The organism is Streptomyces sp. SID13666 (assembly GCF_010548325.1).
Lineage (GTDB): Bacteria > Actinomycetota > Actinomycetes > Streptomycetales > Streptomycetaceae > Actinacidiphila > Actinacidiphila fildesensis.
The window spans coordinates 56,828-141,172 of record NZ_JAAGLX010000021.1 but is presented as its reverse complement, the minus strand read 5'-3'; the positions used below and the strand labels follow the sequence as shown (position 1 = coordinate 141,172).

Below are 84,345 nucleotides of genomic sequence, written 5' to 3'. Positions count from 1 at the left end.
CGGCCGGGGTGGTCAGCCGAGCGCGGCCCGCTGCGCCGGGTCCAGCAGCGCGGCCGGGCCGCGCACCGCCAGCGCGCTGAGCGGGCCGGGGCCGTCCGGAACGGCGCGCAGCGCGTCCTGCCCGGCAGGGGAGGCCCAGCGGGTGTACGGATGGACCTCCACGCGGGCGATGATCCAGCACCCGGTGGTCAGCAGCAGCGGCAGCGCGAACCAGGCCTGCGCCTGGCCACCGTCGGGCTGCCCGCCCGCCGACAGGACCAGGGCGGCGCCGGCCATCAGCAGGTTCAGGAGTATGGCGCCGCGCACCTGCCGGATCCCGGCGGTGACGCTCTCCCGGGCCGCCGCCGGCACCGCGAGGCCGTCGCCCACGAGCCGTTCCCCGAGGGCGCGGATGGCGCCGGCCGCGGCGTGCGCCACCCGTATCGCGGCGACCGGGGACTGGCCGTCCGGCCCGATGGAGGCGATCAGCGACCGTTCGAGATCGTCACGGCCCTCGGCGTCGACCACTGTCGCCCACCCGGTGTGCGCGAGCAGCAGCCGCCGCTCGCCCGCCATCGAGACCAGCGTCAGATCGGTGACCCGGCGCGGTCCGCCGGACAGGAACGCCGTCTCGTACAGACCGAGTCCGGCGACCTGGGGCCGGCCGCCGGGCCCGGCTGCGGGCAGAGCGCCCGCGGCGATCGCGGCCCGGCACAGACGCGCGCAGGAGACGACCGCCGCGACGCACGCGACGAGAAGGAACAGCATCCACATAAGGGATTTCTACTCGACGGTAGTGACACTCCGCCGGGAATTTCGCGGATCGACCCGTGCGGCGGCCGGCCCGTTAAGAACTGCTGCTGCCGCAACTGGATCCCGAGCTGGATCCGCAGCTGGAACCGGAACTCGAACCGCAGCTCGACCCCGAACTCGAACCGCAACTGGATCCCGAGCCACCGCCGCAGCTCGACGCGGATCCGCCCCCGCCACCGCAGCTCGACGACGACCCTCCGCAACTCGAAGCGGAACCCCCGCAGCTGGTGCCGCCGCCGGCCCAGCCGCCCGCGGCATCGCCCCACGAGCCCGGGTCGGACGCGTCGGACGACGGCTGCGAGGACTGCGCCAACTGGTCGCGCAGGACGGTGTCCTGGATCGAGGCGGCACCGGCCAGCGCGAACAGCATGGTGGCGTCCGAGCCGGTGGAGGCGGTGCGGGAGGCCAGCAGCGGACGGTTGCTGAGCCGCAGCCCGTGCAGCACCCGCTTGCCGGCCGGTGTGAGCCGGCCGCGCGGCGCCGAGCACGTCAGGAGGACGAAGAGCCCGACGGCGAGCCCCGGCAGCACCCGGACGAACAGCGGCAGCCCTGAACCGACGACGAGATGCGGCATCACCTCCGCCAGCGACAGGAACAGCAGCAGGCACCAGACGGTCTTGTGCAGCGTCGACACCCGCCGCCATCTGCGGTGGACCTCGGGCTGGAAGAACAGGCCGCGGCGGGCGAGCCGGTCGCCGATCGACTGCACCGGAGATCCGGTCAGCACCGCCGTACGGACCTGGCGCAGGCCGCCGCCCCACTCGGCGCCGCAGGCCTCCAGCAGGGCGGTCTCGACCGGATTCGATGCGACCGGCCGGAGCACGGTCAGCTGTCCTGAAGCGTCCACGGCGATCCGGCCGTCCGCGTGCATCGCCCCGATCACGGTGTCGGCGACCCGGCCAGGACCGCCGGCCAGGAAGGCGGTCTCCAGCGGATCCCGGGGGATGTCGCCGTGGTACGGCCGGGTGAAGCGGCGGGCGCGGATCTTCTCCCCGACGAGGTACGCCGAGGTGGCGGCGATCAGCAGGTACACGGTGAGCATGAGGCCGGTCATGACGTTCATCGAGGTCACCTTCCCGGCAGCGCGGTGCGCGCGGCGTCCATGATCCGGCCGAACCGTCCGGTCCGCGCGAGGCGGCCGGGGCGGGCGGCCGCGGACAGCGGCGCGGGACCCGAGCGCTCCCGCCACCAGCCGTCCAGCAGACGGCGGGTGGCGTCGTCGAGCGCTTCCGCGTCATCGTCCAGCACATGCTCCGCGAAGCACAGCGCGTCGAGGCGGTAGCCGCCCTGCAGCGGGTGCGTGGCCGCGTACCGCAGGAAGGCGGGACGGTAGCGGTCGCCGAGGATCTCCGGCAGTTCCGGGGCCACCTTGGCGGTCACATCGGCGCGCTTGGCCGCGAGGGCCCGCGACTGGACGCCGATCCGGCCGCGGTCGAAACCCTCCGGGACGGGGGTGCCCGCCACCAGCGCGGAGAGCAGCGCCGTCTGCGCGAGCGCGAGCCGCTGCCGTGCGGCGGCGGCCCTGTCGACGTCAGACACAGTGCGCCTCCTGGGGCCGCTCCGCCGACGGGACACCGCGGATCGCCGCGAGTTCCGCGGCGAGTTCGGCCGCGGACGGGAAGTTGTCGTCCCGCTCCAGCAGGACGCCCGGCGGCCGGATCCGCTCGCGCAGCGCCGCGAGCACGTCCAGCACCGGCCGGGTCACCGGATGGGCGTGCGTGTCGTGCCAGACGCCGTCCTTCTCGGTCCCGCCCGCCACATGGACGTAGGCGATGGCCTCCAGCGGCAGTTCGTCGAGCACCGCGACCGGGTCCTCGCCCCGGTTCACATGGTTGGTGTGCAGATTGGCGACGTCGATGAGCAGCCGTACGCCGGTACGCTCCACCAGCTCGTACAGGAACTCGCCCTCGCTGAACTCCTCGTCGGGCCAGCCGAGCAGCGGCGCGATGTTCTCCAGCGCGAGCGGCACGGGCAGCGCGTCCTGCGCGATGCGGACGTTCGCGCAGAGCACGTCGAGCGCGTCGCGGGTGCGGGGTACGGGGAGCAGGTGCCCGGCCTCCAGCCGCGGCGAACCGGTCAGCGGTCCGCCGGCCCGCACGAACGCGATGTGCTCGCTGACGAGCGGCGCCCCCAGCAGCCCGATCCGCGTGGCGAGCGCCGCCAGCCGGCCGGGGTCGGGGCGCTCAGCGCCGCCCAGGCCCAGCGAGACCCCGTGCGGGATCACCGTCGTGCCGTTTTCGCGCAGCCGCCGCAGCGGTTCCGGGAGGTGATCGGCGCAGAGGTTCTCCGAGACGACCTCCACCCAGTCGACACCGGGCAGCTCCGCGATCGCGTCCGCGATCTCCGGCCGCCAGCCGATACCTGTACCCAAGTCCTTCATGCCGTCCCCCTCCGCGTTTCCCGCACACGCCGTGCCGGGGTGATGGCCCCGCCGGGACCGGGCGAACCCTGTGGGTGGCCGGTTCAGAGCTTGATTTGAGGTTCCCGTGCCGGTGCGGGCCCGTCGCCCGCCCGGTGTCACGCGCTGGTGGTGCGGCGCAGCGGGAGGTAGTCGGAGACGACCGTGCAGGAGCCGGGGACGATCTCGGTGAAACCGGCGTCGCGCACCACGGGCAGGCCGGAGCCGGTGAGCGCCGGCCATTGGGCGGGTGCCGGAGTGCGGACCGCGAGCGGGAAACCGGCGTCGCGCCACGCGGTGCGTTCGGCGTCCGTCAGTTCCCACCAGGCGAGCTGTGCGCCGTGGCCCGCCTGGGCCATGGCCTTGCCCGCGGACATGTCGAGCTCCGGGTTCATCCAGAGCACCGGCAGCCCGGCCTCCGCCACGGGCGGGGGTTCCGGATCGTCCAGTTCGGTGCCCGAGACCTGAAGCTTCGCCAGCACCTTGGGCCAGCCGTCCAGCGGGACCGGCGGATAGACCCGTACCTCGGCCTCCAGCCCGGTCACGGTGATGCCCGGCAGATATCCGGCCCGGCGCCACTCCGAGCCGCGCGCCCGGCGGACGACCTTGCGGATCCGGGCGTCCTGCCAGTCGCGTACCGCCTCGGCCCATTCGCCCTCGCCCGCGGCCCGTTCGTCGGACAGCAGGGTGAGCACGGCGCGCGCCGCGGTCTCCAGGGCGTCGGTGCGCGCCGGCGGGTCGTCCTTCTCGATGCGGACGACGAGCGGGAGGACGAACTGGGGCGCCGCGTCGCGGTCGATGCTGGTCACGGCCACAGTCTGCCACCGAGCAGGGCGCCGGACGCGTTCGGTCCGCCGGGGCTCGCCGCCGCGCCCGCCATCGGGTCCGCCCCGCCGGGAACCGCCGACGATCTACGATGACCGGGTGGATACGGCCGCGATACGCGTTCCCAGCGAGCTCGACCCGGTGGCACGGGTCGAGCGGATGGCGCTTCCCGCCCCCGGCGACCCGCCGCGGCTGTGGCTGGTGAACGCGGCCCGGCACGCCGACTTCGCGGCGCGGCTGGCGTCCGACGTCCTCGACCCGCAGGAACTGCGCAGCGCCGCGGCCTTCCGCGCCGACGCCGACCGGGACTGCTACCGCGCCGCGCACGTCGGACTGCGGCTGCTGCTCGGCGCCCAGCTCGGCAGCGCCCCCGGAAACGTACGGCTGGTCCGGGAGGACTGCCCGGGGTGCGGCGGGCCGCACGGCCGTCCCGCCGTGGCGGGCGGCGGTGTGCACTTCTCGCTGTCGCACAGCGGCAGCTTCGCCCTGCTGGCATTCGCCGCGACCCCGGTGGGGGTGGATGTGGAGACCGTCCCGTCCGATGACGCGGTGGCGGACATCGCCTCCGTGATGCACCGGGTGGAGATCGCCGAACTCGCCGCCCTGGAGCCGCCGGAGCGGCCCGCCGCCTTCGCGCGGGCGTGGGTGCGGAAGGAGGCGTACCTCAAGGGGCTGGGCATCGGTCTCGGCCGCGACCCCTCGGCGGACTACGTGGGGACCGGCGAGACGCCCGCGGCCGGCCCGGCGGGCTGGTCCATCGCCGACGTGGCCGTGGGGGAGAACCGCGCCGCCGCGGTCGCCGTGGCCGACCCGGGCGCGGCGGACATCACGCCCCCCGCAGCCACCGCGCGCTGAACCGGCGCTCCGTTCTGGACGGGACCGGCGTCCTGCTGGTCCTGGGCCGTCTCCACCTCGGGAGCCGGCTCCGTCTTCGGGGCGTCCTTGAGGATGAAGTACGTCGCCAGGAAGCCCAGCGCCACGAACCCGGCGGAGAACAGGAAGGCCAGGCTGTAGCCGTCCCGCAGTGCCGAGATGTTCTCCGCGCCCTTGTCGAGCAGGGAGTTGCTGCGCGAGGGGCCACGGTCGCCAGGACGGCGAGGCCGACGGCGGCACCGGACTGCTGGGCGGTGCTGTTGAGGCCGGAGGCGAGACCGGTGTCCTCGGGAGCGGCACCGGACATCGCCCGCATGATCACGGCCGGGACCGCGAGACCCATACCGAAACCCTGGATGACGAGCGTCGGCATCACGTGCTGCCAGTAGTTGCCGTCGACCGGTGCGCGGCTGAGCAGGACCAGGCCGATCGCGAGGGCCGCGAGTCCGGTCAGCAGGACCCGGCGGGTGCCGTAGCGGATGGTGAGCTTCACGGAGAAGAACAGCGACATCGTGCCGATGACCAGCGGTGCGGGCAGGAAGGCGAGTCCGGTCTGCATGGAGTCGAAGCCGAGCACCCGCGCGGCCCCGCTGCGCTGCCGGTGAGCGCCGCCTCGGGAAGGGCGTCGCGCAGGGCGTCCACGAGAGCGGGCGTGCCCTCCGTGTCCGCGGTGCCGCCGAAGACGTAGAAGTCCGGGCGGACCAGGACGGCACGCGCCCCGATGCCGTTCAGATACGCCGTGTACGTGCCCTCGGTGTCGACGACCGCGCCGCCGCGCGCCTGTTCGGCCGGCGTGCCGGGCGGCAGCGCCGCACCAGGTGCGCACCCACCCTCTGCAGCGGGTGCCTGTGCGGGCCATGGGCCCCAGGGCCTTGGCGGGGAGGGGGTCGGCGGGCGAGGATGGCGATCATGAACAGTGACCTTTTCGCGGCCGAGAACATGGCCAAGCCGGCCACCGAGCCCGGTATGACCCTGGAGAACGCCAAGTCCGTCAAGTACGCGGTGAACGGCGAGTGTTACGCCCGCCAGGGCGCGATGATCGCCTTCCGCGGCAACCTCCAGTTCGAGGTGAAGGGCCAGGGCGTCGGCAAGTTCCTCAAGCGCGCCTTCACCGGCGAGGGACTGCCCCTGATGTCCGTACGCGGCACGGGCGAGGCGTGGTTCGCGCACGAGGCGGCCAACTGCTTCATCATCAGCCTCGATCAGGGCGACGCCATCACGATCAACGGCCGCAACGTGCTCTGCTTCGACACCACGCTCGACTACGAGATCAAGGTCGTGAAGGGCGCGGGCATGGTCGGCGGCGGCCTCTTCAACAGCCTCTTCACCGGTCATGGCCGGCTCGGCGTGATCTGCGAGGGTAACCCCATCATCATCCCGGTGAGCCAGCAGTCGCCGGTCTACGTCGACACCGACGCCGTCGTCGGCTGGAGCGCCCATCTGCAGACCTCCGTGCACCGCTCGCAGAGCTTCGGCTCGATGCTGCGCGGCGGTTCAGGCGAAGCGCTGCAGCTCATGCTGCAGGGCGACGGGTTCGTCATCGTCCGGCCGAGCGAGGCCAGGCCCGTCCAGCCGGCCGCCCACTGACATGAGGCTGGAGCGCGTCGGCCGGCGCTACGGCCTCGGCGGGCCCTGGGTGCTGCGGGACGTGGATCTCGACGTGCCACCGGGTTCGCTGCTGCGCGTCCAGGGCGCCAACGGCAGTGGGAAGTCGACGCTGCTGCGCATCGTCGCCGGCGTCGACCGGCCGTCCACGGGGCGGATCACCGGCCGCCCCGCGACCGCGTACGTGCCCGAACGCTTCCCGCCCGCGCTGCCGTTCGACGCCCATGGCTACCTCGTCCACCTCGGCGCGATCCACGGGCTGCGCCGCACCACGGCAGGCCGGCGCGCGGGGGAGTGGCTGGAGCGGTTCGGGGCCGCCGGCCACGCCCGCACCCCGATGGACGAGCTGTCCAAGGGCACCGCCCAGAAGATCGCCGTCGTCCAGGCGCTGCTCGCCGAGCCGCGGTTGCTGGTCCTGGACGAGGCGTGGACGGGCCTGGACGAGGCGGCCCGCACGGTCCTCGACGACGCGGTGCGCGAACGGGTCGCGGCGGGCGGTGCCGTCGTCTTCGTCGACCACGACGCGCGGCGGCTCGCGGGCGAGCCGTCCGGCGTCCACCGGTTCGCGGACGGCCGGCTCACCGCCGTCGCGGCGGCCGGCGCGGAAGCGGACGTCCCACGGGTGGTCGTCGAAGCGTCAGGCCCCGGTGAACCGCCCGCCCTTCCGGGCACTCCCGGCTACGGGCCCGCCGCACCGGGCCGGATCCGGATCACCGTCCCGGCCCATGAGTCCGACGCGGTCCTGCGCGCGCTGCTCACAGCCGACCCGCCCTGGCACATCCGGGCCGTCCGGCCGGAGCCGGGACCGGGGGCCGCGGGCCCGGAGGCCGGTCCCGGCTCCGGGACGGGGTCCGCCGACACCCGGGGAGACACCGGATGACCGCCCTTGTCCGCTACCAGGCCGCGCTGCTGATCCGCTCCCAGCGCTGGCTGCCGCCCGTGCTGCTCTACGGGGTGATCATGGCCATCGGGATCTCGTCGGGGCAGCCGCTGCTCGACTCGCTGGCCTTCGCCGCCGCCGGAATGCTCCCCGTCGCCGCCTGGCTGGTGCGGGTGTGCGTCACCAACGAGCCGCCCGCCGCGCGGGCCTGTGCCGCCGCGGCGGCCGGACCGGGCCGCGTACATCTGTCGAGCGTGCTGACGGCGCTGCTCGCGGCCGGTGCCCTCGGCGCCGCCGGGGTGTTGGTGGTCGCGGTGATCAGCGACGCCCACACCGCCGATCGCCGGCACGTGGTCCCGCTCGGACCGGCGGTCACGGCCGGGCTGCTGGCCGTGCTCGTCTCCGCGCTGCTCGGCCTCGCGGTCGGCGCGCTCACCAACCCGCCGGTGCTGCGCCGCGCCGGCTGGGCGATCCCGGTCTCCGGACTGAGTGCCCTGCTGGTGCTGGTCATCGGCGGCTCGCCCGCCAACGCCGCCGTGTCGGGACTGGTCAGCGGCTCGCAGACCGGCACGGTCGGGCTGCCGCTGCTGCCCCTGTGCCTGGCGGCAGTCGCGGCGGCCGCGGCGACCGCGGTCGCCTGTGCGCTCGGTTCACGCCGCTGACGATCCGGCCTCCAGCCGCCGGCCGGGCCCGGGGGGCGGGCCGTGCCGGTCCGGCGGGCCGAACTCCGGCCCGGTCACCGCCCGCTGGGCCGCCCGTGCCAGCGAACGGCGGTCGTGGTGGGCACCGGGCGGGATCGGGGGCAGCACGCTGACCTCGGCGACGAGGCCGCGGGCGGCGGTCACCCGGAGCAGCGAGGCCACCAGGGTGTCCTCGCCGACGAACGCGGCCGCCGTGGCCGGACCCGCGCCGAGCCGGTACCGGATCAGTACGGGCTGCACCGCGACCCTCGCGTCCAGCGCGGCCTGGAACACGGCGGGACGGAAACGGCCCTGCCGCCGGCCGCACCAGGTGCTGCCCTCCGGGAACACGACGACCGGGGTGCCCGCGCGCAGCACCGAGGCGATCCGGGCGACGGTGCCGGGCAGCGCCCGCAGCCGGTCGCGTTCGATGAACAGGGTGCCGCCGCGGGACACCAGAGCCCCCAGGAAGGGCCAGGACGCGACCTCGCTCTTGGCGAGCATCCGGGCCGGGCGCACGGCGGCGACCAGCGGGATGTCCAGCCAGGAGATGTGGTTGGCCACCACCAGCACACCGCCCGCGGGGACGCCCCCCGCCGCACCGGACACCCGGATCCGCACCCGCACCCCGAAGGCGGCGGGCACCGTCCGGGCCCAGGCTCGGGTGAGCCGGCCCCGCAGCGCCGGACGGCAGCAGCGCACCAGCGGCGCCAGGGCGAGCCCGACGGCCACCAGCGCGATCCCCGCCGCGCAGCGCGCCGCCTGGCGTGGCCGGCCGACGGTTGCGAAGGTCCCGGCCAGACAGTGCCCGGGGGTGCAGGGCGCACTCGGCAGCCAGTGCGGGACACCGGTCGGCGGCACCGCGGGGGGAGGCGTCGCGGCGGGCAGCGCCGCCGGGCCGGGCGCCGGGCGCGTGAGGAGTCTCATTGCGTGGGGGCGAGCGAGAGGAAGTGCCGCAGATAGCGCGGGTCGGTCCGGCGCAGCGACAGCAGGATGTACAGGTCGGCCACGCCGAAGTCCGGGTCGTGCGCGGGCTCTCCGCAGACCCAGGCACCCAGCCGCAGATAGCCGCGCAGCAGCGGCGGGAGGGCGTTGCGGCCACCGGGACGCGGACGCTCGATGCCCGTCGGGTCCCAGGCGCGCAGCGGGCGCACCCGGTACTCCTCGGGCGACAGGTGGCGGGCCCGCACGGTGTCCCACACCCCGGCGGCGGAGGTCCCGCCGTCGGCGAGCGGCACCGAGCAGCAGCCGGCCAGCCAGTTGTGGCCGGTGCGTACCAGATAGCGGGCGATACCCGCCCACATCAGGCTGATCACCGCTCCGTCCCGGTGGTCGGGGTGGACGCAGGACCGGCCGACCTCGACCAGGTCACCGCGGATCGCAGCGTGCCGGGAGAGGTCGAACTCGCTCTCCCCGTACAGCCGCCCGGCCGCGGCGGCGCGCTCCGGCGGCAGCAGCCGGTAGGTGCCGACGACCGCGCCGGTGGTCTCCTCGCGGACGATCAGGTGGTCGCAGTGGGCGTCGAAGGAGTCGATGTCCCAGCCGGGCTCGGGGGAGTCGAGCAGTGCTCCCATCTCACCGGCGAAGACCTGGTGGCGCAGGCGCTGCGCGGCCCGTACGTCCGCCGCGTCCCGGGCCAGCGACACGGAGTAGCGCGGGCTCACGGCGGTGGTGGCAGAGGCGGTGGGAGGGGTGGTGGAAGTGGCGGGGGAGTCGGGGACGGCGGTGGCGAAGGATTCCAGGGTCGTCATGGGTACTTCATCGCCGCGCCGGCTGGACTTGACGTGACCATTGCGAGGCGTCGTGATGTGAGGTGCCTGAATGCCTGCCTGCCACGGCTCGAAGCACGGCGGCAGCCGGGCCGCGCACCCCCTGGATGCACGGCCCGTGCCCGCGGGATCACTCCCGGTGGGTCACTCCCGGGAGGTCGGGATCACTCCTGCGGGGCCAGCCGCAGCGAGATCGAGTTGATGCAGTAGCGCTGATCGGTGGGTGTGGCGTAGCCCTCGCCCTCGAAGACATGGCCGAGGTGGGATCCGCACTTCGCGCAGCGGACCTCGGTGCGGACCGCGCCCATGCTGCGGTCCTCGATCAGCTCGACGGCGGCGGAGTCGGCCGGGTCGTAGAAGGACGGCCAGCCGCAGTGCGACTCGAACTTTGTGTCCGAGCGGAACAGCTCGGCGTCGCAGGCACGGCAGGAGTAGACACCGGTGGTCCTGGTGTCGGTGTACTCGCCGACGAAGGGCCGTTCGGTGCCGGCCTCGCGCAGGACCGCGTACTCCTGGGGGGACAGCTCCTCGCGCCACTGCTCGTCGGACTTCTCGACTTCGTACGGCATGCCGTTGCTCCTCAGTTCTGGCTCTCCAGGCGGGACAGGATGAGCGGACCGAGGTCGGTCACGTCGCCCGCGCCCATAGTGAGAACAAGGTCGCCGGGCTTGGCCATTCCGGCGATCACGTCCGGGATCGCGTCCTTGTCGTGCTCGGCCGTCACATCGGCGCCCGCGGCGGTGGCAGCGGCGGTGATCAGGGCGCTGGTGACGCCGGGGATCGGGTCCTCGCGGGCCGGGTAGATGTCCAGCACCACGGAGGCGTCGGCCAGCGCCAGCGCCTGGCCCATCTCGACGCCCAGCTCGCGGGTGCGGCTGAACAGGTGCGGCTGGAAGACCACCAGTACGCGTGAGCCCCCGGCGGCCCCCTTGATGGCCTCCAGGTCGGCGGTCATCTCGGTGGGGTGGTGGGCGTAGGAGTCGATCACCTGGACCCCGGCGGCCTCACCCTTGAGCTGCAGCCGGCGGCGGACGCCGGTGTACTTGGCGAGCGCCGAGGCGAGATTGCGCGCGGGCGTGCCGAGCGCGATACCGGCGGCGAGCGCGGCCACCGCGTTGTGCGCGTAGTGCCGGCCGGGCACGGAAACGGTGAACGTGAGCATCCGCCCGGCGAGCAGGACGGTGACCTCGCTCGTCAGACCCCGCTGGTTGATCTTGGTGATCCGCAGGTCGGCGCCCTCGGACTCCCCGACGGTGACGATGTTCAGCCCGCCGATGTCGCGGACCCGCGAGGTCAGCTCGACGGCGCCCGGCTGGTCGGCGGAGATGACGAGCGTGCCGCCGGGCCGGATCCGGCCGACGAACGTCTCGAAGGAGTCGTAGATCTCGTCCATCGACGCGTAGTTGGCGTGGTGGTCCAGCTCCACGTTGAGGATGATCGCGACCTCGGGCGCGTACTTGTGGAAACTGCGGTCGCTCTCGTCCGCCTCCGCCACGAAGATCTCGCCGCCGCCGTGGTGGGCGTTGGAGCCGGGCGCGTCCAGGTCGCCGCCGATGGCGTACGAGGGGTCGAGGCCGAGCGCGGTGAGGCTGACCGCGAGCATCGAGGTGGTGGTGGTCTTGCCGTGGGTGCCGGCCACCGCGATCGGGCGGGTGCCGTCCATCAGCGCGGCGAGCGCGTCGGACCGGTGCACGACCGGGATACCGCGCTCGGCGGCGGCCGCCAGCTCCGGGTTCTCCGCGCGGATGGCGCTGGAGACGACCACGCAGGTGGCGTCGGCGGCCAGATGCCGGGCGTCATGGCCGATGCGCACCGCGACCCCGAGGGCCCGCAGCGCCTCGGCCGTCTCGGAGTCCTTCGCGTCGCTGCCCGCGACCTTGGCGCCGCGCTGCGCGAGGATCTTGGCGATCCCCGACATTCCGGCTCCGCCGATGCCGATGAAGTGCGGTCGGTCCATCGTGGAGGGAATGGTGGGGCTCATACGTGGATCTCCCGGGACGTCTCGAACGGCTTGCCTGCAGCCCCGATTCTCGCACCTTCCTCTACTCGCTCGGCGCAGCGTTGTCAGCACCGAAGACGGGTCCCTCAGGAGGCCCGGATCAGGCCGCTGCTCAGGCCCGCCGCGATGGCGCCGGTGCGGCTGTCGACGTCGAGCTTGTCGTAGATGTGCACCAGATGGGTCTTGACGGTGGCCTCGCTGATGAAGAGCCGGCGGGAGATCTGCTTGTTGGCCAGCCCCTCGGCGAGCAGCTGCAGGATCTCGGCCTCGCGCGGTGACAGGGTGGGCCGCCCCGACCGGACCCTGCCCAGCAGCCGCGCGGCGACCGGCGGGGCCAGCACGGTCTCGCCCCGGGCGGCGCAGCGCACGGCGGCGGCGACCTCCTCCGGAGGTGCGTCCTTGAGCAGATAGCCGGTGGCGCCGGCCTCGACGGCCGCCAGGATGTCGGCGTCGGTGCTGTACGTGGTCAGGATGAGGACGGCGGGCGGGTCCGGCAGCGCGGTGATCCGCCGGGTGGCCTCCACCCCGTGCATGCCGGCGCCCATCTGCAGATCCATGAGGACCACGTCAGGACGCGCTACGGTCCCGCCGGCCAGTAGCCGCAGCGCCTCGGCGCCGTCGGCGGCCTCGCCGACCGCCTCCAGCTCCGGCAGGTCGTCGACCATGGCGCGCAGACCGCGCCGTACGACGGGGTGGTCGTCGACGATCAGGATCCGGATCACCTCGGCACCGTGGCCGGAGCCGGCTGAGCGTCCGGTTCCGGGGCGGCCGCGTCGGCCGCGGGCACCGGCAGTGCCGCCGCGACCGCCGTGCCCTCGCCCGGCGCGGACTCCACGGTCAGGGTGCCGCCGAGCCCGGCGATGCGCTCGCGCATGCCGTGCAGGCCGAAGGAGACACGCTCGCCGGCCGCGGGCGGGGCGCCGGGGTCCTGCGGGGTGAACCCGACCCCGTCGTCGTACACGTCCAGCGTCACCTGGCCGTCGAGGAAGACCAGCGTCACGGCGGCATTGCGGGCCCGTGCGTGCCGGGCGACGTTGGCCAGCGCCTCCTGGGTGAGCCGCAGCAGGGCGACCTCCGCCTCGATGGGCAGCGGGTACGGATCGCCGTCCAGCCGGAAGACGATCTCCGGCGCGGGCTGCGCGGACGCCTGCGGTCCTGAGCCGAAACCGGCCGTGATGCGGCGCAGCGCCTCCGGCAGCGCGGCGTCCTGGAGGGCGGGCGGCGTGAGGTCCTGTACGAAGCGACGGGCCTCGGCGAGGTTCTCCGACGCCGTGCGCCCGGCCTCCTGGATCCGTTCGCTCGCCGTACCGGGGCCCGCGCCGCCGGGCAGCAGCGCGCTGTCCGCGGCACGGGCCAGCAGCACGATGCTGGACAGCCCCTGGGCCAGCGTGTCGTGGATCTCCCGGGCGAGCCGCTGCCGCTCGGCGAGCCGGCCCGCCTCGCGCTGGGCGGCCGCCAGTTCGTCCCGCGTCCTCGTCAGGTCGTCGATCAGCCGCTGGCGCTGCCTGCTCTCGCGGTACAGGGCCGCGTACCCGAACGCGGTGAGCACGGCGACGGCCGCGCCCGCGGACGGTCCGATGACCTTCGCGGCGGTGAGACCGTCCGGCCCGTGCGACTGCGCGACGACGATCAGCGCGGTCGCGGCGCCGACGGCCGGCAGCGACCAGCGCCGCGGCAGCACGTGCAGATACAGGAAGAACAGCGGGAAGACGACATAGCTGAAGTCCCGGTCGGCGAGCAGCAGTCCGATCCACAGTGCGGTGACGGCGGCGAGCCAGCCCAGCACCCAGGACCGCGAGGGCTCCCGGCGCTCGCGCAGCACGCCCGCGCCGTAGACCAGCCCGAGCACCAGGCCCGGCACCAGCAGTGCGGCCGGCCCGTCGCCGAACGCCACGGGGCCGAGCGCCACGGCGAGCAGCACGAAGAACGTGCCGTGCAGGGCCGCGCGCATCAGGCGCAGTGCGGGGGTGTCCTCGGGCGTACGGGAGCCGGTGGGCCGGCCCGGGGACAGGGATATGCCGGAGTTGCTCACATCTACCGAGGGTACGGGGAGCCGGACGCCCTCAGCGGGGGCCTGGCATCAACCTTTCGATGGATTCCGGTACCGCTCCTCTCCCTGATGGCAGCGGCGGCCCGGCCGGACAGCCTTGAGGGAGAGCCGGGAGAAGGCGCAGCCGGACGACCCGGCGGAACCGAGCAGTCCGACCCAGGAGGGTCCAGAAGGTGTTCGTCGCACTCCGTGACATCAGATTCGCCAAGGGGCGGTTCGCCCTCATGGGCGTGGTCGTCACGCTCATCACCACGCTCGTCGTGTTCCTCTACGGCCTGACGGGCGGGCTCGGCCGCGACGCCTCGTCGGCCGTCGACGAGCTGCCCGTGACCGACATCGTGTTCGGCGCCCCGGCCGGGGCCGCCGCCGAGGTGTCGTTCAGCAGCAGCACGATCAGCGCCGCCCAGGCCGCGGCCTGGGCACGCACCCCCGGGGTCGGCTCCGCCGAGCCGCTCGGCGTCGCGATGACCCGGGCCGCCGGCGCCACCGCGGCGGGCTCGGTGAGCCTCTTCGGCGGCTCGGCGGACCTGCTGCCGCCGCTGCTCTCCGGCAGCGCCCCGCGCGACGGCCAGGTCGCGGTGAGCCGGTCGGTCGCGGACACCTACGGCGTCGGCCCCGGCGGAACGCTCGGGCTCGGCACCGAGAAGGTGACGGTGTCGGGGATCACCGCCACCCGCTCGTACGGGCACGCCGCGACCGTCTGGACCACCCTCGCCACCTGGCAGCGGATCAGCGGTCAGCGGCAGCCCACCGTGCTCGCCGTCCGCCGGTCGGGGGCGGACCTCGGGGCGGCCGACGCGGCGCGGGGGACCAGGACCGTCGCGCGCGGCGACGCGCTCGTGGGGATCGACGGCTACCAGGCCGAGCACCTCAGCCTGCAGATGATCCAGGTGTTCCTGTTCGCGGTGAGCGCCCTGGTGACCGGCGCGTTCTTCACGGTCTGGACGGTGCAGCGCAAGCCCGACGTGGCGGTGCTCAAGGCCATCGGCGCGAGCAGCGGCTACCTGGTGCGCGACGCGCTCGCGCAGGCGCTGGCCGTGCTCGGCGGCGGGGCGCTGCTGGGCGGTGCGATCGGGGCCGGGGGAGGAGCGGTCGCCGCGTCGGCGGTGCCCTTTGCCGTCGGCCCGGCCACCGTCGCCGTGCCCGTCGCCGTCATGGTGCTGCTCGGCCTGGCCGGCTCGGCCCTCGCGATCGCCCGCATCACCTCCGTCGACCCGCTGACCGCGCTGGGAGCCAACCGATGACCGTCCTCGCGCTCGACTCCGTCCGGCTCACCTATCCGGACGGGGACCGCCGGCTGACCGCGCTCGACGCCGTGTCCCTGGACGTCGCCGCCGGTGAACTGCTGGCGGTGGCCGGGCCGTCGGGCTCCGGCAAGTCCAGCCTCCTCGCGGTGGCCGCGACCCTGTCGCGGCCCGACTCCGGGCAGGTCGTGGTGGCCGGCCGGGACACCACCCGGCTGAGCGACAAGGAGCGCACGGCGCTGCGCCGCGAGCACATCGGGATCGTCTTCCAGCAGTCGAACCTGCTCGGTTCGCTCACCGCGCTGGAGCAGTTGCTCGTCGTCGAGCACCTGCGCGGCGGGCCGGTGCGGGCGGCCCGGGAGCGGGCCGGGGCGCTGCTCGACTCGGTCGGCCTCGACGCGGCGAAGCGCGCCCGGCGGCCGCACCAGCTGTCCGGCGGGGAGCGCCAGCGGGTGAACATCGCCCGCGCGCTCTTCGGCCGCCCGGCGGTCCTGCTGGTCGACGAACCGACCTCCGCCCTCGACCACGAACGCGGCGCGCAGATCGTCGACCTGCTGGCCCGCGTCACCGCCGAGCACGGCACGGCGACCGTCATGGTCACCCACGACCGAGCCCTGATGGCCCGCGCCGACCGCCTCCTCGACATGACGGACGGCCGCCTGGCCGTGGTTCCGACGCCGGCCGTCCGGTCGTGAGAACAGCGCGCCCCCCGGCCGTTCCGGCCGGGGGGCGCGCTGTTCCGTCGATTCTCAGTCGTGCTGAGCGAAGAGCTTCAGGACCGGGACCCCCACCTTGTGCCGCGCCCGCGACGTCCAGTCGCGGTGGAAGAACTCCTCCACGAAGTGCGGAGCGGTCAGCACGATCACCTCGTCGGCATGGGTCTGCTCGACCACCGACTTCAGCAGGTCCAGCGGGTGGTCCTCGACCACCTCGCCGATCGCCTCCACGCCGGCGGCGCGCAGCGCGGCCAGCGAGTGGCTCAGGGCCCGCTCGGCCGGAAGGGTGGCCTCCTGCCCCTCGGGCACCTCGCGTTCCTTGGTGGCGTCGTCCAGGTAGCCGAGGGCGACATCGTCCACGGCCCGCAGAAGCCGGTCCTGGTCGCCGCGCGGCTGCATGAGTACGACGAAGGAGACGGGCTCGTCGCCGTGGAGTGTGGTCACGAGCTCCACATCGGCGGGGGCGAGCGGCTTCTCGATCATGAGTACGGTCGTGAACACGGACGCGTCCTTCTTTCTCGTGGGCCACCGGGCCGGCACAGGAACCATCCTGCCCCGACTCCGTACGGGGCACGCGGTGTAAGTGTTCCCGCACGACAGCAAACGGAACGACATATTCCGCAGATTGTCAGCCGCGGGTGTAACGGGTGAACAGGAAACCGTCCTCTTCGAGGATCGAGGTCGGGGAGAAACGTTCCGGCACGGTGACTCCGGGACCGTTCATGATCCGCGGGGCATCCCCCGCGGTCAGGAGTGGAGCGATGGTCAGACACAGCTCATCGACTACCCCGGCCGCGGCGAACTGTGCCAACAACCTTGGACCGCCCTCGTGCAGCAGCCTGGTGAGCCCCAGTTCCGTCAGTTCGCGGACGGCCCGCACCGGATCGGCGCCGGCCCCGTCGCCCGCCGTGACGACGTGCGCGCCGGCCTTCTTGGCGGCCGCCACCCGGTCGCGGGGCGCGGTGGCGCCGGTCAGGATCAGCGTCGGGGTCAGCGGCGCGGTGAACAGCGGCAGCGTGAAGTCCAGGTCCAGGCTCGCGGTGACGACGGCGATGACCGGCGCCGGCGACTGGCCGGCGGCCGCCCGCCGCTCCGCGAACGCCTCCCGCGCCTTCGCCGGCCGGTAGCCCTCCTGCCGGACCGTCTCCGCGCCGACGACCACCACATCGGCCAGCGCCCGCAGCGTTCCGAACACCCGCAGATCGGCCGCCGAGGACAACCCCTGCGACTTCCCGTCGTGCCACGCGGCACCGTCCAGGGACGCCACCATGTTCGCCCGCAGCCACGGGCCTCCCGCCCGGTCCGGATACGCGTACGCATCCGCGAGCGCGTCGAGGGAGTCGAGGGTCTCATCGGCCCGGAGCACGGGATACAGGCGGCGCATGTCCCGCAGTCTGGCACGCCGGCGGCCGGATCAGCCCGCCCGTCACCCGAGGCGGAACCCCCGCCCGTCCGTCGTCCGGGAGCAGCCCCCGGCCCGGATTCAGCCGGCCCGGCACTTGAGCGGAACGGTCCGATCCGGCCGGCGATCGGGGCCGGGACCGGCCCGCCCGGCCGGCCGGGGCCGGGAGTGGGGTCCGCCACACTGCCGTGGCACTGCGTGCCGGAGGGACTAGGCTGAATGGTTGTGTCAACCCCTGTCTCCGCCCTCGCCCAGACCGCCGGTTCCGCCTCCGTCGCCGGAGGCCCGGCGACCCTGTGCGGCCGGACGCCCCAGGTACCCGCGGACCGGCTGGTCGCCGAGATGGTGCCGCCGCCGCGCTTCGACACCGTCCGGTTCGACAACTACCTCCCGGACCCCGATCAGCCCAGCCAGACGGACGCGGTGAAGACGCTCAGCGGCTTCGCGGCGACCCTCGGCGGCGCGACGGCGGTCAACGGCGGCAAGAAGCGCTGGTTCCGCCGCGAGACCCAGGCATCGGCCGGGCCCGGCGGGGTCTACCTCGACGGCGGGTACGGCGTCGGCAAGACCCACCTGCTCGCCTCGCTCTGGCACGCGGCCCCCGCGCCGCGCGAGCTGAAGGCTTTCGGCACGTTCGTGGAGCTCACCAACCTCGTCGGGGCGCTCGGCTTCCAGCAGGCGGTGCAGGCGCTGAGCGGCCACCGGCTGGTCTGCATCGACGAGTTCGAGCTGGACGACCCGGGCGACACCGTGCTGGTCTCCTCCCTGCTCGGCAAGCTCTCCGACGCGGGCGTGAAGCTCGCCGCGACGTCGAACACGCTGCCGGGCAAGCTCGGCGAGGGCCGCTTCGCCGCCTCCGACTTCATGCGGGAGATCCAGGGGCTGTCCTCACGCTTCCTCCCGTTGCGCATCGACGGCCAGGACTACCGGCACCGCGGGCTGCCCGAGGCCCCGTCCCCGTACTCCGACCGGCAGGTCACCGAGGCCGCGGACCGTACGCCGGGAGCCTCGCTCGACGACTTCGGCCCGCTCCTCGACCACCTGGCACGGGTCCACCCCAGCCGCTACGGAGCCCTGTGCGACGGCGTCGACGCCGTCTTCCTGCGGGACGTGCGGCCGGTGACCGACCAGGCCACGGCGCTGCGCCTGGTGGTCCTCGCCGACCGGCTGTACGACCGCGAGGTGCCCGTGATGGCCTCCGGCACCCCGTTCGACCAGATCTTCAGCGAGGACATGCTGGCCGGCGGCTACCGCAAGAAGTACTTCCGCGCCATATCCCGGCTCACCGCGCTCGCCCGTGACGCGAAGCAGCTCCCCGGCGCTGGCGCCACCGCCTGATCCGTCGCAGGATCGAGGCATGGCGAAGGACGGCAGGAGCGACAAGGCCGGCAAGCACGGCAAGGACGAACCCGGCTCGAAGAGCGGCAAAAGCGGGAAGAAGGGCGACGCGGACGCGCCCGTCGCCGACCTCCGCTCACTCCTGCGGGTGACACCGGGCAGCGGCCCGGTCCGGCTGAAGGCGCACGACACCTCCGGCACGCCCGGCGGGCCGTCCGGCAAGAAGCAGGCGCTCGCCGAGACCGCGGAGATGGGCGTACGCCTGGCCGAACTGCAGGAACGGCTCTTCGCGCAGAGCACGGCGGGCGACCCGCGCGCCCTGCTGTTCGTGCTGCAGGGCATGGACACCTCCGGCAAGGGCGGCACGGTCAAGCACGTCGTCGGCCAGTTCAACCCGTCCGGGCTGCGGACGCGCGCCTTCAAGGCGCCGACGCACGAGGAGCAGCAGCACCCCTTCCTCTGGCGGATCCGCCGGGCGCTGCCGCACCCCGGTGAGGTGGGCATCTTCGACCGCTCGCACTACGAGGACGTGCTGATCGTCCGGGTCCGGAACCTGGTGCCGCGCGCCACCTGGTCCAAGCGCTACCGGACCATCAACGCGTTCGAGGAGTCGCTCGTCGACGACGGAGTCACCATCGTCAAGGTCTTCCTGCACATCGGCCACGACGAGCAGCGCGACCGGTTGCTGGAGCGGCTCGACAACCCCGAGAAGCACTGGAAGTTCAACGTCGGCGATATCGAGGAACGGGCCCTGTGGCCCGACTACCAGCGGGCGTACGAGGTCGCGTTGGAGAAGTGCTCCACCGACGCCGCGCCCTGGTACCTGGTCCCCGCCGACCGCAAGTGGTACCGGAACTGGGCGATCAGCAAGCTGCTGCTGGAACACCTGGAGCTGATGGACCCGGCCTACCCGAAGGCCGATTTCGACGTCGAGGAGTGCCGGGCACGGCTGCTCGAATCCTGACCGCGAGTCCTGTGCGGAGCCAGGGCCTGTCGTTCCCTAGCCGGAACAGGCGGTGCGCTGCGCCTCCTGCCATTCGCAGACCGGGCACATCGTCAGGCCGGGCAGCGAGGCCGGATACTCCGTCGGCTTGCCGCACAGCACACAGGCGGCGCGCGGCCCGTGCTGGGTGAGGGGCGGGGCGGGGGCCGCTTCGGGTTCGCCGGGGTCGGCGTAGCACTCGGTCACCCGTCCACCGTACTGCGCAGGACCACGGCCGCGCGGGCGGCCAGGTGCAGCACACCGTCCGGGCCGGGCGGCTCGCAGGGAGGCCAGGCCGCGGCGACCGCGGTCCCCTTCGGCTCGGCGGCGAACGGGCCGGTGAGCGGGACGGCCGCCGGAGCGTCCGAGAAGTTCACCGCGGTCAGGAAACGCCCGCGGCGCACGGTGAGCACCGCCCCGGTGATGCCGATGTCGGGCGGCGGCGTCAGGAGCCCGGCGCCGGACAGCTCCGGCTCGGCCCGCCGCAGCGCGATCAGTTCGCGGTACCAGCCGAGCAGCCGGGCGTGCGGATCACGGTCGGGCTCCGACCAGTCGAGGCAGGACCGCAGGCGGGTGGCGGGGTCCTGGGGGTCCGGGATGTCCTCGGCGGCCCAGCCGTGCCCGGCGAACTCCCGGCGGCGGCCCCGCGTGATGGCCGCGGCGAGCTCCGGGGCGTCGTGATCGGTGAAGAACTGCCAGGGCGAGGCCGCGCCCCACTCCTCGCCCATGAAGAGCATCGGGGTGAAGGGCGAGGTGAGGACGACCGCGGCGGCGAGGGCGAGCTGCTCCGGGGTGAGCCGGTCGCCGGTGGCGCGGTTGCCGATCTGGTCATGGGTCTGCGAGTAGCCGAGGAAACGGTGTGCCGGGGTCGTCGCACGGTCCACCGGCCGGCCGTGGCGGCGGCCGCGGAAGGACGAGTAGCTGCCGTCGTGGAAGAAGACGCGGGTCAGCGTCTTGGCGAGCGCGGTGAGCGGCTCACGCGCGAAGTCGGCGTAGTAGCCCTGGGATTCACCGGTCAGCGCGGTGTGCAGACAGTGGTGGAGATCGTCGTTCCACTGCGCGGTCAGACCGAGCCCGCCGGCCTCGCGGGGGGTGGTGGTGCGCGGGTCGTTGAGGTCGGACTCGGCGATCAGGAACAGCGGACGGCCGAGCGAGTCCGACAGCGCGTCGACCGCCGCCGACAGCTCCTCCAGGAAGTGCAGCGCCCGTGTGTCGACGAGCGCGTGCACGGCGTCCAGCCGCAGCCCGTCGAGGTGGTAGTCGCGCAGCCAGGCCAGCGCGCTGCCGATGAGGAACGCGCGCACCTCGTCGGAACCCGGGGCATCGAGGTTGACGGCGTCGCCCCACGGGGTGTGGTGCCGGTCGGTGAAGTACGGGCCGAACGGCGGGAGATGGTTCCCCGACGGGCCGAGATGGTTGTGGACCACGTCCAGGACCACCCCGAGGCCGTGCGCGTGCGCCGCGTCCACGAAGCGCTTGAGCCCGTCGGGCCCTCCGTAGGGCTCGTGGACGGCCCACAGCGAGACACCCTCGTAGCCCCAGCCATGGGTGCCGGGGAACGGGCAGACGGGCATCAGCTCCACATGGGTGATGCCCAGCGCGGCCAGATGCGGCAGGCGCCCGATCGCGGCGTCGAAGGTGCCCTCGCGGGTGAACGTGCCGATGTGCAGCTCGTACAGCACCGCGCCCGGCAGCGGGCGGCCGTCCCACGGCAGCGTCCAGTCGAAGGCGTCATGGTCCACGACGGCGCTCGCGCCGTCCGGGCCGTCCGGCTGGCGCCGGGAGCGCGGGTCCGGCAGCGGTGGGCCGCCGTCGAGGACGTACGCGTAACGGCCGTCCGGGCCGGCCGGCGCCTCGGTACGCCACCAGCCGCCGCGGGCCGGATCCGGCGCCAGGGGACGGGTGCGGTCCCCGGTCAGTACCTCGACGCGCGCCGCGTTCGGCGCCCACACCTCGAACAGCACTGGCGGCTCCTCGGATCGGTCCCTCGGGGACGTTCTTCGGCCTTCGCGGACCTTCGCACCCTAGTGTCCGGCGGGCGGCCGGGCATCAGGGCCCGGCCGCCCGGCACGCCGCACCGCCCTGTGGAGCCCAGCGCTCGCCGACGGGATCAGATGAAGTTGATCCGCTCCTGGGAGACGGGGTAGCCGGCCTTCGCGAAGTTCGCCGCCATCGGGAAGTTGCCCTGGTCGGTGGCGGCCGTGATACGGTCCGCGCCCTGCTCCACGAGGTCCTGCGTGCACTCGACGAGCAGGTCGTAGGCGTAGCCGTGGCCGCGCTGCTCCGGGACGACGCCGATGAAGCCGATGGTCGGGCCCGCCGGGTTGTGGGCCGGGATGTGGAGGCCCGCCAGCTCACCCTCGGGCGTGAAGGCCAGCCGCCACCAGTCGCGCGGTGAGGGCAGCCAGTTGAGCCAGCCGAGGAAAGCGCCGGCGGCGGCCTCGCCCCCGGCCTTGTCGATCTCCTCGCGGTCGTGCGCGTCGAGGGTGTCCTGCTGGATGCGGCGCACGACGTCCAGGATCACCGCGTCGTCGGGCTCGGGCCGGTACTCCAGGCGACCGGTCCGCGCGGGGAGCGGGTCGCCTGCGGTCCAGGTGTAGCGGTAGCGCTCGACGAGCTGCTTGAGGCCGGCCGCGGTGACGGCGTCGATCCGGGACTGCGCGGCGGCCAGCAGCTCCGGCCGCTCGCGCCAGCCGGGCGGCAGCAGCAGGTCGTACTCGCCGTACAGCGGGGCGGTCCTGAGCAGCCGCACCCCCGCGTCGGCCTCGCCCTCGGCGAAGTCGAACCAGTCGAGCGCCTTCGGCTTCTCGTCGTCGGCACCCGCCCACCAGGCGGCGCGAGCCACGACGACACCGTCGCGCAGGGCGACCCAGGTCCATTCGGGGCGGTAGTCGCCGCCGTCCCCGACCATGCTGTACGGGTCGCCGAGGATGGCGCGGCCGACGAGACCGGGATCGGCGAGGGAGGCGAAGAGATGTGCTTCGCCCGCGAGGAGCGGACGGATGACCAGATCGGACATGAGGTCCTTCGGGAGAGTGACGCGCTCCCGGTCAGATGTGGGACGCCCGGTGGTCAGGGCGGGAGCGCGGGGAGGTCGTGACGGACATCGCTCTTGCCTACTTCCGTGATCATCTTGGGCGTGCGGACACCGTAGCCCGGTCCCGGAGAGGCTGTCCAGGGACTATTTTGGCCGGATGATCCAGCGCCAGGAAGTACCCGTCGTCCGGCATGCCACCAGGTCCGACCTGCCGCGCGTCGCGGAACTCGCCATCTCCCATGCCGCCTACGAGCAGGCCGACCCGCCCGCCGCAGGCTTCGCGGAACGGCTCGCCGACGCGCTCTTCGACCGTGCCGAGCCCCGGCTGATCTGCCTCGTGGCGCAGCTCCGGGACGGCTCGCTGGCCGGCTACGCGACCTGCACCCCCGAGTTCGCCACCTGGTCCGGCCATGAGTATCTGCACATGGACTGCCTCTTCCTCGACGGCGAGCACCGCGGCCTGGGCCTCGGCCGGCTGCTCATCGACGCGGTCGCGGCCGAGGCGGCGGCGCTCGGTCTGCAGGAGGTGCAGTGGAACACGCCGGTCTGGAACGAGGGCGCCATCCGGTTCTACGACCGCCTCGGCGCCACCTCCCGGGAGAAGCGCCGCTACGCCTGGACGGTGCCGGCCGACGCGGGCGCGCTGCGCGCGGTCAGCTCCTCGTAGCCGAAGCACAGACCCAGCACCAGGACGGCGCCGCCGACCTGGGCGAGCGCCGTGAGGCGGGTGCCGAGCGGGACGGTGGCGGCGAGCAGGGCCGCGGCGCAGAGCCGGGGGAGGAGCGGCCCGAGGCGGATGGCGCGGCGGATGGCGGTGTCGGCGGTGAGGAAGAGCGCGATGCCGCCCGCGAGCGCCCAGGCCTGGGCGTCGCCGAGCTGGTCCCCGGCGTGGCCGACGGCGGACTTCACGCCCGCGGCGAAGAGCAGGACACCGAGCAGCAGGCCGTAGTGGCCGAGGTTGTAGATCCGCACGGCCGCGAAGTTCCGCTGCCGGGCGGGCAGTTCCGCCAGGGCGCGCTCGCCCCGCTCGTCGTCCCCGTGCCCGAAGTACGCCCACCACAGCCCGAGGCAGACACAGAGCATCAGGACGGCGGCACTGACCCGTCCGGCGGTCAGCGGCGCGTCGCCCGCTCCGACGCCGATCGCGATCACGGACTCGCCGAACGCCACGATCATGACGAGGCCGTGCCGCTCGACGAAGTGGCCGCAGCGGATGGTGAATTCCCCCAGGCCCACCAGACGGGGCGTGGAGAGCTGGATGACGAGGGACACCGCCCACAGCGAGAGCTGCGCACTGCCCTCCAGATAGCCGCCGATGACGACGAGGGCGGCGTTGAGGACGTTCAGGGCGCCCATCCGGGCCACCGAGCTCAGGTCCACCCCCGAGGCGGCGAAGGTGCCGGTGTGCACGGCTATGACGAAGAGATAGGCGAGGCCGAAGACGACACCGCTGCCGTCGAAGGCGTGCGGGATCGCCAGCGAGATGATCAGGAAGCCGGCCATGCCGGCGAGCATCAGCCCGCGCCGGCTGTGGGTGGTGGGCGGCATCGCGTTGGTGAGCCAGATGAACGCGTCGTACATCCACCAGATCACCGCGAGCATGATCACGACGCGCAGCAGCCCGCCCCCGTCGAGATGGTGGGCGAGGCTGGCGGTGAGCTGGGTGATGGTGAAGACGAAGACGAGGTCGAAGAAGAGCTCCAGCGGGCTGACCCGCAGGGTCTCCTGCTCGGCGGAGTCGATGAAGTCGGTGGTCACGCCGGTGAGTATGAGTGATCGCCGAGGTGTTCGAACGCGGAACGGTGGAGTCCCTGTACGGCACCGGCCGTTACCGGGACTCCACCGTTCGGCTGTGGGTCTACCGGCGGCGCAGTCCGGCGAAGACCAGGGCCGAGCCGGCCAGCACGATCACCGCGTCGACGAGCAGCGCGGTGTGGATGCCGCTCAGCACCGAACCGGTGGCGGTGGTGCGGGCGGTGGCGATCGCGCTGAGCACCGGGATGCCCATCGTGATGCCGACCTGCTGGGTCATCGAGGTCAGCCCGGTGGCCAGGCCCTGCTCGTCGTCGGGCAGACCCGAGGTCGCGGCGACCATGTACCCGACGATCGCCGCGATATGGCCGAACGCGCCCGCCGCGGAGGCTGCCAGGAGCAGCGTCAGGGCGCTGCCGCCGTCGGTGCCCAGCCAGAAGAAGGCGGCGGTGGCGAGGGCCTGGACGAGCAGCCCGCAGGACAGGACGGTATGGGTGCCGTGGCGGCCGATGAGCCGCGGGGCGGCCATCCCGCCGACGAAGGCGGCGACACCGATACCGCAGAACGACAGGCCGGTCCGGAGCGGTGAGTAGCCCAGCACCTGCTGCATGTACAGCGTCAGCAGGAAGACGACCGAGCTCTCCATGGTGAAGGTGATCAGGCCGCCGAAGTTGCCCCACTTGACGGTGTGCCGGGTCAGGACCCGCAGCGGGGCGAGCGGGGCCTCGGCGCGCAGCTCGATGCGCCAGAAGGCGAGGAACAGGAGAGCGGCGGCGGCGAGGCAGCCCAGCGCGGTGGTGTCGGTCCAGCCGTGCTGGCCGGCCAGGGTGACGCCGTAGACCAGGGCGAGCAGCCCGCCGGTGACGGTGATCGCACCGGGGACGTCGAGCTTGGAGCGGGCGCCGCGGCTCTCCTCGATCACGGCCGGGGCGGTGAAGAGTATGACCAGCGCGACGGGCACGTTGAGGAAGAAGGCCCAGCGCCAGCTCAGCAGGTCGGTGAGGATACCGCCGAAGATCGCTCCGATGGTGAAGCCGGCCGACAGGAGGGTGCCGTTCAGGCCCAGCGCCCTGGCCCGCAGCGGGCCTTCCGGCAGCGAGGTGGTCAGGAGCGAGAGCGCGGCGGGGGTGGCCATCGCGGAGGCCAGACCCTGGGCGACGCGGGCGCAGAGCAGCATCTCGGGACCGGTGGCGAGCCCGCCGGCCAGTGATCCGGCGGCCAGCAGGCCCATGCCGGCCAGCAGCATCCGGCGGCGGCCCACGAGGTCGGCGAGCCGGCCGAAGAGCAGGGTGAACCCGGCGGCGGGCAGCATCATCGCGGTGGCGATCCACTGCAGGTTCGCGAGCGAGAAGCCGAGGCCGTGGCCGATGTCGGGCAGCGCCACGTTGAGGATCGAGAAGTCGACGGCGAGCATGAACTGCGAGCCGAGGAGCAGCAGGAGGACGAGGCGCTGGCGGGGGGTCATCCGGGGGATGCCGTCCTGGCCGGCGGCGGCCCCTGCCTCGGTGGCGGGTGACTTGGTGAGGGTGGTCATCACTGCTGTCCGATCGTGAGTACGGCGTTGCCGGTGATCCGCCGGTCGCGGAGGTCGTTGAGAGTGGCGGCGGTGTCCTGCCAGCCGGTCAGGCGCCCGATCTCCGGGTGCAGCCGGTCGTTCGCCACCAGCCGGACGAGGGCGGCCAGGTCGGGGCCGAACGCCTCGTCGAAGTGCTCGTAGTGGAAGTGCCGCACGGTGCCGGAGCGGGGGCCCTTGAAGAACCCGAAGAAGCTCAGCTCGGCGGGCTCGCGGGACGCCTGGCCGAACCAGATCATCGTGCCGCGCGGCCGCAGCAGCGCCAGCGCCCGGGCGGTGGTCGCGCCGCCCACCGACTCCAGCACCGTGTGGAACGGCCCGCGGGCGTCGCCCAGGTCATGGACGACGGTCGCGCCGAACTCGGCCAGCCGCTTGCCGCGTTCGGGCGTCGCGGTGACGGCGGTGACCTCGGCGCCCGCGCCGATGGCCAGTTCGGTGAAGTAGTGGCCGACGCCGCCGGACGCGCCGGTGAGCAGCAGCGGATGCCCGGACACACAGCCGGTGGTGCGCAGCAGCCGCAGCGCGGTGAGCCCGGCCAGCGGCAGCGCGGCGGCGCGGATCGAGGAGACGCCGTCCGGCAGGACGGCGAGCGCGTCGGTGCGGACCGCCGCGTACTCGGCCCAGCCGCCGCCCACCGGATGACCGACGACCCGCTGTCCGGCCCGCGGCCCGGACCCGTCGGCCGCGGCCTGGACGACCAGGCCCGCGATGTCCTTGCCGGGCCGCTGCCCCGGCTGCGGGGTGTGCAGCCGGAAGACCTCACCCCGGTTGACGGAGAACGCCTCGACCTTGACCAGCGCCTCGTCCGGCGCGGGCCGGGGCTCCTCGGTGTCGCCCAGGACCACCAGGCCGTCGGGACGCCCGGTGGGCAGCAGTGCCTTCATCGTCTGTTCCTCGATCCGGCGCGGTGCGGGTGTGCCGCGCTGAGATCAAGAAAAGCCGCAGGTCAGAGGGTGTGTCCAACAGCCTTTTGGCGGTCTCGACAACCGTCGGTTGTCAGTGCACTCCAGGGGACGTCACAGGGTCCGGACGGCCGGCTCCGTGATCCAACTGGCGAGCAGCGCCAGCCGCTCGGCCGTCTTCGAGCCCGGCGCGACGGTGTACGCGACCAGCGTCTGGTCCGGATCACCGGGCAGCGTGAGCGTCTCGTAGCCGAAGTCCAGCTCCCCGACGACGGAGTGGGCGATCCGCTTCACCCCGTAGGTCTTCTCCTTGACCAGATGATCGGCCCACAGCCGCCGGAACTCGTCGCTCTTGAGCGACAACTCGCCGATCAGCGCGGCCATCCGCTGGTCGTCCGGGTGCCGCCCCGCGTCCAGCCGCAGATACGCGACGGTCTCGGCGGCCACCGCGTTCCAGTCCGGGTACAGGCCGCGGGTCTGCTCGTCCAGGAACACCGACCGGGCGATGTTGCACTCGCCGTCCGGGTATGCGGAGAACCCGCAGACGGCGTCACCGAGCGCGTTCCACGCCAGGGCGTCCATCCGCCGCCCCAGGACGAAGGCCGGCCCGCCCATCGAGTCGAGCAGCAGCCGCAGCCCCGGCCGTACCCGCCGGCTGCCGCGCGACGCCGTGCGGGCGGTACGGGCCGGCCGGGCCAGCGCCCGCAGGTGCTCCTGCTCGGTCTCGTCGAGCCGCAGCACCCGGGCGATCGCGTCGAGGACGGCGTCGGACACGTTCTGGCCGCGGCCCTGCTCCAGCCGGATGTAGTAGTCCACGCTCACCCCGGCGAGCTGGGCGACCTCCTCGCGGCGCAGCCCCGGCACCCGCCGCCGGCCGTGCGAGGGAAGGCCCACGTCGTCCGGCTGGATACGGGCGCGGCGCGACTGCAGGAAACCGCTCAGATCACTGTCCATGGACAGCAGCCTAGAGCGCTGCCGGAAAGCCAGCCTGGTACTGCCGGACCCAGGAAAAGCACAGCCCTGGGTGGCCCTCGCGATCGGTCGCAGAGTGGAGCCCGTCAGCAGGACACCCCCGCACCACCACTTCAGGGAGCACTTCCTCATGAGCTACGACAACCTCGCCGGCCGCACCGCAGTCGTCACCGGAGCCGCCAGCGGCATGGGTGAGGCCACCGCCCGGCTGCTCGCCGCGCACGGCGCCCGGGTCGCGCTGCTGTCCCGCCGCGCGGACCGGCTGGACGAGCTGGCCGGGAAGATCGCCGCGGCCGGCGGCCAGGCGCTGGCCGTACCGGTCGACGTCACCGACGGCGCGTCCGTGGACGCGGCCGCCGACCGGATCCACCAGGCGTACGGACCCGTCGACCTGGTGGTGAACTCGGCCGGCGTCATGCTGCCCAACCCGCTCGACGACGGCCGGATCGACGAATGGTCCCGCATGATCGACACCAATGTGACGGGCGTGCTGCGGATCATCCGCGCCTTCACCGCCGACCTCGTCGCCGCCGCGGCCGAGCACCGGCCCGCCGACCTGGTCAACATCTCGTCGATCGGTGCGCACCTGATCTTCCCCAACTACGCCGTCTACGGGGCGACGAAGGCCGCGCTCACCCATCTGTCGGCGCTGCTGCGCTCCGAACTCGGTCCGCGCGACGTCCGCGTCACCAACATCGAGCCGGGGCTGACCGACACCGAGCTCGGCCACCACATCGACAACCAGGAGCTGTCGGCGCAGCTCGGGGGCATGTACGAGGCGATGGGCACGCTGTCGTCGGACGAGATCGCCGACATCATCGGGTTTGTCACCAGCCGCCCCGCGCACGTTAACCTGCGCCAGGTGATCGTGCAGCCGACCCGGCAGGCATGAGCCGTACCGGAACGGGGGAACGTCGGCGGTGGATCTCGATCTCGCGCAGGTCAGGGCCTTCGTCGTCACGGCGCAGCGGCTGCACTTCGGACAGGCGGCCGCCGAGCTGTTCCTCAGCCAGCAGGCGCTGTCCAAGCGCATCGCCCGCCTGGAGGACGCGCTCGGCGTGCGGCTCTTCGACCGCACCGGGCACAGCGTCGGACTGACCCCCGCCGGGCAGCGGTTCCTCGGGCCCGCCCAGGACGTCGTACGGGCCGGGGAGGCGGCGGTGGCGGCCGCGCGGCACAGCGAGCGCCCGCTGCGGGTGACCGTGTGGGGCCATATGTTCGTCCCGCTGCGGACGATCCGGCTGGTCGTCGGGGAACAGCCGGACCTGGACATCGAGCTGAGCCTGCGGCCCGGATTCGTGACGGCGCTGGCCGGTCTGCGGGCCGACGAGATCGACTTCGCGCTCGGCCGCACCCACGGCCTGGACGAGCCGTGGCCACGCACCCTCACCCGCCGGCTGGTGCGCCTCGACCCGGTCAAGGCGGTGCTGAGCCGGGACAGCCCGCTCGCCACCGCATCGGCGCTGCGGCCGGACGATCTGCGGGCCGGCCGGCTGTGGTTCCCGGCCGCGATGGAGAAGCTCGAATTCCTCCGGAGCTTCGTGGAACGCTTCGACATCCCGGGGGACTTCGGCGGGATCAACCTCGGTCTCGAACCCTTCCTCGGCCACCTGCGCGGCCGCCCCGACCTCTTCTCGCTGCTGCCCACCGATGTGGAGATCCCGCCCGGCACCGGCCTGGTCGAGATCCCCGTCGTGGACCCGACGCCGCTCTACGCCTGGCACGTCATCTGGCGTGCGAGCGAGAGCCACCCGGCGCTGGCACCGCTCCTCGACGCCTTCGCGCGCACCGCGCGGACCCACGACTGGCTGGCCTACGACCCCGCCAGGCACTGGCTCCCCGACACCGACCGGGGAGCTCTCGGAGCCGGTGGCGCTACGCCGTGAGCAGCGCCACCGGATGCGTCGCGAACAGGTCCGCGACGGATACGGTGCCGCGGTGGTGAGTGCCCGTCAGCCGGTCGGTCCAGTCGCCCGGCGGCAGCGCCAGCTCGGTGTCACGCCAGCCGCCCGCCTGCTCCAGGCCGTGCGAGAGCCGGGTGACGGCGGTGATCGAGCGGCCGGTCCTGACGAAGGCGACACAGTGGGCGGCGGCCGGACCGGTGGCGTGCAGGGGCTCGTACGTCGCCTCGGGGCCGAACCAGCCGGGGTGCTCGCGGCGCAGCAGCAGCGCCGTCGTCGTCACCAGCTCCTTCGGTCCGTCCGGCCCGCCCGACCGCCGGACGCCCGGCCGGTACGGGCGGCGGTTGTCGGGATCGACGAGGAGCAGCTGGGGGTGTTCGTCGCCCTGGTAGATGTCCGGCACGCCCGGCATCGTCAGATGCAGCAGCACCGCGCCGAGCCGGTTGACCTGTGAGGGAGCCTCGATCGCGCGGGAGATATCGGCGGTCGCGTAGTAGGTCGGCCCGGTGATCAGCTCGCGGGTGAAGGTGTCGAGCCGCTTCTCGTACGCCGTGTCCTGCTCCGTCCAGCTGGTGCGCAGCCCCGCCTCGCGTTCCGACTTCAGCAGTGTCGCGGCGACCACGTCCTCGGCGCCGTAGCTGCAGAAGACCACGGCGTACTGCCAGGCCAGGTACTCGGCGTGCCGGTCGACCAGCGGAATGCCGGCACGGGTGAAGTAGCTGCGCAGATGGTCCGATTCGCGGCGCAGCCAGGACCGCCACAGGGCCGGGTGCTCCGAGATCGCGGCGAGCCGGGCGCGGACGTCGGCGCTGCGCTTGGTGTCGTGGGTGGACAGGACGGTGCCGGTGGCCGGCCAGTCGCGCTGGAGGCGGGCGCAGAAGGCGTGGAACTCCTCCGGAGCGGTGGTGGGGTACGCGGGGTCCCGGCCGACCTCGTTGAGCGGCAGCAGCGGGTACCAGCGGTAGAAGGCGGTGTCCTCGACGGCCTTGGCGTGCAGCGCGGAGGCGACCTGGGCGAAGCGGACCGCGAACCCGGCGTCCGCTCCCAGCGCGAGATCACGGATCTCCGCCGCGGCCGGCACCCCCGCCTCACGGGCCGCGGTCTCCAGCATCGTGACCGCCTCGGCCGGCGCGTCCTCGCCCGGCACGACGTACGGGCGGTAGACCGGCAGCCGGACCAGCAGCTCGCGGATGGCCCGGCGCAGCACCGCCGGATCCCGGTCCGGCAGTGCGCGGGCGGCGGTGCGCCCGAGCCGGCTCACCTCGGCGGCCAGGTCCCGTGTCACGATCTTGTACGCGGCGCGCCGCGCGGTCGGTGCCCACTCGCCGCCCCGGTCGGCGTCCTGGCCGGTGAAGTCGGCGTACCCCGCCGTGATCCGCTCCACCCCGGCCGGATCGGCGAACAGCCCGTCGACCCGGTCCAGGGAGTCGTACCCGGTGGTCCCGGCGCAGGCCCAGTCGGCGGGCAGCCGCTCGTCGTGGCCGAGGATCTTCTCCACCACGGTCCAGCGGCCGCCGGTCGCGGTGGCGAGCCGGCGCAGATATCCGGCGGGGTCGGCGAGACCGTCGGGATGGTCGATGCGCAGACCGTCCACGACGCCTTCGCGCAGCAGCTCCAGCAGCTTGGCGTGGGTCGCGTCGAAGACCTCAGGGTCCTCGACCCGGACCGCGATCAGATCGGAAATCGTGAAGAAACGCCGGTAGTTGAGATCGGTCCTGGCCTCCCGCCAGTGGGCGAGCCGGTACCACTGGGCGTCGAGCAGCGCGCGCAGCGGGAGCTCCTCGGTGCCGGCGCGCAGCGGGAAGGCATGGTCGTAGTAGCGCAGCACCGGCTCGCCGAGCGCCTTGTCGTCCTCGACGCGCAGCCGGCCCAGCACCTCGTCGAGCGGGGCCCCCAGGACCGGCATCAGCAGCTTGCCGTCCAGCGCCGCCCAGTCGATGTCGAACCACCGGGCGTAGGGGGAGTCCGTCCCTTCCCGCAGCACCGACCACAGCGGGCGGCTGAGGTACTCCGGAGCCGGCACCGCCATGTGGTTGGGCACGGTGTCCAGGACGAGGCCGAGACCGTGCGCGCGGGCGGTGCGGGACAGCGCCCGCAGCCCCTCCTCACCGCCCAGCACCTCGCTGATCCGGGTGTGGTCGACCACGTCGTACCCGTGCGTGGAGCCGGGCGCGGCCTGGAGCACCGGGGACAGATGCAGATGGGAGACGCCGAGCGCGGCGAGGCGGGGCACCACCGCCTCGGCGTCGGTGAACGTGAAGTCCGGTTGCAGCTGCAGCCGGTAGGTGGCAGTGGGCACGGCGGCCGTCGGCGGGGTCATGCAGGAGTGCGTACCCCGCCGCACGGTCCTACGATCACATCAGTCCATCGATTACGCCGGGCGTTGCAGCACCACCAGGCTCCGGTCGGTCAGCTGCAGCCGGTCGCCGGCCTTGACCTTCCGCCCGCTGCCCGGCTCCACACCTTCGGCCCGGCCGGTGTCCACCACCAGCTGCCACTCCTTGCCGTGGTTGACCGGAACCACGAACTCCAGCTCCTCGGCCTGCGCGTTGAACAGCAGCAGGAAGGAGTCGTCCGTGATCCGCTCGCCGCGCGCGCCCGGCTCGGAGATCGCGCTGCCGTTGAGGAACACCACCAGCGACTTGGCGTGCGCCGCCTGCCAGTCCCGCTGGGCCATCTCCTCGCCCTCGGGGGTGAACCAGGCGATGTCGGAGAGCTCGTCGTGGGTGCCCTCCACCGGACGGCCGTGGAAGAAGCGCCGGCGGCGGAAGACCGGATGGTCGCGGCGCAGCCAGACCATGGTGCGGATGAACTCGTGCAGCCGCTGCGCCCCCGTCTCGCCCGCCTTCGGCCAGCGCACCCAGGCCAGCTCGTTGTCCTGGCAGTACGCGTTGTTGTTGCCGCGCTGGGTCCTGCCGAACTCGTCGCCGTGCGAGAGCATCGGCACGCCCTGGGAGAGCATCAGGGTGGCGATGAAGTTCCGCAGCTGGCGGCCGCGCAGGGCCAGGATGCCCGGATCCTCGGTCTCGCCCTCCTCGCCGCAGTTCCACGAGCGGTTGTGGCTCTCGCCGTCGCGGTTGTCCTCGCCGTTGGCCTCGTTGTGCTTGTCGTTGTACGAGACCAGGTCGTTGAGGGTGAAGCCGTCGTGGCAGGTCACGAAGTTGATGGAGGCCAGCGGGCGGCGGCCGTCGTCCTGGTAGAGGTCCGAGGAGCCGGTCAGCCGGGAGGCGAACTCCGCGAGGGTGGCGTTCTCGCCCCGCCACAGATCCCGGACGGTGTCGCGGAACTTGCCGTTCCACTCGGCCCACAGCGGCGGGAAGTTGCCGACCTGGTAGCCGCCCTCGCCGACGTCCCACGGCTCGGCGATCAGCTTGACCTGGCTGACCACCGGGTCCTGCTGCACCAGGTCGAAGAAGGACGACAGGCGGTCCACCTCGTGGAACTGCCGGGCCAGCGTCGCCGCGAGGTCGAAGCGGAATCCGTCCACGTGCATCTCGGTGACCCAGTAACGCAGCGAGTCCATGATCATCTGCAGTACGTGCGGACTGCGCATCAGCAGCGAGTTGCCGGTGCCGGTGGTGTCCATGTAATAGCGCTTGTCGTCGCCCAGCCGGTAGTACGACGCGTTGTCGAGCCCCCGGAAGGACAGCGTCGGCCCCAGATGGCTGCCCTCTGCGGTGTGGTTGTAGACCACGTCGAGGATCACCTCGATGCCGGCGGCGTGCAGCGCCCGCACCGCCGTCTTGAACTCCAGGACCTGCTGGCCCCGGTCGCCCAGCGAGGAGTACGTGTTGTGCGGGGCGAAGAAACCGATGGTGTTGTAACCCCAGTAGTTGTTCAGCCCCGCGTCCGCCAGCCGGTGGTCCAGCACGAACTGATGGACCGGCATCAGCTCCAGCGTGGTGACGCCGAGTTCCACCAGGTGGCCGATGACCGCCGGGTGTGCGAGGGCCGCGTAGGTGCCGCGGATCTCCTCGGGCAGATCGGGGTGAAGCATCGTCAGGCCCTTGACGTGGGCCTCGTAGATCACCATGCGGTGGTAGTCGATCCGCGGCGGCCGGTCGTCGGACCAGTCGAAGTACGGGTTCACCACGACCGAGGTCATGGTGTGCGGTGCCGAGTCCTGGTCGTTGCGGGTCTCCGGCTGGCCGAACTGGTAGCCGTACACCGCCTCGTCCCAGTCGATCGACCCGCTCACGGCCTTCGCATAGGGGTCCATGAGCAGCTTCGACGAGTTGCAGCGGTTGCCCTTGGCCGGCTCGTACGGGCCGTGCACCCGGAATCCGTACCGCTGGCCCGGCATCACGCCCGGCAGATAGGCGTGCCGCACGAAGGCGTCGGCCTCCCGCAGCTCCACGGCCGTCTCGGAGCCGTCGTCGTGCAGCAGGCACAGTTCGATGCGCTCGGCTACTTCGGAGAAGAGGGCGAAATTGGTGCCCGCGCCGTCGTACGTGGCGCCGAGGGGATATGCCGTACCCGGCCAGACTTGCATGTCGCGACTCTTCCACTCCGGGACCGGATGACGGTAGGCCGCTCGCCCGGTCACATCGTTGTCAACGCTTTATCTTCGCGTAGATGTGGGAGCAAAAGTGCCATTTGCGAAGATCGGATCTTCGCCGGAAAGGGTTCCGTACGTCACCCGGTGTCCCAACGGCCAGCAACCGTAAGGGTGATGACGCGATGCGGTTGTAGTCAAGTAGGGTCGATAGGGCTGCGGTGCCACCCGGTGGGCAGTAGCCTTCCTTGATCGTGGACGGGGGAGGGAGGCGGTGGCGTGGTGACGTCGGGAGGCCTTGTGCTCCCCAGTGGCGGAGATCAGGGAGACCAGAGCGGCGCCACTGCCGACGGTGCGCCCGGCGCGGTGACGCTCGCGCAGCCGTTGGAGATAGGAGCGGAACTGGACTGGGGCGCCGACGCCTGGGCGGAGGTGCGCACCCGTGCCAGCCGCGCCGGGCGGGCATACGTCTGGCTCAACCTCGTCGAGCAGCGCCTGCGCGCCGTCGTGAACGCCGTGCTGCGCCCGATCTACGAGCCCGTGCACGGCGAGGAGTGGGTGGTCGCCGCCGCGGGCCCGGCCGGACACGAATGGGTGCAGCGCGCTGCCGCCGTCCGTGAGGTCAGCCGCCGCAAGGGCTTCCTGCTCGACCCCGCCGACGACAACATCCTCAGCTTCCTGACCCTCCCGCAGCTGCGGGAACTCGTCGTTCAGCACTGGCCGTGCTTCGAGCCGTACTTCGACGAGCGCCGCGATCTCGAACTCGCGCTCGACGAGCTCGAGGTCGCCCGGCATGTCGTCTCCCGCAACCGCGCGCTGTCCCGCACCGTCCTCGCGCAGGCCGAACGGGCCGCCGCCCGGCTGCTGGACATCCTCGGTTCCGGCTCCGGCTACGCCGCCGCCGACCGGCTCCCCGTCGACGTCGTCGAGGAACTGGTCGCCGACCGCTACGCCGATGTCGTCGGCGTCTACTCCGACCGGGTCCGGCTCCAGCGCCAGCTGCCCGCCGAGGACCTCTTCGGATCGGCGCACCGGCTGGACGCGATAGGCATCGGCCTGAACCTCCTCGTGCAGAACTACTCCGGCCGCCGGCTGATGCGGCTCGCAGAGTCCGGCTGCCGTATCCGGCTGCTCTTCCTCAACCCCGCCAGCAGCGCGGTCCGCCGCCGGGAGCGCGAGCTCGGGCTCGGGCGCGGCGAGCTGAGCCGCTCCGTCGAGATGAACATCATGCACATGCGCCGGGTCCGGGCCCGGCTGCGCGACCCCGCGGCCTTCGAGATCCGGGTCTTCGACGAGACCCCGCGCTTCACCGCGTACCTCGTCGACGGCGACAGCGCCGACGGCCTCGCGGTCGTCCAGTCCTATCTGCGCAAGGCCCGCGGGATGGAGGTCCCGGTGATGGTGCTGCGCGGTCCCTCGCGCCATGTCGTCAAGGACGACCGGCGCGGTGAGCACAGCGGACTCTTCGACGTCTACCGCGAGGAGTTCGAAGGAGTCTGGGCCGACTCCCGGCCGGTTTCCTGACCGGTGTCGTGACACCCGGGGCGGTCTCCTGACACCCGGGGGACCCACTGTCAGTGGTGCACGAGAGGATGGCAGAGCACACGGGGGACCAGTGGGAGGTAGGCGCATGGCATGGCATCGGGAGCTGCTGGTCGGCTTCGACCTGGAGACGACGGGGACGGATCCGCACGAGGCGCGGATCGTCACGGCCGCGGTCACCGAGGTCAAGGGCGGTGAGCCGATACGGCACCGGGAGTGGCTCGTCGATCCCGGCGTGGCCATTCCCGAGGGCGCGACCGCGATCCACGGCATCACGACCGAGCGGGCCGTGGCCGAGGGCCGTCCTGCCCGGGAGGCCGTCGCCGAGATAGCCCGCGCGCTGCGCGAGTACTGGGCGGACGGTGTACCGGTCGTCGTCTACAACGCCCCCTTCGACCTGAGCCTGCTCGCCGCCGAGCTGCGCCGCCATGAGCTGCCGGGCCTCGGCGGCGCCCCCGGCCCGGCCGTCGGACCGGTCCTGGATCCGCTGGTCATGGACCGGGCGCTGGACAAGTACCGCAAGGGCAAGCGCAATCTGGAGGCGGCCTGCGCGGTGTACGGGGTGGTGCTGGACGACGCGCACGAGGCGGGCGCCGACGCACTCGCCGCCGTCCGGGTCGCCCGCGCGCTGGGCGAGCGGTACGCGGAGGTGGGCGACGCCGACCTCTGGGACCTGCACCGCTCCCAGATCCGCTGGTACACCGACTGGGCCACCGGCTACCAGAAGTGGCTGCGCCGCGACCGCGACCCGGAGGCCGTCGTCGACGCGTCCTGGCCGCTGCGGCTGGACGCGCTGCTGCCGCAGCAGCGCACCGGCCCGTCCGACGTTCAGCTGCTGGACGAACCGGATGTTCCGGGCGGCCGCGGGTCGCGCTGACCGCTCGGCCGCCGAGGGGTCGTCGGGGTCGGGGCGCCGACGGCGCACCGGGCCGCGCCGGCATCCCGCGCGCGCCGCGCGGACTTCTAGGGTGGGAGCTGACCCGCGGGAGCTGCGCGGATCGGGGCTCGGGCTTCGGGCCGGACGGTCGGACGGGGTCGGCGTGCCGGAGCGCGTGGACCGGCCGGGGCTGTCGTCAAGGTTGCGGTCCGAAGGGCCCGTGCGTCAGAACGGGTACCAGCGGACCTCTGGGTCGCCGTCGCGCAGCGACGCGACGCGGCGGCGGAACTCGGCGAGTGCCGCGGGGTTCGCGGGCGCGTGCTGGGCGACCCAGGCGCAGCTGGCGGTCTCCCGCGCGCCGCGCAGCACGGCGCAGCCGTCCCACTCGCGCACGTCCCAGCCGTAGGCCGCCGTGAAGGTGTCGTAGGCGGCCGGGTCGAGACCGTAGCGGTCCCGGCTGAGCGCCATCACCACCAGATCGTGTTCGCGCAGATCGGTGGAGAACGTCTCCAGGTCCATCAGCACCGGCCCGTCGGGGCCGACCTGGACGTTGCGCGGCAGCGCGTCGCCGTGCACCGGGCCGCGCGGCAGCCGGGGCGTCAGCGCGGCGGCGGCCGCGGCGAATCCGTCCCGCCGGTCGCGCAGATACGCGGCGTCCGCCGGATCGATGGCGTCGCCCGCGAGCCGCAGCCAGCGTTCCACCCCGCCCAGCAGATCACGCGGCGGCAGCACCGGAGCGGACGGCCCCGACGGTTCCGGCAGCGCGTGCACCAGCCGCAGCAGTCCGGCGAGGTCGGCGGGTCCTGCGGGGCGTACCGGCTCGGGCAGCCGCACCCAGTACGTGACGGGATGGCCATCGACCAGCCGGGCCTGCGGCGTGGCGGCCCGGACCGCCGGCACGTCGTGCTCCGCCAGCCAGCCGGCGATCCGCACCTCGCGCTCGGCGCGCTCGAGCAGTTCGGCGCTGCGGCCGATCTTGACGACGAGACCGTCGCCCACCGCGAACACCGCGTTCTCGCCCAGCGCCAGCAGCCGAACCCCGGCGGCGTCCGGCGCCCCGGAGCCCGCCGGATCCGTAGCGGAGGCCGTAGTGGTGGCCGCCGCGGAAGCCGCCGCGGGCCTCGCCGCTGCCGCCAGGACGGCCCGTGCCCGTTCCTCCGTGAACGCCGTGCCCGATTGCCCCACGACTGCCCTCCGCCGTTCCCCGTTCGAATGATCACCGACAGTCTCGCACCTGCCCGCGGGCAGGTGCCCGCAGCCGCCGGCCCCGGAGCCGACGTGCCGTCACATGGTCTTGACGGGCCGCCCGGGGGTCCGGACCATGACGGGGCCCGCCGGGGTCGGCTCCGCGCCGGCCGGGCGGACCGTCCGACGGAGCCGCGCGAAGGAGCCCGCCTGCCGTGACCCTGGCCACCGCGCCACCCAGGACCCGCCCGCGGCGTCATGACCGGGGCGTGTGGTTCCTCGTCCTCCCGGCCCTGATCCTCGCCGCGGACGAGGCGCTGCGCGAACTCCCGCTGCTGAGCACCGGCCGGCGCGGCACCTCCGCCGCCCTGCTCCCGGCGCCGGAACTGCCGCCCGCCAGAAACGCGCTGGCTCTGATCGCCGTCGCCTGGACCGAACTGGTCATCACCGGCGAGGCCGCCCGCCTCAAGCGCTGCGCCGAGCACGCCTGCGCCTGGGTCTTCTGGGACGTCTCCAAGAACCGCAGCCGCCGCTGGTGCTCCCTGCGGGTCTGCGGCAACCGCACCAAGGCGCGGCGGTACGCGGCCAAGCACGCGGCCACCGCCGGCTGAGGGACCGGCGGTGGCAGGGGTGCGGCGCCCCTGGGCGCTGTGCGGAAGAGGACATGGGCCGGCCCGGTCTCCCCCGTGAGAGACCGGGCCGGCAGTGAGCGGGAGAAGGTCAGACGCGGGCCGCGTCGTACTCCTCGGCCGGGCGGCCGGCCGAGGCGGGCACCGGCGGGGCCAGCACGGCCTCGTCGTGGGTCATGTCCGGGAGCCAGCCGAGCCACTTGGGCAGGTACCAGTTGCGCTCACCGAGCAGGGCCATGACGGCGGGGAGCAGGACCCCGCGGATGACGGTCGCGTCGATGAGGACGGCCACCGCCAGGCCGACGCCCATCTGCTTCATGCTCTGCATGGAGAGCGTTCCGAAGATGGCGAACACCGCGACCATGATGACCGCCGCGCTGGTGACGACGCCCGCCGTGGTGGTGATGCCGTGCTGGATGGCGCTCTGGGTGCTGAGGCCGCGCATCTTGGCCTCGCGGATCCGGGAGACCACGAAGACGTGGTAGTCCATGCTCAGCCCGAACAGGATCACGAAGAGGAAGAGCGGCAGCCAGGCGACGACCGCGCCGGTTCCCGTGGCACCCACCAGCCCCGCGCCCCAGCCGTGCTGGAAGACGGCGGCGAGGACACCGTAGGCCGCGCCCACCGACAGCAGGTTGAGGACGATGGAGGTGGCGGCGATGGTGAGGGAGCGGAAGGACAGCAGCATCAGGAGGAAGGCGAAGACGATCACGAAGGCGAAGACCGGCGGGACGCTGCTCGTGATCTTGTTGGTGAAGTCCATCGAGCCGGCCGTCTGACCGGTGATGGGCGCTTCGAGCCCCGGGACCTTGCCGAGCGTGTCGGGCCGTATCTCGTCCCGCAGTTGGACCAGTCCGGCCTCGGCCTTGGTCTTGTCCGTGCCACCCGCCAGCGGGACGTCGATCTGCGCGATGTTCTCCTTGGCGTGGACGACCACGGTGACCGGGCCCTTGCTGGCGCCCTTCGAGACGGCCTCGGCCCGGAAGTCCTCGATCGCCTGCTTGACGGGTGCCGCGTTGATGTCGTCGGCCTTGACGACCACGTGCGCCGGGTCGGGGCCGCCGGGGAACGCCACGTTGATGCGGTCGTAGGTCTGGATGATCGGCAGGTCGTCGCCGAGCTCCTGGTTCATCGTGAGGTTCGCGGTGTGCAGCCCGAGCGCCGGGGAGGCGATGAGGATCAGCGCGCCGCCGGCGATGACGGTGGCGGTCTTCGGGTTGCGCAGCACGGGGGTGAGAACGGCCGTCCAGAAGCGGCTGTTGCTCGTGGCGGAGCGCTGCGGGGTGTTCTTCCGGGCGCGGTTGAGGAACGGGATGCGGCCCTTCTCGACCCGGTGGCCGAGCAGCGAGAGCAGCGCGGGAAGGACGGTCACGGAGCCGAACATGGCGACCGCGACGACCATCATGGTGGCCACGCCCATGGCCTTGAAGTCCGCGATGCCGGTGAAGAGCATGCCGGCCATCGCGACGATCACGGTGATGCCGGAGATGAGGATGGCGCGGCCGGACGTCGCCGAGGCGATCTTGATGGCGGTCTGCGCGTCGTGTCCCGCGGCCCGCTCCTCACGCTCGCGGCGCAGGTAGAACAGGCAGTAGTCGACGCCGACGGCCAGACCGACCAGCAGCATCACGGAGTTGGCGGTGTCGCTCATCGGCACCAGGTGGCTGACGACCGCGACCAGACCGGTGGTCGCCACGAAGGCGGTCACCGCGAGGAGGACCGGCAGCAGGGCGGCGACCAGTGCGCCGAAGGCGATCAGCAGGATGCCGAGGGCGACCGGGACCGCGGAGAACTCGGCGGTCTTGAAGTCGTCGCCGAACGCGTCACCGAGCACCTTCTCGGAGCTCGCGTCGCCGAACTCCTCGATCCGCAGGTCCTGGTACTTGGCCTGCGTTCCCGCGACCGCGTCGGTGACCTTGGTGACGCGCTCCTTGGCGGTCTTCTTGTCACCGGTCATCTCGAACCGGACCAGTGCGGACTTCTGGTCCGCGGAGATCGCCTTGGTGTCGTAGGGCGAGGTGATGTTGGTGGCCTGGCCGGTGGTCTTGACCGCGGCTATGACGGCGTCCACGGCGGTGTGGACCGCGGGATCCGTGACCGTGCCGCCGGACTTGACCTGGATGAGCACCATCTCGCCGGCGGCACCCTTGATGCCCGCGTCGTCGATGATCCCCGCCGCCTGGCTGACCTCACCCGGGAGGCCTTCCTCCTGGCTGGCGTCCACCCGGCCGGCCATCTGCCCGATGGCCAGCGCGAGGACCACGAAGACCAGCCAGCCGATGACGGCGGTCCAGCGGTGCCGGGCGCTCCAGCCACCCATTGCCGCAGCGATTCCCATTTTGCTGCCGTGTGCGCGTCCGCGACTCACGGTTCCCCCTCGTCATGGCAGCGGCACCGCACCGCTTGCTTCACCCATGACGCTAGGGGCTGAGGGGCGGCCGACCCATCAGGCTTCCAGGTGACTTGGCGGTGGGGGTTCTCCCCCATCCAGGGGAGGCTATCCCCACCCCCAGAGGACGCCGGTCCCTTACATCTATAAAGATCGCCTAAGGAAACCATCATCCAGTGCTCCGATGAATCAGCCAACTTCCCTGCAGTGAAGCGGTGATTGCTGCGTATTTCCTTGACCATGGACTGTCAGTGGTCGTATGTTTCCGGCACTTACGAGGCCGATCCCACGGGAGGGACCATGCCCGCACCCCTGAGGCCCGTTCGCCGCAGAGCCGCAGCCGTCTGCGCTTCGCTGGCGGCCGTCGCCGCGTTCGCCACCACCGGAATATCCCCGGCCGCCGGAGCACCGGCGGCCGCGTCTCGCGATGTCTATGTCTCCCCGGCCGGTGACGACCACGCCGCCGGCACCACCAAGCACCCCGTCCGCACCCTGGAACACGCCCGCGACCTCGCCCGCGCACGCGCCGGGCACCTCACCGCCGATCTGACCGTCCATCTGGCCCCGGGCACCTACCGGCAGTCCAAGCCCCTCGTGCTCGACGCCCGCGACTCCGGGAGCAACGGCCACCGGGTGATCTGGGACGGCGCCGGGTCCGCGGTCATCAGCGGTGGCCGCCAGGTGACCGGCTGGCACCAGGTCGCCGGCCGGCCGGGACTGTGGTCCGCGCCCGCGCCGAGCGGGCTCACCAACACCCGGCAGCTGTACGTCGACGGGGTGCGCGCCCAGCGCGCCCGTGGCCAGGTGCCCGTCGGACTGACCGCCACCGCCACCGGCTACACGGCCTCCGCCGGCACGCTCGCCGGCTGGCGGAACATCGGCGACGCCGAGTTCGTCTACACCAGCGGCGAGTCGCTGTGGAACATCGACCGCGACGGCCTCGGCCAGTGGACCGAGCCACGCTGCCCCCTCGCCTCCGCCACCGGCACCACGATCACGATGGCCCAGCCCTGCTGGGACAATTCCAACAGACGTGTTGAATTCCCCGACATCCCCGGCCGGACCGTCAGCATGGTCGGCCCCGGCAAGCTCACCAACAGCGGCCACGCCTCGTACATCGAGAACGCCTACGAGCTGCTCGACCAGCCCGGCGAGTGGTACTTCGACCGCAAGGCCCACACCGTCTACTACCTGCCGCGCCCCGGCGAGGACCCACGGCACGCCGATGTCGAGGCCCCGGTCGCACAGAAGCTGATCGACGGCGGCGGAACGGCCGCCGCGCCCCTGCGCGACGTCTCCTTCCGCGGGCTGCAGTTCAGCTACGCGACCTGGCTGACCCCGTCGGGTCCCGGCGGATTCTCCGAGATCCAGGCCGGCTACACGATCACCGGGCCGACCGGCTGGGCCACCCAGGGTCTCTGCCACTTCGTCGAGGGCGGTACCTGCCCGTTCGCCGACTGGACGAAGATGCCGGGCAACGTCTCGCTCGCGTACAGCCGAGGCGTCGAGTTCTCCGGTGATGTGTTCGCGCATCTCGGCGCGGCGGGACTGGAGTTGGGCACCGGGACGCAGGACGCCCGGGTCAGCGGCAGCATCTTCACCGACATCTCCGGCAACGGCCTGGAGATCGGCGGCGTCGACGGCGCCGAACCCGCCACCGGCGTCCAGGTCACCGACAACCACCTCTACGCGCTGCCCCGCGAATTCCACGGCGGGGTCGCGATCCTCAACGGCTACACCCAGCACACCACGATCGCCCACAACCAGATCGACCACGTCGGCTACTCCGCGATCTCGCTGGGCTGGGGCGGCTGGCCCGACAAGATCGGCTCGCCCGCGACCCCGAACGCCGGCCACGACAACGCCGTACGCGACAACCTCATCTTCGACTACATGCAGATGCTGGACGACGGCGGCGGCATCTACACGCAGGGGCTGACCGGCACCTCGATCGCCGACGGCGAGAAGGTCACCGGCAACGTCATCCACGGACAGTGGGGCCTGGGCAAGAGCGTCTACACCGACAACGGCTGCACGTACGAGACGGTCCAGGGCAACGTCCTCTACGGCGCCTCGTACGCGAACGTCGCCAGCCGCCACACCGACTTCCGCGACGCGCTCGGCAACAACGACCCGACCCTCGTCAAGGACAACTGGTGGGAGGAGGGCACCGGGGACGGTGACAACAAGGGACTCGTCACCACCGGCAACCGCATCATCGCCGCTCCGTCCGACGCCCCCGCCGCGATCGTCGCCAACGCGGGCCTCGAACCCGCCTACCGCGGGCTGCTCAACCGGCGGATCGGCGCACTCAGCACCCCTGAGGCACCGTCACGCGTCGGCACCAGCTCCGGTGGCACGACCGCGCTGGTCGTCACCTTCAACCCCACCTTCGCCGACGGGGGAGCGCCCGTGACGTCCTACACGGCGCATGTGTACGACGCCGCGGGCCATGAGGCGGCGACGGTGCCGGTCACGGCCGCGGAGTTCCGCACCCGCGGTTACCTCCGCGTCACGGGGCTGCGGCCCGGTGAGCCGTACACCGTCGCCGTGAGCGCGGCCAACTCCCGTGGAAGCGGGGCGGCTTCGCTGCCGTCGAATCCTCTGGTGCCCGCCGCCGTGACGACGCTGTCCGCCGCACCCACCGGGGCGAAACTGCGCGCCCAGGCGCACGCGGCGACCGTCGTCTGGACGCCGCCGGTGAACACCGGCGCCGCCGAGGTCACGGGCTATCTGATCACCGTCTCCGACGGCCGCACGATCGAGGTCGCAGGCCGGGACACGCTCGTCACCCAGCCGTCCGGCAAGGGGATGTTCCGCGTCATCGGCGGTCTCACCCCGGGCACCGCGTACCAGGTCACCATCGCGGCGGTCACCGCCGCGGGAACCGGTCCTTCGGTGACCGCGAACGGCACCACACCCGCCGCCTGACGCGTCAGGCCGAGAGCAGGATCCGGCGGGGGAGAAGGGCCCCCGCATAACGCTCCAGCAGCAGCTCGACGAGTTCCGGGGCCGCGCCCAGCACAGGAGCGAGGGCGTCGGCGCCGGACTCGCGGGCACCGCGGACGATGCGGTCGGGCAGGAAGCCCGGCGCGATGACGTACGGGGCGACGGCGATACGGCGGACGCCCTCGGCCCGCAGCTGCCGGACCGCGTCCTCGGTCCGGGGAAGGGATGCGGAGGCGAACGCAGGCCGCACGGCGCACCAACCGGTGTGCCGCCACTCCCGCGCGATTTCAGCGATCACTGCGATCGCCTCCGGGTCGGTGGAGCCCGCCGAGGCCAGGACGACCCCGGTCGAGCGGTCGCCGGGGGTGACCCCGGCCTCGGCCAGCCGCCGCTCCAGGGCGGCGGTCAGCAGGGGCGAGGGGCCGAGGACATCGGCCACCGCGACCCTCAGCCGGGGGTACGCGGCGGTCGACTCGCGCAGCACGGCGGGGATGTCGGCCTTCGCATGGAAGGCGCGGGTGAGGAGCAGCGGCAGCGCGACGATGTCGCGGACCCCTTCCGCCGCGAGGCGGTCGACGACCTGCGCCACGGTCGGCGCGCAGAAGTCGAGGTATCCGGTGACGACGCGGAGCCCCGGCCGGGCGGCCCGTACCTGCTCGGTCAGCGCGTGGACGGTCGCGGCATGGCGCGGATCGCGACTGCCGTGGGCGATGACGAGGAGGACTGGACCGTTCATTACTGGCTCCGGGACACCAGGCCGCGGGTGCGCAGCACACGGCGCTCCAGCGGGCTGAAGATCAGCAGGTCGATGGCGATACCCACGACGAGGATGAGGATGATGCCGAGGAAGATGCCCGGCATGTCGGACCCCTCGCGCATGTTCTCCAGGTAGCGCCCCAGGCCGGTACCGAGGTCGGGGGAGGAGGCGATGAGCTCGGCGGCCATCAGGGAGCGCCAGGAGAACGCCCAGCCCTGCTTGAGGCCTGCCAGGTAGCCGGGCAGCGCGGCCGGCAGCAGGATGTGCCGGGCACCGCTCACCCCGCTGGCGCCGAGCGTGCGGCCGGCGCGCAGATAGAGCGGCGGCACCTGGTCGATGCCGGAGATCAGCCCGTTGGCGATGGAGGGCACCGCGCCGAGCAGGATGACGGCGTACATCGCGGAGTCGGTGATGCCGAGCCAGATGACCGCGGCGGGCACCCAGGCCACCGACGGCAGCGACTGCAGGCCCGACAGGATCGGCCCGATCGCGGACCGGACGAACGGGACGCGGGCCACGACGAGGCCGACCGGGGTGCCGATGGCGACCGCGGCGAGGAAGCCCAGCAGCCCGCGCTCGACACTGGTCCAGATGATGTCGAGGAGCTGGCCCTCGTTCCACAGCGTCATGAAGCTGCTGCCGACCGCCCGCGGGGCGGGCAGCTTGGTCTCCGGCGCGAAGCCGGCCAGGACGGCGAGCTGCCACACCACGAGCACCAGGAGGACCGCCGAGACCGGCGGCAGGACCTTCTTGACCAGGACCTGGGTGAACGGGGTGCGCCGGACCTGGACCGCGTCCAGGGCGTCGAGCCCGGCCTCCAGACCCGCGAGGTCCTGGGCTCCCGCACTGCCCTTCTTATCGGCCGGAACGGTCTCAGTGCTGGCCATGTCGGCGGATCTCCCCACGCAGTTCTTCGGTGATCTCGATGGACAGCTCGGCGACGGCGGCGTCCTCGATACGGCGCGGCTGCGGGATGTCCACGGCCCATTCGCGGGCGACCCGGCCGGGCCGGGACGTCAGCAGCACCACACGCTCCGCGAGCCGGACGGCCTCGCGGACGTTGTGGGTGACGAAGAGGACGGAGACGCCCGTCTCGGCCCAGATGCGGGTGAGCTCGCCGTGCAGGACGTCCCGGGTGATGGCGTCCAGCGCCGCGAACGGCTCGTCCATCAGCAGCACGTTGGAGTCCTGGGCCAGCGCACGGGCGAGCGCGACGCGCTGCCGCATACCGCCGGACAGCTCGTGGACCCGCTTGCCGTAGGAGCCGTCGAGGCGCACCAGGCTCAGCAGCCGCTCGGCCTCCGGGCGGCGCTCGGCGCGCGGCACGCCGCGCAGCCGCAGCGCCAGTTCGATGTTCTTGCCGGCGGTGAGCCAGGGGAAGAGCGCGTGCTCCTGGAACATCAGCGCCGGACGGCCGCCGCCGGGCACGGTGATGGTGCCGGCGGTCGGCCGGTCGAGGCCCGCGACCAGGTTGAGCAGGGTCGACTTGCCGCAGCCGGAGGCACCCAGGAGACAGACGAACTCACCGGGACGGACGTCGAGGGTGATGTCGTCGAGCACCGCCTGGGCGGAGCCCGGACGGCCGAAGACCTTGTGGACGTGGTCGATGCGAACGGCGGGCGCGCCGTCTGCGACGGCGGTGTCCGCGCTGTGCTGCTCGGTGGTCCTGACTGCCGTGGCCATCCGGTCACCTCCTGGTACGTGGGCGGGCGGTGCGTGCTGCGGGCCGCCGGTGTCCGGCCCCTGCGGGCCGGACACCGGCTGCTTCCGGGTGTTTCCGTGGCGCGGTGCTGCTACTGCTTGCCGAGCCCTGCCGCGTCCACCGTGGGCTTGCCCGCGGCCGTGAGGACCTTGTTGAGCAGCGTCAGGTCGTAGATCCCGGCGAGGTCGGGCTTCTTCAGCAGACCGGCCTTGACGGCGTGGTCGGCCTCGGACGTCAGCGACTTGGCGAGCGGGTCGTCGAGGACCTGGATGCTCGCCCACGCCGGGTCGAGGATCTCGGCCGGCAGCGCCTTCTGGGTGTCCTTCTTGAGCTGGGCGTTCGCGGCGGCCTTGGCCTTGTCCGGGTTGGCCGTGATCCACGCGTTGGTGTTCACCGAACCGCGCAGCACCGCCTCGACGACGTCCGGGTGCGCCGACAGGAACTTCTGCGACACGATCACATTGGTGATCACGAACTTCTTGTCGGGCCACAGGTCGCGCTCGTCGAGCAGCACCTTGCCGCCCTCGGAGACCAGCTTGGACGCGGTCGGCTCCGGCACCCACGCGCCGTCGATGGAGCCGGACTTGTAGGCGTCGGGCGTGACCTTGTTGTCGGTGCGGAAGACGGAGACGTCGCCCTTGCCGCTCTGCGCGTCGACCTTCCAGCCCTTTTCGGCGATCCAGTTGAGGAACGCCACGTCCTGGGTGTTGCCCAGCTGCGGGGTCGCGATCTTCTTGCCCTTGAGGTCGTCCAGGGTCTTGATCTTCGCGGGGTTGACGACCAGCTTCACGCCGCCCGAGGCGGAGCCGGAGATGATCCGCAGGTTGGTGCTCTTGGACTTGGTGTAGCCGTTGATGGACGGCGAGGGGCCGATCCAGCCGATGTCGATGGAACCGGCGTTCAGCGCCTCGATCTCGGACGGGCCCGCGTTGAAGGTCTGGGTCTTGATGGCGGTGCCGCCCAGCTCCTTCGCGAACAGGCCCTGGTTGAGGCCGACGAGCGCGGTGGCGTGGGTGAGGTTCGGGAAGTAGCCGATCTTCACTTCGTCGGCGGAGAGCTTCTTCGCACCCGAACTGGCCACCGGGGCAGCGTTGCTGTCCTTCGTGTCGTCGGACTTCGAGCCGTACCCGCAGGCGGCGAGAGCGCCGAAGAGGAGCGGGAGGGTCGCGGCAGCGGCGATCGTTCGCTTCAGGCTGCGGGTGGTTGCGGCAGACACGGGAGGTGTTCCTCTCGGAGAGCCGGAGCGCGCCTATCTGGGCGCTGCCGGAAAGTCGTCAGGTCTTCGGTGGTACGGGCGTACTCGCCTACAGCTGCGGGGTTCAGCGGTTAGAGCGCACATCGCGCCACCCCGCCCGTGCCGGCGCCGAGGAGGCCGCCGCCGACGCGGCCGCCCTCCTTCGCGAAGCCCGAATAGGCATCGTTGACCATCAGAAGTCCCACCCCTCTTGTTCCTTCTCCACGGCGGACGCACCGGCCGCCGCGGGTTCGGCGAACGCCTCGCCCGCCATTCCCGCGGTCAGCGTCGTGCCGTCCGCGGGGTCGATCAGCAGGAAGGAGCCCGTCAGGCGCGAGTCCGCGTAGGCGTCCAGCGGCAGCGGCTCGGCCGTGCGCAGCACGACGGCGCCGATGTCGTTGACGTCCAGCTGTGCCGGCCCGGACTCGTGCGCGAGCCCGGCCGTGAGATTGATGCGGTACGGCAGCGCCTTGACGATGGCCTTCACCGTGCGCGTCGCGTGCTTGAGCAGCACCCGCGAGCCGACCTTCAGCGGCCGCTCGTGCAGATGGCAGACGGTCGCCTCGACGTCCTGGGTGGTCGCCGGCGCCGAGGCGGTCGGCGCGATCAGGTCGCCGCGCGAGATGTCCAGGTCGTCGGCGAGCAGCACGGTCACCGACTGCGGCGCCCAGGCGACGTCGACCGGCTCGCCGAGGGCGTCGATGCCGGTGATGGTGCTGGTCGCGCCGGACGGCAGGACCGTCACCTCGTCACCGACCCGGAGGATGCCGGAGGCGATCCGGCCCGCGTAGCCGCGGTAGTCCGGGTGCTCGGTGGTCTGCGGACGGATCACGTACTGGACCGGGAAGCGCGCCGGCGCGTCCGTCAGGTCGGTGCCGACCTGCACTGTTTCCAGGTGCTCCAGGACAGTGGGGCCGCCGTACCAGTCCATGTTCGCGGACGGCGTCACCACGTTGTCCCCGGCGAGCGCCGAGATCGGGATCGTGGTGATGTCCGGGACGCCGAGCGACGCCGCGTACGCCGTGAACTCCTCGGCGATGGCGGCGAACACGGGCTCCGCGTACTCCACCAGGTCCATCTTGTTGACGGCCAGCACCACGTGCGGGACGCGCAGCAGCGCGGCCACCGCGGCATGGCGCCGGGTCTGCTCCACGACGCCGTTGCGGGCGTCGACGAGCACCACGGCCAGCTCCGCGGTCGAGGCGCCGGTGACCATGTTGCGGGTGTACTGCACATGGCCCGGCGTGTCGGCGAGGATGAACCGGCGCCGCGGTGTGGCGAAGTACCGGTACGCCACATCGATGGTGATGCCCTGCTCGCGCTCGGCCCGCAGGCCGTCGGTGAGCAGCGCCAGGTCCGGCGCCTCCTGGCCGCGGCGGCGCGAGGCGTGCTCGACGGCCTCCAGCTGGTCGGTCAGGACCGACTTGGAGTCGTGCAGCAGCCGCCCGACCAGGGTGGACTTGCCGTCGTCGACGGAGCCGGCGGTGGCGAAGCGCAGCTGCGAGGTGGCCGCGATCTGCTCGGCGCTGGTGACGTCGCTGATGGTGGTCATTTAGAAGTACCCCTCGCGCTTGCGGTCTTCCATCGCGGCCTCGGACATCTTGTCGTCGGCGCGGGTCGCGCCCCGCTCGGTGAGCCGGGACGCGGCGATCTCCACGATGACCTGGTCGATGGTGAAGGCGTCGGAGTCCACCGCGCCGGTGCAGGACATGTCACCGACGGTGCGGTAGCGGATGAGCCGCTTCTCCACGGTCTCCCCGGACTTCGGGCCGCCCCACTCGCCCGCCGTCAGCCACATGCCGCTGCGGGCGAAGACGTCCCGCTCGTGCGCGTAGTAGATCTGCGGCAGCTCGATGCCCTCGCGGGCGATGTACTGCCACACGTCCAGCTCGGTCCAGTTGGACAGCGGGAACACCCGGACGTGCTCGCCGGCCGCGTGCTTGCCGTTGTAGAGCTGCCACAGCTCGGGGCGCTGGCGGCGCGGGTCCCAGGCGCCGAACTCGTCGCGCAGGGAGAAGACGCGCTCCTTGGCGCGGGCCTTCTCCTCGTCGCGGCGGCCGCCGCCGAAGACGGCGTCGTACGTGCCCTCGCCGATCGCGTCGAGCAGCGGCACCGTCTGCAGCGGGTTGCGGGTCCCGTCGGGGCGCTCGCGCAGCCGGCCGTCGTCGATGTAGTCCTGCACCCGCGCCACGTGCAGGCGCAGTCCGTGCTCGGCGACCGTACGGTCCCGGTACTCCAGCACCTCGGGGAAGTTGTGGCCGGTGTCCACGTGCAGCAGCGAGAACGGCACCGCGGCGGGCGCGAACGCCTTCAGCGCCAGGTGCAGCATGACGATGGAGTCCTTGCCGCCGGAGAAGAGGATCACCGGCCGCTCGAACTCGCCCGCGACCTCGCGGAAGATGTGCACGGCCTCGGACTCGAGGGCGTCCAGGTGGCTGAGCGCGTACGCGGAATCATTGGGTGCGGCGACGGTGGTCACAGTGCCAGTCCCCTCTCGACGAGCAGCGCTTCCAGCGCCGCGGTGGAGTCCTCGACGGTGCGCCCGTGGGTCTCGAGGCGCAGGTCCGGTGCCTCGGGCGCCTCGTACGGGTCGTCGACCCCGGTGAGACCGGAGATCTCACCCGCGGCCTGCTTGGCGTAGAGGCCCTTCACATCGCGCTCGGAGCACACCTCGACCGGGGTGGCCACATGCACCTCCAAGTACGGGGTGCCCTGCTTCCGGTGGCGCCCGCGGACCGCCTCGCGGCTGTCCGCGTAGGGGGCGATCACGGGGACGAGGACCTTGACGCCGTTGGAGGCCAGCAGTTCGGCGACGAAGCCGATCCGCTGCACGTTGGTGTGCCGGTCCTCGCGGGTGAAGCCGAGCCCGGCGGAGAGGAACTCGCGGATCTCGTCGCCGTCCAGCACCTCCACCCGGTGGCCGGCCTCGCGCAGCCGGTCCGCCAGCGCGAAGGCGACCGTGGTCTTGCCCGCGCTCGGCAGACCGGTCAGCCACACCGTGGCACCCGCCTGCCGCGGGCTCGCCGGCACGCTCATCGTTCGCTCCTGGGATATCTGAGTGGTCATCAGCCGTGCAGTCCGCACTCGGTCTTGCCGCGCCCGGCCCAGCGGCCGGCGCGGGCGTCCTCGCCCTCCAGCACCCGGCGGGTGCACGGCTCGCAGCCGACGGACGCGTAGCCGTCCATCAACAGCGGGTTGGTCAGCACCCCGTGCTCGGCGACGTACGCGTCCACGTCCGTCTGCGTCCAGCGGGCGATCGGGGAGATCTTCACCTTGCGGCGCTTCTCGTCCCAGCCGACGACCGGCGTGTTGGCGCGGGTCGGGGACTCGTCGCGGCGCAGCCCGGTGGCCCAGGCGTCGTACCCGGTCAGGCCCTGCTCCAGCGGCTTGACCTTGCGCAGCGCGCAGCACAGGTCCGGGTCGCGGTCGTGCAGCTTCGGCCCGTACTCGGCGTCCTGTTCTGCGACGGTCTGCACCGGGGTCAGCGTGATGAGGTTGACGTCCATCACCGCGCCGACCGCGTCACGGGTGCCGATGGTCTCGGGGAAGTGGTAGCCGGTGTCGAGGAAGACCACGTCCACGCCCGGGAAGGCGCGGGACGCGAGGTGCGCCACGACGGCGTCCTCCATCGAGGACGTGACGCAGAAGCGCGGGCCGAACGTCTCGGCGGCCCAGCGCAGGATGTCCAGCGGGGCCGCGTCCTCCAGGTCGCGGCCGGCCTGTTCGGCCAGACTGCGCAGGTCCTCGGCGGTGTGCTGTGCGGTGGTCACGACTCGCCTCCAGTCGGGGGGTTCTTCCGGAGTCCCTCGGTCAGCAGACCGAGGAACTTCAACTGGAAGGCCCGGTTGCACGCCCGGCATTCCCACGCGGCTCCCGATCCGTGCGGAACCTTCTCCTCGGACGGGCGCAGATCCTCGTCCCCGCAGTACGGGCAGTAGAACGGCGCGGCGCGCTCGGTCATGACAGTGCCTCCTCGGAGGCGCGGGCGGCCCAGGTGGCGAAGCGCTCGTCGTCCTCGCGCTCCTCCTCGAAGCGCCGCAGCACCCGCTCGACGTAGTCGGGCAGCGCGGCGGAGGTGACCTTCAGACCGCGCACCTTGCGGCCGAAGCCGGGCTCCAGTCCGAGGCTGCCGCCCAGGTGCACCTGGAAGCCCTCGACCTGCTCGCCGTTCTCGTCGGTGACGAGCTGGCCCTTGAGACCGATGTCCGCCACCTGGATGCGGGCGCAGGAGTTGGGGCAGCCGTTGACGTTGATGGTCAGCGGCTGGTCGAAGTCCGGCAGCCGGTGCTCCAGCTCGTCGATGAGCGAGGCGCCGCGCGCCTTGGTCTCGACGATGGCCAGCTTGCAGAACTCGATACCGGTGCAGGCCATGGTGCCGCGCCGGAACGGCGACGGCTTCACCTGGAAGCCGAGCGCCTCGAGACCGGCCACCAGGGACTCGACCCGCGCCTCCTCGATGTCCAGCACGATCATCTTCTGCTCGACGGTGGTGCGCAGCCGGCCCGAGCCGTGTTCGGCGGCCAGGTCCGCGATCTTGGAGAGCGTCGAGCCGTCGATCCGGCCGACCCGCGGCGCGAAGCCCACGTAGAAGCGGCCGTCCTGCTGGCGGTGCACGCCGACGTGGTCGCGCCACTGCTGCTCGGGGTACTCCGGGGCGGGGCCGTCGGTGAGCTTGCGCTGGAGGTACTCGTCCTCCAGGATCTGCCGGAACTTCTCCGGGCCCCAGTCGGCGACCAGGAACTTCAGCCGGGCGCGGGTGCGCAGCCGGCGGTAGCCGTAGTCGCGGAAGATGCCGATGACCCCGGCCCACACGTCGGCGACGTCGTCCAGCGGGACCCACGCGCCGAGCCGTACGCCGAGCTTGGGGTTGGTGGACAGCCCGCCGCCGACCCACAGGTCGAAGCCGGGGCCGTGCTCGGGGTGGTGCACCCCGACGAACGCGATGTCGTTGATCTCGTGCGCCACGTCCAGCAGCGGCGATCCGGAGATCGCCGTCTTGAACTTGCGCGGGAGGTTGGAGAAGTCCTTGGAGCCGATGTAGCGCGAGTGGATCTCGTCGATCGCGGAGCTGCCGTCGATGATCTCGTCGGCCGCGATCCCCGCCACCGGCGAGCCGAGGATGGTGCGCGGGGTGTCGCCGCACGCCTCGGTGGTGGACAGGCCGACGGCCTCCAGCCGGCGCCAGATCTCCGGAACGTCCTCGATCCGGATCCAGTGGTACTGGACGTTCTGCCGGTCGGTCAGGTCGGCGGTGCCGCGGGCGAACTCCTGCGAGATCTCACCGATGACGCGCAGCTGCTCGGTGGTGAGCCGGCCGCCGTCGATGCGGACCCGCAGCATGAAGTACTCGTCGTCGAGCTCGTGCGGCTCGAGGATGGCGGTCTTGCCGCCGTCGATCCCGGGCCTGCGCTGGGTGTAGAGACCCCACCAGCGCATGCGGCCGCGGAGGTCGGCGGGGTCGATCGAGTCGAAACCGCGCTGGGAGTAGATCGTCTCAATGCGTGTCCGCACGTTGAGACCGTCATCGTCCTTCTTCGTCTGCTCGTTGGCGTTGAGCGGCGTGAAGTGGCCCATGGCCCACTGGCCCTCACCACGGTGGCGTCCGGCCTTGCGGCGGGCCGTGGTGTCGGCTGGCTGATCAGGAGTGGAGGCCATGGCGATGCGTCCTTCGGGCAGGGGCGAATACGTCGGTGGTAGCGCGGATGCACCCTATGGCCTGCGGAAACCTGAAATCGATCAGGGCAGTTGGCGGCGGCGGGGCGCATGCGCGACCACGGCGCGAGAGGGTGGCGGGGGTGCCGGCGCCAACCGGCGCGGCGCGATCAGCTCGCCGGACAGATGGCGCTGGACACGCGGCAGAAGTCGACGTGCGGCCGACCTACCAAGGCGATTCCAGTGCGGGACATGTCGGAAGCGTGGCATGAGGGTCTTGGACGAGTCCACCGTCGTCCAGCATGTGGACCAGATTATCCCATTTGGTGAGACGCTGTGCTCTGCGTCACTGCTCCACGGGCCACGGCCCGGTCGGCACCGGCTGATCCGGTTCGTCCGCCGTCCTGGTGTCGAAGAGCCGGAACCCGCGCCGCTCGTAGTTCGCCATCGCGTGCGGCCCGTCCAGGCTGCAGGTGTGCACCCACACCCGCTTCGTCGCGGCCCGCCCCGGCCACCGGCCGGCCAGGTCCCAGGCGCGCGCGGTCCCGTACGACAGCAGATGGCCACCGATGCCGCGGCCCCGGAACGCCGGCAGCAGCCCGAAGTACATGATCTCCACGACGCCGTCGTCCTGCGGGTCGAGCTCCACGAACCCGGCCGGGGTGCCCCGGTCGTACGCCACCCACGTCTCCGAGCCCGGCCGGTCCAGATGCGCCTGCCAGCGCCCGTACGTCCAGCCCAGCCGGTCGGTCCACAGACAGTCCGCGCCGACCGACGCATAGAGGAAGCGGCTGAAGTCGGGCGACGGCACCTCGGCGGCCACGATCCGGACCCCCGACCCGGCGGCGGGCACGGCCGAGGGCCGCAGATCCGCCGGTGCGGTCTGTTCGAGGGACCAGGTGGTCACGCTGATGCTCATGCCACCAGCCTAATTCGCCGCCGCCGCACAGCCGCGACCGGATCAGCGCACCGCGCCCATCCGGGCGAAGACGACGACATTGCCGTCGTATCCGCCCTTCTCCGTGAAGCCGCCGCCACAGGTGATGACACGCAACTCGGCCGCGCCGGTGTCCCCGTACACCCGCTTCGCCGGGAACGCGTCCTTGGCGAAGGCCTCGACGCCGTACACGTCGAAGACCGCGGTGCGGCCGTCCCGGCGGGTCACCTCGACGCGGTCCCCCTTCTTCAGGGCGCCGAGACCGTAGAACACGGCGGGCCCCGCCAGATTGTCGACATGCCCGTCGATGACCGAGGTGCCGGCCGCGCCCGGCGTGGGGGAGTTCCTGAACCAGCCGGCCAGGTTCTTCTCCGCCGGCGGCGGCGAGCCCACCCAGCCGTCCTTGTCGAGCGCGACGGTGATCAGCGGGGCGTTCACCCCGATCGACGGAATCCTGACCCGGACCGGCGGCGAGGCCGGCAACGGCGGCGGGACCTTCCGGGCGGCAGGGGGGACGACACCCGGAATCGTTTCGACGGCGGCTGCCGCTGCGGGCTGCGGAGGAAGAGCCCGCTCCTCGGAACCGCTGCGGATCAGGGCCACCCCGACGACAGCGATCAGAGCGACGGCGACGGGTGCGGCGAGGCCCTTGCGCGCCGGCTGCTCCGTGGCCATGGCCTTCCTCCCGCTCGGGGCCCCGGGGGACCACCCTCCGAAACGCTAGACGCGGGGCGGGCGGGCGGCGACAGCTGGCAGGCGATCGGGTGGTGCGGGGCGCGCGCCCCAGGGCCGCCGGAGCCGGCCCCCTCCACGCCCTGCCGCCACCCGGCAGAGCCTCGTACGCTGTCCCGCATGTCCCGTACGAGTCCGAGCCGCCCCGTCGTCGTCCTCGGCGAATGCGTAGCCGACGCCTTCGCCGCCCCCCGGTCCGGCGAGCCGGCCGCCGGGCTCGACCTGACCGTCGCACCGGGCGGCGGCCCCGCCAACACCGCGGTCGCGCTGGCCCGGCTCGGCACGCCCACCCGGTTCCTCGGCCGGCTGTCGGGCGACGTCTTCGGCCGGCTCTTCCGCGAGCGGCTGGCCGGCTCCGGCGTCGACCTGACCGGCTGCCCCGACGCTGCCGAGCCCAGCACGCTCGCCGTCGCCGACCTCGACGAGGCCGGCCGGGCCCGCTACACCTTCCACGCCGAGGGCACCGCCGACTGGCAGTGGACGGCGGCCGAGCTGACGGCCGGGCTGCCCGCCGACCCGGCCTGTCTGCACACCGGCTCCCTCGCCCTCGTGCGCGACCCCGGCGCCGGCCGCGTCGAAGAGCTCCTCGACGACCTCCGCCCCCGCACCACCATCAGCATCGACCCGAACGTCCGACCGGGCCTCGTACCCCCCGACCGCTACCGGCAGCGGCTGTCCCGCTGGTGCGCGGCGGCCGACATCCTCCGCCTCAGCGACGACGACCTCGGCCACCTCCACCCCGGCACCCCGCTGGAAAAGGCCTGCGACGAATGGCACGCCCTCGGCGTCCCCCTCGTCGTCATCACCCTCGGCCCCGAGGGCGCCCTCGCCTCCCTCGACGGCGACCGACTCCACGTACCGGCCCAGCCGTGCGACGTCGTCGACACCGTCGGAGCGGGCGACGCGTTCATGGCGGGCCTGCTGCACCATCTGCACGGCGCGGGCCACCTCGGCGGCCGCCTCACCGCACTCACTCCTGCGGACGTCCAGAAGGCGGTCACCCTGGGGACCGCAGTGGCTGCCGCCACCTGCGCGGTACAGGGCGCGAACCCGCCCTGGCCGCATCAGCTCTAACGCTGCGCCGCGCGCCTCCGGCGGTGGTGGGGGTACGTCGGCGCCCGCAGCGCCGTTGCGCCGCGCGCCTCCGGCGGTGGTGGGGGTACGTCGGCCCCTGCCGCGCCGTTGCGCCTGCGGCGGGCTTTCCCCACCCACCCGCCCTTACCCGTCACGCATGCACGTGCGTCGGCACCCGCGGAGGTGAGGGGTGGGGGAGGGATGCGCGTGCGTGGGCATCACCCACGAACGACCCGATCAGCCGTGCCGCGCAGCCAGAACCGCCGGCGCCACCGAATGCGGTAGCAGATCGGCCCCCCGCTCCGGCCGCACCAACTCCACCTCAACCCCGTCCGCGAACCGATAGGGCCGATGCGCCAGCACCCCCGCAAGGTTGCGGCGCAGCCGCGACAGCTCCGCGCGGACCGTCACCGTCCGTCCCGCGTCCCCGAACAGGTCCTGCGCCAGCTCCGCCGCACTGCGCCCACCCCGGTGCAGCGCCAGCACGAAGAGCAGCTCGGCATGGCGCGGGCTGAGCTGCTGTGCCCAGCTGCCCGCCGCGCCCGAGACCGTCACCGTCCAGGCGCGTGCCCGGCTGACGTCCAGGACGACCCGGCTCATGGGGGCCGCCGGGTCACGGTCGGCGCCGACCCGGATCAGCCAGCCGCCGGGCAGTGGCTCCAGGGTGCACCTGCCCAGGCTCGGCAGCCACATCTCGCCGGACCGTACGGAGGCCGGCAGGGCCACCCGGTCCGGGGGCGCCATGCCGGTGACCGCGGCGGTCCAGCCGTTGCGGTCGACCGCAACGGCCCGGTCGTCCGCCCCCGCCATCCGCGCCAGCAGCGGTGCCGCGATCGCCCGCAGCCGTTCGATGGAGGCCCAGTGCCGCAGCCGGAGTTCGCCCTCGGCGACCCGGGTCACGGCGGTCACCAGGGACAGGGTGGCCGGGTGGATGGTGGCGGCGGGGCCGCTGATGTCGACGACGCCGAGCAGCCGGCCGTCCCGCGGATCGTGCAGGGGGGCGGCGGCGCAGGTCCACGCGTGGTGGGTGCGTACGAAGTGCTCGGAGGAGTGCACCTGGACGGGCGCGCGCGTCACCAGCGCGGTGCCGATGGCGTTGGTGCCGACCACGTCCTCGGCCCAGGACGCGCCCTCGGCGAAACCGAGCCGGTCCGCACTCCTGCGCACCGCGAGGCTGCCGTCCCGCCACAGCACCCGGCCCTCGCCGTCCGTGACCACCATGATGTGCCAGGCGACGTCGGCGACCGTCACCAGTCCCTCGCGCAGCAGCGGCATGACGTCGCCCAGCGGCGAGGACTGCCGGCGGTGTTCGAGCTCCTCCGTGGAGAGCAGGCCGGCGTGCCGGCCGATGTCCGGATCCACCCCGTGGTTCCTGACCCGGAGCCAGGACTCGCTGATCACCGTGCGGGGCGCCGCGGGCGGGGCGTCACCCGCCAGGGCGGCCTCGTGCACGCCGGCGAGCAACCGCGCCGACTCGCGGACGCCCATGGCCCCGAGACGGCCGAGACCGATCGGTGGGTCTGTCACATTGCCCCCGGTTTGACTGCTTCTCACGTCCTGCTGCCCATGGTGCCGCCGCTACGTCCGCGGTGCCCCGGCAACCGGCATATCCATTGCAACGAGCTGCAACTGTTGCGGGTGCGCGGGGGCCCGACGGACAGTGACGCGGCGATGCCGCACCCGGTCTCCTGGGAGATCCGTTGCACCGTCCGACGCGCCACACAAGGGGGGTATCCCGCCATGTCGACCACGCCGTCCCGGGTGGTCGTCGGTGGCGCTCCCGACGCCGGATACCTGCGTGACGGGTCCCCTTCTTCACGCTCCCAAGTAGCCTGTGTGGACGGGCTGTCGGCGTCGCTCGCCGTCCCGGCCGACCTCGTGATTCCGGCACGGCTGCCCTCGGGCATCGAGGGCACCAGGACCGGGGGTGGTGCCGAGTCGGCGCGGCGCCACCCTCTGCCGGCGCGGTGGCGGCCGCTCACCTTTCCAGGCCCCCCTCCGAGGGTGAGAGCCGCCGCCGCGCCACCCCAGAGCCCAGTCGCCCAGCGCCCCGCACACAGCGCCGCTCAGTCCGTGAGCGGCCGGGCGCGGTCCACGATCGAGGCCAGGTCGAGGGTGTGCGGAAGGGTGCCGAACGTGGCTCCCCAGTCGCCGCCGAGGCGTGAGGCGCAGAACGCGTCGGCCACGGCGGACGGGGCGAACCGTACGAGCAGGGAGCCCTGGAGGATCAGGGCCATCCGTTCCACGATGCGCCGGGCACGGGCCTCCACCCCGTCCAGGTCGGCGAGTTCCGTCAGCAGCCCCTTGATGGCACCGTCGAGCCGGTGGTCCGCTCCGCGGGCCAGGCCGATCTCGGTGAGGAACGCGTTCAGGGCCATCGGGTCGCGCCGCAGCACCCGCAGCACGTCCAGCGCCTGGACGTTGCCCGACCCCTCCCAGACCGAGTTCAGCGGGGACTCGCGGAACAGTCTGGGCATCCCCGACTCCTCCACGTACCCGTTGCCGCCCAGGCACTCCAGCGCCTCCACGGCGACGGCCGGACAGCGCTTCGTCACCCAGTACTTGGTGACGGCCACCGCCAGCCGCCGGAAGTGCCGCTCCTGTTCCGTGCCGGTGTCGTAGGAGGCGGCGAGCCGCATCGCGGTGGTCGTGGCGGCCTCCGACTCCAGGGCCAGGTCCGCCAGGACGTTGCGCATCAGCGGCTTGTCGATCAGCGGACCGCCGAACGCGCTGCGGTGGGTGGCGTGGTGCACCGCCTGGGCGACCGCCTGCCGCATGATGGCCGCGGAACCGACAGCGCAGTCCAGCCGGGTCGCCGCGACCATCTCGATGATGGTCGCCACCCCCCGGCCCTCCTCCCCGACCCGGCGCGCCCACGTCCCGTCGAATTCCACCTCGGACGAGGCGTTGGAACGGTTGCCGAGCTTGTCCTTCAGCCGCTGGATCGCGAAGACGTTCCGGGTCCCGTCGGGCAGCACCCGCGGCAGCAGGAAGCAGCTGATCCCGTCCGGGGCCTGGGCCAGCACCAGGAAGCCGTCCGACATGGGCGCGGAGCAGAACCACTTGTGGCCGGTCAGCGCGTAGGTGCCGTCCTCGGCGAGTGGTTCCGCGCGGGTGGTGTTGGCCCGGACGTCGGAGCCGCCCTGCTTCTCCGTCATCCCCATGCCGAACAGCGCGCCGGGTTTCGCACCGGCCGGGGCGAGCAGCGGATCGTAGATCCGGGAGCGGAGCCGCGGCTCCCATTCGGCGGCCAGCGCCGGATCGGCGCGCAGGGCCGGCACCGCCGCGTGCGTCATCGACACCGGGCAGCCGTGCCCGGCCTCGGCCTGCGACCACACCAGGAACCCGGCCGCGCGGCGCAGATGCCCGTCGGGGCGGGACCAGGCGTCGGTCAGCCCCGCCGACACCGCGTGGCCCAGCAGCCGGTGCCAGGACGGATGGAAGTCGACCTCGTCGATCCGGTGGCCGTACCGGTCATGGGTGCGCAGCACCGGCGGACTGCTGTTCGCCGCTTCCCCCCAGCGCTGCGCCTGGGCCGAGCCCGCGGCCCGGCCCAGCTCACCCAGTTCGTCCTGGATCTCCGCCAGCCGCTCCGGGGCCGCATGGCGTTCGACGGCCTCGACGAGCGCGGCGTCGGAGGCGTGGACGTCATATCCGACCAGCGGCGGAGGCTGGTTGGTCACGGTGTGCGTGAGGGCGCTCATGGCAGCAACCGTAGGCGCCCGCGCGCGCCGTACGGAAGGCGCCGCACCCGCCGCCGGGGGGCCGGTCCTGGCGCCCGGCAGGGGGTGGGACCGGGCCCGCCCGGTGCGGATACCGTAGGCGGGTGCACGCAGCGGATGGAAGAAAAGGGCGGCCTCCCGGCCGCTGGGGCAGGGCCCGGGCTCTGTACCGGAATGTGTCGAAGCGCAAGGTCGGCTGGCTGCTGCTGAAGGACACCGTCAACTCCTCCATCGAGTACCGGGTCACCGGGCTCGCCGCGGAGGCGGCCTTCTTCGTTCTACTGTCGCTCCCGCCGCTGCTGCTCGGCCTGGTCGGCGCGCTCGGCTACGTGGACACCGTCATCCGCACCGACACGATCGCGCACCTGCGCGAGAACATCCTCACCGCGTCCGCGACGGTGCTGTCGGGCAAGGGTGTGAACCAGCTGGTCCGGCCGCTGGTGGACAGCGTCTTTCACGGGCGGCGGCCCGATCTCATCTCGCTCGGCTTCGTGATCGCGCTCTGGTCGGGCTCCCGCGCCGTCAACGTCTTCGTCGACACCATCACGATCATGTACGGCCTGGAAGGGCACCGCGGGATCGTCAAGACCCGGCTGCTCGCCCTGCTGCTGTACATCGTCGCGCTCGTCGTCGGCGCGTTGGTGCTGCCGCTGATGGTCGCCGGCCCTGACGCGTTCGTCTCGGTGCTGCCGCGCAGCCAGGGCACCATCCACATCCTCTACTGGCCGGTCGTCCTGCTGGTGTCGATCGCCTTCCTCACCACGCTCTACCACGTGTCGGTGCCCGTGCGGTCGCCCTGGTACGAGGACGTGCCGGGCGCGCTCATCGCGCTGATGATGTGGGTCCTTGGCAGTTTCCTGCTGCGCATCTACCTCACGAACACCGTCGAGGGCCCGACGATCTACGGTTCGCTGGCCGCGCCCGTCGCGGTGCTCCTGTGGATCGGCATCTCCGCCTTCGCGGTGCTCGTCGGCGCCGCCGTCAACGCGGCCGTGGACCGTATCTGGCCGTCGCTCGCCACCGCCGCCGCCCGTGCCGAGAACGCCCGCGCCCTGGAGGCGGCCGCGGTCCGGGTGGTCGCCGACGCCGCCAGGCGGCGTGCCGCGGAGGACGGCCGGGACGACGACTTCGACGACGACGCGGATCTCGGCCCGGACGACCCCCCACCCGCCGAGTTCCCCGAACGCTGGACGCGCTTCCTGCCGCCGTCGGACGTCCGCGCACGCCTTCGCCGCCGCGACCGGCGCGGCGCAGAATAGAGCTGTGTACCAGGAGAGGCTGTCCCGGGTCGCGGGCGCGGTGCTCTGGACCCGGACCGTCGGGGCCGGGGAGGGCGGGCCCTACCGGGTGCTGCCCGACGGCTGCATGGACGTGATCTGGTGCGACGGGGAACTGATCGTCACCGGCCCCGACACCCGCGCCCATGTGGCGCAGACCCCCGCGGGCGCGCGCTTCGCCGGGCTGCGGTTCGCGCCCGGGCAGGGGCCGGGGGTGCTGGGCGTTCCGGCGTACGAACTGCGTGATCTGCGGGTGCCGCTGGCCGCGGTCTGGCCCGGCGGCACCGCGCGGCGGATCGCCGAGCGGATCGGGGACGCGGCCGATCCGGGGAGCGCGCTCGAGGACGCGGTGACCGGGTCCCTACCCGGGACCGGCCGGCGCGGGCCCGGAGCCGCGGATCCGCTGCTGGCCGCGACGGCGTCCCGGCTGGCCTCCGGCGGGAGCGTGGCCGCCGCGGCGGAAGCCGCCGGGCTGGGCGAACGGCAGCTGTACCGGCGCAGCCTGGCGGCGTTCGGCTACGGCCCGAAGACGCTCGCGCGGGTCCTGCGGCTGCAACGGGCGCTGGAACTGGCCCGGCGCGGCACCCCGTTCGCCGAGGTCGCGGTGGCGGCGGGGTACGCCGACCAGGCCCATCTCGCGCGCGAGGTGAAAGCGCTGGCCGGAGTACCGCTCGGCGAGCTCGTCGGTCAAGTCGGTCAAGCAGCAGGGCCCGGCTCGGCCGGCAGCGCCGCCAGCAGGTCGACGTGGTTGCCGTCGGCGTCCAGGACGGTGGCGTAACGCTGGCCCCACGGGGCGTCGAACGGTGCGAGGTGCGCGGTGTGGCCCGCGCCCGTGAGGTCGGCGTAGACCTTGTCGACCGCCGCCGGGCCGTCGCAGGTGAAGGCCAGCCCGGCCCGGCCGCTGCCCTGCGGCGGGGCCTGCCAGTCCGGGGTGAAGGACCGTACGACCTCCTCGGTGTCCCAGACGAGGAGCGGACCGCCGGGAAGCGCCGCTTCGACGTGCGGCTGGGTGTCGGCCTCCGCCGGGATGTCCAGGCCGAGCCGGCGGTAGAAGGCGAGCGACGCGGCCATGTCGGAGGCGAGCAGACCGATGAACGCGAATCGAGGAGTCATGCCGCAACGGTAGGTGCGCCGCGGGCCCGGGGTCTTGAACGAATCGGACATCGAACCGCTTCGCCACGTCGCGACAAATCGGTGGACAGCGCTTCGGGCCCTGTCGTACCGTCCTCAGGACCGCAGCGGTGGAAGACCGCGGCCGGCACACATACGCGGAGGTGTTTTTCGATGACTGTCATTGCGCAGGGCGCTGCCCTCATCCCGTCGCACAGCATCCTTATCTCCGCGGTCGCCGGCTGACCTCTTCCCGACCCTCAGCTCCGGGGCCGCCCTTTCGAAGGGCATTCCGTTGACCAACGGATCTGCTTCCCTCCCGTTCACCACGTTCGGCTGGGACTCCATTCTCGACACCGAATTCACCCCGTACGCCGCCCAGGGCCTGCTGCCCGGCCGGATCGTGCGGGTCGACCGCGGGCTCTGCGACGTCGTCACCCCTGACGGCACGCTGCGCGCGGACACCACCTTCGTCAACTCCTCGTCCGATCCCATGAAGCTGGCCTGCACCGGCGACTGGGTGGCCGTCGACCCGGAAGCGCCGACCGGTCCCGCGGTGCGCGCGCTGCTGCCGCGGCGCACGGCCTTCGTCCGCTCGACCTCGTCCAGCCGTTCCGAGGGACAGGTGCTGGCGGCCAACATCGACTACGCCGTGATCGCCGTGTCGCTGGCCGCCGAACTCGACCTGGGCCGGCTGGAACGGTTCCTGTCCCTGGCCTGGGAGAGCGGCGCGCAGCCGCTCGTCGTCCTGACCAAGGCGGACCTCGTGGCCGACACGACGCATCTGCTCGCCGACGCCGAGAGCACGGCGCCCGGCGTCCAGGTGCTCGTGGTGAGCGCCAGCACCGGTGAGGGCATCGATGTGCTCTCCGCGGTGCTGGCCGGCAGCACCTCCGTGCTCCTCGGCCAGTCCGGCGCGGGCAAGTCCACCCTGACCAACGCCCTGCTGGGCCAGGAGATCCAGGAGGTCCAGGCCATCCGTGACGCCGACGGCAAGGGGCGGCACACCACCACCACGCGGGATCTGCTGCCGCTGCCGACCGGCGGGGTGCTCATCGACACCCCCGGGCTGCGGGGGGTCGGGCTGTGGGACGCCGAGTCCGGGCTCTCACAGGTCTTCTCGGAGATCGAGGCGCTCTCCGCCGACTGCCGCTTCCACGACTGCTCGCATGTCGCGGAGCCCGGCTGCGCGGTGCTCGCCGCCCTGGAGGACGGCACGCTGCCGCACCGCAGGCTGGAGAGCTACCGCAAACTGCTGCGCGAGAACGCCTGGATCGCCTCCCGCACCGACCAGCGGCTGCGCGCCGAGATGCGCCGTGACTGGAAGATGAAGTCGGCGGCGGGCCGGGCGATGTACGAGGCGAAGCGCGGTGGTGGCGGCGGCCACCGCAGGCAGGCCTGAGACCGCACGCAGGCCTGAGACGGGTCCGGTGGCGGGTCCGGTGACGGACCCGCCATGTCCTTCAACGAGGCTGCGGTGAGCGCGGGTTCAGCCGGCGCCGTTGTGACGATGACGGCGCCGGATCGCGATCGGGCTTCCCTCGCTCCAGAACGTGGCCACGACGCTCGCGATCCCGAGGGCCACGATCACAATGCCGAGGATGATCGTGTAAACCATGAGCGTCCTCCTGTTGGCGGGGGTGCGTACCGTCACCGCACCTTCACAATCGCTGTCGTTCCGTGACCTTCCCGTTGCCTTCCGTTCCCAACCGTCCCAACAGGAACCAGTACTTCGACGGCCGGATCCCACCCCCCCCCGGGGACCACGGCCGGACCACCCGCGCCCACCGCGTCAGGCCGAGCGCCGTCTGACCAGGTGGGTGGGGGTGACCACGGAGGACAGCGGCAGGGCGCCGGGGGCGTCGCGCCGCGGGTCGAGGCTGCGCAGCAGCAGCCGGGCCATCAGCCGGCCCATCTCCTCGATGTCCTGACGGACCGTCGTCAGCGGGGGATCGGTCAACTGCGCGACCTGGACCATGTCGTCGAAGCCGACCAGTGCGACATCGCCCGGCACGCTCCGCCCGCGCTCCCGCAGCACCCGCAGTGCCCCCGAGGCCATCAGGTCGGAGGCGGCGAAGACCCCGTCCAGGTCCGGGCAACGGTCCAGCAGCTCGGCCATCGCGCGCTCGCCGCCGTCGGGGGTGAAGTCGCCCTCGGCGATCAGCGCCGGATCGGCGTCCGGCAGGATGTCGCGGAAACCGTCGAGCCGGTCGACGGACGCGGTCTGGTCGAGCGGCCCGCTGATGTGGGCGATCCGGCGGCGGCCGAGCCCCGTCAGATGGCGTACGGCCGTCCGCGCCCCGCCCCGGTTGTCACAGTCCACGTAGAGCGCGTTGCGGTCCCGGTCGGTCTCCGCCCAGCCGGGCCGCCCACCGAAGACGGTGGGGATGCCCGCCTTGCGGGCGAGCTCGGGCAGCGGGTCGTGCGCGTGCAGCGAGAAGATCAGCGCACCGTCGACATGGCCGCCCGCGAGATAGCGGCCGACCCGGTCGTAGTCGGCGGTGCCCTCGACCAGGAGCAGCACCAGCTGGTTGTCGTGCGCGGTCAGCTCCTTGCTGATGCCGCGCACCTGCTGGGCGAAGAACGGGTCGGAGAAGAACCGGGTCTCGGGTTCCGCGACCACGACGGCCACCGCGTCGTTGCGGCGGGTGACCAGTGTCCTGGCCGCCTGGTTCGGTACGTAACCCAGCTCGTCGACCGCCTGCCGCACCCGGTCGGCCAGCGGCGCGCGCACCCCCGCACCACCGTTGACCACACGTGACGCGGTGGCCCGTGACACCCCGGCCCGTTCGGCGACGGCCTCCAGGGTGGGACGGGACGGGAAGGTCTGCTCGGACACTGCACGCTCCTCTGCGAGCTGGATGCGGACAGGGTATCTCCCTGGTCCAGCCTCGGGAGAGCGCTCTCATAGGTTGCCGCGTATCGCTGATCCCCCGCTGATCTCCGTGTCCGATTTCCGCCAGTGAAGGGCCGCCCGATGCCGCAGACTGGGGAACATGATTGACGAAGAGACCGGATATGCGGCGGTACGCGGCCGCGATGCCCGTTTCGACGGCGTCTTCTTCTTCGCGGTCGCGACGACCGGCATCTACTGCCGTCCCAGCTGCCCGGCGGTGACGCCCAAGCAGCGGAACGTGCGCTACTACCCCACGGCCGCCGCCGCCCAGAGCGGTGGCTTCCGCGCCTGCCGGCGCTGCCGCCCGGACGCGGTGCCCGGCTCGCCGGAGTGGAACGTCCGCGCCGACGTCGTGGGCCGCGCCATGCGGCTGATCGGCGACGGCGTGGTCGACCGCGAGGGCGTGGCGGGCCTGGCCGACCGGCTCGGCTACAGCTCCCGCCAGGTCCACCGCCAGCTCACCGCCGAGGTCGGCGCGGGCCCGGTGGCACTGGCCCGCGCGCAGCGCGCCCTGGCCGCACGGGTCCTGCTCCAGACCACCACCCTGTCCGTCACCGACACGGCGTTCGCGGCCGGTTTCGCCAGCGTCCGCCAGTTCAACGACACCATCCGCGAGATCTACGCCCGGACCCCGAGCGAACTGCGCGCCGCCGCGCGGGCCGGCACCGCCACCGCCGCCACCGGGCGGGCGGCGGAGCCCGGCTCGGCCTCCGGGGTGCCCCTGCGGCTCGCCTACCGGGGCCCTTACGACGCGCAGGGGGTCTTCGACTTCCTGCACACGGAGCTGGTGCCGGGGATCGAGGAGATCACCGGGCCGCCCGGCCGGCGCACCTACCGGCGGACCCTGCGGCTGCCGCACGGCCCCGGCGTGGCCGAGGTGGACGAGCGCCGCCGGGCCGGCTGGCTCGACTGCCGGCTCCGCCTCGCCGACCTGCGGGACCTGACCACCGCCGTCCAACGGGTACGCCGGCTGTTCGACCTGGACGCCGACCCGTACGCCGTCGCGGACTCGCTGAGCGGTGACCCACTGCTCGGGCCGCTGATCGCCGCCCGGCCGGGGCTGCGCTCACCGGGCGCCGCCGACCCCGACGAGCTCGCCGTGCGCGCCGTACTCGCCGACCCGGCCGCCGCAGGCGCGCTCGTCACGGCCTGCGGCGATCCGCTCCCCGCCCCCGACGGCGGCCTCACCCACCTCTTCCCGGAACCCGCCCGCATCGACGACCCCGCCCTGCGCCCGCTGACCGGCGCGCTCGCCGCCGGCACCCTGCGCCTCGACCCGGGCACCGACCGCGACGGGGCGGGCCGCGCGCTGCTGGCCCTGCCGGGCGTCGACGCCCGGACGGCCGGATACATCCGGCTCCGCGCCCTCGGCGACCCCGATGTCGCACTGCCCAACGAACCACCGCTCAGGGACGCGTGGCGCCCGTGGCGGAGCTACGCCCTGCACCACCTCTGGGCCGCGGGCCACCGCGCCCGACCCCGACTGGAGATGGCAACCGCATGACCAGCCCCGTAAGCCCCGTAAGCCCCGCAACGCCCGTGAGCTCCGCGACCCCCGCGGCCGGCCCGGTGACCCTCTACACCACCGTCGACAGCCCCCTCGGGGAGCTGCTCCTCACCGGTGACGGCACCGCCCTCACCTCGCTCTCGGTCCCCGGCCAGCGGGGCGGCGCCACCGTCCTGCCCGGCTGGCGCCGTGAGCCCACCGCGTTCGCCTTGGCCGAGCGCCAGCTCAAGGAGTACTTCGCGGGCGAGCGCCGGACGTTCGAGCTCCCGCTCGCCCCCGCCGGCTCCGACTTCCGGCTCCGGGTGTGGAACGCCCTCGACACCGTTCCGTACGGCGCGACCGTCAGCTACCGCGGGCTCGCCGAAGCCGCCGGATCGCCCGGCGCGGTACGTGCCATCGGCGGCGCGGTCGGCGCCAACCCGCTGCTCGTCGTCCGCCCCTGCCACCGGGTGATCGGCGCGGACGGCAGCCTCACCGGCTACTCCGGCGGACTGGAGCGCAAGCGGACCCTGCTCACGCTAGAGGGCGTCCTCTGACACCGTCCGCCCGTGCATCCCGGGCTCCTCGCCCTCGATGCCCCAGGTGATCACCCGGCGCGGCCGGATCCGGATCACCTCCGGGCTGAGGTAGGCCCCCAGATCGTGCGCCCCGGTCAGCTGCTCCGCGTCCCCCCGGATCTCGATGCCGCGCACCGCCCACGGATGCCGGCTGACGATGTCGTCGACGATCAGCGACACCAGCGGATTCCCCGCGATGTTCCGCCACTTCTTCGTCGTCCCCATCGCATACCCGCCGATGTCGATCGAGCCGTCGTCCCGCACCACGAACCCCACCGCGTTCGCCTGCGGCTGCCCCTTCCCGTCCACCGTCGCCAGCCGGCCCAGCTTCTGCCCGTCCAGATACGCCCGCTCGCCCGCACTGAAAATCGTCATACGGCCAGCCTCACACCGGGGTGACGCCGGGGCATCGGCTCTTGGACCTAGGCCGCTGGGCCCAGGGCACCGGGCGCCGGTCCCGGCTGTCAGCCGAAGACGACGGCGCCGAGCCACGCGCCCGCCACCAGGAGGCAGGCGAAGAGCTCGGCGAGGACGGAGCGGCCGATGGCGCGCATGGCGGTGCGGGTGGCGGTCCAGGCGCCGCCGTGCGACCCGAGCCGGACGCGTTCCACGGCGTAGATGTACGCCACGAAGCCGATGGGCGCGCCGATCACCGGGAGGACGAAGAACCCGACGATGGCGGTGGAACCGGCGGCGAAGACATTGCGCCAGGTGAGTTGGGAATCGCGGATGCGGCGGGCCGGCAGCAGCCACTGGACCACCTGGTTGAGCGCCAGCAGACCGGTGGCGGCGGCGAGGACCCCCCAGGTCAGCGTGGTGTGCAGATTGGTCGCCCACCACAGGACGGCGCCCCAGCACAGCAGCGATCCGGGCACACCGGGGACCAGTACGCCGAGCAGCCCGAGCAGCATCACGACGCCGATCAGGCACAGCTGTGGTGTCCCCATGGACTCACCCTGCCGGATAGTCGCCGCGCCCGCCCCCGGATATCGGCCGGGTGGTCACCCGTGCCGGGCGACCCAGCCGCGTTCGTAGGCGTGCCAGCCCAGCTGGAGCCGGGTGGTGACCCCGGCGATCTCCATGAGGTGCTTCACCCGGCGCTGCACGGTGCGCAGCCCGAGATCGAGCTGCTTGGCGACGCTGGCGTCGGTGAGCCCGGCGAGGAGCAGCGAGAGGATCTGCAGATCGACGAAGTCGGGCGCGTCCAGCGGCACCTCGTCGACGCCGAGGCCGTTCAGCCGCAGCGGCATCGAGGTGCGCCACACCCCCTCGAAGAGCCCCATCAGGGATTCGAGCAGACCGCTGGCGTGCACGACCAGCGCGGCGGGCTGTCCGGTGCGGCGGGTCAGCGGCACCATGGCGAGCGACGCGTCCGCCACCACCAGCTTCGTCGGGACCCTGTCGATCACCCGTACCTGCTCGCTGCGGTTCATCGCGGCGGAGAGCTCGGTGATGCCGTTCGCGCTGGTGAGGATCTCGCGTTCGATCACCACGCGGTAGGCGACACCGCGCTCGGCGGCCTGCTCCTCGGCGCTGTTGTCCATGCCGGTCACGGCGACGGGGGTGCCGGTGACCAGGGCGCAGACCTCCTTCTCCGCGCCGAGCTGCAGTTGCAGGAAGCGCTGGGCGACGGCGTTCGCGCCGGTCACCACTTCCAGCAGGTCGTGGACGGCGGGTTCGGTGGCCTCGGCCCGGAACTCCGAGGCGAGCACGGCCGCCGCGAGTTCCGCCTGTTCGAGTTCATACCGCTGCTGGGTGAGCAGCGCGGCGAGCGCGACGCCCGGTGGCGCGGCGACCCAGCGGCCCGGCCGGGCCGACGACTGGGCCACCAGTCCGTGTCCCTCCAGCCGTCGCAGTGTGCGAGCCGCATCCTCCTCGGACGTGCCGAGGCGCTGCGCGAGGTCGGATATCTCGGCGGCACCGAGACCGATCAACGCGCGGTAAGCGGACTCCTGGACGTCGTCGAGTCCTATGGCACCGAGCACGGCGCCCCCTCCCCAAGGTGGCGGGAATGAGCCACGGCGGTTTCCCGCCGCGGACATCTTCCCTGCTCACCCCCCTGTTCTGCCAGTGTGGCGGCGATGCGGGCATGACTTGGCACGACTTGGGTCGTTTCGCTCGAGCGCCGTCGGCCGACCCCACCGTGGGGGGAGGGCCGGCCGACGGACCCGCGTCAGGTATGCCGTCCACCGTTTCCGAAGGCCTTTCGCGGTGGACAATAAGGGCATGAGCCAGCAGGGGGAGACGCACCCTCGTCAAGAGGACGAGTGGTGGCGCCAGTTGTACGGGAGCCCGGAACCGGGCGATCCACAGGAGTCGGCCGAAACGGTCGACGACCACTACGCCTCGGCCCTGTCCGCCGTGGGCGCCCCGGACGAACCGGCGGTCCGGGACGATCCACCTGTTCGGGACGAACCGCCCGCCGACCGGGTGCCGCCCGCCCGGGATCCGTACGCACAGGGCCCGTACGACCGGAGCCCGTACGACCAGGATGCGCCCGAGCACGACGACCCCGGCCCGCCGGACACCCTCCGGCTCCGCCGGACCGGCCGGACGGCCGCTCAGGCCGCACCGCCGCAGACACCGCCCGCGGCGCCCGCACCGCCATCGCCCACCGTCCCGTCCCAGCAGGCGGCTCCGCAGCCGGCTCCGGCGGACCGGCCGCCGCGCGGCGGGGTGATCCCCACCGCGGGCGAGGCGTGGGGGCCGCGGGAGACACCGCAGCAGGCGTATCAGCAGCCCTACGAGGAACCGCGGCAGGCGTACCAGCCGCCCTACGAGGCACCGGCGCCGACCGCCTTCGGCGAAGGCCCGGTGACGTGGAGCGATCCTGATCCCGGCCCGGCGCCGGACCTGCCGCCCGGATGGGCGGCGGCGGAGCCGGCCGTCGAGGCGGCGCCCCCGTTCGTGGGCGACGGCCCTCCGACGTACGCGGCGGAGCCGACCGCCTGGCCGGTGGCGCACCCGGACGAGCTCGACAGCCTCGTACCCGACACGGTGCTGGACGGGGCGCAGTACGGCGTCCTGACGCTGCGGACCGCCTCCGTACGCGGGGATTCCGCGCGGTACCGGGGCCAGCCCCGGCGGGACGCGCTGCTGACGGCGCGCTTCGGCACCGGCGACGACGGCCTCCTGCTGCTGGCGGTCGCCAGTGGCGCGCGGGCCGCCGATGACGCGCCCCGGGCCGCGCAGGACGCCTGCCGGTGGATCGCCGGCGCGGTCGGCCGGAGCCAGCTGCGGCTGTCCGAGGACATCCGCGCCGCCCGCCGCGGCTCGCTCAAGTCCGGGCTGCACCGGCTCACCGACCGCTGCTACGGGCGGCTGCGCGCCCGGGGCGAGGACCTCGGGTTGGAGGAGGGCCAGTACACGGCCTCGCTGCGCTGCCTGCTGCTGCCGGTGGACCCGTCCTGCCGCATCCGGCTGTTCTTCGGGGTCGGGGACGGCGGGCTGTTCCGGATCCGCGACGGCAGCTGGCAGGACCTGGACCCGGTCGGCAAGGACGCGGAGCCCGGCGAGCGCTTCCGCTTCCGGGCCTCGGTCGCGCACCCCGGCGACGCGCTGCTGCTGTGCAGTGGCGGCCTCGCCGAACCGCTGCGCGGCGAGCCGGCCCTCGCCGCCCGGCTGGCCCACCAGTGGGGCAGCGGCCGCCCGCCGGGCCTCACCGCGTTCCTGGCCGAGGCGCAGACCCGCGTCAAGGGCTACGCCGACGACCGCACCGCCGTCGGCGTCTGGGACGCCTGAACGCGACCGCGCGCGCCTGAGTGGCGGACCCGTCCTCGTCGTGGGGAGATGGAGCGAAGTCCCCGCGACGAGCGATTGGTGCGCCCGATGGCGAAGCAGACCGTGGCCGAGCAGTTCGTCGACGTCCTGGTGCGCGCCGGGGTGGAGCGGATGTACGGCGTCGTCGGCGACAGCCTCAACCCCGTCGTCGACGCGATCCGGCGCAACGCGGCCATCGAATGGGTGCATGTGCGCCACGAGGAGGTGGCGGCCTTCGCCGCGGGCGCGGAGGCCCAGATCTCCGGGAAGCTGACGGCCTGCGCCGGTTCCTGCGGCCCCGGCAACGTCCATCTGCTCAACGGCCTGTTCGACGCGCACCGCTCGATGGCCCCGGTGCTGGCGCTGGCCGCGCAGATCCCCAGCAGCGAGATCGGCACCGGTTACTTCCAGGAGACCCATCCGGACCAGATGTTCAAGGAGTGCAGCCACTACAGCGAGCTGATCTCCAACCCGCAGCAGATGCCCCGGGTGCTGCAGACCGCGATCCAGCACGCGATCGGCCGCGGTGGCGTCTCCGTCATCAGCCTCCCCGGCGACATCGCGGCGCAGCCGGCCCCGCAGCGCAGCATCGAGCACGCCCTCGTCACCCGCCGGCCCTCGGTCCGGCCCGGTGACGCCGAGCTCGACGCGCTCGCCCGGATGGTGGACGCCGCGGACAAGGTGACGCTGTTCTGCGGCAGCGGCACGGCCGGCGCGCACGACGAGGTGATGGCTTTCGCCGAGCGGGTGAAGGCGCCGGTCGGCCATGCCCTGCGCGGCAAGGAGTGGATCCAGTTCGACAACCCGTACGACGTGGGCATGAGCGGACTGCTCGGCTACGGAGCCGCGTACGAGGCGATGCACGAGTGCGACCTGCTGATCCTGCTCGGCACGGACTTCCCGTACAACGCCTTCCTGCCAGACGACGTGAAGATCGTGCAGGTGGACGTCCGCCCGGAGCACCTCGGCCGCCGTTCCAAGCTGGATCTGGCGGTGTGGGGCGATGTGCGCGAGACGCTGAGCTGTCTGACGCCCAAAGTGCGGGTCAAGACGCAGCGCAAGTTCCTCGACCGGATGCTGAAGAAGCACAGCGACGCCCTGGAAGGCGTCGTCAAGGCGTACACCCGCAAGGTCGGGAAGCACGTCCCGATCCACCCCGAGTACGTGGCCTCGGTCCTGGACGAGGAGGCCGCGGACGACGCGGTCTTCACCGTCGACACCGGCATGTGCAACGTCTGGGCCGCCCGCTACCTCACCCCGAACGGCAAGCGCCGGGTGATCGGCTCGTTCACCCACGGCTCGATGGCCAACGCGATGCCGCAGGCGATCGGCGCCCAGTTCCTGGACCGCCGCCGCCAGGTCGTCGCGATGTCCGGCGACGGCGGTTTCTCGATGCTGATGGGTGACTTCCTGACCCTGGTGCAGCACGATCTGCCGGTGAAGATCGTGCTGTTCAACAACTCCTCGCTCGGCATGGTCGAGCTGGAGATGCTGGTGGCGGGTCTGCCGGCGTCCGGAACGGCCAACCACAACCCGGACTTCGCGGCGGTCGCGCGGGCGTGCGGGGCCTACGGGGTCCGGGTGGAGAAGCCGAAGGAGCTGCGGGACGCACTGCGCGGCGCGTTCCGGCACAAGGGGCCGGCACTGGTGGACGTGGTCACCGACCCGAACGCGCTGTCCATCCCGCCGAAGATCACCGGTGAGCAGATCGGCGGCTTCGCGCTGTCGATGAGCAGGACGGTGCTCGACGGCGGGGTCGGCAGGATGCTGCAGATGGCGCGCTCCAACCTGCGCAACGTGCCGCGGCCCTGACCCCGGCCCTTGACCCCGGCCCCTGGCGGTGGTTGCTCAGGAACGCGCGGGCCGGAGCCGCAGCGTCAGGATCTGGAACGGGCGCAGCTCCAGCGCGACGCCGCCGTCCCCGGCCCGCTCCGCGGCCCGCAGTGGACGCTCCAGCAGATCCGTCACCGTCGCGTCGGCGACCGGGAACGCCGTCGAGAGGGTGCCGGCCGCCCGGCCGCCGCGCGACTCGTAGAGCCGCACCACCACATCGCCCGAGCGGTCGTCGGCGAGTTTCACCGCCTCGACGGTGATCGACGGGTGATCGGCGGACACCAGTGACGGCACCGCCGGCGCCCCGGCGATCCGCAGCGGCAGATTCAGCGCCAGCCCCTCGGCCACCGCGTCGCCGGTCCCGGCGCCCGGCAGCAGCGCGTAGGTGAAGCGGTGCGTGCCCTGGTCGGTCTCCGGGTCGGGGCTGTGCGGAGCGCGCAGCAGGGTCAGCCGGACGGTGGTTCCGGTACGTCCCGCGTGCACGGTGCGGGTCACGTCATGGCCGTACGTCGAGTCGTTGAGCACCGCGACGCCGTAGCCGGGCTCGGCGACCCACAGCCAGCGGTGCGCGCAGATCTCGAAACGCGCTGCGTCCCAGCTGGTGTTGGTGTGCGTCGGGCGGAAGACATGGCCGAACTGGATCTCGGACGCGCTGCGGTCGGCGTGCACATCGACCGGGAAGGCCGCCTTGAGCACCTTCTCGGACTCGTGCCAGTCCACCTCGGTGACGAAGTCCAGCCGCGAGCTGCCGGCGCGCAGCCGGAGGTCCTGGCGTACCCGGGACGATCCGAAGGCCCGTACGGTGCGCACCACCGCGAGCAGCGGGCCGGTGGCGGTCGCCGCGACCGACTCGGCGGCCGTCAGATCGGTGCGCCGCCGGCGGTAGTGCCGGTCGATGTCCCAGGCGTCCCACTTGTTGGGGTGGTCGGGATGCAGCTGCAGCAGGTTGCCGCGGGTGCCGGGCGCCAGCACCTCGCGTCCGCCGGCCCGCAGATCGACGACGGAGGCCAGCAGCCCGTCCGCGTCGACGACGACCCGCAGCAGGCCGTTGTCGAGGACGTGCGTGCCACCGCTGACGGTGACCGTGACCGGGGTGTGCCCGGGGTCGGTACCGGCCAGCGGCGCGGAGCCGAGCGCGGGCACCCGGACGGCGACCGCCGCCCGGCCGTCCGCCAGCCGCTGGGCGCCGATGCCGTCCGGCAGCCCGGCGGCGTCGGCCTCGACCACCTCGTCCCGGCCGTACGGTGCGGTGTTGAGGACGGCGGCGGCGCCACCGCCCAGCGACCGGACGGCGGCGGTGGTGATCCCCGTCAGCTCCTCGCGCACCCGCTCGTAGGTGTCGCGGGCCTCGCGGTGCACCCAGGCGATCGAGCTGCCCGGCAGGATGTCGTGGAACTGGTGCAGCAGCACCGTCTTCCAGATCCGGTCCAGATCGTCGTACGGATAGCCGTACGACGGGTCGCGCAGCGCCGCGGTGGTGGCCCAGAGCTCGGCCTCCCGCAGCAGGTGTTCACTGCGCCGGTTGCCCTGCTTGGTCTTCGCCTGGGTGGTGTACGTGGCCCGGTGCAGCTCCAGGTACATCTCGCCGGACCAGACCGGCGCCTCGCGGGCGTACTCGCGTTCCGCCGCCGCGAAGAAGGCGGCCGGTTTCTCGATGTCGACCCGCGGTGAGCCCTCCAGCGACCGCAGCCTGCGGGCCTTCTCCATCATCTCCCGGGTCGGGCCGCCGCCGCCGTCACCCCAGCCGAACGGCACCAGGGAACGGGTGGCGCGGCCCTTCTCGGCGAAGTTCCGTACCGCGCGGGCGAGTTCGTGGCCTGCGAAGTGCGAGTTGTAGGTGTCGACGGGTGGGAAGTGGGTGAACACCCGCGTTCCGTCGATGCCTTCCCACCAGAACGTGTGGTGCGGCATCTTGTTGGACTGGTTCCACGACAGCTTCTGGGTGAGGAACCAGCGGACCCCGGCCAGCTCCGCCAGCTGCGGGAAGGCGGCGGTGTAGCCGAACGAGTCCGGCAGCCAGACCTCCTCGGTCTCCACCCCCAGCTCGTCGAGGAAGAACCGCTTGCCGTGCACGAGCTGGCGGGCCAGCGCCTCGCCGCCGGGCATGTTGGCGTCCGACTCGACCCACATCGACCCGACGGGCGCCCAGGACCCGTCGCGCACGGCCCGCTGGATGCGCTGCCAGATGTGCGGCTGGTACTCCTTGACCCAGGCGTACTGCTGGGCCTGCGAGCAGGCGAAGACCAGCTCGGGGTACTCCTGGGCGAGCGCGGTGACGTTGGCGAACGTCCGGGACGCCTTGCGGACGGTCTCGCGCAGCGGCCACAGCCAGGCCGAGTCGATATGGGCGTGCCCGGCGGCGGAGATCCGGTGGGCGCTGGCGTGCGCGGGCCGGGACAGCGCCTCGACCAGTTCGGCACGGGCGGCGGGCGCGGTGCCGCGCACATCGTGCAGGTCCAGGGCGTCCAGCATGTTCTCCAGCGCCCGCAGGATCTCGTGCCGGCGCGGTTCGTGCGGGGCCAGCTCGCCCATCAGCTCGGAGAGCACCTCGATGTCCAGCAGCAGATGCCAGACCTGCTCGTCGAGGACCGCCAGGTCGGCGGAGGCGAAACGGTACAGCGGCCGGTCCCCGGCGGTCAGCACGTCGCCGAGCAGGGTGGGGGCGAAGCCGTGCAGCACGGCCGGGTTGGCGGCCGCCTCCAGCAGCAGGTGCACCGGCTCGCCGCCCAGCGCCGAAGCGGTCACCGGGACATGGCGGTTCATCGGATGGATGCCCTTCACCGGCACCCCCGCCGCGTCGTGGACCAGTCCCTCGGCCTGGAACCCCGGTCCCTCGCCGGTGAACCCGGGGTCGATGACCACCTCGACGCGCTGCCCGACCCAGTTCTGCGGCACGGCGCCCTCCAGCCGGAACCAGCTGGTCGACCACGGAGTGCCCCATTCGGTGCCGGGCGCGAAGGGTTCGAAGACCCCCTGCAGCGCCTGTTCCACCGGGACAGGTTCACCCGCCACCTGCCACACGGACAGGGTCAGCGGCACCCGGGCGGCGTACTGGGCGGGCCTGATGAACTGGGTGACCGCCCGGTCCAGACGTCCTTCGACCAACTGCCGGTCGTCGTGCATCGCGGCTCCTGAGGGGGTTCGGGGGTCACCCCCCGGCGGAATCGGCTCATGCGAGGGGTTACCCGTTCCCCCCGCGTCCGCAACAAGGGTCCGTCCGGCCGGTGGTGGGCAGCACTGCCGTGCCCCCGGCGGAACCCGGGCCCATGACTGGATGGCCCTGCGGTGGGCATGCATCCCGACAGGATGTTCGACGGGGATGAGGGCGGCGGCCGGAGCGGAGCGATGGAGCGTCAGCCGAAGGAAGAATGCGGCCACGGACCACGAGGCACCGTCGAGGTGCGGGAACTGCGGCACGCCCTGCGCCACGCGGATCTCTCGGCGATAGCCGAGGCGCGCAGGCTGCTGCGCGAGCAGCTGCGGCACTGGGGTGTGCCGGGACTGGTCGACATCGCCGAACTGCTGGCCAGCGAACTGGTCACCAACGCGCTCCAGCACACGGACGAGGGAGCGGTGCTCACCGCGACGCTCTCCGGCGGGCCGGTGCACCGGCTGCGCGTCGAGGTGCACGACCACGCGGCCAGGCGCCCCCGGCTGCACACACCGGGCGAGAACGCCACGTCGGGCCGCGGGCTGCTGCTCGTGCAGGCGCTCGCCGATTCCTGGGGTGTGCGCTCACTGGGCACCGGGAAGATCGTCTGGTTCGAGCTGGCCGTCGACACCGCCTGAGATGACGATGTGTCGCCCGAGGATCAGCCGAACTGCCGTTCCAGGTCCTGGAGTTTGCGCTCCAGCGAATCCAGCCGGGGGATCGTCAGCGTGTCGTCCTCGGCCGTGAGGTCGACGGTGAGCGGCGCTTCCGCCGGCACCGGTGACGCCGCCGGCAGTTCGGACCGCTCCGAGCGCTCCGGCTGGAAGGGGGGACGCGGGCGCACCGGCAGTTCGGCCGTCCCGGCGGTTATGACGGGCTCCGTGGTGCCGCCCTGACCTCCGCCGCCCGCGCCTCCGCCGGGCAGTTCCGGGCGACGGTCGCCCCGGTCCCGGCTCCAGCCGCGGTGCTGGCGGTTGAGCGCCCTGACCCGGGCCCGCTCCAGCCGGTCGTGGTCGCGGCGGCGGACGTCGTTCACTGCCTTCTGCTTGCGGTCCTCGCGGACCTCCTCCACCGCCTCGTCGAGCGAGCGCACGTTCTCCAGCAGCATCAGCGACCAGGCGCCGTAGGTCTCCAGCGGGGCGCGCATCCAGCGGACCATCCGGATCTGCGGCAGCGGACGCGGCACCAGGCCCTGTTCGCGCAGCGCGGCCCGGCGGGTCTGCTTGAGCGCCCGGTCGAACAGCACCGCCGCCGACAGGGACATCCCGGCGAAGAACTGCGGAGCGCCGGCGTGCTCGATACCGCGTGGCGCGTGCACCCAGTTGAACCAGGCCGCGGCGCCCGCGAACATCCACACCAGCATCCGGGAGCCGAGCGCCGCGTCGCCGTGGCTTGCCTCGCGCACCGCGAGCACCGAGCAGAACATCGCCGCGCCGTCGAGGCCGAACGGGACCAGGTACTCCCAGCCGCCGTCGAGGTTCAGGTTCTGCCGGCCGAAGCCGACCAGTCCGTGGAAGGAGAGCGCCGCGGCGACCGCCGCACAGCAGAAGAGCAGGACGTACGACGCGCTTCCGTAGACCGCTTCCTTGCGGCGCCGGCGTTCCTCGCTGCGCTCCCATGAATCGCTGCCGGGTACGTTCTCGTCGCCGCCGCGCGCACGGCGGTTGCGGAGCGCGACCGCCGAGGCCGCGAGGACCGCCAGGCCCACGGCCCCCGAGAGCGTCCAGTCCAGCGATATGTCGGTAAGTCTCATGTGCGATTCCTAGCGTCGCTTCCGTCGCGCTCGGGCCGCGGGACGGCTTACGGGCGCCATCTTGGCGAACGGCGCACGGGCGTGAAGAGGTTTCGCCGGAATAACACGCCTATGGATGGAAAGGTCGAACAGGTCAGCTTGCGACGGCCAGACGTTCGATCCGATCGGCGTCACACGTACGCGGGCAGGTGCCGCAGGTCTCCGTGGGGCGCACCGTGTAGAACAGGCAGCAGGTGACCCGGTCCCGGGTGCCGGACGGCACGCGGTCCGGCAGCGGCCGGGGTGCGCGCAGTTCGCGGAAGCCCGCGCCGCCGGTGTACGGGGCGCTGGTGCCAGGCAGCAGGGCCGTCAGCTCGGACATCGCCCGCTCGCCCTCGCCGAGCAGCTGCCCGACCCGCCACAGTCCCTCGGTGACCTCGTCGGTCGCCATGCCCCACAGGGCGCGCCGGCCGCGCCGCAGCCGGGGCTGGAAGCCGTCCAGCAGCGGCCCGAGGTGCTCGGCGAGCGCGGAGCGCAGCGCCAGGCGCAGCGCCTCCTCGGAGTGCACGACGCGGGCTCCGGGGAGAACGGCGGCCGGGTCGTCCGGCAGGCAGCTGAAGTCGTGGGTGCGGACGGTCAGCCGGCCCTGGGTGCGGTGGAACGACACGTCTGACACCGGCAGCCACGGGACCCTGCGGTGCAGGAACCAGGGGACGGTGAAGAGCAGACAGGCCGGCCAGGCGTAGCGGTGCAGGCCGAAGCCGGCGATCACATCGGGGCGGGCGCGCTTCCCGTGGTCGCGCAGCACCTGCTGCTCGTCCCAGACCAGGAAGGTGTCCAGGGCCGCTCCGCCCGCCGCCAGCTCATCGGCGCGCACCCAGCCGTCCCCGCTGCGGGGCGCTTCCTCGGTCACGCGCAGCGAGGGATACGCCCCGGTCAGGCGTGCGTAGGCGGGCGCGGTGACAGGCATGGCGAGCATGGCGGACCGTCCAGAAAGGGTTCCAAGGGAGGTAAGGCTTACCTTATCCGATGGGGTGGGGGTTTAACCTAACGGCACTACGCCACACGAGTGGTGCCGTCCAAGAGGGAAGGACCCGGTGAACGACACCGCCGCCGCGCGCCCTGCGGGAACCCCGTCCGTCCCGCCGCCCCGCCGTCCCGGGCAGGTCCGCGGAACTCACCCGCATGCCGCGGCATGCGCCGGGCCGGCCGATGACACCGTCCCCGCCGAGCGGCGGCTGCCCGAGCGGTACTCGGTGCGCGACCAGGTGCTGAACGCGCTGCGCAGCGCCCTGGTCAGCGGTGAACTGCGGCCCGGCGCCGTCTACTCGGCGCCCTCGCTCGCCGAGCGCTACGGCGTGTCGGCCACACCGGTCCGCGAGGCGATGCAGCTGCTCGCCCGGGAGGGCGCCGTCGAGGCCATGCCCAACCGGGGATTCCGGGTCGCCGAACGCAGTGCGCGCGACCTCGCGGAACTGGCGGAGGTCCGGGCCCTCATCGAGGTGCCCGTCGTCCTCGGCCTCGCCCGCACCATCGCCCCCGAACGGTGGGAGGCGCTGCGCCCGCTCGCCGCCGCCACCGTCGCCGCGGCCGCACGCGGCGACCGGGCCGCCTACGCGGACTCCGACCGGCTCTTCCACCGCGCGATGCTCGAACTCTCCGGCAACCACCAACTGGTCGCCGTCGCGGACGAGCTGCACCGGCGCTCCCAGTGGCCGGTGTCCGGACCGTCCCGCACTCCGTCGCGCCCGGCGGAACTGCTCGCCGACGCGACGGAACATGCCGTGCTGCTGGAAGCGCTGGTGGCCGGAGACGTGGTCACGGTCGAATCGCTCGTCCGCGAACACTTCTCCGGCTCCGCCTGGGGTTAACGGGCCGGCCGGTCCCGCCGGATCAGCCGGACTGCGGATCAGCCGGACTCCGGACCAGCCGGTCCCCGGATCAGGCGCTTTCCGCCGGGTGGGGGAGCCAGACCGGGATTCCGCCCAGCAGGGCGTGCAGGCGGGCGGCCTCGGCCCGCAGCGCCGTCGCTGCGGGTTCCGGCTCCACCTCGGCGAGGGCGAGCATGGCCGGGGCCGTGCCCACGAGATAGCCGATGTCCACGCGGATGCGGAGCGACTCGGTGAAGCCCCGGTGCGCCTCGGCGAGATCGCCGTCGGCGGCGGCGAGCCCGGCCAGATGGCGCCAGGTGAACGAGGTCAGCAGCGCGTCGCCGTGGGCGACGGCGCCCGCGTGGGCGCGCCGGTAGGCGGCGCGGGCGGCGGTGGGGTTCTGGGCGACGTTCTCGGCGAACAGACCACGGCGGAAGTCGAGCAGCGGCCTTCCCGGCGACACCTGGCTCAGCAGCGCCGCGCTGCGGCCGAACGCGGCCCGGGCCTCGTCGGCGCGGTCACGGACGGAGAAGAGCGTGGCGGCGTAGGCGAGATGGCCGCGCTCGCACGCGGCGGCGCCCCGCTCCTCGTCACTCCCGGCCAGCGCCTCGGCGGAGCGCAGCGCGTCCTCCGCCTCGGACCAGCCGTCGAGGGTGAACATGCAGCCCTCGACGAGCAGGGCGGCCCGGCGCAGCGCCGTATCCGGGCTGTCGGCGCAGTACGGGGCGAGTATCGCCGCCGCCTCCGCCCAGCAGCCGCGGGCCCTGAGGCGCCACACATCGGGCGTGCCCACCACAGATTCCGGCATGGCGGTATCCGCCACAACCTACCCCCCCAAGCGCATCGTCGAGCCAAGTGGTCGAAGTCCAGCATGCCGCAGGGGCCCGCGCCAAGAGGGCGGTGATCAATTGCTCCTGATCCGAGTGATCGAGGGTCCGCCGGGACGGCGTCAGCTCATGCGGAGCGCGAGGAAGAAGTCCAACTTGTCTTCCAGACGCGCGAGATCACGCCCGGTCAGTTGCTCGATCCGGCCGATACGGTACCGCAGAGTGTTCACGTGCAGATGCAGCCGGGTCGCGCAGCGGGTCCAGGAGCCGTCGCACTCCAGGAACGCCTCCAGGGTCGGGATGAGCTCGGCGCGGTGCCGCCGGTCGTAGGCGCGCAGCGGGTCGAGCAGCCGCGCGGTGAAGGCGCGGCGGACGTCGTCCGGCACGAAGGGCAGCAGCAGGACGTGCGAGGCGAGCTCCTCGTGCCCTGCCACGCAGACCCGCCCGGGGCGGGCGGCGGCGACCCGGCGGGCGTGCCGGGCCTCCTCCAGGGCACCGCGCAGTCCCTCGGCGGAGTGCACGGTGGCGCTGACGCCGATGGTGAGCCGTCCGTCGTCGGCCAGACCCCTGCTGAGCGGGCCCCGCAGGGTGTCGAGCAGGCCGTCGGCGCGCCAGTCGTCGGTGAAGCCGCCGTCGGACGGGTCGGCGGGCGGCAGCGGTACGAGGGCCATCGCCTCGTCGCCCGCGTGCGCCACCGCGATGCGGTCGGTGGGGTCGGGGCCGATGGCGGCCGGGTCGACCAGCGCCTCCTCCAGCAGCATCTGGGCGGCCGGTCCCGCGGGCACCTCGCCGCCCGCCCAGTCGACCCGGGCGACGACGACCTGCCAGTGCGGCGCGGCGCTGAGCCCGGGGACCAGGACGGGGGCGGCGACCCGCAGCCGGGCGGCGATCTCGGCCGGCGGCGAGCCGGCCTGGACCAGTTCCAGCACCTCGTGGGCGAGCCGGCGGCGCACGGTGCGCGCGGCGTCGTGGCGGTCCCGCTCGACGGCGATCAGCTGGGTGACGCCCTGCAGCAGGTCGAGCCGCTCCGCGGGCCAGTCCCCGGCGTCGGCGTCGACGGCGAGGAACCAGTCGGAGAGCAGGGTGGCCCGGACATCGGCCACGGGGGTGGTGCCGCCGGTGCGGATCGGGAAGAGCGAGTACGTGTTGGTGGTGCCGCCGGACGCGATCGACGTGCGGTGCGGGGAGGGCCGGGCGGTGCGCATGGCGGCCAGATGGGCGCCGGCGAGCTCGGCACGCACCGCGGTGGGCAGCGGATGCTCCGAACCGGCGATCTGCCGTCCGGTGGCGGACAACACCCAGGCGCGCAGGTCCAGGTCGGTGCCGAGCAGATCCAGCACGGCGTCGGGGCCGCCGCCCGCGGGGCCCGACGACATCAGCCGCCGGTGCCGGTCCACGACCGCGGCCAGATCGCCGGCCCGCTCCGTGGAGACCTGCCGGACGACGTGCTCGGTGATCGAGGCGAAGGCGACGTTCTCGTCCACGGCGAACAGCGGCAGCCGGTGGCGGAAGCAGGCCGCCACCAGATCGTCGGGGATGGAGCCCAGCTCGGCCTCGCCCGCCGCGAGTCCAGCTACACCGGCCGAGGCGAGGATTCGTACGAATCGCTCGGAGTCCTCCGCTTCGTGCCGCCAGGCGAGTCCTGTGAGCACCAGCTCACCGCCCGTGAGATAACGGCTCGGATCGCGAAGATCCGTGGTCATCACGCCACGGACCGTGCGGTCCAGCTCGTCCTCACCACCGAGCAGGCGCAGGCCCAGAACCTCGGTGTCCAGCAGTGCGCGCAGCCGCATCGTTGTCGCCTTGTCTCGAACGCTTGCCTGGTCAAAGCCCTACCAGGGTGGCGCCTGGTTCGTTCCATTGGTGTTGCCGGTCCGATGCCGCGAGGTTTCGGACGGCGCCCTTTCATAGGAATCTACAAGACATGAGTACTGGCCAGCCAAGTCCTTCATGTTTTCAGTGACTGCACCCGGAAGGGTGGTGGGCCGTGTACTGGGCCCCACGCAGCGTTAACAACACGTGAACAGCCCCGCTCGAGATTCGAGAAGAGAACCCCCATGGACTTCCTGCGCCCCGCAAGCTGGGAGGAGGCGCTCGCCGCAAAGGCCGAGCACCCCACAGCTGTGCCCATCGCGGGCGGCACCGACGTGATGGTCGAGATCAATTTCGACCACCGCCGGCCCGACGTGATGCTGGACCTGAACCGGATCGGTGAGCTGCAGGAGTGGGAGGTGACCGAGGAGACCGTCCGCCTGGGTGCCTCGGTCCCGTACACCCGGATCATGGAGCACCTGCGCACCGAGCTGCCCGGTCTGGCGCTCGCCGCCCACACCGTCGGCTCCCCGCAGATCCGCAACCGCGGCAGCGTCGGCGGCAACCTCGGTGCCGCCTCCCCGGCCGGCGACTCGCACCCGGCCCTGCTGGCCGCGGGCGCCGAGGTCGAGGCCGTCTCCGTCCGCGGTACCCGGCTGATCCCGGTCGAGGAGTTCTACACCGGCGTGAAGCGGAACTCGCTCGCCGCCGATGAACTGATCCGCGCCGTGCACATCAAGAAGGCCGACGGGCCGCAGCAGTTCTCCAAGGTCGGCACCCGCAACGCGATGGTCATCGCGGTCTGCGCGTTCGGCCTGGCGCTGCACCCCGAGACGAGGACGGTCAAGACCGGCATCGGCTCGGCCGCTCCCACCCCGCTCCGCGCCCGCGTCGCCGAGGACTTCCTCACCGCCGCGCTCGAAGAGGGCGGTTTCTGGGAGAACGGCAAGATCATCCCGCCGGCCGTGGCGCGGCAGTTCGCGGAGCTGGTCTCCGGGGCCGCCAACCCCATCGACGACGTACGCGGCACCGCCTCGTACCGCCGTCACGCGCTGGGCGTCATGGCCCGCCGCACGCTCGGCTGGACCTGGGACGAGTACCGTGGGAACGAGAGGACGCAGTCATGCGCGTGACCTTCAATGTCAACGGCCGCCCGCAGGAGGCCGACGACGTCTGGGAAGGCGAGAGCCTTCTCTACGTCCTCCGCGAGCGCATGGGACTCCCGGGCTCGAAGAACGCCTGTGAGCAGGGCGAGTGCGGCTCCTGCACGGTCCGCCTCGACGGTGTTCCGGTGTGTGCGTGCCTGGTGGCCGCCGCTCAGGTCCAGGACCGCGACGTCGTGACCGTGGAGGGCCTGGCGGACTACGCCAAGGACCGCGCGGCCGGCCGCTGCGGTACCGGCGCCTGCGGCACCCCCCTCGGCGAGGCCCAGAAGTGGGCCGCCAAGCCGGCCGACGGGCAGACCGGTGAGAGCACCGAGGCCGGGGACCTGTCCCCGATCCAGGAAGCGTTCATCGACGCCGGCGCCGTGCAGTGCGGTTTCTGCACCCCCGGCCTCCTCGTCGCGGCCGACGAGCTGCTGGAGCGCAACCCGTCCCCGTCCGACCAGGACATCCGCGAGGCCCTCTCGGGCAACCTGTGCCGCTGCACCGGCTACGAGAAGATCCTCGACGCGGTCCGCCTCGCGGCAGCGCGCGGCGCGTCCGTCACAGCCGGAGAGGGCGTCTGATCATGGGCGTTACCCGCAATCCCACGAACATCACCCAGGGCAGCAAGACCATGGGCGGCCTCGGCGAGTCCACGCTGCGCCCGGACGGCACCCTGAAGGTCACCGGTGAGTTCGCGTACTCCTCGGACATGTGGCACGAGGACATGCTGTGGGGCTTCACGCTCCGCAGCCCGCACGCCCACGCCAAGATCCTCTCGATCGACACCGGCGAGGCGCTCGCCACCTCCGGCGTCTACGCCGTCATGACCCATGACGACCTGCCCGCCTTCACCAAGTACGGGCTGGAGTACAAGGACACCCCGGTCCTGGCCGACGGCGTCGTGCGCTACCACGGTGAACCGATCGCCATCATCGCCGCCGACCACCCGGAGACCGCCCGCCGCGCGGCCGCCAAGATCAAGGTCGAGTTCGAGCTGCTGCCGCTGGTCATCGACGAGGAGACGGCGCTCGCGGACGGCGCGCCGATCCTGCACCCGAACCGCGACGACCACCACGCGGACCACGTCACGCACCCGAACATCGTGCACCGCCAGCCGATCATCCGCGGCGACGCGAACGAGGCGGCCAAACGCGCCGACATCGTCATCAGCGGTGAGTACGAGGTCGGCATGCAGGACCAGGCCTTCCTCGGCCCGGAGTCCGGCCTGGCCGTGCCCGCCGAGGACGGCGGCGTCGACCTGTACATCGCCACCCAGTGGCTGCACTCGGACCTCGGCCA

General features: G+C 72.7%; 76 protein-coding genes and 2 pseudogenes (1 of these 78 running past the window's edge). 28 read left to right on the top strand and 50 right to left on the bottom strand.

What is annotated here, in order from left to right; all coding sequences use genetic code 11:
• Window positions 1-12 precede the first annotated feature (12 nt).
• The 4 genes and pseudogenes from G3I60_RS25295 to G3I60_RS25280 form a co-directional block, all read right to left on the bottom strand.
• On the bottom strand, window positions 13-753 hold the full coding sequence (locus tag G3I60_RS25295; protein ID WP_164295256.1) for a TIGR04222 domain-containing membrane protein: 741 nt from the start codon (window positions 751-753) through the stop codon (window positions 13-15).
• Window positions 754-826: 73 nt separating this feature from the next.
• Window positions 827-1,855, bottom strand: coding sequence for a TIGR04222 domain-containing membrane protein (locus G3I60_RS25290; protein WP_164295255.1), 1,029 nt, complete (start codon window positions 1,853-1,855; stop codon window positions 827-829).
• Window positions 1,856-1,860: 5 nt separating this feature from the next.
• Window positions 1,861-3,172, bottom strand: a pseudogene (locus G3I60_RS25285) (DUF692 domain-containing protein).
• A gap of 137 nt (window positions 3,173-3,309) precedes the next feature.
• Window positions 3,310-3,999, bottom strand: coding sequence for a peptidyl-tRNA hydrolase (locus tag G3I60_RS25280; protein ID WP_343241266.1), 690 nt, complete (start codon window positions 3,997-3,999; stop codon window positions 3,310-3,312).
• Window positions 4,000-4,114: 115 nt separating this feature from the next.
• Here G3I60_RS25280 and G3I60_RS25275 point away from each other — a divergent pair, with 115 nt between their 5' ends.
• Window positions 4,115-4,870: a 4'-phosphopantetheinyl transferase superfamily protein gene (locus G3I60_RS25275; protein ID WP_343241966.1), complete on the top strand. Its 756-nt coding sequence runs from the start codon at window positions 4,115-4,117 to the stop codon at window positions 4,868-4,870.
• On the opposite strand, the gene G3I60_RS44665 is transcribed toward G3I60_RS25275, so the two are convergent.
• Window positions 4,842-5,447: an MFS transporter gene (locus tag G3I60_RS44665; RefSeq protein WP_203673824.1), complete on the bottom strand. Its 606-nt coding sequence runs from the start codon at window positions 5,445-5,447 to the stop codon at window positions 4,842-4,844. The genes G3I60_RS25275 and G3I60_RS44665 overlap by 29 nt on opposite strands.
• A gap of 350 nt (window positions 5,448-5,797) precedes the next feature.
• On the opposite strand from G3I60_RS44665, the gene G3I60_RS25265 reads away from it, so the two are divergent.
• The 3 genes from G3I60_RS25265 to G3I60_RS25255 are packed head-to-tail and all read left to right on the top strand — an operon-like array spanning window position 5,798 to window position 8,035.
• Window positions 5,798-6,475 (top strand): AIM24 family protein, encoded by a 678-nt coding sequence (locus G3I60_RS25265; RefSeq protein ID WP_164295253.1) that lies wholly within the window; start codon window positions 5,798-5,800, stop codon window positions 6,473-6,475.
• A gap of 1 nt (window position 6,476) precedes the next feature.
• A complete protein-coding gene (locus G3I60_RS25260) occupies window positions 6,477-7,373 on the top strand; it encodes an ATP-binding cassette domain-containing protein (RefSeq protein ID WP_164295252.1) in 897 nt (298 codons plus the stop codon).
• Window positions 7,370-8,035, top strand: coding sequence for an ABC transporter (locus tag G3I60_RS25255; protein WP_164607743.1), 666 nt, complete (start codon window positions 7,370-7,372; stop codon window positions 8,033-8,035). The genes G3I60_RS25260 and G3I60_RS25255 overlap by 4 nt, the downstream gene beginning before the upstream one ends.
• Here G3I60_RS25255 and G3I60_RS25250 read toward each other — a convergent pair.
• The 6 genes from G3I60_RS25250 to G3I60_RS25225 form a co-directional block, all read right to left on the bottom strand.
• On the bottom strand, window positions 8,024-8,980 hold the full coding sequence (locus tag G3I60_RS25250) for a 1-acyl-sn-glycerol-3-phosphate acyltransferase (protein WP_138354298.1): 957 nt from the start codon (window positions 8,978-8,980) through the stop codon (window positions 8,024-8,026). The two genes, G3I60_RS25255 and G3I60_RS25250, sit on opposite strands and share 12 nt — an antisense overlap.
• Window positions 8,977-9,804, bottom strand: a complete 828-nt coding sequence (locus G3I60_RS25245; protein ID WP_164295250.1) for a GNAT family N-acetyltransferase — start codon at window positions 9,802-9,804, stop codon at window positions 8,977-8,979. The genes G3I60_RS25250 and G3I60_RS25245 overlap by 4 nt, the downstream gene beginning before the upstream one ends.
• A 182-nt stretch (window positions 9,805-9,986) precedes the next feature.
• Window positions 9,987-10,391 carry a peptide-methionine (R)-S-oxide reductase MsrB gene (gene msrB / locus G3I60_RS25240; protein WP_164295249.1) on the bottom strand — a complete coding sequence of 135 codons (405 nt, stop codon included), beginning with the start codon at window positions 10,389-10,391 and terminating at the stop codon, window positions 9,987-9,989.
• Window positions 10,392-10,402: 11 nt separating this feature from the next.
• Window positions 10,403-11,803: a UDP-N-acetylmuramate--L-alanine ligase gene (gene murC / locus G3I60_RS25235; RefSeq protein ID WP_164295248.1), complete on the bottom strand. Its 1,401-nt coding sequence runs from the start codon at window positions 11,801-11,803 to the stop codon at window positions 10,403-10,405.
• A gap of 104 nt (window positions 11,804-11,907) precedes the next feature.
• Window positions 11,908-12,543: a response regulator transcription factor gene (locus tag G3I60_RS25230; protein WP_138354302.1), complete on the bottom strand. Its 636-nt coding sequence runs from the start codon at window positions 12,541-12,543 to the stop codon at window positions 11,908-11,910.
• Window positions 12,540-13,853, bottom strand: a complete 1,314-nt coding sequence (locus tag G3I60_RS25225) for a sensor histidine kinase (RefSeq protein ID WP_343241264.1) — start codon at window positions 13,851-13,853, stop codon at window positions 12,540-12,542. The genes G3I60_RS25230 and G3I60_RS25225 overlap by 4 nt, the downstream gene beginning before the upstream one ends.
• A gap of 191 nt (window positions 13,854-14,044) precedes the next feature.
• Between G3I60_RS25225 and G3I60_RS25220 the strand changes: the two genes are divergently transcribed.
• Window positions 14,045-15,115, top strand: coding sequence for an FtsX-like permease family protein (locus tag G3I60_RS25220; RefSeq protein ID WP_138354303.1), 1,071 nt, complete (start codon window positions 14,045-14,047; stop codon window positions 15,113-15,115).
• Window positions 15,112-15,810, top strand: coding sequence for an ABC transporter ATP-binding protein (locus tag G3I60_RS25215; protein ID WP_138354304.1), 699 nt, complete (start codon window positions 15,112-15,114; stop codon window positions 15,808-15,810). Before G3I60_RS25220 ends, G3I60_RS25215 begins: the two co-directional genes overlap by 4 nt.
• A gap of 54 nt (window positions 15,811-15,864) precedes the next feature.
• Here G3I60_RS25215 and G3I60_RS25210 read toward each other — a convergent pair whose 3' ends face one another.
• Together G3I60_RS25210 and G3I60_RS25205 are read right to left on the bottom strand one after the other, a co-directional pair.
• Window positions 15,865-16,332, bottom strand: coding sequence for an indole-3-glycerol phosphate synthase (locus tag G3I60_RS25210; RefSeq protein ID WP_138354305.1), 468 nt, complete (start codon window positions 16,330-16,332; stop codon window positions 15,865-15,867).
• 127 nt (window positions 16,333-16,459) lie between these two features.
• On the bottom strand, window positions 16,460-17,215 hold the full coding sequence (locus G3I60_RS25205; RefSeq protein WP_138354306.1) for a pyrimidine reductase family protein: 756 nt from the start codon (window positions 17,213-17,215) through the stop codon (window positions 16,460-16,462).
• Between the two features lie 243 nt (window positions 17,216-17,458).
• Here G3I60_RS25205 and zapE point away from each other — a divergent pair, with 243 nt between their 5' ends.
• Both zapE and G3I60_RS25195 read left to right on the top strand, forming a co-directional pair.
• Window positions 17,459-18,571, top strand: coding sequence for a cell division protein ZapE (gene zapE / locus G3I60_RS25200; RefSeq protein WP_343241263.1), 1,113 nt, complete (start codon window positions 17,459-17,461; stop codon window positions 18,569-18,571).
• Between the two features lie 19 nt (window positions 18,572-18,590).
• Window positions 18,591-19,535 (top strand): PPK2 family polyphosphate kinase, encoded by a 945-nt coding sequence (locus tag G3I60_RS25195; RefSeq protein WP_164295246.1) that lies wholly within the window; start codon window positions 18,591-18,593, stop codon window positions 19,533-19,535.
• Window positions 19,536-19,571: 36 nt separating this feature from the next.
• Here the strand turns inward: G3I60_RS25195 and G3I60_RS25190 are convergent, their stop codons facing one another.
• The 3 genes from G3I60_RS25190 to G3I60_RS25180 all read right to left on the bottom strand — a co-directional run bounded on the left by G3I60_RS25190 (window position 19,572) and on the right by G3I60_RS25180 (window position 22,572).
• Window positions 19,572-19,760 carry a hypothetical protein gene (locus G3I60_RS25190; protein ID WP_138354309.1) on the bottom strand — a complete coding sequence of 63 codons (189 nt, stop codon included), beginning with the start codon at window positions 19,758-19,760 and terminating at the stop codon, window positions 19,572-19,574.
• Window positions 19,757-21,517, bottom strand: coding sequence for a malto-oligosyltrehalose trehalohydrolase (gene treZ, locus G3I60_RS25185; protein ID WP_343241262.1), 1,761 nt, complete (start codon window positions 21,515-21,517; stop codon window positions 19,757-19,759). The genes G3I60_RS25190 and treZ overlap by 4 nt, the downstream gene beginning before the upstream one ends.
• A gap of 146 nt (window positions 21,518-21,663) precedes the next feature.
• A complete protein-coding gene (locus tag G3I60_RS25180; protein ID WP_164295244.1) occupies window positions 21,664-22,572 on the bottom strand; it encodes a GNAT family N-acetyltransferase in 909 nt (302 codons plus the stop codon).
• Between the two features lie 175 nt (window positions 22,573-22,747).
• On the opposite strand from G3I60_RS25180, the gene G3I60_RS25175 reads away from it, so the two are divergent.
• Window positions 22,748-23,257 (top strand): GNAT family N-acetyltransferase, encoded by a 510-nt coding sequence (locus G3I60_RS25175; protein WP_138354311.1) that lies wholly within the window; start codon window positions 22,748-22,750, stop codon window positions 23,255-23,257.
• On the opposite strand, the gene G3I60_RS25170 is transcribed toward G3I60_RS25175, so the two are convergent.
• The 4 genes from G3I60_RS25170 to G3I60_RS25155 form a co-directional block, all read right to left on the bottom strand.
• A complete protein-coding gene (locus tag G3I60_RS25170) occupies window positions 23,200-24,348 on the bottom strand; it encodes a low temperature requirement protein A (RefSeq protein ID WP_164295243.1) in 1,149 nt (382 codons plus the stop codon). The two genes, G3I60_RS25175 and G3I60_RS25170, sit on opposite strands and share 58 nt — an antisense overlap.
• Window positions 24,349-24,448: 100 nt before the next feature.
• Window positions 24,449-25,876 carry an MFS transporter gene (locus tag G3I60_RS25165; RefSeq protein WP_164295242.1) on the bottom strand — a complete coding sequence of 476 codons (1,428 nt, stop codon included), beginning with the start codon at window positions 25,874-25,876 and terminating at the stop codon, window positions 24,449-24,451.
• Entirely contained in the window at window positions 25,876-26,799 is a 924-nt protein-coding gene (locus tag G3I60_RS25160; protein ID WP_164295241.1) for a zinc-binding dehydrogenase, read from the bottom strand. The genes G3I60_RS25165 and G3I60_RS25160 overlap by 1 nt, the downstream gene beginning before the upstream one ends.
• Before the next feature lie 132 nt (window positions 26,800-26,931).
• On the bottom strand, window positions 26,932-27,771 hold the full coding sequence (locus G3I60_RS25155) for a helix-turn-helix transcriptional regulator (protein ID WP_164295240.1): 840 nt from the start codon (window positions 27,769-27,771) through the stop codon (window positions 26,932-26,934).
• A 148-nt stretch (window positions 27,772-27,919) separates the two neighbouring features.
• On the opposite strand from G3I60_RS25155, the gene G3I60_RS25150 reads away from it, so the two are divergent.
• Together G3I60_RS25150 and G3I60_RS25145 are read left to right on the top strand one after the other, a co-directional pair.
• On the top strand, window positions 27,920-28,681 hold the full coding sequence (locus G3I60_RS25150) for an SDR family oxidoreductase (protein WP_138354316.1): 762 nt from the start codon (window positions 27,920-27,922) through the stop codon (window positions 28,679-28,681).
• Window positions 28,682-28,709: 28 nt separating this feature from the next.
• On the top strand, window positions 28,710-29,675 hold the full coding sequence (locus tag G3I60_RS25145) for a LysR family transcriptional regulator (RefSeq protein ID WP_164295239.1): 966 nt from the start codon (window positions 28,710-28,712) through the stop codon (window positions 29,673-29,675).
• Here the strand turns inward: G3I60_RS25145 and treY are convergent.
• Together treY and glgX are read right to left on the bottom strand one after the other, a co-directional pair.
• Window positions 29,665-32,010: a malto-oligosyltrehalose synthase gene (gene treY, locus G3I60_RS25140; RefSeq protein WP_164295238.1), complete on the bottom strand. Its 2,346-nt coding sequence runs from the start codon at window positions 32,008-32,010 to the stop codon at window positions 29,665-29,667. The genes G3I60_RS25145 and treY overlap by 11 nt on opposite strands.
• Window positions 32,011-32,061: 51 nt before the next feature.
• Window positions 32,062-34,182 carry a glycogen debranching protein GlgX gene (glgX, locus tag G3I60_RS25135; RefSeq protein ID WP_164295237.1) on the bottom strand — a complete coding sequence of 707 codons (2,121 nt, stop codon included), beginning with the start codon at window positions 34,180-34,182 and terminating at the stop codon, window positions 32,062-32,064.
• Window positions 34,183-34,467: 285 nt separating this feature from the next.
• On the opposite strand from glgX, the gene G3I60_RS25130 reads away from it, so the two are divergent.
• Both G3I60_RS25130 and G3I60_RS25125 read left to right on the top strand, forming a co-directional pair.
• A complete protein-coding gene (locus tag G3I60_RS25130; RefSeq protein WP_187145341.1) occupies window positions 34,468-35,709 on the top strand; it encodes an SAV2148 family HEPN domain-containing protein in 1,242 nt (413 codons plus the stop codon).
• 106 nt (window positions 35,710-35,815) lie between these two features.
• Window positions 35,816-36,604, top strand: coding sequence for a 3'-5' exonuclease (locus G3I60_RS25125; protein ID WP_164295236.1), 789 nt, complete (start codon window positions 35,816-35,818; stop codon window positions 36,602-36,604).
• A 225-nt stretch (window positions 36,605-36,829) separates the two neighbouring features.
• On the opposite strand, the gene G3I60_RS25120 is transcribed toward G3I60_RS25125, so the two are convergent.
• The gene (locus G3I60_RS25120) at window positions 36,830-37,789 is read right to left on the bottom strand and encodes an aminoglycoside phosphotransferase family protein (protein WP_164295235.1); all 960 of its coding nucleotides are present in this window, start codon (window positions 37,787-37,789) and stop codon (window positions 36,830-36,832) included.
• Between the two features lie 287 nt (window positions 37,790-38,076).
• On the opposite strand from G3I60_RS25120, the pseudogene G3I60_RS45680 reads away from it, so the two are divergent.
• A pseudogene (locus G3I60_RS45680) lies at window positions 38,077-38,400 on the top strand (CGNR zinc finger domain-containing protein); the annotation flags it as partial.
• A 109-nt stretch (window positions 38,401-38,509) separates the two neighbouring features.
• Here G3I60_RS45680 and G3I60_RS25110 read toward each other — a convergent pair.
• Window positions 38,510-40,756 carry an MMPL family transporter gene (locus G3I60_RS25110; protein ID WP_203673764.1) on the bottom strand — a complete coding sequence of 749 codons (2,247 nt, stop codon included), beginning with the start codon at window positions 40,754-40,756 and terminating at the stop codon, window positions 38,510-38,512.
• 351 nt (window positions 40,757-41,107) lie between these two features.
• Between G3I60_RS25110 and G3I60_RS25105 the strand changes: the two genes are divergently transcribed.
• Window positions 41,108-43,738: a fibronectin type III domain-containing protein gene (locus G3I60_RS25105; protein ID WP_164295234.1), complete on the top strand. Its 2,631-nt coding sequence runs from the start codon at window positions 41,108-41,110 to the stop codon at window positions 43,736-43,738.
• A gap of 4 nt (window positions 43,739-43,742) precedes the next feature.
• Here G3I60_RS25105 and G3I60_RS25100 read toward each other — a convergent pair whose 3' ends face one another.
• The 13 genes from G3I60_RS25100 to G3I60_RS25040 form a co-directional block, all read right to left on the bottom strand.
• Entirely contained in the window at window positions 43,743-44,492 is a 750-nt protein-coding gene (locus tag G3I60_RS25100) for a sirohydrochlorin chelatase (protein ID WP_164295233.1), read from the bottom strand.
• Window positions 44,492-45,400, bottom strand: coding sequence for an ABC transporter permease (locus G3I60_RS25095; RefSeq protein WP_138354326.1), 909 nt, complete (start codon window positions 45,398-45,400; stop codon window positions 44,492-44,494). The genes G3I60_RS25100 and G3I60_RS25095 overlap by 1 nt, the downstream gene beginning before the upstream one ends.
• Window positions 45,387-46,196 (bottom strand): ABC transporter ATP-binding protein, encoded by an 810-nt coding sequence (locus G3I60_RS25090; RefSeq protein WP_138354327.1) that lies wholly within the window; start codon window positions 46,194-46,196, stop codon window positions 45,387-45,389. The genes G3I60_RS25095 and G3I60_RS25090 overlap by 14 nt, the downstream gene beginning before the upstream one ends.
• Before the next feature lie 110 nt (window positions 46,197-46,306).
• Window positions 46,307-47,431: an aliphatic sulfonate ABC transporter substrate-binding protein gene (locus G3I60_RS25085; protein WP_138354328.1), complete on the bottom strand. Its 1,125-nt coding sequence runs from the start codon at window positions 47,429-47,431 to the stop codon at window positions 46,307-46,309.
• 211 nt (window positions 47,432-47,642) lie between these two features.
• Window positions 47,643-49,001: a sulfate adenylyltransferase subunit 1 gene (locus G3I60_RS25075; protein ID WP_138354330.1), complete on the bottom strand. Its 1,359-nt coding sequence runs from the start codon at window positions 48,999-49,001 to the stop codon at window positions 47,643-47,645.
• Window positions 49,002-49,928, bottom strand: coding sequence for a sulfate adenylyltransferase subunit CysD (cysD, locus tag G3I60_RS25070; RefSeq protein WP_138354331.1), 927 nt, complete (start codon window positions 49,926-49,928; stop codon window positions 49,002-49,004).
• The gene (gene cysC, locus G3I60_RS25065; protein ID WP_164295232.1) at window positions 49,925-50,515 is read right to left on the bottom strand and encodes an adenylyl-sulfate kinase; all 591 of its coding nucleotides are present in this window, start codon (window positions 50,513-50,515) and stop codon (window positions 49,925-49,927) included. The genes cysD and cysC overlap by 4 nt, the downstream gene beginning before the upstream one ends.
• Window positions 50,515-51,219 (bottom strand): phosphoadenylyl-sulfate reductase, encoded by a 705-nt coding sequence (locus tag G3I60_RS25060; RefSeq protein ID WP_164295231.1) that lies wholly within the window; start codon window positions 51,217-51,219, stop codon window positions 50,515-50,517. Before G3I60_RS25060 ends, cysC begins: the two co-directional genes overlap by 1 nt.
• On the bottom strand, window positions 51,216-51,410 hold the full coding sequence (locus tag G3I60_RS25055; RefSeq protein ID WP_138354334.1) for a hypothetical protein: 195 nt from the start codon (window positions 51,408-51,410) through the stop codon (window positions 51,216-51,218). The genes G3I60_RS25060 and G3I60_RS25055 overlap by 4 nt, the downstream gene beginning before the upstream one ends.
• Window positions 51,407-53,104, bottom strand: a complete 1,698-nt coding sequence (locus G3I60_RS25050; RefSeq protein ID WP_138354335.1) for a nitrite/sulfite reductase — start codon at window positions 53,102-53,104, stop codon at window positions 51,407-51,409. Before G3I60_RS25050 ends, G3I60_RS25055 begins: the two co-directional genes overlap by 4 nt.
• A gap of 167 nt (window positions 53,105-53,271) precedes the next feature.
• The gene (locus G3I60_RS46870; RefSeq protein WP_331283982.1) at window positions 53,272-53,355 is read right to left on the bottom strand and encodes a putative leader peptide; all 84 of its coding nucleotides are present in this window, start codon (window positions 53,353-53,355) and stop codon (window positions 53,272-53,274) included.
• A 92-nt stretch (window positions 53,356-53,447) separates the two neighbouring features.
• Window positions 53,448-54,020 carry a GNAT family N-acetyltransferase gene (locus tag G3I60_RS25045; RefSeq protein WP_164295230.1) on the bottom strand — a complete coding sequence of 191 codons (573 nt, stop codon included), beginning with the start codon at window positions 54,018-54,020 and terminating at the stop codon, window positions 53,448-53,450.
• A gap of 42 nt (window positions 54,021-54,062) precedes the next feature.
• The gene (locus G3I60_RS25040) at window positions 54,063-54,713 is read right to left on the bottom strand and encodes a class F sortase (protein ID WP_164295229.1); all 651 of its coding nucleotides are present in this window, start codon (window positions 54,711-54,713) and stop codon (window positions 54,063-54,065) included.
• 177 nt (window positions 54,714-54,890) lie between these two features.
• Between G3I60_RS25040 and G3I60_RS25035 the strand changes: the two genes are divergently transcribed.
• On the top strand, window positions 54,891-55,844 hold the full coding sequence (locus G3I60_RS25035; RefSeq protein ID WP_164607742.1) for a carbohydrate kinase: 954 nt from the start codon (window positions 54,891-54,893) through the stop codon (window positions 55,842-55,844).
• Between the two features lie 237 nt (window positions 55,845-56,081).
• Here G3I60_RS25035 and G3I60_RS25030 read toward each other — a convergent pair whose 3' ends face one another.
• Both G3I60_RS25030 and G3I60_RS25025 read right to left on the bottom strand, forming a co-directional pair.
• A complete protein-coding gene (locus G3I60_RS25030; RefSeq protein ID WP_164295264.1) occupies window positions 56,082-57,332 on the bottom strand; it encodes a GAF domain-containing protein in 1,251 nt (416 codons plus the stop codon).
• A 578-nt stretch (window positions 57,333-57,910) separates the two neighbouring features.
• Window positions 57,911-59,548 carry an acyl-CoA dehydrogenase family protein gene (locus G3I60_RS25025; protein WP_164295227.1) on the bottom strand — a complete coding sequence of 546 codons (1,638 nt, stop codon included), beginning with the start codon at window positions 59,546-59,548 and terminating at the stop codon, window positions 57,911-57,913.
• A gap of 122 nt (window positions 59,549-59,670) precedes the next feature.
• Here G3I60_RS25025 and G3I60_RS25020 point away from each other — a divergent pair, with 122 nt between their 5' ends.
• Together G3I60_RS25020 and G3I60_RS25015 are read left to right on the top strand one after the other, a co-directional pair.
• The gene (locus G3I60_RS25020; protein WP_164295226.1) at window positions 59,671-60,825 is read left to right on the top strand and encodes a YihY/virulence factor BrkB family protein; all 1,155 of its coding nucleotides are present in this window, start codon (window positions 59,671-59,673) and stop codon (window positions 60,823-60,825) included.
• Between the two features lie 4 nt (window positions 60,826-60,829).
• A complete protein-coding gene (locus tag G3I60_RS25015) occupies window positions 60,830-61,621 on the top strand; it encodes a helix-turn-helix domain-containing protein (RefSeq protein ID WP_164295225.1) in 792 nt (263 codons plus the stop codon).
• On the opposite strand, the gene G3I60_RS25010 is transcribed toward G3I60_RS25015, so the two are convergent.
• Window positions 61,540-61,956 (bottom strand): VOC family protein, encoded by a 417-nt coding sequence (locus tag G3I60_RS25010; RefSeq protein ID WP_138354342.1) that lies wholly within the window; start codon window positions 61,954-61,956, stop codon window positions 61,540-61,542. The genes G3I60_RS25015 and G3I60_RS25010 overlap by 82 nt on opposite strands.
• Before the next feature lie 292 nt (window positions 61,957-62,248).
• Here G3I60_RS25010 and rsgA point away from each other — a divergent pair, with 292 nt between their 5' ends.
• On the top strand, window positions 62,249-63,355 hold the full coding sequence (rsgA, locus tag G3I60_RS25005; protein ID WP_203673760.1) for a ribosome small subunit-dependent GTPase A: 1,107 nt from the start codon (window positions 62,249-62,251) through the stop codon (window positions 63,353-63,355).
• 87 nt (window positions 63,356-63,442) lie between these two features.
• On the opposite strand, the gene G3I60_RS46500 is transcribed toward rsgA, so the two are convergent.
• A complete protein-coding gene (locus G3I60_RS46500) occupies window positions 63,443-63,571 on the bottom strand; it encodes a hypothetical protein (protein WP_269276532.1) in 129 nt (42 codons plus the stop codon).
• 174 nt (window positions 63,572-63,745) lie between these two features.
• Entirely contained in the window at window positions 63,746-64,792 is a 1,047-nt protein-coding gene (locus tag G3I60_RS25000; protein WP_138354343.1) for a LacI family DNA-binding transcriptional regulator, read from the bottom strand.
• A gap of 157 nt (window positions 64,793-64,949) precedes the next feature.
• Between G3I60_RS25000 and G3I60_RS24995 the strand changes: the two genes are divergently transcribed.
• Together G3I60_RS24995 and G3I60_RS24990 are read left to right on the top strand one after the other, a co-directional pair.
• On the top strand, window positions 64,950-66,353 hold the full coding sequence (locus G3I60_RS24995; RefSeq protein WP_164295224.1) for a bifunctional transcriptional activator/DNA repair enzyme AdaA: 1,404 nt from the start codon (window positions 64,950-64,952) through the stop codon (window positions 66,351-66,353).
• 35 nt (window positions 66,354-66,388) lie between these two features.
• Window positions 66,389-66,892, top strand: coding sequence for a methylated-DNA--[protein]-cysteine S-methyltransferase (locus G3I60_RS24990; RefSeq protein WP_343241965.1), 504 nt, complete (start codon window positions 66,389-66,391; stop codon window positions 66,890-66,892).
• Here G3I60_RS24990 and G3I60_RS24985 read toward each other — a convergent pair.
• From G3I60_RS24985 to G3I60_RS24975, 3 genes are all read right to left on the bottom strand, one after another.
• On the bottom strand, window positions 66,875-67,288 hold the full coding sequence (locus G3I60_RS24985) for a PPOX class F420-dependent oxidoreductase (RefSeq protein WP_138358038.1): 414 nt from the start codon (window positions 67,286-67,288) through the stop codon (window positions 66,875-66,877). The two genes, G3I60_RS24990 and G3I60_RS24985, sit on opposite strands and share 18 nt — an antisense overlap.
• Window positions 67,289-67,377: 89 nt before the next feature.
• Complete coding sequence (locus G3I60_RS24980; RefSeq protein WP_138358040.1) at window positions 67,378-67,860, bottom strand: DUF456 domain-containing protein; 483 nt, start codon at window positions 67,858-67,860, stop codon at window positions 67,378-67,380.
• A 54-nt stretch (window positions 67,861-67,914) separates the two neighbouring features.
• Window positions 67,915-68,898 (bottom strand): LuxR family transcriptional regulator, encoded by a 984-nt coding sequence (locus G3I60_RS24975; RefSeq protein WP_138358042.1) that lies wholly within the window; start codon window positions 68,896-68,898, stop codon window positions 67,915-67,917.
• A 241-nt stretch (window positions 68,899-69,139) separates the two neighbouring features.
• Between G3I60_RS24975 and G3I60_RS24970 the strand changes: the two genes are divergently transcribed.
• Together G3I60_RS24970 and G3I60_RS24965 are read left to right on the top strand one after the other, a co-directional pair.
• The gene (locus G3I60_RS24970; protein ID WP_164295222.1) at window positions 69,140-70,654 is read left to right on the top strand and encodes a protein phosphatase 2C domain-containing protein; all 1,515 of its coding nucleotides are present in this window, start codon (window positions 69,140-69,142) and stop codon (window positions 70,652-70,654) included.
• Window positions 70,655-70,741: 87 nt separating this feature from the next.
• Entirely contained in the window at window positions 70,742-72,484 is a 1,743-nt protein-coding gene (locus G3I60_RS24965) for a pyruvate dehydrogenase (RefSeq protein WP_164295221.1), read from the top strand.
• A 36-nt stretch (window positions 72,485-72,520) separates the two neighbouring features.
• Here G3I60_RS24965 and G3I60_RS24960 read toward each other — a convergent pair whose 3' ends face one another.
• Window positions 72,521-75,628, bottom strand: a complete 3,108-nt coding sequence (locus G3I60_RS24960; protein WP_164295220.1) for a glycoside hydrolase family 38 C-terminal domain-containing protein — start codon at window positions 75,626-75,628, stop codon at window positions 72,521-72,523.
• Between the two features lie 222 nt (window positions 75,629-75,850).
• Here G3I60_RS24960 and G3I60_RS24955 point away from each other — a divergent pair, with 222 nt between their 5' ends.
• Window positions 75,851-76,294, top strand: a complete 444-nt coding sequence (locus G3I60_RS24955; protein ID WP_138358050.1) for an ATP-binding protein — start codon at window positions 75,851-75,853, stop codon at window positions 76,292-76,294.
• Window positions 76,295-76,317: 23 nt separating this feature from the next.
• Here G3I60_RS24955 and G3I60_RS24950 read toward each other — a convergent pair whose 3' ends face one another.
• Together G3I60_RS24950 and G3I60_RS24945 are read right to left on the bottom strand one after the other, a co-directional pair.
• Window positions 76,318-77,409 (bottom strand): DUF2637 domain-containing protein, encoded by a 1,092-nt coding sequence (locus G3I60_RS24950; protein ID WP_164295219.1) that lies wholly within the window; start codon window positions 77,407-77,409, stop codon window positions 76,318-76,320.
• Between the two features lie 133 nt (window positions 77,410-77,542).
• On the bottom strand, window positions 77,543-78,367 hold the full coding sequence (locus tag G3I60_RS24945; RefSeq protein ID WP_164295218.1) for a (2Fe-2S)-binding protein: 825 nt from the start codon (window positions 78,365-78,367) through the stop codon (window positions 77,543-77,545).
• Between the two features lie 118 nt (window positions 78,368-78,485).
• Here G3I60_RS24945 and G3I60_RS24940 point away from each other — a divergent pair, with 118 nt between their 5' ends.
• Complete coding sequence (locus G3I60_RS24940; RefSeq protein WP_164295217.1) at window positions 78,486-79,259, top strand: GntR family transcriptional regulator; 774 nt, start codon at window positions 78,486-78,488, stop codon at window positions 79,257-79,259.
• Between the two features lie 70 nt (window positions 79,260-79,329).
• On the opposite strand, the gene G3I60_RS24935 is transcribed toward G3I60_RS24940, so the two are convergent.
• Together G3I60_RS24935 and G3I60_RS24930 are read right to left on the bottom strand one after the other, a co-directional pair.
• A complete protein-coding gene (locus G3I60_RS24935; RefSeq protein ID WP_138358058.1) occupies window positions 79,330-80,067 on the bottom strand; it encodes a hypothetical protein in 738 nt (245 codons plus the stop codon).
• A gap of 141 nt (window positions 80,068-80,208) precedes the next feature.
• Window positions 80,209-81,879: a PucR family transcriptional regulator ligand-binding domain-containing protein gene (locus tag G3I60_RS24930; RefSeq protein ID WP_164295216.1), complete on the bottom strand. Its 1,671-nt coding sequence runs from the start codon at window positions 81,877-81,879 to the stop codon at window positions 80,209-80,211.
• A gap of 264 nt (window positions 81,880-82,143) precedes the next feature.
• Between G3I60_RS24930 and G3I60_RS24925 the strand changes: the two genes are divergently transcribed.
• The 3 genes in view from G3I60_RS24925 to G3I60_RS24915 are tightly spaced (at most 2 nt apart) and all read left to right on the top strand, a layout consistent with a single transcriptional unit that may run on beyond the window.
• Window positions 82,144-83,031, top strand: a complete 888-nt coding sequence (locus tag G3I60_RS24925; protein WP_138358062.1) for a xanthine dehydrogenase family protein subunit M — start codon at window positions 82,144-82,146, stop codon at window positions 83,029-83,031.
• Window positions 83,022-83,627, top strand: coding sequence for a (2Fe-2S)-binding protein (locus tag G3I60_RS24920; RefSeq protein ID WP_138358064.1), 606 nt, complete (start codon window positions 83,022-83,024; stop codon window positions 83,625-83,627). The genes G3I60_RS24925 and G3I60_RS24920 overlap by 10 nt, the downstream gene beginning before the upstream one ends.
• A 2-nt stretch (window positions 83,628-83,629) precedes the next feature.
• A protein-coding gene (locus G3I60_RS24915; RefSeq protein ID WP_203673750.1) for a xanthine dehydrogenase family protein molybdopterin-binding subunit crosses the window boundary here: on the top strand, window positions 83,630-84,345 show its beginning. The gene runs 1,672 nt beyond the window's last position; only the first 716 of its 2,388 coding nucleotides appear in the window; the start codon lies at window positions 83,630-83,632; its stop codon lies off the right edge, out of view.

Coding starts and splice junctions, on each gene's coding strand:
- G3I60_RS25075 (WP_138354330.1), bottom strand. CDS start 49,001: ATGACCACCATCAGCGACGTCACCAGCGCCGAGCAGATCGCGGCCACC.
- G3I60_RS25105 (WP_164295234.1), top strand. CDS start 41,108: ATGCCCGCACCCCTGAGGCCCGTTCGCCGCAGAGCCGCAGCCGTCTGC.
- G3I60_RS25260 (WP_164295252.1), top strand. CDS start 6,477: ATGAGGCTGGAGCGCGTCGGCCGGCGCTACGGCCTCGGCGGGCCCTGG.
- G3I60_RS25100 (WP_164295233.1), bottom strand. CDS start 44,492: ATGAACGGTCCAGTCCTCCTCGTCATCGCCCACGGCAGTCGCGATCCG.
- G3I60_RS24925 (WP_138358062.1), top strand. CDS start 82,144: ATGGACTTCCTGCGCCCCGCAAGCTGGGAGGAGGCGCTCGCCGCAAAG.
- G3I60_RS25195 (WP_164295246.1), top strand. CDS start 18,591: ATGGCGAAGGACGGCAGGAGCGACAAGGCCGGCAAGCACGGCAAGGAC.
- G3I60_RS24985 (WP_138358038.1), bottom strand. CDS start 67,288: ATGACGATTTTCAGTGCGGGCGAGCGGGCGTATCTGGACGGGCAGAAG.
- murC (WP_164295248.1), bottom strand. CDS start 11,803: ATGAGCCCCACCATTCCCTCCACGATGGACCGACCGCACTTCATCGGC.
- treY (WP_164295238.1), bottom strand. CDS start 32,010: ATGACCCCGCCGACGGCCGCCGTGCCCACTGCCACCTACCGGCTGCAG.
- G3I60_RS25045 (WP_164295230.1), bottom strand. CDS start 54,020: ATGAGCATCAGCGTGACCACCTGGTCCCTCGAACAGACCGCACCGGCG.
- G3I60_RS25050 (WP_138354335.1), bottom strand. CDS start 53,104: ATGGCCTCCACTCCTGATCAGCCAGCCGACACCACGGCCCGCCGCAAG.
- G3I60_RS24995 (WP_164295224.1), top strand. CDS start 64,950: ATGATTGACGAAGAGACCGGATATGCGGCGGTACGCGGCCGCGATGCC.
- G3I60_RS25040 (WP_164295229.1), bottom strand. CDS start 54,713: ATGGCCACGGAGCAGCCGGCGCGCAAGGGCCTCGCCGCACCCGTCGCC.
- G3I60_RS24960 (WP_164295220.1), bottom strand. CDS start 75,628: ATGCACGACGACCGGCAGTTGGTCGAAGGACGTCTGGACCGGGCGGTC.
- G3I60_RS25250 (WP_138354298.1), bottom strand. CDS start 8,980: ATGAGACTCCTCACGCGCCCGGCGCCCGGCCCGGCGGCGCTGCCCGCC.
- G3I60_RS24970 (WP_164295222.1), top strand. CDS start 69,140: ATGAGCCAGCAGGGGGAGACGCACCCTCGTCAAGAGGACGAGTGGTGG.
- G3I60_RS25125 (WP_164295236.1), top strand. CDS start 35,816: ATGGCATGGCATCGGGAGCTGCTGGTCGGCTTCGACCTGGAGACGACG.
- G3I60_RS24935 (WP_138358058.1), bottom strand. CDS start 80,067: ATGCCGGAATCTGTGGTGGGCACGCCCGATGTGTGGCGCCTCAGGGCC.
- G3I60_RS25205 (WP_138354306.1), bottom strand. CDS start 17,215: ATGCGCCGCCTGTATCCCGTGCTCCGGGCCGATGAGACCCTCGACTCC.
- cysC (WP_164295232.1), bottom strand. CDS start 50,515: ATGACCACTCAGATATCCCAGGAGCGAACGATGAGCGTGCCGGCGAGC.
- G3I60_RS24945 (WP_164295218.1), bottom strand. CDS start 78,367: ATGCTCGCCATGCCTGTCACCGCGCCCGCCTACGCACGCCTGACCGGG.
- G3I60_RS25035 (WP_164607742.1), top strand. CDS start 54,891: ATGTCCCGTACGAGTCCGAGCCGCCCCGTCGTCGTCCTCGGCGAATGC.
- G3I60_RS25110 (WP_203673764.1), bottom strand. CDS start 40,756: ATGGGAATCGCTGCGGCAATGGGTGGCTGGAGCGCCCGGCACCGCTGG.
- G3I60_RS25010 (WP_138354342.1), bottom strand. CDS start 61,956: ATGACTCCTCGATTCGCGTTCATCGGTCTGCTCGCCTCCGACATGGCC.
- G3I60_RS25155 (WP_164295240.1), bottom strand. CDS start 27,771: ATGGACAGTGATCTGAGCGGTTTCCTGCAGTCGCGCCGCGCCCGTATC.
- G3I60_RS46500 (WP_269276532.1), bottom strand. CDS start 63,571: ATGGTTTACACGATCATCCTCGGCATTGTGATCGTGGCCCTCGGGATC.
- G3I60_RS25265 (WP_164295253.1), top strand. CDS start 5,798: ATGAACAGTGACCTTTTCGCGGCCGAGAACATGGCCAAGCCGGCCACC.
- G3I60_RS25160 (WP_164295241.1), bottom strand. CDS start 26,799: ATGAAGGCACTGCTGCCCACCGGGCGTCCCGACGGCCTGGTGGTCCTG.
- G3I60_RS46870 (WP_331283982.1), bottom strand. CDS start 53,355: ATGTCCCGCACTGGAATCGCCTTGGTAGGTCGGCCGCACGTCGACTTC.
- G3I60_RS24955 (WP_138358050.1), top strand. CDS start 75,851: ATGGAGCGTCAGCCGAAGGAAGAATGCGGCCACGGACCACGAGGCACC.
- msrB (WP_164295249.1), bottom strand. CDS start 10,391: ATGCCGTACGAAGTCGAGAAGTCCGACGAGCAGTGGCGCGAGGAGCTG.
- G3I60_RS25095 (WP_138354326.1), bottom strand. CDS start 45,400: ATGGCCAGCACTGAGACCGTTCCGGCCGATAAGAAGGGCAGTGCGGGA.
- G3I60_RS24930 (WP_164295216.1), bottom strand. CDS start 81,879: ATGCGGCTGCGCGCACTGCTGGACACCGAGGTTCTGGGCCTGCGCCTG.
- G3I60_RS25055 (WP_138354334.1), bottom strand. CDS start 51,410: ATGACCGAGCGCGCCGCGCCGTTCTACTGCCCGTACTGCGGGGACGAG.
- G3I60_RS25025 (WP_164295227.1), bottom strand. CDS start 59,548: ATGAGCGCCCTCACGCACACCGTGACCAACCAGCCTCCGCCGCTGGTC.
- G3I60_RS24950 (WP_164295219.1), bottom strand. CDS start 77,409: ATGAGACTTACCGACATATCGCTGGACTGGACGCTCTCGGGGGCCGTG.
- G3I60_RS25150 (WP_138354316.1), top strand. CDS start 27,920: ATGAGCTACGACAACCTCGCCGGCCGCACCGCAGTCGTCACCGGAGCC.
- G3I60_RS25255 (WP_164607743.1), top strand. CDS start 7,370: ATGACCGCCCTTGTCCGCTACCAGGCCGCGCTGCTGATCCGCTCCCAG.
- G3I60_RS25165 (WP_164295242.1), bottom strand. CDS start 25,876: ATGACCACCCTCACCAAGTCACCCGCCACCGAGGCAGGGGCCGCCGCC.
- G3I60_RS25215 (WP_138354304.1), top strand. CDS start 15,112: ATGACCGTCCTCGCGCTCGACTCCGTCCGGCTCACCTATCCGGACGGG.
- glgX (WP_164295237.1), bottom strand. CDS start 34,182: ATGCAAGTCTGGCCGGGTACGGCATATCCCCTCGGCGCCACGTACGAC.
- G3I60_RS24980 (WP_138358040.1), bottom strand. CDS start 67,860: ATGGGGACACCACAGCTGTGCCTGATCGGCGTCGTGATGCTGCTCGGG.
- G3I60_RS44665 (WP_203673824.1), bottom strand. CDS start 5,447: ATGCAGACCGGACTCGCCTTCCTGCCCGCACCGCTGGTCATCGGCACG.
- G3I60_RS25180 (WP_164295244.1), bottom strand. CDS start 22,572: ATGTCCGATCTGGTCATCCGTCCGCTCCTCGCGGGCGAAGCACATCTC.
- G3I60_RS24920 (WP_138358064.1), top strand. CDS start 83,022: ATGCGCGTGACCTTCAATGTCAACGGCCGCCCGCAGGAGGCCGACGAC.
- G3I60_RS25290 (WP_164295255.1), bottom strand. CDS start 1,855: ATGAACGTCATGACCGGCCTCATGCTCACCGTGTACCTGCTGATCGCC.
- G3I60_RS25245 (WP_164295250.1), bottom strand. CDS start 9,804: ATGACGACCCTGGAATCCTTCGCCACCGCCGTCCCCGACTCCCCCGCC.
- G3I60_RS25090 (WP_138354327.1), bottom strand. CDS start 46,196: ATGGCCACGGCAGTCAGGACCACCGAGCAGCACAGCGCGGACACCGCC.
- G3I60_RS25030 (WP_164295264.1), bottom strand. CDS start 57,332: ATGGGCGTCCGCGAGTCGGCGCGGTTGCTCGCCGGCGTGCACGAGGCC.
- G3I60_RS25295 (WP_164295256.1), bottom strand. CDS start 753: ATGTGGATGCTGTTCCTTCTCGTCGCGTGCGTCGCGGCGGTCGTCTCC.
- G3I60_RS25175 (WP_138354311.1), top strand. CDS start 22,748: ATGATCCAGCGCCAGGAAGTACCCGTCGTCCGGCATGCCACCAGGTCC.
- G3I60_RS24965 (WP_164295221.1), top strand. CDS start 70,742: ATGGCGAAGCAGACCGTGGCCGAGCAGTTCGTCGACGTCCTGGTGCGC.